General features: G+C 67.4%; 109 protein-coding genes, 1 tRNA gene and 1 pseudogene (2 of these 111 only partly in view). 48 read left to right on the top strand and 63 right to left on the bottom strand.

Annotated features, from left to right (window positions below):
- On the bottom strand, positions 1-1,482 hold the 5' portion of the coding sequence (locus G6N23_RS02475) for an aromatic/alkene/methane monooxygenase hydroxylase/oxygenase subunit alpha (RefSeq protein WP_085261609.1). Its footprint begins 27 nt before the window's first position; only the first 1,482 of its 1,509 coding nucleotides appear in the window; it begins with the start codon at positions 1,480-1,482; the stop codon falls past the left edge of the window.
- Between the two features lie 338 nt (positions 1,483-1,820).
- On the opposite strand from G6N23_RS02475, the gene G6N23_RS02470 reads away from it, so the two are divergent.
- The gene (locus G6N23_RS02470) at positions 1,821-2,291 is read left to right on the top strand and encodes a MarR family winged helix-turn-helix transcriptional regulator (protein WP_234808660.1); all 471 of its coding nucleotides are present in this window, start codon (positions 1,821-1,823) and stop codon (positions 2,289-2,291) included.
- 23 nt (positions 2,292-2,314) lie between these two features.
- Here G6N23_RS02470 and purQ read toward each other — a convergent pair whose 3' ends face one another.
- Together purQ and purS are read right to left on the bottom strand one after the other, a co-directional pair.
- A complete protein-coding gene (purQ, locus tag G6N23_RS02465) occupies positions 2,315-2,989 on the bottom strand; it encodes a phosphoribosylformylglycinamidine synthase subunit PurQ (RefSeq protein WP_085261606.1) in 675 nt (224 codons plus the stop codon).
- Positions 2,986-3,225: a phosphoribosylformylglycinamidine synthase subunit PurS gene (gene purS, locus G6N23_RS02460; protein WP_085261605.1), complete on the bottom strand. Its 240-nt coding sequence runs from the start codon at positions 3,223-3,225 to the stop codon at positions 2,986-2,988. Before purS ends, purQ begins: the two co-directional genes overlap by 4 nt.
- Positions 3,226-3,307: 82 nt before the next feature.
- Between purS and G6N23_RS02455 the strand changes: the two genes are divergently transcribed.
- The gene (locus G6N23_RS02455) at positions 3,308-3,946 is read left to right on the top strand and encodes an MBL fold metallo-hydrolase (protein ID WP_085261604.1); all 639 of its coding nucleotides are present in this window, start codon (positions 3,308-3,310) and stop codon (positions 3,944-3,946) included.
- A gap of 91 nt (positions 3,947-4,037) precedes the next feature.
- Here the strand turns inward: G6N23_RS02455 and G6N23_RS02450 are convergent, their stop codons facing one another.
- From G6N23_RS02450 to G6N23_RS02425, 6 genes are all read right to left on the bottom strand, one after another.
- The gene (locus tag G6N23_RS02450; protein ID WP_085261603.1) at positions 4,038-5,693 is read right to left on the bottom strand and encodes an FAD-binding dehydrogenase; all 1,656 of its coding nucleotides are present in this window, start codon (positions 5,691-5,693) and stop codon (positions 4,038-4,040) included.
- A gap of 19 nt (positions 5,694-5,712) precedes the next feature.
- Positions 5,713-6,423: a DUF2334 domain-containing protein gene (locus tag G6N23_RS02445; protein ID WP_085261602.1), complete on the bottom strand. Its 711-nt coding sequence runs from the start codon at positions 6,421-6,423 to the stop codon at positions 5,713-5,715.
- Between the two features lie 59 nt (positions 6,424-6,482).
- A complete protein-coding gene (locus G6N23_RS02440; protein ID WP_085261601.1) occupies positions 6,483-7,829 on the bottom strand; it encodes a DUF2254 domain-containing protein in 1,347 nt (448 codons plus the stop codon).
- Positions 7,829-8,317: a glutathione peroxidase gene (locus tag G6N23_RS02435; protein ID WP_085261600.1), complete on the bottom strand. Its 489-nt coding sequence runs from the start codon at positions 8,315-8,317 to the stop codon at positions 7,829-7,831. The genes G6N23_RS02440 and G6N23_RS02435 overlap by 1 nt, the downstream gene beginning before the upstream one ends.
- Positions 8,318-8,408: 91 nt before the next feature.
- Complete coding sequence (locus tag G6N23_RS02430) at positions 8,409-10,538, bottom strand: S9 family peptidase (protein ID WP_085261599.1); 2,130 nt, start codon at positions 10,536-10,538, stop codon at positions 8,409-8,411.
- On the bottom strand, positions 10,535-11,431 hold the full coding sequence (locus G6N23_RS02425) for a phosphoribosylaminoimidazolesuccinocarboxamide synthase (RefSeq protein ID WP_085261598.1): 897 nt from the start codon (positions 11,429-11,431) through the stop codon (positions 10,535-10,537). Before G6N23_RS02425 ends, G6N23_RS02430 begins: the two co-directional genes overlap by 4 nt.
- A gap of 108 nt (positions 11,432-11,539) precedes the next feature.
- Here G6N23_RS02425 and G6N23_RS21805 point away from each other — a divergent pair, with 108 nt between their 5' ends.
- Complete coding sequence (locus G6N23_RS21805) at positions 11,540-12,175, top strand: hypothetical protein (RefSeq protein ID WP_095174025.1); 636 nt, start codon at positions 11,540-11,542, stop codon at positions 12,173-12,175.
- 22 nt (positions 12,176-12,197) lie between these two features.
- Here G6N23_RS21805 and G6N23_RS02415 read toward each other — a convergent pair.
- The 5 genes and pseudogenes from G6N23_RS02415 to G6N23_RS02395 form a co-directional block, all read right to left on the bottom strand.
- Positions 12,198-13,148: pseudogene (locus tag G6N23_RS02415) on the bottom strand (tellurite resistance/C4-dicarboxylate transporter family protein); the annotation flags it as partial.
- Between the two features lie 6 nt (positions 13,149-13,154).
- Positions 13,155-14,573 (bottom strand): adenylosuccinate lyase, encoded by a 1,419-nt coding sequence (gene purB / locus G6N23_RS02410; RefSeq protein WP_085261596.1) that lies wholly within the window; start codon positions 14,571-14,573, stop codon positions 13,155-13,157.
- A gap of 42 nt (positions 14,574-14,615) precedes the next feature.
- Positions 14,616-16,037, bottom strand: coding sequence for a Re/Si-specific NAD(P)(+) transhydrogenase subunit beta (pntB, locus tag G6N23_RS02405; RefSeq protein WP_085261595.1), 1,422 nt, complete (start codon positions 16,035-16,037; stop codon positions 14,616-14,618).
- 42 nt (positions 16,038-16,079) lie between these two features.
- Positions 16,080-17,606 carry a Re/Si-specific NAD(P)(+) transhydrogenase subunit alpha gene (locus G6N23_RS02400; RefSeq protein ID WP_085261594.1) on the bottom strand — a complete coding sequence of 509 codons (1,527 nt, stop codon included), beginning with the start codon at positions 17,604-17,606 and terminating at the stop codon, positions 16,080-16,082.
- A gap of 116 nt (positions 17,607-17,722) precedes the next feature.
- A complete protein-coding gene (locus G6N23_RS02395) occupies positions 17,723-18,352 on the bottom strand; it encodes a TetR/AcrR family transcriptional regulator (protein WP_085261854.1) in 630 nt (209 codons plus the stop codon).
- 78 nt (positions 18,353-18,430) lie between these two features.
- Between G6N23_RS02395 and G6N23_RS02390 the strand changes: the two genes are divergently transcribed.
- The 4 genes from G6N23_RS02390 (at position 18,431) to G6N23_RS02375 (ending at position 25,388) form a co-directional block, all read left to right on the top strand.
- Positions 18,431-19,267, top strand: coding sequence for an alpha/beta hydrolase-fold protein (locus G6N23_RS02390; protein ID WP_085261593.1), 837 nt, complete (start codon positions 18,431-18,433; stop codon positions 19,265-19,267).
- Positions 19,268-19,511: 244 nt separating this feature from the next.
- Positions 19,512-21,293, top strand: coding sequence for a hypothetical protein (locus G6N23_RS02385; RefSeq protein ID WP_085261592.1), 1,782 nt, complete (start codon positions 19,512-19,514; stop codon positions 21,291-21,293).
- Positions 21,294-21,332: 39 nt separating this feature from the next.
- Positions 21,333-23,297, top strand: coding sequence for a hypothetical protein (locus tag G6N23_RS02380; RefSeq protein WP_085261591.1), 1,965 nt, complete (start codon positions 21,333-21,335; stop codon positions 23,295-23,297).
- Positions 23,298-23,624: 327 nt separating this feature from the next.
- On the top strand, positions 23,625-25,388 hold the full coding sequence (locus G6N23_RS02375) for a hypothetical protein (protein ID WP_085261590.1): 1,764 nt from the start codon (positions 23,625-23,627) through the stop codon (positions 25,386-25,388).
- A gap of 49 nt (positions 25,389-25,437) precedes the next feature.
- Here the strand turns inward: G6N23_RS02375 and G6N23_RS02370 are convergent, their stop codons facing one another.
- The 9 genes from G6N23_RS02370 to G6N23_RS02330 form a co-directional block, all read right to left on the bottom strand.
- Positions 25,438-26,028, bottom strand: a complete 591-nt coding sequence (locus G6N23_RS02370) for a hypothetical protein (RefSeq protein ID WP_085261589.1) — start codon at positions 26,026-26,028, stop codon at positions 25,438-25,440.
- A 120-nt stretch (positions 26,029-26,148) separates the two neighbouring features.
- Positions 26,149-27,417, bottom strand: coding sequence for a phosphoribosylamine--glycine ligase (purD, locus tag G6N23_RS02365; protein ID WP_085261588.1), 1,269 nt, complete (start codon positions 27,415-27,417; stop codon positions 26,149-26,151).
- Positions 27,418-27,630: 213 nt separating this feature from the next.
- A complete protein-coding gene (locus G6N23_RS22345; RefSeq protein ID WP_163769693.1) occupies positions 27,631-29,673 on the bottom strand; it encodes a hypothetical protein in 2,043 nt (680 codons plus the stop codon).
- Positions 29,670-29,849 carry a hypothetical protein gene (locus G6N23_RS02355; protein WP_109560202.1) on the bottom strand — a complete coding sequence of 60 codons (180 nt, stop codon included), beginning with the start codon at positions 29,847-29,849 and terminating at the stop codon, positions 29,670-29,672. Before G6N23_RS02355 ends, G6N23_RS22345 begins: the two co-directional genes overlap by 4 nt.
- Positions 29,850-32,936, bottom strand: coding sequence for a PGRS repeat-containing protein (locus G6N23_RS22340; protein ID WP_163769692.1), 3,087 nt, complete (start codon positions 32,934-32,936; stop codon positions 29,850-29,852).
- 601 nt (positions 32,937-33,537) lie between these two features.
- Positions 33,538-33,972 carry a carboxymuconolactone decarboxylase family protein gene (locus G6N23_RS02345; protein ID WP_085261585.1) on the bottom strand — a complete coding sequence of 145 codons (435 nt, stop codon included), beginning with the start codon at positions 33,970-33,972 and terminating at the stop codon, positions 33,538-33,540.
- Positions 33,973-33,982: 10 nt separating this feature from the next.
- Entirely contained in the window at positions 33,983-34,846 is an 864-nt protein-coding gene (locus G6N23_RS02340) for an NAD(P)-dependent oxidoreductase (RefSeq protein WP_085261584.1), read from the bottom strand.
- Positions 34,843-35,595: an SDR family oxidoreductase gene (locus G6N23_RS02335; RefSeq protein WP_085261853.1), complete on the bottom strand. Its 753-nt coding sequence runs from the start codon at positions 35,593-35,595 to the stop codon at positions 34,843-34,845. The genes G6N23_RS02340 and G6N23_RS02335 overlap by 4 nt, the downstream gene beginning before the upstream one ends.
- 34 nt (positions 35,596-35,629) lie before the next feature.
- Positions 35,630-37,099, bottom strand: coding sequence for an aldehyde dehydrogenase (locus tag G6N23_RS02330; protein ID WP_085261852.1), 1,470 nt, complete (start codon positions 37,097-37,099; stop codon positions 35,630-35,632).
- A 170-nt stretch (positions 37,100-37,269) separates the two neighbouring features.
- On the opposite strand from G6N23_RS02330, the gene G6N23_RS02325 reads away from it, so the two are divergent.
- The 10 genes from G6N23_RS02325 (at position 37,270) to G6N23_RS02280 (ending at position 46,564) form a co-directional block, all read left to right on the top strand.
- On the top strand, positions 37,270-37,872 hold the full coding sequence (locus tag G6N23_RS02325) for a TetR family transcriptional regulator (protein ID WP_085261583.1): 603 nt from the start codon (positions 37,270-37,272) through the stop codon (positions 37,870-37,872).
- Positions 37,869-39,104: a cytochrome P450 gene (locus G6N23_RS02320; protein WP_085261582.1), complete on the top strand. Its 1,236-nt coding sequence runs from the start codon at positions 37,869-37,871 to the stop codon at positions 39,102-39,104. The genes G6N23_RS02325 and G6N23_RS02320 overlap by 4 nt, the downstream gene beginning before the upstream one ends.
- Positions 39,105-39,932 (top strand): SDR family oxidoreductase, encoded by an 828-nt coding sequence (locus G6N23_RS02315; protein ID WP_085261581.1) that lies wholly within the window; start codon positions 39,105-39,107, stop codon positions 39,930-39,932. It begins immediately after the preceding gene.
- Positions 39,929-41,284, top strand: coding sequence for a lanosterol 14-alpha demethylase (locus G6N23_RS02310; RefSeq protein WP_085261580.1), 1,356 nt, complete (start codon positions 39,929-39,931; stop codon positions 41,282-41,284). The genes G6N23_RS02315 and G6N23_RS02310 overlap by 4 nt, the downstream gene beginning before the upstream one ends.
- 14 nt (positions 41,285-41,298) lie before the next feature.
- Entirely contained in the window at positions 41,299-41,502 is a 204-nt protein-coding gene (locus G6N23_RS02305) for a ferredoxin Fdx (RefSeq protein ID WP_085261579.1), read from the top strand.
- 2 nt (positions 41,503-41,504) lie between these two features.
- Entirely contained in the window at positions 41,505-42,068 is a 564-nt protein-coding gene (locus G6N23_RS02300; RefSeq protein ID WP_085261578.1) for a nuclear transport factor 2-like protein, read from the top strand.
- 26 nt (positions 42,069-42,094) lie between these two features.
- Entirely contained in the window at positions 42,095-43,177 is a 1,083-nt protein-coding gene (locus G6N23_RS02295) for an NAD(P)H-dependent amine dehydrogenase family protein (protein WP_085261577.1), read from the top strand.
- Between the two features lie 45 nt (positions 43,178-43,222).
- The gene (locus G6N23_RS02290; protein WP_085261576.1) at positions 43,223-43,963 is read left to right on the top strand and encodes a glucose 1-dehydrogenase; all 741 of its coding nucleotides are present in this window, start codon (positions 43,223-43,225) and stop codon (positions 43,961-43,963) included.
- A gap of 68 nt (positions 43,964-44,031) precedes the next feature.
- Entirely contained in the window at positions 44,032-45,282 is a 1,251-nt protein-coding gene (locus tag G6N23_RS02285; protein WP_372508903.1) for a cytochrome P450, read from the top strand.
- Positions 45,283-45,436: 154 nt separating this feature from the next.
- The gene (locus tag G6N23_RS02280; RefSeq protein ID WP_085261850.1) at positions 45,437-46,564 is read left to right on the top strand and encodes an NDMA-dependent alcohol dehydrogenase; all 1,128 of its coding nucleotides are present in this window, start codon (positions 45,437-45,439) and stop codon (positions 46,562-46,564) included.
- Between the two features lie 74 nt (positions 46,565-46,638).
- Here G6N23_RS02280 and G6N23_RS02275 read toward each other — a convergent pair whose 3' ends face one another.
- Entirely contained in the window at positions 46,639-47,169 is a 531-nt protein-coding gene (locus tag G6N23_RS02275) for a YceI family protein (protein WP_085261849.1), read from the bottom strand.
- A 112-nt stretch (positions 47,170-47,281) separates the two neighbouring features.
- Between G6N23_RS02275 and G6N23_RS02270 the strand changes: the two genes are divergently transcribed.
- Positions 47,282-47,686: an HIT family protein gene (locus G6N23_RS02270; RefSeq protein ID WP_065288238.1), complete on the top strand. Its 405-nt coding sequence runs from the start codon at positions 47,282-47,284 to the stop codon at positions 47,684-47,686.
- Positions 47,687-47,689: 3 nt separating this feature from the next.
- On the opposite strand, the gene G6N23_RS02265 is transcribed toward G6N23_RS02270, so the two are convergent.
- Together G6N23_RS02265 and G6N23_RS02260 are read right to left on the bottom strand one after the other, a co-directional pair.
- The gene (locus tag G6N23_RS02265; RefSeq protein WP_085261848.1) at positions 47,690-49,147 is read right to left on the bottom strand and encodes a sensor histidine kinase; all 1,458 of its coding nucleotides are present in this window, start codon (positions 49,145-49,147) and stop codon (positions 47,690-47,692) included.
- 53 nt (positions 49,148-49,200) lie between these two features.
- The gene (locus tag G6N23_RS02260) at positions 49,201-49,920 is read right to left on the bottom strand and encodes a response regulator transcription factor (RefSeq protein WP_085261575.1); all 720 of its coding nucleotides are present in this window, start codon (positions 49,918-49,920) and stop codon (positions 49,201-49,203) included.
- Between the two features lie 108 nt (positions 49,921-50,028).
- Here G6N23_RS02260 and G6N23_RS02255 point away from each other — a divergent pair, with 108 nt between their 5' ends.
- Both G6N23_RS02255 and G6N23_RS02250 read left to right on the top strand, forming a co-directional pair.
- Positions 50,029-50,769, top strand: coding sequence for a hypothetical protein (locus G6N23_RS02255; protein WP_085261574.1), 741 nt, complete (start codon positions 50,029-50,031; stop codon positions 50,767-50,769).
- Positions 50,770-50,820: 51 nt separating this feature from the next.
- Positions 50,821-50,892: transfer RNA gene (locus G6N23_RS02250), tRNA-Thr, on the top strand.
- 20 nt (positions 50,893-50,912) lie between these two features.
- Here G6N23_RS02250 and G6N23_RS02245 read toward each other — a convergent pair.
- From G6N23_RS02245 to G6N23_RS02230, 4 genes are all read right to left on the bottom strand, one after another.
- Positions 50,913-51,770, bottom strand: coding sequence for an alpha/beta fold hydrolase (locus G6N23_RS02245; RefSeq protein ID WP_085261573.1), 858 nt, complete (start codon positions 51,768-51,770; stop codon positions 50,913-50,915).
- A 57-nt stretch (positions 51,771-51,827) separates the two neighbouring features.
- Positions 51,828-52,685: an SDR family oxidoreductase gene (locus G6N23_RS02240; protein ID WP_085261572.1), complete on the bottom strand. Its 858-nt coding sequence runs from the start codon at positions 52,683-52,685 to the stop codon at positions 51,828-51,830.
- Between the two features lie 2 nt (positions 52,686-52,687).
- Positions 52,688-53,503, bottom strand: a complete 816-nt coding sequence (locus G6N23_RS02235) for an SDR family oxidoreductase (protein WP_085261571.1) — start codon at positions 53,501-53,503, stop codon at positions 52,688-52,690.
- Positions 53,504-53,593: 90 nt separating this feature from the next.
- Positions 53,594-54,505 carry an enoyl-CoA hydratase gene (locus G6N23_RS02230; protein ID WP_085261570.1) on the bottom strand — a complete coding sequence of 304 codons (912 nt, stop codon included), beginning with the start codon at positions 54,503-54,505 and terminating at the stop codon, positions 53,594-53,596.
- Positions 54,506-54,576: 71 nt separating this feature from the next.
- On the opposite strand from G6N23_RS02230, the gene G6N23_RS21420 reads away from it, so the two are divergent.
- Together G6N23_RS21420 and G6N23_RS02225 are read left to right on the top strand one after the other, a co-directional pair.
- A complete protein-coding gene (locus G6N23_RS21420; protein WP_095174030.1) occupies positions 54,577-54,750 on the top strand; it encodes a hypothetical protein in 174 nt (57 codons plus the stop codon).
- On the top strand, positions 54,751-56,202 hold the full coding sequence (locus tag G6N23_RS02225; RefSeq protein ID WP_085261569.1) for an alpha,alpha-trehalose-phosphate synthase (UDP-forming): 1,452 nt from the start codon (positions 54,751-54,753) through the stop codon (positions 56,200-56,202).
- A gap of 12 nt (positions 56,203-56,214) precedes the next feature.
- Here the strand turns inward: G6N23_RS02225 and G6N23_RS02220 are convergent, their stop codons facing one another.
- From G6N23_RS02220 to G6N23_RS02160, 13 genes are all read right to left on the bottom strand, one after another.
- Positions 56,215-56,754, bottom strand: coding sequence for a hypothetical protein (locus tag G6N23_RS02220; protein WP_085261568.1), 540 nt, complete (start codon positions 56,752-56,754; stop codon positions 56,215-56,217).
- A gap of 34 nt (positions 56,755-56,788) precedes the next feature.
- Positions 56,789-57,277, bottom strand: coding sequence for a mammalian cell entry protein (locus tag G6N23_RS02215; protein ID WP_085261847.1), 489 nt, complete (start codon positions 57,275-57,277; stop codon positions 56,789-56,791).
- Positions 57,274-57,939 carry an Rv1363c family protein gene (locus G6N23_RS02210; RefSeq protein WP_085261567.1) on the bottom strand — a complete coding sequence of 222 codons (666 nt, stop codon included), beginning with the start codon at positions 57,937-57,939 and terminating at the stop codon, positions 57,274-57,276. Before G6N23_RS02210 ends, G6N23_RS02215 begins: the two co-directional genes overlap by 4 nt.
- On the bottom strand, positions 57,936-59,648 hold the full coding sequence (locus tag G6N23_RS02205; RefSeq protein ID WP_085261566.1) for an MCE family protein: 1,713 nt from the start codon (positions 59,646-59,648) through the stop codon (positions 57,936-57,938). The genes G6N23_RS02210 and G6N23_RS02205 overlap by 4 nt, the downstream gene beginning before the upstream one ends.
- Positions 59,649-59,654: 6 nt before the next feature.
- Positions 59,655-60,842, bottom strand: a complete 1,188-nt coding sequence (locus tag G6N23_RS02200; protein ID WP_085261565.1) for an MCE family protein — start codon at positions 60,840-60,842, stop codon at positions 59,655-59,657.
- Positions 60,839-62,173, bottom strand: coding sequence for an MCE family protein (locus G6N23_RS02195; protein ID WP_085261564.1), 1,335 nt, complete (start codon positions 62,171-62,173; stop codon positions 60,839-60,841). Before G6N23_RS02195 ends, G6N23_RS02200 begins: the two co-directional genes overlap by 4 nt.
- Positions 62,170-63,228, bottom strand: coding sequence for an MCE family protein (locus G6N23_RS02190; protein WP_085261846.1), 1,059 nt, complete (start codon positions 63,226-63,228; stop codon positions 62,170-62,172). The genes G6N23_RS02195 and G6N23_RS02190 overlap by 4 nt, the downstream gene beginning before the upstream one ends.
- Positions 63,215-64,252: an MCE family protein gene (locus G6N23_RS02185; RefSeq protein WP_085261563.1), complete on the bottom strand. Its 1,038-nt coding sequence runs from the start codon at positions 64,250-64,252 to the stop codon at positions 63,215-63,217. Before G6N23_RS02185 ends, G6N23_RS02190 begins: the two co-directional genes overlap by 14 nt.
- The gene (locus G6N23_RS02180) at positions 64,252-65,451 is read right to left on the bottom strand and encodes an MCE family protein (RefSeq protein ID WP_173675047.1); all 1,200 of its coding nucleotides are present in this window, start codon (positions 65,449-65,451) and stop codon (positions 64,252-64,254) included. Before G6N23_RS02180 ends, G6N23_RS02185 begins: the two co-directional genes overlap by 1 nt.
- A gap of 13 nt (positions 65,452-65,464) precedes the next feature.
- The gene (locus G6N23_RS02175) at positions 65,465-66,307 is read right to left on the bottom strand and encodes an ABC transporter permease (protein ID WP_083037510.1); all 843 of its coding nucleotides are present in this window, start codon (positions 66,305-66,307) and stop codon (positions 65,465-65,467) included.
- Positions 66,304-67,068: an MlaE family ABC transporter permease gene (locus tag G6N23_RS02170; protein WP_083037638.1), complete on the bottom strand. Its 765-nt coding sequence runs from the start codon at positions 67,066-67,068 to the stop codon at positions 66,304-66,306. The genes G6N23_RS02175 and G6N23_RS02170 overlap by 4 nt, the downstream gene beginning before the upstream one ends.
- 250 nt (positions 67,069-67,318) lie before the next feature.
- Positions 67,319-68,233 carry a 3-oxoacyl-ACP reductase gene (locus tag G6N23_RS02165; RefSeq protein WP_085261561.1) on the bottom strand — a complete coding sequence of 305 codons (915 nt, stop codon included), beginning with the start codon at positions 68,231-68,233 and terminating at the stop codon, positions 67,319-67,321.
- Positions 68,234-68,308: 75 nt separating this feature from the next.
- On the bottom strand, positions 68,309-68,503 hold the full coding sequence (locus tag G6N23_RS02160) for a ferredoxin (RefSeq protein WP_085261560.1): 195 nt from the start codon (positions 68,501-68,503) through the stop codon (positions 68,309-68,311).
- Positions 68,504-68,693: 190 nt separating this feature from the next.
- On the opposite strand from G6N23_RS02160, the gene G6N23_RS02155 reads away from it, so the two are divergent.
- The gene (locus tag G6N23_RS02155; RefSeq protein ID WP_085261845.1) at positions 68,694-69,872 is read left to right on the top strand and encodes an acyl-CoA dehydrogenase family protein; all 1,179 of its coding nucleotides are present in this window, start codon (positions 68,694-68,696) and stop codon (positions 69,870-69,872) included.
- 10 nt (positions 69,873-69,882) lie between these two features.
- The gene (locus G6N23_RS02150; protein ID WP_085261559.1) at positions 69,883-70,980 is read left to right on the top strand and encodes an acyl-CoA dehydrogenase family protein; all 1,098 of its coding nucleotides are present in this window, start codon (positions 69,883-69,885) and stop codon (positions 70,978-70,980) included.
- Between the two features lie 5 nt (positions 70,981-70,985).
- Here the strand turns inward: G6N23_RS02150 and G6N23_RS02145 are convergent, their stop codons facing one another.
- Positions 70,986-71,459, bottom strand: coding sequence for a nuclear transport factor 2 family protein (locus G6N23_RS02145; protein ID WP_085261558.1), 474 nt, complete (start codon positions 71,457-71,459; stop codon positions 70,986-70,988).
- A 29-nt stretch (positions 71,460-71,488) separates the two neighbouring features.
- Here G6N23_RS02145 and fadD17 point away from each other — a divergent pair, with 29 nt between their 5' ends.
- The 3 genes from fadD17 (at position 71,489) to G6N23_RS02130 (ending at position 75,517) form a co-directional block, all read left to right on the top strand.
- Complete coding sequence (gene fadD17 / locus G6N23_RS02140; RefSeq protein ID WP_085261557.1) at positions 71,489-73,015, top strand: long-chain-fatty-acid--CoA ligase FadD17; 1,527 nt, start codon at positions 71,489-71,491, stop codon at positions 73,013-73,015.
- Between the two features lie 117 nt (positions 73,016-73,132).
- The gene (locus G6N23_RS02135; protein WP_019735986.1) at positions 73,133-73,921 is read left to right on the top strand and encodes a serine hydrolase; all 789 of its coding nucleotides are present in this window, start codon (positions 73,133-73,135) and stop codon (positions 73,919-73,921) included.
- A 42-nt stretch (positions 73,922-73,963) separates the two neighbouring features.
- Complete coding sequence (locus tag G6N23_RS02130; RefSeq protein WP_085261556.1) at positions 73,964-75,517, top strand: succinic semialdehyde dehydrogenase; 1,554 nt, start codon at positions 73,964-73,966, stop codon at positions 75,515-75,517.
- 3 nt (positions 75,518-75,520) lie between these two features.
- On the opposite strand, the gene G6N23_RS02125 is transcribed toward G6N23_RS02130, so the two are convergent.
- Positions 75,521-76,936: a WS/DGAT/MGAT family O-acyltransferase gene (locus G6N23_RS02125; protein WP_085261555.1), complete on the bottom strand. Its 1,416-nt coding sequence runs from the start codon at positions 76,934-76,936 to the stop codon at positions 75,521-75,523.
- Between the two features lie 62 nt (positions 76,937-76,998).
- The gene (locus G6N23_RS02120) at positions 76,999-78,657 is read right to left on the bottom strand and encodes a medium/long-chain-fatty-acid--CoA/3-oxocholest-4-en-26-oate--CoA ligase (RefSeq protein ID WP_173675048.1); all 1,659 of its coding nucleotides are present in this window, start codon (positions 78,655-78,657) and stop codon (positions 76,999-77,001) included.
- 60 nt (positions 78,658-78,717) lie between these two features.
- Here G6N23_RS02120 and G6N23_RS02115 point away from each other — a divergent pair, with 60 nt between their 5' ends.
- The 3 genes from G6N23_RS02115 to G6N23_RS02105 all read left to right on the top strand — a co-directional run bounded on the left by G6N23_RS02115 (position 78,718) and on the right by G6N23_RS02105 (position 81,487).
- On the top strand, positions 78,718-79,518 hold the full coding sequence (locus G6N23_RS02115; protein ID WP_019735990.1) for a crotonase/enoyl-CoA hydratase family protein: 801 nt from the start codon (positions 78,718-78,720) through the stop codon (positions 79,516-79,518).
- Positions 79,518-80,531 carry an NAD-dependent epimerase/dehydratase family protein gene (locus tag G6N23_RS02110; protein WP_085261553.1) on the top strand — a complete coding sequence of 338 codons (1,014 nt, stop codon included), beginning with the start codon at positions 79,518-79,520 and terminating at the stop codon, positions 80,529-80,531. Before G6N23_RS02115 ends, G6N23_RS02110 begins: the two co-directional genes overlap by 1 nt.
- Before the next feature lie 80 nt (positions 80,532-80,611).
- Positions 80,612-81,487, top strand: a complete 876-nt coding sequence (locus G6N23_RS02105; protein WP_085261552.1) for a type IV toxin-antitoxin system AbiEi family antitoxin — start codon at positions 80,612-80,614, stop codon at positions 81,485-81,487.
- Here G6N23_RS02105 and G6N23_RS02100 read toward each other — a convergent pair whose 3' ends face one another.
- Positions 81,488-82,726, bottom strand: coding sequence for a cytochrome P450 (locus G6N23_RS02100; RefSeq protein WP_085261551.1), 1,239 nt, complete (start codon positions 82,724-82,726; stop codon positions 81,488-81,490).
- A gap of 28 nt (positions 82,727-82,754) precedes the next feature.
- On the opposite strand from G6N23_RS02100, the gene G6N23_RS02095 reads away from it, so the two are divergent.
- Positions 82,755-83,480 carry an acetoacetate decarboxylase family protein gene (locus tag G6N23_RS02095; protein ID WP_095174261.1) on the top strand — a complete coding sequence of 242 codons (726 nt, stop codon included), beginning with the start codon at positions 82,755-82,757 and terminating at the stop codon, positions 83,478-83,480.
- On the opposite strand, the gene G6N23_RS02090 is transcribed toward G6N23_RS02095, so the two are convergent.
- On the bottom strand, positions 83,477-83,836 hold the full coding sequence (locus tag G6N23_RS02090) for a hypothetical protein (RefSeq protein ID WP_133055493.1): 360 nt from the start codon (positions 83,834-83,836) through the stop codon (positions 83,477-83,479). The genes G6N23_RS02095 and G6N23_RS02090 overlap by 4 nt on opposite strands.
- A gap of 80 nt (positions 83,837-83,916) precedes the next feature.
- Complete coding sequence (locus G6N23_RS21780; protein WP_234808659.1) at positions 83,917-84,171, bottom strand: hypothetical protein; 255 nt, start codon at positions 84,169-84,171, stop codon at positions 83,917-83,919.
- 418 nt (positions 84,172-84,589) lie between these two features.
- Here G6N23_RS21780 and G6N23_RS02080 point away from each other — a divergent pair, with 418 nt between their 5' ends.
- Together G6N23_RS02080 and G6N23_RS02075 are read left to right on the top strand one after the other, a co-directional pair.
- Positions 84,590-84,892 (top strand): hypothetical protein, encoded by a 303-nt coding sequence (locus tag G6N23_RS02080; protein WP_133055492.1) that lies wholly within the window; start codon positions 84,590-84,592, stop codon positions 84,890-84,892.
- Complete coding sequence (locus tag G6N23_RS02075) at positions 84,892-86,748, top strand: TNT domain-containing protein (RefSeq protein WP_095174037.1); 1,857 nt, start codon at positions 84,892-84,894, stop codon at positions 86,746-86,748. The genes G6N23_RS02080 and G6N23_RS02075 overlap by 1 nt, the downstream gene beginning before the upstream one ends.
- Before the next feature lie 536 nt (positions 86,749-87,284).
- Here G6N23_RS02075 and G6N23_RS02070 read toward each other — a convergent pair.
- The gene (locus G6N23_RS02070) at positions 87,285-88,832 is read right to left on the bottom strand and encodes an acyl-CoA synthetase (RefSeq protein WP_085261548.1); all 1,548 of its coding nucleotides are present in this window, start codon (positions 88,830-88,832) and stop codon (positions 87,285-87,287) included.
- 77 nt (positions 88,833-88,909) lie between these two features.
- A complete protein-coding gene (locus tag G6N23_RS02065; RefSeq protein WP_165758717.1) occupies positions 88,910-89,332 on the bottom strand; it encodes a hypothetical protein in 423 nt (140 codons plus the stop codon).
- Between the two features lie 104 nt (positions 89,333-89,436).
- Here G6N23_RS02065 and G6N23_RS02060 point away from each other — a divergent pair, with 104 nt between their 5' ends.
- Together G6N23_RS02060 and G6N23_RS21775 are read left to right on the top strand one after the other, a co-directional pair.
- Positions 89,437-89,688, top strand: coding sequence for a DoxX family protein (locus G6N23_RS02060; RefSeq protein ID WP_234808658.1), 252 nt, complete (start codon positions 89,437-89,439; stop codon positions 89,686-89,688).
- Positions 89,661-89,801 (top strand): DoxX family protein, encoded by a 141-nt coding sequence (locus G6N23_RS21775; protein ID WP_235687136.1) that lies wholly within the window; start codon positions 89,661-89,663, stop codon positions 89,799-89,801. Before G6N23_RS02060 ends, G6N23_RS21775 begins: the two co-directional genes overlap by 28 nt.
- A gap of 12 nt (positions 89,802-89,813) precedes the next feature.
- Here the strand turns inward: G6N23_RS21775 and G6N23_RS02055 are convergent, their stop codons facing one another.
- Complete coding sequence (locus G6N23_RS02055) at positions 89,814-90,845, bottom strand: LLM class F420-dependent oxidoreductase (protein WP_085261546.1); 1,032 nt, start codon at positions 90,843-90,845, stop codon at positions 89,814-89,816.
- A gap of 85 nt (positions 90,846-90,930) precedes the next feature.
- On the opposite strand from G6N23_RS02055, the gene G6N23_RS02050 reads away from it, so the two are divergent.
- The 5 genes from G6N23_RS02050 to G6N23_RS02030 are packed head-to-tail and all read left to right on the top strand — an operon-like array spanning position 90,931 to position 95,443.
- Positions 90,931-91,896: a Zn-ribbon domain-containing OB-fold protein gene (locus G6N23_RS02050; protein WP_173675083.1), complete on the top strand. Its 966-nt coding sequence runs from the start codon at positions 90,931-90,933 to the stop codon at positions 91,894-91,896.
- 14 nt (positions 91,897-91,910) lie between these two features.
- A complete protein-coding gene (locus G6N23_RS02045; protein WP_085261544.1) occupies positions 91,911-92,975 on the top strand; it encodes a thiolase family protein in 1,065 nt (354 codons plus the stop codon).
- Positions 92,975-94,150, top strand: coding sequence for a thiolase family protein (locus G6N23_RS02040; protein WP_085261543.1), 1,176 nt, complete (start codon positions 92,975-92,977; stop codon positions 94,148-94,150). The genes G6N23_RS02045 and G6N23_RS02040 overlap by 1 nt, the downstream gene beginning before the upstream one ends.
- Positions 94,150-95,028 (top strand): TIGR03619 family F420-dependent LLM class oxidoreductase, encoded by an 879-nt coding sequence (locus G6N23_RS02035; RefSeq protein ID WP_085261842.1) that lies wholly within the window; start codon positions 94,150-94,152, stop codon positions 95,026-95,028. The genes G6N23_RS02040 and G6N23_RS02035 overlap by 1 nt, the downstream gene beginning before the upstream one ends.
- 4 nt (positions 95,029-95,032) lie before the next feature.
- Positions 95,033-95,443, top strand: a complete 411-nt coding sequence (locus G6N23_RS02030; RefSeq protein WP_085261542.1) for a nuclear transport factor 2 family protein — start codon at positions 95,033-95,035, stop codon at positions 95,441-95,443.
- Here the strand turns inward: G6N23_RS02030 and G6N23_RS02025 are convergent.
- Positions 95,440-95,973 carry a gamma carbonic anhydrase family protein gene (locus tag G6N23_RS02025; protein ID WP_085261541.1) on the bottom strand — a complete coding sequence of 178 codons (534 nt, stop codon included), beginning with the start codon at positions 95,971-95,973 and terminating at the stop codon, positions 95,440-95,442. The two genes, G6N23_RS02030 and G6N23_RS02025, sit on opposite strands and share 4 nt — an antisense overlap.
- Positions 95,974-96,085: 112 nt before the next feature.
- On the opposite strand from G6N23_RS02025, the gene G6N23_RS02020 reads away from it, so the two are divergent.
- Both G6N23_RS02020 and G6N23_RS02015 read left to right on the top strand, forming a co-directional pair.
- Positions 96,086-97,246 carry a 3-ketosteroid-9-alpha-monooxygenase, oxygenase component gene (locus G6N23_RS02020; RefSeq protein WP_085261540.1) on the top strand — a complete coding sequence of 387 codons (1,161 nt, stop codon included), beginning with the start codon at positions 96,086-96,088 and terminating at the stop codon, positions 97,244-97,246.
- Between the two features lie 8 nt (positions 97,247-97,254).
- Positions 97,255-97,731 carry a hypothetical protein gene (locus tag G6N23_RS02015; protein ID WP_085261539.1) on the top strand — a complete coding sequence of 159 codons (477 nt, stop codon included), beginning with the start codon at positions 97,255-97,257 and terminating at the stop codon, positions 97,729-97,731.
- Between the two features lie 90 nt (positions 97,732-97,821).
- Here the strand turns inward: G6N23_RS02015 and G6N23_RS02010 are convergent, their stop codons facing one another.
- Genes G6N23_RS02010 through G6N23_RS02000 form a run of 3 tightly spaced genes read right to left on the bottom strand, consistent with a single transcriptional unit; the run spans position 97,822 to position 100,879 of the window.
- The gene (locus tag G6N23_RS02010; RefSeq protein ID WP_085261538.1) at positions 97,822-98,967 is read right to left on the bottom strand and encodes a sulfotransferase family protein; all 1,146 of its coding nucleotides are present in this window, start codon (positions 98,965-98,967) and stop codon (positions 97,822-97,824) included.
- Positions 98,967-99,749, bottom strand: coding sequence for an SDR family oxidoreductase (locus G6N23_RS02005; protein WP_095174262.1), 783 nt, complete (start codon positions 99,747-99,749; stop codon positions 98,967-98,969). The genes G6N23_RS02010 and G6N23_RS02005 overlap by 1 nt, the downstream gene beginning before the upstream one ends.
- A gap of 2 nt (positions 99,750-99,751) precedes the next feature.
- On the bottom strand, positions 99,752-100,879 hold the full coding sequence (locus G6N23_RS02000) for a hypothetical protein (RefSeq protein WP_085261536.1): 1,128 nt from the start codon (positions 100,877-100,879) through the stop codon (positions 99,752-99,754).
- Positions 100,880-100,971: 92 nt separating this feature from the next.
- On the opposite strand from G6N23_RS02000, the gene G6N23_RS01995 reads away from it, so the two are divergent.
- From G6N23_RS01995 to G6N23_RS01980, 4 genes are read left to right on the top strand one after another with little or no spacing between them, the layout of a single operon-like run.
- Positions 100,972-101,922 carry an IclR family transcriptional regulator gene (locus tag G6N23_RS01995; protein ID WP_085261535.1) on the top strand — a complete coding sequence of 317 codons (951 nt, stop codon included), beginning with the start codon at positions 100,972-100,974 and terminating at the stop codon, positions 101,920-101,922.
- Positions 101,919-102,398: a nuclear transport factor 2 family protein gene (locus G6N23_RS01990; RefSeq protein ID WP_085261534.1), complete on the top strand. Its 480-nt coding sequence runs from the start codon at positions 101,919-101,921 to the stop codon at positions 102,396-102,398. The genes G6N23_RS01995 and G6N23_RS01990 overlap by 4 nt, the downstream gene beginning before the upstream one ends.
- Positions 102,395-103,324, top strand: coding sequence for a TIGR03619 family F420-dependent LLM class oxidoreductase (locus tag G6N23_RS01985; protein ID WP_085261533.1), 930 nt, complete (start codon positions 102,395-102,397; stop codon positions 103,322-103,324). Before G6N23_RS01990 ends, G6N23_RS01985 begins: the two co-directional genes overlap by 4 nt.
- A gap of 9 nt (positions 103,325-103,333) precedes the next feature.
- Complete coding sequence (locus G6N23_RS01980) at positions 103,334-104,050, top strand: EthD domain-containing protein (RefSeq protein ID WP_085261532.1); 717 nt, start codon at positions 103,334-103,336, stop codon at positions 104,048-104,050.
- Here the strand turns inward: G6N23_RS01980 and G6N23_RS01975 are convergent.
- The 6 genes from G6N23_RS01975 to G6N23_RS01950 form a co-directional block, all read right to left on the bottom strand.
- A complete protein-coding gene (locus G6N23_RS01975) occupies positions 104,025-104,294 on the bottom strand; it encodes a hypothetical protein (protein WP_085261531.1) in 270 nt (89 codons plus the stop codon). The two genes, G6N23_RS01980 and G6N23_RS01975, sit on opposite strands and share 26 nt — an antisense overlap.
- Positions 104,295-104,315: 21 nt before the next feature.
- Complete coding sequence (locus G6N23_RS01970; protein WP_085261530.1) at positions 104,316-106,406, bottom strand: RecQ family ATP-dependent DNA helicase; 2,091 nt, start codon at positions 106,404-106,406, stop codon at positions 104,316-104,318.
- Positions 106,407-106,466: 60 nt separating this feature from the next.
- Complete coding sequence (dmpG, locus tag G6N23_RS01965; RefSeq protein WP_085261529.1) at positions 106,467-107,495, bottom strand: 4-hydroxy-2-oxovalerate aldolase; 1,029 nt, start codon at positions 107,493-107,495, stop codon at positions 106,467-106,469.
- 5 nt (positions 107,496-107,500) lie between these two features.
- Entirely contained in the window at positions 107,501-108,430 is a 930-nt protein-coding gene (locus G6N23_RS01960; protein ID WP_085261528.1) for an acetaldehyde dehydrogenase (acetylating), read from the bottom strand.
- A gap of 10 nt (positions 108,431-108,440) precedes the next feature.
- Complete coding sequence (locus G6N23_RS01955; protein ID WP_085261527.1) at positions 108,441-109,226, bottom strand: 2-keto-4-pentenoate hydratase; 786 nt, start codon at positions 109,224-109,226, stop codon at positions 108,441-108,443.
- Positions 109,227-109,386: 160 nt separating this feature from the next.
- Complete coding sequence (locus G6N23_RS01950) at positions 109,387-110,643, bottom strand: cytochrome P450 (RefSeq protein ID WP_234808657.1); 1,257 nt, start codon at positions 110,641-110,643, stop codon at positions 109,387-109,389.
- Between the two features lie 263 nt (positions 110,644-110,906).
- Between G6N23_RS01950 and kstD the strand changes: the two genes are divergently transcribed.
- Both kstD and G6N23_RS01940 read left to right on the top strand, forming a co-directional pair.
- Positions 110,907-112,589, top strand: a complete 1,683-nt coding sequence (gene kstD, locus G6N23_RS01945; RefSeq protein WP_085261841.1) for a 3-oxosteroid 1-dehydrogenase — start codon at positions 110,907-110,909, stop codon at positions 112,587-112,589.
- Positions 112,590-112,591: 2 nt separating this feature from the next.
- On the top strand, positions 112,592-113,452 hold the full coding sequence (locus tag G6N23_RS01940) for an enoyl-CoA hydratase ChsH3 (RefSeq protein ID WP_085261525.1): 861 nt from the start codon (positions 112,592-112,594) through the stop codon (positions 113,450-113,452).
- A 106-nt stretch (positions 113,453-113,558) separates the two neighbouring features.
- Here the strand turns inward: G6N23_RS01940 and G6N23_RS01935 are convergent, their stop codons facing one another.
- A protein-coding gene (locus G6N23_RS01935; RefSeq protein ID WP_085261524.1) for a PE-PPE domain-containing protein crosses the window boundary here: on the bottom strand, positions 113,559-113,781 show its end. 1,397 nt of this gene lie beyond the right edge of the window; only the last 223 of its 1,620 coding nucleotides appear in the window; its start codon lies beyond the right edge, outside the window — the gene reads right to left on this strand; it ends in the stop codon at positions 113,559-113,561.

The raw sequence follows: 113,781 nt of genomic DNA, 5'->3' as shown, positions 1-113,781 counted from the left end.
GTTGAGCGCCCACCCGTAGTTGTCGGCGTCCTGGCCCTGTTCCTCGGCCGAGAGCCCGAAGTACTGCAGCACGGTGCCGAGGTCCGGTGGGCTGATCTCACCGGACAGCACCCGGTCGATCAGCGACTGGTGGCCGGCGAACCGGTCGGGCCGCTGGGTGAAGATCCACCGGCACGGCTCCGAGCAGAACAGGTACTTGCGGTCGTTGTGCACGTGGGTCAGCGGGGCCGCGTCGGTATGCGCGCCGAGGATCACCCCGGCGGCTCGCACGATGGGCAGTTGGCACAGGTTGCAGGTGATCGGCAAGGTCTCGGGCAGGGTGGCGGCGATGTCGCCGTTGCGGATGTTGTCGGTGATGACATCCCAGTGCTTTCCGAAGTCGCGGTTCCAGCCGGGGTACTTCTCCTCCAGCCACAGTCGCTCGGCGTCAGAGACGCCGGCGTCGGGGTTCCACCACACCGTGGGGCGGTAGTACCACACGCCCACATGGATGGCATGGTGATACCAGCTCAGCTCGTTGATGAATTCCTCCCAGTACCAGGGCAATTCGAGCCCATAGTCGCGGAACTGGTCGGCGAACTGCTTGACCACCCAGTCTTCGATGAACTCCTTGAAGCTCATCCGCCGACTCTCCAGTGGGGTGTAGTAATCCATCGACAGACCGGTCAGCAGGGCGAAGATGCGCCACGACCGCCAGAACATGTGGTCGATGAGGAACTGGCCCCACGCGGCCTCGCCGTTGTCGGCCAGCACCTTGATGGTGGGCTCGCCCTGCTGGGCGTGGCGTGCCTCGTCGGTCTGAATGGAACTGATCAGGGCGCCGAACTCCAGATCGCCGACGTCGATGGCGTCGGCGGCCATCCCGAGGAACTGCAGGTTGGTGAATCCGGTCTCCAGGGTGAAGGTCAACTGCAGCGCGATCGACAACGCGTCGTTGGCGACGAACATGTCGTCGAACAGATAGCGCACCGCGAGCACGATCCAGTTGTTGGTGTGAAACGCCTTGAGCGCCCAGTCGCCTCGCGGCTCCTTGTCGAGCAGGCCGTAGGGGAAGAATGCCTGGATCTGACCGTGCCGAACCTCGTCGAGGGCGCCGAAGGTCGCGGTGTTGCGCCAGGCCGCCGAGCGACCGAATCTGCCCATCCGCGCTTCACCGATCGAGGCCAGGTATTCGGGCATGGTGATGGCGCCGTAATGCGCCACGATGACCGACTTCCAGCCCGGGTCGAGTTGCTCGAACAGCTTCGATCGTCCGATGGCGTTCTTCAGCGAGTAGGTGGTGGTGTCCTTGGTGACCTGATTGTGTACGTATTCGCGGTAACCGACCTTGTAGGGCTCGTCCCACTTCAGCCAGGCCTCCGCGGGAACCCGATGCGTGCCGGAGAGGTCTTCAGGAAACACTTCCTCCTCGGTCACGTAGCGAAACGTCCAGTTGGTGTCGCGAGCCAGGTCGTACCAATCACTGCGAGAAAGTTTGGGCATATGTCGTCCTTGGTCGGGCGTGAGCTGCGATCTCCCGCCGCGTTGAGCTGTGTCGATGACGGGAACACAACCATGATGCAACAATTGGCGAGGACTCCTAAGTATTAGGATCACGCTGATTCGCAACATTGGGTCCGACCCGGGCTGCCGGTAGGCTCCGACCCCGACACCACGCCGCCAGCAAACGTGCACAAGAGGGAGGTCGTGCTCTGAAATCCGAAGACGCACGCCACCGAAGCCTGGACGCCAAGATCGTCGCCGCGCTCGACCGGGTCGGCGATGGCCTGCACGTGCTGGCCAGGCGGGCCGCCGAAAGCCACGACCTATCGAGTACCCAGATGCGGCTTCTCAGTTGGCTTTACGTCGGCCCACCGCCCGCCGCGCACGCCAGCACGCTGGCCCGCGAACTCAACGTCTCCGAGCCCACCGTGAGCGACGCCATCGCGGCACTGATCCGCAAAGGCATGGTGGTGCGCACCCCGGACCTCGATGACCGCCGCCGTCACGCTCTCGCCCTCACCCCGGCCGGTCGCAAGACCGCGGCCCAGCTCGCACGCTGGACCGCACCCGCCGAGATCGCCACGTCCAAACTCGACCACGCCGAAGCCGAACAGCTGCTCGACACGCTGCTGGTCGTCATGGCCCGCCTGCATGACGCGCAGTTGCTGCCCGTCACCCGGGCCTGCAGCACCTGCACGCAACTGGAAACCATCCAGACCGACCGGCGAAGCTACCGCTGCAGGTTCTACGACACACCGATGACCATCTCGGACCTGCGCGTCGACTGCTCCGACCACGTCACGGCGTAGCCAGCCGTGCCTCGACGACGCCGCTAAGCGGCCAGCACGGCGTCCAGCGCGGAGTAGAACAGCCCCAGCCCGTCATCACTGGGCCCGGTCAGGGCCTCGATGGCGTGCTCGGGGTGCGGCATCAGCCCCACCACCCGGCCGTTGGCCGAACTGATCCCGGCGATGTCGCGCAGCGAGCCGTTGATGTTGTCGAGGTAGCGGAAGACCACCCGCCCTTCGCCCTCCAGTTCGTCGAGCACCGCCTCAGCGGCCACGTAGCGTCCCTCACCGGACTTCAGCGGCACCAGCAGGTCGGCGTCGGCCTCGAACCGCGACGTCCAGGCCGTGTCGGTGGAGGCCACCCGCAGCCAGACGTCACGGCACACGAAGTGCAGGCCGGCATTGCGGGTCAGCGCACCCGGCAGCAGTCCGGCCTCGCACAACACCTGGAAACCGTTGCAGATGCCCAGCACCGGCAGCCCGCGCCCCGCCGCCTCGACGACCGCGCCCATCACCGGGGCGAACCGGGCGATGGCGCCGGCGCGCAGGTAGTCGCCGTAGGAGAACCCGCCCGGGACGATGACGGCGTCGACCCCCTTCAGGTCGGCGTCGGCATGCCAGAGGCTGATCGGTTGGGCACCGACGAACCGGACCGCGCGGGCGGCGTCGACGTCGTCCAGAGTGCCGGGGAAGGTGATGACACCGACGCGGGCGCTCACGGCGTGTCCCGGCTGACGGTCCAATCCTCGATCACCGTGTTGGCCAGCAGCGTTTCGGCGATCTCGGCGAGCGCGGCGTCGTCGATCGAATCGTCGACCTCGAGTTCGAAGCGCTTGCCCTGCCGCACGTCCGACACTCCGGCGTGTCCGAGCCGGGAAAGCGCGCCGACGATCGCCTGACCCTGCGGGTCGAGAATCTCGGCTTTGGGCATCACGTGCACAACCACCCGGGCCACGCGCGCTCCTACTGTCGACGGGAATCGGTCGGGTCAACAATACCGATGCCCGTCTGCGGCGCCGGAGCGCACAATCGAAGGCATGCGTCTGACCCACTTCGGCCACTCCTGCCTGCTCGCCGATTTCGTCGACACCACGGTGCTGTTCGACCCGGGCAACTTCTCGCACGGCTTCGAGGGCATCACCGGGCTGTCGGCGATCCTGATCACCCATCAGCACCCCGACCACGTCGACACCGCCCGGCTGCCGGCCCTGATCGACGCCAATCCGGAGGCGGCGCTCTACGCCGACCCGCAGACCGCCGCCCAGCTGGGAGCGCCGTGGCAACCGGTGCACGTCGGGGATTGCTTCGAACTCGGCTCGCTGAGGGTGCGGGGGGTGGGTGGTCAGCACGCCGTGATCCACCCGGAGATCCCGATGATCGACAACATCTCCTACCTGGTCGGCGACGCCGGGCACCCGGCCCGGTTGATGCACCCGGGCGACGCGCTGTTCGTGCCGGGCGAACCGGTGGATGTGCTGGCCGCCCCGGCCGCCGCACCGTGGATGAAGATCGCCGAGGCGGTCGACTACCTGCGCGCCGTGGCGCCGCGCGCCGCGGTGCCGATCCACCAGGGCATCATCGCGGCCGACGCCCGCGGCATCTATCACGGCCGGCTCGCCGAGATGGGACGCACCGACTTCCAGGTGCTGCCCGCCGAGAGCGCCGTCGCCTTCTGACCCCCATTCCGCCGAGCGTGCGTGTTGGTCCGGCGACACGCCGGGTGTGGGCGTGCAGCTACGCACGCTCGCGGCGGCGGCGAACCCCGATTCAGGCGATATCGCGGGCGGCGCCCCGGCCGGCAGCACGGCCGGAGAAGATGCACCCGCCCAGGAAGGTGCCCTCCAGCGCCCGGTAACCGTGCACCCCGCCGCCGCCGAAGCCGGCTACCTCGCCGGCCGCATACAGCCCGTCGATCGGCTTGCCGTCGGCACCCAGCACCCGGGAGTCCAAGTCGGTCTCCAAACCGCCCAAGGTCTTTCGGGTCAGGATGTGCAGCTTGACCGCGATCAGCGGACCGGCGCCCGGATCGGTCAACCGGTGCGGGGCCACCACCCGGCCCAGCCGGTCACCCAGGTAGGCCCGGGCACCACGGATCGCGGTGATCTGGCCGTCCTTGCTGAACCGGTTGGCCACCTCGCGGTCGCGTGCGGTGACCTCGGCGGCCACCGTCGCGTAGTCCAACGGCACCACGTCGGGCAGGTCGTTCATGCGCGAGACCAGATCGCGCAGCGAATCGGCATGGACGAAGTCCACGCCGCGGTCAACGAACGCCTGCACCGGTGGCGGCGGTCCCGACCGGGCCCGAGAGGTGATCAGCTGACGCAGGCTGCGCCCGGTCAGGTCCGGGTTCTGTTCCTGACCCGACAGCGCGAATTCCTTCTCGATGATCTTCGCGTTCAACACGAACCAGGTGTAGTCCTGCCCGGAGTGAGCGATGTGCTCCAAGGTGCCCAGGGTGTCGAAGCCGGGATACAACGGCCCGGGCAGCCGGGCGCCCGTCGCGTCCAGCCACAGCGGTGACGGACCGGGGATGATCCGGATACCGTGGCCCGGCCAGATCGGGTCGTAGTTGGTGATGCCTTCGGTGTAGTGCCACATCCGGTCCCGGTTGATCACCCGCCCGCCGGCGGCCTCGGTGATACCGATCATCCGGCCGTCGACGTGGGCGGGCACCCCGGCCAGTAGCTGGTCGGGGACGCGGCCCATCCGCTCCGGCCAGTTCTGGCGCACCAGATCGAGGTTGCCGCCGATGCCACCGCTGGTCACCAGCACTGCGGATGCACGGAATTCGAACTGCCCCAACGTGTTGCGTGACGACGCCACACCACGCGGCGCGGAGGACGGTTCCAATACACTGCCCCGCACACCGGTCACCCGGCCGTCTTCGACGATCAGCTCGTCGACCCGGTGCCGGTGCGCGAAGCGGACGGTCGGCCGGCCCCGCAACCGGCCCGCGAAGATCTCGACCAGGGCCGGCCCGGTCCCCCAGCTGATGTGGAACCGGGGCACCGAATTGCCGTGCCCGATCGCGCCGTAACCGCCGCGCTCGGCCCAGCCGACCAGGGGGAAGATCTTCAGCCCGCGGGCCCGCAGCCAGCTGCGTTTCTCACCGGCGGCGAAGTCGACGTAGGCGTGCGCCCATTGCCGCGGCCAGTGGTCGCACGGGCGGTCGAATCCGGCGGTGCCCAGCCAATCCTGCAGTGCCAGTTCGTGGCTGTCGCGTACTCCCAGCCGCCGCTGTTCGGGGCTGTCGACGAAGAACAGTCCGCCGAAGGACCAGAACGCCTGCCCGCCCAGGTTCGCGCTGTTCTCCTGGTCGACGATCAGCACCCGCTGGCCGCGGTCCACCAGTTCGCAGGCCGCCACCAAACCGGCCAGCCCCGCCCCGACGATGATTGCGTCGGCGTCCGCCTTACCGCTCATGGCGATCCAGGGTAACCAGTCAAGCGCTCAGCCCGGAGGCCACGTCGGCCGCGACCGGCCATCGGTAGCGTTCCGGTCTGCAGCCGTGGCCCAGCGCCGCGTCCACCGCGTCCAGCATGGCCGCCACCACGCCCGGTTCGCTCAACTGGCGAGCGCTCACCGACAGCCGCACCACACCGCCGCGGCGTGCGATGCGTTCGCTGGTCGCCACCACCATCCGACACCACCAGGGCGCGGCCAGAAAGCCCGCCCCCACGCCGACCACCCGGGCCCGCACGGTGCGGTCCGTCACCAGATCGGTCACCGTGTGCAGACCGGCGAGCAGACGGAATCCGTTGCCCGGCAACACCCGCACTGTTCCCGGCGACACCGTCCAGCCGGGCGCGGCGAACAACCGGGTGCGCAAACCCAGATGCTCCAGCACGCGGTCCGCCCCGAGCAGCCGCAGGTTGGCCTCATGGGCGGGCAGGGTGGCGAACTCGCCGCGGCGTTTCTTGGTGGCGGCCTCGTCGAATCCGTGCAGGACGATGGCGGCACCGTCGGCCCGTCGATGCACCAGCCAGTCGACGGTGCTCGGGTCGCGGTCCAGCCGGTAGTCCGCCCCCAGCCGCGGCGCCACCAGCAGCGACACCGGGACCACGCGGGCGTCCAGTTGCGCGCAGAACGCCTCGGCGTCGGCGCAGGTGCGTTCGCCGATCCCCGAGATGGAGACGATCAGCTGTCCGGTCATAGCCCCAGTGTTGCCGGTGCAGGTGACCGGCCGGTGACATCGAGGAAGACACCGGCTGGCTACGGGGTCATCCGGCGGCGACGGCTGTGGTTGGCCGGGTCGGTGCTGTTGGCGGCGATCGCCCGCAGTCGGGCCAGGTCGCGCGGATGCAGGTCCGGGGCCTTGGTGAGGGATTCCATCAACAGGTCGGCCTGCTCACGCAGCGCGGGAATGTGTTCGGGCCGGCCCTGTTCCTCGACGTGGACGACCAACATCCGCACCACCCGCAGGATCGTCGCCGCCACCAGGGGCTGAGACGGTGCGACGTGACGGAGTTGATCGAAGCCGTGCGCGATGTACTCCTTGGCGTTAAGGCCCCACGGTCGCAGCAGTATCCGCCCCTCCGAGCCGGCCACCGCCACCAACGGCAGGGGCACCACCAGCAGGCGGCGCAGTAGGCTGCCGACGCGCAGCGTGGCCTCCACCGCGGTGGTGGGGTCGTTGATCGCCGAGCTCAGCGCGCGCAGGCCGATATCGACGAGCTGACGGAACGCGAAGTCGATGTCCTCCTGCATGGTGCGGCTGCCGCTGACGGCGATCGCCCGGGTCAGCTTGTGCCGCACCCGGTCCGGGTGCGCCGGCGGCGGCCAGATCGTGACCAGCGGCTGACCCAGGTGGATGTAGGCGCCAACGCGCGTGTCCAACCGGATCTTGGTGTTGGGCGGGATGGCGGCCAACAGCCGCTGACTGTCCACCCGGCTGATCCAGCCGTTGCCCGGCGAGGTCAGCCGCAGCGCCTCCGGCGGAGCGTCCATGTCGGTGTCGGGGGCCGGTTGCTCGTCGACTGCGGCGGCCACCACGGTGTCGATCACCATCGAGCCCTCCGCGGCGATCTCCCGCACCACCTGACCGACTTCGAGCCGGTGAGCCAGATGGTCGACGTGGGCGATGATGGTGATGACCGTGACGATCGTCAGCACCACCGCCACCGTCACCGTCACCGGCGGCGCGGGGACCGGCGAGGATCCGTCCAGATCCGGCAGGCTCAGCACGCAGTACACGAACGTCGCGACCAGCAGGCCGATCACCACCTGGCTGAGCCGGTCCCGGATGAACCAGCGCATCACTCGCGGCGACAGCTGCGAACTCGCCAGCTGCAGGCTCACGATGGTCAGCGAGAAGATGACCCCCGCGGTGGTGATCGTCGCGCCGGCGATCGTGCTGAGCAACGTGGTGGCCACCCCGCTGTCCATCTTCAGCAGGAATCGGGGCGACGGCCCGACGCGCCGGTCCACCGCCCGGGAGAGGATGGCCAACAGCATGCCGCCGAACACGATCAGCAGCGGCAGGAGAAACAGGCTCTCGCGGAACCGGTAAGCCAGCGCCAACGCCCTGATACTCGGGAAGCGCTCCGAGCGGGTACGCATTAGTTCGGCAGGACGGCCTCGATGGCGGCGATCACCTCGGGGGCGTCCGGGACCGTGGTGGGCCGGAAGCGGTTGACCACCGTCGACCCGGGGGCGAGCAGAAACTTCTCGAAGTTCCACTGCACGTCGCCGGCGGAGCCGTCGGCGTCGGCGGTCTTGGTCAGCTCGGCATACAGCGGGTGCCGGTCATCACCGTTGACGTCGGTCTTGGCCAGTAGCGGAAACGTGACCCCGTAGGCGGTCGAGCAGAAGGTCTGGATCTCCTCGGGGGTTCCGGGTTCTTGGCCCATGAACTGGTTGCAGGGCACCCCGAGCACGGTCAGCCCGCGCTCGGCGTAATCCCGGGCGAGCTTCTCCAGGGCGCCGTACTGCGGGGTCAGTCCACATTTGGAGGCGACGTTGACGACCAGGACCGCGCGGTCGGCAAAGTCTGCCAGCGATGTGGACTGGCCGTTGAGGGTGGTCAGGGGGATTTCAGCGAGGCTCATGGCCGCGAGGTTACCCGCTGACGGCGCCGGGGTCGCGGCCCATGGTCGCCACCGCGGCGAAGGTGCCGGCGGCGGCGAACGGTTCGCCCGATCAGTGTTTCCCGGGAAGGTCGCAGCCGGCCGTCGCCAGCAGCCAGGCGTATTGGAACGCGATCTCCTTCCAGCGCTCATATCGCCCGGAAATGCCGCCGTGGCCGGCGTTCATCTGGGTTTTCAGCAGTACCTGGTTGGCGTCGGTCTTGCTATGCCGCAGCGCCGCAACCCACTTCGCCGGCTCGACGTAGTACACCCGGGTGTCGTGCAGTGAGGTCATCGCCAGGATCGGCGGGTACGCCCGGCCGGTGATGTTCTCATAGGGCGAATAGGACTTCATGTAGAAGTAGACGTCCTTGTCGTCCAACGGGTTTCCCCACTCGTCCCACTCGGTGACGGTCAGCGGCAGCGACGGGTCCAGGATCGTGGTCAGCGGGTCGACGAACGGAACCTGCGCGACCACGCCGGCGAACAGTTCCGGCGCCAGGTTGGTCACCGCGCCCATCAACAGCCCGCCCGCGCTGCCGCCCATCGCCACCAGGTGGGCCGGCTTGCAGATCCCGGCCTCGCCCAGGTGGCGCGCCACGGCGACGAAGTCGGTGAAGCTGTTCTTCTTCTCCAGCAACTTGCCGTGTTCGTACCACAACCGGCCCAGCTCGCCGCCGCCGCGGACGTGTGCAACGGCGAACACCATGCCTCGGTCCAGCAGCGACAGCCGGGCGATCGAGAACTGCGGGTCCTCGCACATCTCATAGGCGCCGTAACCGTAGAGCAGCGTGGGAGCCGGTAGTTCGATTCCGGCCCTGTGCACGACCGACACCGGGACCCGGGTGCCGTCCTCGGCATAGGCCCAGTCCCGGTATTCGACATAGTCTCCGCTCCGGTACCCACCGAGCACCGGCTGCTCTCGCAGCAGGGTGCGTTCACCGCTCGCGAGGTCGATGTCGTAGATACGGACCGGGGTGATGAACGACGTCGCGCCCACCCGCAGTTTCGGGCAATCCCAGTTCGGGTTGGCCGCCAGGCCCGAGGAGGTCAGCTCGGTGTCGAACGTGATCTCCTGCGGCGGTAGATAATCACCGTCGCCACTGATCGGCCACAATTGAAGGCGCGGCAGCCCCTCGGCTCGGTAGCCGACGACGAGATGGTGCGCGAAGGCATCCACCACATCAAGACGTACGTCATCACGCCCGGCGATCAGGGTCTGCTGCGCGGTCGGGTCCTCCACCGGCGCCTGCACCAAGGTGAAGTTGACCGCACCGTCGTTGTGCAGGATGAGAAACCGGTCCCGGCCGTCGAGAATCGCGTGCTCCACCGAGTATTCGACGCCTTCGCGGCGCGGCAGCACCACGGTGAACTCCGCCTGCGGATCGGCCGCGTCGGCGTAGCGCACCTCGGAGGTGATCGACGACCCGGCCGCGATCAGCACGTAGGCGTCGCTGCGGGTGCGCCCCACCGACAGCCAGAACCGTTCGTCGTCCTCGTGGTAGACCTGCTCGGCGGGCCGGTCGGCGCCGATCCGGTACCGCCACACGGTGTCCGGGCGCCAGGCCGCGTCGACCGTGACGTAGTAGACGGTGCGGTTGTCGGTCGCCCAGGTCACCCCGGCGCCGATCCCGGCGATCTCGTCGGGGAGCAGTTCGCCGGTGGATAAGTCCTTGAACCGCAGCGTGTACCGCTCATCGCCGATGACGTCGACGGAGTAAGCCAGGATATTGCCGTCCGGGCTGACGCCGGCGGCGCCGAGCGAGAAGAAGTCGTGACCCTGCGCCTCGGCGTTCTGGTCCAGCAGCACCTGCTCGCCGGGGATCTCGGTGGCCCCATCGAGTCGGGGCGGGACCCAGTCGTCGTCAGAACCGACGGGACACCGGCACTGGACGCCGTACTGCTTTCCCTCGAAGGTGCGTCCGTAGTACCACCAGTCGCCGCGCCGGGCCGGCACCGACAGGTCGGTCTCCTTGGTGCGGGCCTTGATCTCGTCGAAAATACTCTGCCGCAACGGTTCCAGGTGCGCTGTCGCGGCGTCGGTGTAAGCGTTCTCAGCCTCCAAATGGGCGACCACCGCGGGGTCGGACTTGTCTCGCAGCCATTCGTAGGGGTCGATGAAGACGTCCCCGTGGTGGGCGCGAGTGGTTTCCACTCGCTTGGCCGAAGGGGGATCCGGCAGCGCTCGTGAGACGTCGGTCATACCCCGGGGCCGACCCAGTTATCGAAGGACAGGCCTGAGATGCGTTCGTAGGCCTCCACATAACGGGCACGGGTGGCGGCAATGATGTCATCCGGGAGCGGCGGGGGCGGCTCGGTGCCGGCCCGATCCCAGCCGGATTCCGGGCCGGTGAGCCAGTTGCGCACGAACTGCTTGTCGAAGCTTTCCTGCACCACCCCGGCCTGATAGTGATCGGCCGGCCAGTACCGCGACGAGTCGGGGGTGAACACCTCGTCGGCCAGCACCAGATTGTCGTGTTCGTCCACCCCGAACTCGAACTTGGTGTCGGCGATGATGATTCCCTTGGTCAGGGCGTGGTCGGCCGCCTGAACGTAGGTCTGCAGGGTGCGATCGCGAAGCTGGCCGGCCCGCACCGGCCCCACCAGGTCGATCACCTGCGCGAACGCAATGTTCTCGTCGTGCTCGCCGATCTCTGCCTTGGTGGCCGGGGTGAACAGCGGATTGGCGAATTTGCTGGCCTCCACTAGGCCGGGCGGCAGCGGAATGCCGCAGACCGAGCCGCTGCGCTGATAGTCCAGCAGGCCCGAGCCGGTCAGGTAGCCGCGTGCCACGCACTCGATCGGCATCATCTGCAGCTGGCGCACCACCAATGCCCGGCCCAGCACCTCATCGGGGATGCGCGGGTCGTCGGGCGGGCCGGCCAGGTGGTTGGGGGCGTTGACGAGGTCGAAGAAGAAGACACTCATCGCGGTGAGGATCCGGCCCTTGTCGGGGATCTGACTGTCCAGGATGTAGTCGAACGCCGAGATCCGGTCGGTGGCGACGAACAACAGGTGCTTGTCGTCGATCCGATACAGTTCGCGGACTTTGCCGCTGGCCAGGTGCTGGTAATCGGAGAGCGCGGGACGCGACATCAGGCCAGCTTAGCGGCGGTCGCGAGCGCGGCGGAGCCGGGCGCGCAGCGGACCCCCACCGTCGAAACCAGGGGCAGGAGACCGTTCGGGTGTGTTGGGATCGGATCCATGACTTCACGGTTGCTGCCCTACGCCACCTCCCCCGGCCGCCTGTTGGCCCAACTGTTCAGCGACGCCGTCGTCGCGGTGTGGACCTTTCTGTGGGTTCTGGTCGCCCTTGCGGTGCACGGGGCGGTAGCCACCATCGCCGGGGTCGGGCGGCAGTTCGAGCGGGGCGCCAATGGCGTGGCCGAGAGTCTGGCCTCGGCCGGGCACAGCGCGGATCGCATTCCGCTGGTGGGCGACGCGGTGAGCAAGCCGCTGACCGCAGCCGGTGAGGCGGCCGTCGACATCGCCGGCGCCGGCCACAACCTGAACACCACCGCCGGCTGGTTGGCCTACCTGCTGGCGATCGCGGTCGCGGCACCGCCGATCCTGGCGGTGGCGATGCCGTGGCTGGCGCTGCGGCTGCGGTTCTTTCTGCGCAAGCGGGCGGTGTTGACGCTGGCCGCCACCCCGGCCGGTGAGCAACTGCTCGCACTGCGCGCGCTGAGCAACCGGCCGCTGGGCAAGCTCACCGCGGTCAGTCCCGATCCGGTCGGTGCGTGGCGGCACGCCGACCGCGCCGTGATCGCCGGCCTGGCCGCCCTGGAGCTGCACTCCGCGGGTCTGGCCCGGCGATCTCGGCGCGCCCCTGCGCCATAGCCGGCGCGGCGCGGGAGCAGTCGCGCCGGAACCGCAGCAGCCCGGCGACCGCCACGATCACCCAGGCCGTCAGCGCGTTCCAGAAGAACACCAGCGACACGGTCTGCAGGGCGGGCGCCTGCAGCTCCGCGGCGATCGCACCGGTGGCCACCGAGTACATCCCCAATGGGAAGATCAGCGCCCACCACGCGCCGGTGAGTTGCAGGACCGCCGGACGCCGGTTGACCCGGTGCAGCACGAAGTAGACCAGCGGCGGGATCCATAGGCTGGCCACCGCCCAGGTCGCGATGGTGACGGCACGCACCGGACCTGCCAGCCAATCCGCGGCCCCGCGGTAGATCGTGTGGCCGGCCAGGGTGGCAATAGCCAACGCCCCCATCAGGATCCAGTCATCGGGCTCGAAGCCGTCGCGGTCCTTGCGCTCATGCACGGTGCGCCGCAGGATCAGCCAGGTCATCACGGCGTAGACCGCGATCGCCAGCAGCCACACCACCACCGCCAGCCCCGCCCAGCCGCGAGCACCGGTATGGCGGGCGACCTGCGCGGCGACGATCGCCAGCCCCGACGTGCCGACGCCGGCCAGTTCCCAGGCACCGTGGGCGCGGGCACGCAGCTCGAGCAGGCCGGACGAAGCCATGTTGCGGCACGTCAGGGCCACCAGTGCCAGCCAGGCCGTCAGCGCCAGCAGGCCCAGGCCACGCACCACCACCGGGTGGGCGACCAGTCGGGAGTCCAGTACCGCGCACGCGGCGACGAAGGTGAACAGCCGCAGCGTCACGTCAGGGTCGCGAAGATCCCAGCGGGGAACGGCGCGCACCGCGGCCACCGTCAGCATCACCAGCGCGATGGTCGTCAGCACGCCCAAAATGTCCGAGAGCCAAGGGTAGTGGTGGTCGCGCGCGCCGATCGACAGGATGCCGGTCGCCATCACTACCGCGAAGGCGTCCGGTGCCGGCCATCGCGTCACGCTCATGGCCGGTTAGAGAATCGCGCCCGGGGTGTAGCCGGCCGCCTCGGGATACCGGTCGGCCAGTTCGGTCACCGCGGCGGCGACTTGGTCGACCTGGTCGGCGGCTGCGCCGGTGAACGCCTGCCGGTCGGCGACCGCTGCCTTTAGTGCTGTACGGTCCAGCGGCAGCCGCTCGTCGGCGGCCAACCGGTCCAGCAGGTCGGGTTCGGCGCCGCGTTCCCGCATCGCCAGAGCGACGGCCACCGCGTGTTCTTTGATCACCTCATGGGCCGCTTCGCGCCCCATCCCGGCGCGCACCGCGGCGATCAGCACCTTGGTGGTGGCCAGGAACGGCAGGTAGCGGTCCAGTTCGCGGGTGATCACCGCCGGGTAGGCGCCGAATTCGTCGAGCACGGTGAGGAACGTCTCGGTCTGCCCGTCGATGGCGAAGAACGCGTCGGGCAGCGCAACCCGGCGCACCACCGAACAGAACACGTCGCCCTCGTTCCACTGCGCCCCGGCCAGCTCGGCGGCCATCGACGCGTAACCGCGCAGCACCACCTGCAGGCCATTGACCCGCTCACAACTGCGGGTGTTCATCTTGTGCGGCATCGCCGAGGAACCCACCTGGCCGGGCGCGAAACCCTCAGTGACCAATTCATGGCCGGCCATCAGGCGGATGGTGTGGGCCAGCGATGACGGCCCGGCGCCCAGTTGCACCAGGGCGGAGACCACGTCGTGGTCCAGCGAGCGGGGATAAACCTGCCCGACACTGGTCAGCACCGCGGAGAACCCCAGGAATTCTGCGACAGAGCGCTCCAAATGCGCGAGTTTGGCGGTGTCGCCGTCGAACAGGTCCAGCATGTCCTGGGCGGTGCCCATCGGACCTTTGATGCCGCGCAGCGGGTAGCGGTCGATCAGCTCGCGCACCCGGGTCAGCGCCATCAGCGTCTCCTCGGCCGCCGAGGCGAACCGCTTACCCAGCGTGGTGGCCTGCGCGGCGACGTTGTGGCTGCGCCCGGCCATCACCAGGTCGCGGTAGGCCACCGCGTGGTGGACCAGCCGGGCCACCACCGCCAGCCCGTGGCTGAACACCAACTCCAGCGACTGCCGGATCTGCAGCTGCTCGACGTTCTCGGTCAGGTCGCGACTGGTCATCCCCTTGTGCACGTGCTCGTGGCCGGCCAGCGCATTGAACTCCTCGATGCGGGCTTTCACGTCGTGGCGGGTCACCCGCTCGCGGGCGGCGATCGAGGCCAGGTCGACGTCTTCGAGGACGGCCTCATAATCGGCGATCGCCTGTTCGGGTACCCGCACGCCCAGTTCGGATTGGGCGCGCAGCACCGCCAGCCACAGCCGGCGTTCGGCGACGACCTTGGCCCGCGGCGACCAGATGTCGGTCATCGCGGTGCTGGCGTAACGGGCGGCCAGCACATTGGGGATACTCACGAGCAGCTAGCTTACGGTGCTGGCGGCGGCCGGCAGCAGGTCCTACAGCGCGTGCAGGATGTCCTCGACCCGGTCCTTGGCGTCGCCGAACAGCATGGCCGAGTTCTGCCGGAAGAACAGCGGGTTCTGCACGCCGGCGTAACCGGATGCCATCGAGCGCTTGAAGACGATCACGTTGTCGGCCTCCCACACGGTCAGCACCGGCATCCCCGCGATCGGGCTGGACGGGTCTTCGGCGGCGGCCGGGTTGACGGTGTCGTTGGCGCCGATCACCAGGACGACGGAGGTGTCGTCGAAGTCCTCGTTGATCTCGTCCATCTCCAGCACGATGTCGTAGGGCACCTTGGCCTCGGCCAGCAGCACGTTCATGTGCCCGGGCAGCCGGCCGGCGACAGGGTGGATGCCGAAGCGCACGTTGATCCCGCGCTCGCGCAGTTTGCGGGTGAGGTCGGCGACGCCGTACTGGGCCTGCGCGACGGCCATGCCGTAGCCCGGCGTGATGATCACCGAGTCGGCGCCGGACAGCAGCTCGGCCACCCCTTCGGCGGTGATCTCGCGATGCTCGCCGTAGTCCTTGTCGTCGGACGGGCCGGCCTCGATCCCGAAGCCGCCGGCGATCACCGAGATGAATGACCGGTTCATCGCCTTGCACATGATGTAGGACAGGTAGGCACCCGAGGAGCCGACCAGCGCGCCGGTGATGATCAGCAGGTCGTTGGAGAGCAGGAAGCCTGAGGCCGCCGCGGCCCAACCGGAGTAGCTGTTGAGCATCGAGACCACCACCGGCATGTCCCCACCGCCGATGGAGGCCACCAGGTGCCAGCCCAGCGCCAACGCCAGCACGGTGACCACGATCAAAAGCCACAGCTGCGGATCACGTACGAACCACACCGTCAGTGCGAAGAACGCGACCAGGGCGCCGACATTGAGGAAGTTCTTGCCGGGCAGCATCAGCGGGTTGGATTTCATCCGTGCCGAGAGCTTGAGGTTGGCCACGATCGAACCGGTGAAGGTGACCGCACCGATGAACACCCCGATGAACACCTCGGCGGAGTGGATGCCCAACAGCCCCCCGGCGTCCAGTTCGCTGGCTGCGGCACCGAGCGGACGGTGCTCGACGTGCAGATAACCGTTCCAGCCGACCAGCACGGCGGCCAAACCGACGAAGGAGTGCAGCAGTGCGATCAACTCGGGCATGCCGGTCATCTCGACCACCTTCGCCCGCCACAGCCCGATCGCCGCGCCGACCACGGTGGCCCCGATCAGCAGTCCCAGGCCGACCGTCCCGATGCCGTGGTGCACGGCCAGCGTGATCGTCGCGGCCAGCGCCACCGCCATGCCGACGATGCCGAAGCTGTTGCCGGCCTTGGACGTTTCGTGCTTACTCAGCCCGGCCAGCGCCAGGATGAACAACAGCGCCGCGACGATGTATGCCGCAGAGGCGGCGGTGTCAACAGAGAACATAAGCGGGTTCTACTCCAACTATTGGGGCGTCTTGGGCAGGCTCTAGCTGCGGGAGAACATGGCCAGCATGCGGCGGGTCACCGCGAAGCCACCGAAGATGTTGATGCTGGCCAGCAGGATCGCCGCGGTCGCCACCGCCGTGATCGCCGGGTCGTCGTGACCGATCTGCAGCAGTGCTCCGACCACGATGATCCCCGAGATGGCATTGGTCACCGACATCAGCGGTGTGTGCAGCGCGTGGTGCACATGCCCGATCACGTAGTAGCCGATCACAATCGCCAGCGCGAACACCGTCAGGTGTACCTGCAGCGCCGCGGGGGCCAGCGCCACCAGCACGAACAACACCGCCGCCGCGCAGACCACCAGTCCCAGCCGCCGCGCGGGCGGCATCGGCGCCTTCGGCGACGGCGCGGCCACCGGGGCTGCTTCAGTGGCCTTGGCCGGCGCGGCCGAGACCTGCACCGGCGGCGGGGGCCACGTCGACTCACCGTCGCGCACCACCGTCATCGACCGCTGCACCACGTCGTCGAAGTCCAGCACCAGCTGGCCGTCCTTGCCCGGTGTCATCAGCTTCATCAGGTTGACCAGGTTGGTGCCGTAGAGCTGCGAGGCCTGCGCGGGCAGCCGACCGGCGAGGTCGGTGTAGCCGATGATCGTTACCCCGTTGTCGGTGACCACGGCCTGGTCCTTGACGGTGCCTTCGACGTTGCCGCCGTTGGCCGCGGCCATGTCCACGATCACGCTGCCGGCTTTCATCGACGCCACCATTTCGGCGGTGATGATCCGGGGCGCGGGCTTACCGGGAATGAGCGCGGTGGTGATGATGATGTCGACGTCTTTGCACTGCTCGGCATAGAGCGCCGCCTCGCGGGCCTTGTAGTCGTCGCCCATCTCCTTGGCGTAACCGGTCGCCGAGACCTCGGCCTCATCGGACTCGATCGACAGGTACTCGCCACCGAGGGAGCGGACTTGATCGGCGACCTCGGGCCGCGGGTCGGTGGCGCGCACGATCGCCCCCAGGCTGCCGGCCGCGCCGATCGCGGCCAGACCGGCCACCCCGGCGCCGACCACCAGCACCTTGGCCGGTGGCACCTTGCCGGCGGCGGTCACCTGACCGGTGAAGAAGCGGCCGAAGACATGAGCGGCCTCGATCACGGCCCGGTAGCCGGCGATGTTGGCCATCGAGCTCAGCACATCCAGGGATTGCGCCCGCGAGATCCGGGGCACCGCGTCCATCGACAGCGCCGTGATCGGCCGGCGGGCCAGATCCTCCACCCGATCCGGGTTCAGTGCCGGCGCCAGCAGGCTGATCAGTGTCGCACCCGGCTTCATCGCGTCCAGCTGCTCGGTCGAGGGAGCGTTGACCCCGAAGACGATGTCGGCGGCGCGGGCGTCGCCGATGGTTGCGCCGGCTTCGACGTAGGCCGGGTCGGTGAAGGACGACGCCTCCCCGGCGCCGGCATCCACTACGACGTCGTAGCCGAGCTGGATCAACGCAGCGACCGTCGCCGGCGTCGCCGACACACGCGTCTCAGTGGGCTGCGCCTCGGATAGGACACCGATATTCATGACGTAGCTCTCCGCATTCGCTTCTCGTAGGCGTTTCTAGGTGTCTTGGCACTCCCGGTTACTCGCCAGTAGCAAACAGCGGCAACGGGGTCGCCGCAGCATACCGTGTGAGCTTCTCAGGCTGACACGGCGCGTTGGTCCAGCGGCGCGAGCAGGTCGATCACGTCGATCACCGCCGCCCGGGCAACGACCCGCGGCCCCTGCCGGTCGTCGACCAGGGCCGCCATCACCGCCCCGTCAACCAGACAGACCAGGGCATATGCCATCTCAACCCGGGCGATCCGCCCGGAACGTTCGACGGCTTCGGCGACAGCGTCGGACCGCTGGTGCAGGATGCGGCGCTGGATTTCCCGCAGGGCGGGCTGGCGGGCGCAGACGATGGACCGCTCGTAGCGGGAGATGAGCTGCTCGGCGATCTGGGTGCCGTTCGCCGGTTCCTCATGCGACCCCACCAGCAGGTCCACCAGCATGTCCGCGGTGGTCTCGGCGGTGCGCCGCCGGCGGGACAGGCCGGCGATGCGGGCGCGCAACTGAGCGACCTCCAACATTCCGATGTGTTCCACCGCACTGGCGATCAGGTCGTCCAATGAGGAGAAGTAGTAGGTGGTCGACGCCAACGGGAGACCCGCGCGCTGCGCCACCGCACGATGCCGCACCGCTTCGAAGCCGCCCTCGCGCAGTAGCTCGGCGGCGGCGCTGATCAGGGCATACCGTCGGCGTTCGCCCTTGGGCGTGACCGCTGTCATCACGCCTAGAGATGCTGCCAGCACAGCTGGCGCCGCATCATCGGTTTCCGTCTTTTCGGACAAACGGCGCGTGCTGGCATGATGACCGCCATGCCGGACTTGAGCCGACGGGCGGTGCTGCGTCTCGGCGCCGCAATGGGCACAGTGGGCGCGGCGGGTTCGCTGCTCGGCGCTCGGCCGGCGTCGGCCGCGCCGCCGCAGGCGGCGCCGACGATGACGACCGGCTCGTTCCCCTCGGCGGCGCGTGGTGGAATCACCACCAATTGGGCGATAGCCCGGCCGCCGGGACAGACCGAGCCGCTGCGGCCGCTTATCGCATTGCACGGCAAAGGCAGTGACGCCGCGACGGTGATGGCCGGCGGAGTCGAGCAGGGGCTGGCCGAGGCGGTCGCCGCCGGGCTGTCGCCGTTCGCGGTGGTGGCCGTCGACGGCGGCGGCAGTTACTGGCACCGGCGCGCCTCCGGGGAGGACTCTGGCGCGATGGTGACCGATGAGTTGCTGCCGTTGCTGGCAGACCAGGGTCTGGACACCTCCCGGGTGGGTTTCATCGGCTGGTCGATGGGCGGTTATGGCGCACTGCTGCTCGGGGGCCGGCTCGGTGCCCGCAGGACCGCGGCGATCTGCGCGGTGAGTCCCGCACTGTGGCTGTCGCCCGGGGCCACGGCGCCGGGAGCGTTCGACGGCGCAACGGATTTCGCAGCTAACTCGGTCTTCGGGATGCCGAGCCTGGGATCGATCCCGATCCGGGTGGACTGCGGCAACTCCGATCCGTTCTATTCGGCGACCCAGGCCTTCATCGCGCAGTTGCCCAGTCCTCCGGCCGGAGGATTCTCCCCGGGCGGACATGACGGGGCCTACTGGAGTTCCCAGCTTCCGGCCGAGTTGACCTGGATCGCCCCGCTCTTAACGGCCTAGTCAGTTCCTCAGCCATTACGGCGCCGGAATCGAGCCCACGGTCAGCTGGCCGCGCCGCACGGCAGGCCGCAAATGGGCATCTTTTGTCCGCAATTCCTCCGATTTGTCTCCTAGATCGGTCGAAATTTCCCGCATCGTGGCCCGAAAAATTCTTGTGTGACGCAGAACACCCGGGTAATTTTTCTCAACGTACTCATGGGTAACTCACCTGTTCCTGAGCCCGACCAACGGATTGGAAGGCCTGATGACGAATCGGCGTGCACAGGCGGCCGTTATTGCCGCCACTGCGGGTGGCGGACTCCTGACCGCAGCGTTTCTCCAAGCCGCGGTCGGTGTCGCCGCACCCGGTGAGGACGCGTTCACCATCGACGGCACTACGTTCGACCCGACATTGGCCGATGGCGGCCAGGGCTTCGACCCTGTCGGTCCGCTCAGCCTGGCTCCGCCGCTGCTGGCCCTCGGCGGCGGGAAAGCCCTCGGCATCCTCAATCTCGCCCCGCAGAGCTTCGACCTCTACAACGGCACCACCGCACTCGGCAGCATCGACACCAACGAAACCGTGTCCTACCTGTTCGGCCTGCCCAACACCGCGTTCACCGTCCTCGACAGCACCCCCGCCGACGGTGCCGACGCCTCGGCACTCCCGGTCGCCGGCACTGTCTACGACGTGTTCAACCTGGGCGGCGGCTTCTACAACGTCTACGTCGCCACCCCGGGCGAAGACGGCACCGTCACCGACACCCTGGTGACCCCGTTCGGCAACACCGACCTGAGCTCACTGTTCGCCGCGATGAACGCCGCCAATCCGCTGCAGCCCGGCGACGCCTTCGCCGCGCTACAGGCCGGCAACAGCAGCATCGGCGACGATGCCTTCACCATCGGCAACTACACCTTCGACCCTTTCACCACGTCCGGCGACACGACGACTGAGGGCTTCGCTCCAGTCGACTCGCTGGCGAGCATTCCGCCGCTGTTGAACCTCGGCGGCGGCCAGCTGACGCTCAGTACGTCCTTCCCCCAAACCCAGCCGACCCCCTTCGCCCCGCAAGACTTCACCGTCTACAGCGGAACCGGGTCGAGCGCCACCGAAGTGGGCAGCATCAACACCGCTGTGGACGTGACCAACCTGCTGGGCATGACCAACACCGAGTTCATCGTCCAAGGCGTCACCCCGGCCGACGGAGTGGAGGCCGCGCAGCTACCGGTCGTGGGCACCGTCTACGACGCGTTCAACCTCGGCAACGGCTGGGCGAACGTCTACACCGCCACCCCGGACGTCATCGCCGCCGACGGCACCGTTACCAGCGGCACCGTCACCGACACCCTGGTAACCCCGTTCGGCAACATGAGCCTGGACGCACTGTTCGGTGGCATCAATCTGGCCAACCCGCTCGACCCGGGCGACGCCTTCACCGGCCTGCAGGTCGGCGACAGTTCCTTCGGCGAGGATGCCTTCAGTCTCGGCGGCTATGTCTTCGACCCGTTCACCACGACCGGCGGCGTCTCGACCGAGGGCTTCCACGTCATTCCGGCGTTGATCGGCGCAGCCCCGCTGTTGAACCTCGGCGGCGCCACGGTCGGCATCGGCACCACCGATGCGCCGATCAACTTTTCGCCGCAAGACTTCGACGTCTACGGCGGCTCTGGCGACAGCGACCTCGGGACCGTCAGGACAAGCGTGAACGTGTCCGAGCTGCTGGGCTTTACCAACACCGAGTTCACCGTCCAAAGTGTCACGGCCGCAGACGATATCGACGCCTCCGCACTGCCGGCGGTGGGAACGGTCTACGACGTCTTCAACCTGGGCGGCGGTTGGCAGAACATCTACATCGCCACTCCCGGCGAGGACGGCACCATCACCGACACGCTGGTGACGCCGTTCGGCAACGTCGACCTGAGCTCGCTGTTCGGCAGCTTCAACGCCGCGGGCCCGCTCGACCCGGGCGATGCCTTCACCGGTCTCGACGACGCGGCGTCAACGGCCGCAGGCAGCTTCGACCTCTTCGACCCGGGCAGCTGGTTCTGAGCTTCGGTCCCCAGCTAACAGATTGAAAGGTGTGTGACGATGAACCGACGTATCCAGGCTTTCACGATTGCCGCCACCGCCGGGGGCGGGCTGCTGACAGCAGCGTTTCTGCACGCGGCGATCGCGGTCGCCGACAGCGGATCCAACGCCGGGTTCACCATCGGCGATATCAGCTTCACCGACCCGGTGGCGATCGACGCGCTGACCGGCACGCAGACCGACGGCTATGAAGCTCTCACCCCGATGTTCGCCAATGCCCCGCTGCTCTCGCTCGGCAGCGACAGCCTGCTGGGCCTGTTCAGCCTCGGCTCGCAGCAGTTCACCATCGAGGACAGCAGCGGCGAAACGCTCGGCACACTTCTAACCTCGACCAACGTTCAGAATCTCCTGGGCATCGTCACCGCGCAGTTCACCGTCACCAGCAGCACTGCGGCCGACGGGCTGACCGCCGCTCAAGCCGCCGAGCTGCCCGCCGACGGCACGGTGTACAGCATCACCAACCTCGGCGGCGGCTTCGCGAACGTCTACGTGGCCGTGCCCAACGCCGACGGAACGGCCGCCTCCAGCATCACCAACACGTTCGTCACCCCGTTCGGCAACTTCGACCTACCGACCCCCTATGACGCCATCGCACCGCTGGACCCGGGTGCCCCTCTGGAAGCCCTGGGGAACGCATCCGGCATCAGCGGGCTCAGCGACAATGCGTTCACCATCGGGGCCACCACCTTCGACCCGGGCAGCGACGGCATCGACATCCCTATGCCGTTGTCTTTGTCCAGCTTCGCGCCGCTGCTGAGTTTGCAGGCCAGCGCCCTCAATATCTCCGGTTCCGGCATAGAAGGTACCCAGGCGGAGCAGGACTTCACGGCGTACGCCGACGGTACCGACGCCGGCACCGTCCACACCTTCCTCTGGTACTCCGACGTGCTCGGCATCGACAGCACCCAGTTCACCGTCGGCGCCATCGACCCGGCCACCTCCACGCTCGAAAGCGCCCTAGCCGCTGACTTAGACTTCAGCAGCGCCGATTTCACCGCAGAAGACCTGGCGAATGCCCTGGCCGCCAACAGCGACATCCTCCGCTACGGCAGCGGTGACATCACCGGCAATGACGTTCTCATCTCGCTTCTTCCCAGCGATCTCAACCTCGCCGGCAGCGAGATCACCAACGATGAAATAGCAAGCGTGCTCAACAACATCAATCTCGCCGACCTACCCGCCGTCGGGACGGTCTACAGCGTCACCGACCTCGGTGGTGGTTTTGCCAACGTCTACGAAGCCGTCCCGGGTATTGACGGCGGGCCGGCCACCATCACCGACACCCTGGTCACCCCGTTCGGCAACCTCAACATACCGACGACCTTTGACGCGACCAGCCCGCTGGATCCGGCTGCGCCGCTGGGTGCGCTCGCCGCGACGTCTGACAGCGCCGCCCTCAGCGACAACGCGTTCACCATCGGCGGGACCACCTTCGACCCGGGCAGCGACGGGTTCAGCACCGATGCCAGCTATCCACTATTCGGTATCGCACCGCTGCTGCAGATCGCCGGCGTCAACGCGCTCGGGGCGTTCCTGCCCACCCAGGACGGTATCTCGGTGTACGACGACAGCGGCGCCACCCTGGGCACGGTCAGTTTCGGCGAGAACATGTCGAACATTCTCGGAATCGAGACCACCCAGTTCACCGTCACCTCGGTCGATGCCGCCTCCGGTCTCACCGACGCGCAGATCGCCGACTTGCCCACGCTGGGCACGGTCTACAGCGTCACCGACCTCTGGGGCTTCACCAACGTCTACGAGGCCATCCCTAACGCCGACGGCACGGCAGCATCGAGCATCACCGACACGTTGATCACCCCGTTCGGCACCTTCGACCTGTCGGGCATGTTCAGCATGTTCGATGCCGTCGCACCGCTTGACGCGGGCGACGCGGTCTCGGGCCTCGACGCGGCCGGCGCCGCCGCGGCGGGCTTCGACCTGTTCGACCCGGGCAGCTGGTTCTAACCGGGTATACACGACACCCCCGCTCGGCGTCTGACGCCAAGTGGGGGTGTCTGCGTTCACGCTGACGGTCCGGGCGATTATTCAGCGCTTCTCAGTGGCGGCCCAGAATCAGGCGCATGCATAGATCGACTATTTGCCACTGTGGGGCCGCGAATCGGCAAAATTCGGCAGAATTTAACCGTTTCGTCTCCCGAAATGACGAAATTTCCCCGCATTATGCTTCGCGAATCCCTTGTGTGACAGAGAACACGCGTAGTAGCTTTCTCTCAACCTACTCATGGGTAACTCATCTGTTCCTGAGTCCCGCCCAACAGATTGGAAGGCTCCATGACGAACCGACGAGCCCAGGCGGCCGCCGTTGCCGCCACCGCGGGTGGCGGGTTACTGGCCGCAGCGTTTCTGCAGGCCGCGGTTGCTGCCGCCGCGCCCGGTGAGGATGCCTTCACCATCAACGGCGCCACTTTCGACCCCATCAATCTGTCTGGCGACGCGGGCTTCAACCCTGTCCTTCCGATCAGCCTTGCTCCGCCGCTATTGAGCCTCGGTGGCGGGACAGTGAGCTTTTTCGGTAATACGCTGGATCTCTCGCCGCAAACCTTCGACGTGTACAGCGGTACCGGGTCGAGCGCGACCGCCCTCGGCAGCATCGACACCAACGAAACCGTCACGAACCTCCTCGGTCTGCCCAACACCGAGTTCGTCGTCACCGGCGTCACCGGCGATGCAACCGGCCTGCCGGCGCTGGGGACGGTCTATGACGTGCTCAACCTGGGCGGCGGCTTCTACAACGTCTACACCGCGACACCGAGCGTCGGAGACACCAGCGGCACCGTCACCGACAAGCTGGTGACCCCGTTCGGCAACATCGACCTGAGCTCGCTGTTCGCCGGCGTCAACGCCGCCGACCCGCTGCAGCCCGGCGACGCCTTCGCCGGTCTGGAAGCGGCCACCGGCGCCGGCGGTGATGACGCCTTCGCCATCGGCAGCACCACCTTCGACCCGTTCAGCACCGCTGAGGACGGCACCGTGACCGAAGGCTTCAACCCCGTCTCCGCCCTCGGCGGCACACCGCCACTACTGAACCTCGGCGGCGGCATACTGCTGGGATCAGTCGCGCTCGCGCCGCAAGAGTTCGACGTCTACAGCGGCGTCGGGTCCGGCGCCACCCAGGTGGGCACCATCGACACCGGTGTGTCCGCGACGAATCTGCTGGGCATGGCCAACACCCAGTTCACCGTTCTCAGCGCCACCCCTACCGGTGCGGACGGGTCGGGTCTGCCGGCAACCGGGACGGTCTATGACGTGTTAAACCTCGGCAACGGCTGGCAGAACGTCTACACCGCCACTCCCGATGTCACCGCCGACGACGGCACCATCACCCACGGCACCGTCACCGACACTCTGGTGACGCCATTCGGCAACATGAATCTGGACTCGCTGTTCGGCGGTATCAACGCCGCCAACCCGCTGCACCCGGGCGACGCCTTCACCGGTCTACTCGTCGGCGACAGCACCATGCCCGACGCCTTCACCCTCGGCGGCTTCACTTTCGACCCGATGATGGCGGACGGCACCGAGGGTTTCAAGGACGCCCCCGCCCTGCTCGGCATTGCGCCACTGCTGAGCCTCGCATCCGGGCAGATCCAGAAGTACGACACCATCCCGCTCAACCTGAATATTCAGGACTTCGACGTCTACAGCGGCAGCGGGTCAAGCACCACCGACCTCGGCACCATCTCTACCGCCACGGGTGTGACCAACCTGCTGGGCTTTACCAACACCGAGTTCACCATTCAGACTGTCACCGCCGCCGACGGTGTGGACGCCTCGATGCTGCCGGCGGTGGGCACCGTCTACGACGTCTTCAACTTGGGCGGCGGCTGGGAGAACATCTACATCGCCACCCCGGGTGATGACGGCACCGTCATCGACATGTTGGTGACGCCGTTCGGCAACGTCGACCTGAGCTCGCTGTTCGGCGACATCAACGCAGCCAATCCGCTCGATGCAGGCGCCGCCTTCACCGGACTCGACGACGTGGGGTCCGCGCTCGCATCCTCGTGGGACCCGCTGGCGTTCTTGGGCTTCTGAGCTTCGACGGGCTGACCGGATCCAAGCACGCCCGGTCAGCCCGGAGCGCTTACTGGCAGAGCTTGCCCAGTTCCGCGATCCGCGCGTCAAGGTCGCGTCCCAGCTGTTCCCGATCGGAGTTCGGTTGCCCGACAAGATAACTGAGATTCAGGTGCTCTAACTCGCCGGCCATCGCGTTGGCGGCTTTCACCACATCCTGCGGAGCAGCCGGGTTCGCTTCGAGCCGACCCCGCAGGTAGGCGGCACCCGCAGTCAGTGACAATCTCGCGTTGGCGGCCACCGCGAGTTGGGCAACCGGGTTCTGCGGATCCGGGTTCTTCAGGTGCATGTTGTTGGCCACCGCCTGACGCGCGAGCACTGCTGCGGAGCAGACGTCCTTGGTCGCGTCGGCGGCGTGTTGGCCGGAGGACTTGGCCGATGCTTCGGATCCCGGGTGCCAGAAGGCGGCCACACCCGCACCGCCGAGGGCTCCGGCGACCAGCGCGACCGCTGCCGCCGCGACAACCGGGCGCCAGCCCGGTGTCGCCGGCGCTGTGACCGCCGGGGTCTTGGGCGCCGGCCTTTTCGGAGCTTCCGCCTGGTCGGTTGGGTGTTCCTGGGTGGCCGACTCCGCGGAGTCCGGCTGACTTTGGTCAGACATACTGAGTCATCCTACCGTCGCGGTTGCCATCACTTCGGGCGCAACGACCAAGCACCCGGGTGAGCCCGAAACGAATATCGCCCGCCGGACGCCGGGAATTGCCGAGGCCGGTGTGGCCGGTTAGACGTGAATCGTGCCTTCGGCGGCGGCCAAACCGATATCGGTGCGGAAGTGACTGCCCGGCAAGCGAATCGAACCGAGCGTCCGGTAGGCGGCCGCGCGGGCCGCGGCCAGGTCGTCACCGGTGCCCACCACCGACAGCACCCGGCCGCCGGAGGACACCACCGCGCCGTCGTCGCGGTGGGCGGTGCCGGCATGCAACACGGCGTCGCCCTCGGCGCCGACGATCACGTCGCCGATCCGCGGCCGGCCCGGATAGTTCTCGGCGGCCAGCACGACCGTCACCGCCGCGCCATCCCGCCAGCGCAGCGCACCGAACTCACCGAGGCCGCCGGTTGCGGCGGCGTGCAGCAGCTGCCCGAGCGGCGACTCCAGCAGGGCCAGCACCGCCTGGGTCTCCGGATCGCCGAAGCGACAGTTGAATTCGACCACCGCCGGCCCGGTCGAGGTCATCGCCAGACCGGCGTACAGCAGCCCGGCGAACCGGCTGCCCCGGCGCAGCAGTTCGGCCGCGACCGGTTTGATGATGTCGCCGACGATGCCCGCCGCCGCCTGCCGGGACAGCCAGGGCAGCGGGGCGTAGGCACCCATCCCGCCGGTGTTGGGGCCGGTGTCGCCGTCGCCGACGCGTTTGAAGTCTTGTGCGGGCAGCAGCGGCACCACGGTGTCGCCATCGACGATGCAGAACAGTGAGATTTCGGGCCCGTCGAGAAACGATTCCAACAGCACCGGATGACCGGCATCGAGCAGCCCGGCCGCGTGGGCCCGCGCCGCGGCCCGGTCGGGGGTGACCACCACGCCTTTTCCGGCGGCCAGCCCGTCGTCCTTGACCACCCAGGCCGCCTCGCCGGCCTCCGGGCCGAACCGGCTGAGAGCGGCGTCGAGGTCGGCCGGGCTGTCGACGATCTCTGAGCGGGCGGTGCGCACGCCCGCCGCGGCCATCACGTCCTTGGCGAATGCCTTCGAGCCTTCGATGCGGGCGGCGTCCTTCGACGGCCCGAAGCAGGCGATCCCGGCGGCGCGTACCGCATCGGCCACGCCCAGCACCAACGGAACCTCCGGCCCGATCACCACCAGGTCGGCCTCGACCTCTCGGGCCAGCGCGGTGACCGCCGAACCGGAGGTGATGTCGACGTCACGCTGCTCGGCCACTGCCGCCGTGCCTGCGTTTCCGGGTGCGACCACCAGGTGATCGACCTTGGGGTCCTTGCGAAGGGCCAGCAATAGCGCGTGCTCGCGGGCACCGGAACCAATAACCAAGATGCGCACGGCTACCCACCTTATCCGGCGGCGATACGCCGCCGCGCTTACCCGATCGGCCTTCGATGCCGCGGTCGACCGCCCGGCCAAACGCCGCGGCTTCCCCGAGTGCGGAGATAACGGGCGGAGCCCACCAACACTGTCGTGTTGGTGGGCTCCTCGCCGGTCGCCATGGCCAGCTCCGGATCCGCCGGGAACCTGGACCAGCCGACGCTCACTCAATTATCGGGAGCCGTCGCCACCGACCCCGCCGGCCCCACCGGTAGAGCCGTCGTTTGGTTGACCGGGCGTCCCTGCGGCGCCGGGGCCCGCGTTGGACGCGCCGCCGTGCCCTCCATCGGCGCCGTCGCCACCGGCCAGTGGGCCGTCGCCTCCGTCGCCTCCGTCGCCTCCGTCGCCTCCGGCCACGCCGCCGAAAGCGCCCTGGCCGCCGATGCCCCCGTCACCGCCGGTAGACAGACCGCCGCCGTCACTGGGCCCGCCGCCATTGCCGCCATTGCCGCCATTGCCGCCAGTACCCGTTGAACCGCCTGTGCCTCCGTCGCCGCCCTCACCACCATGGCCGGCTACCTTGCCGCCGGCGTTCAGATGGGTGTCGCCGCCGTTGCCGCCGTTGCCGCCGTTACCACCGACACCACCGATCACATCAGCGGCGGATCCGCCGTTGCCGCCATTACCGCCATTCCCCCCGTCCTCCGAGTTGCCACCTTTAGCGCCCTCGCCGCCGTCACCTCCATTGCCGCCATGGCCGTCGCCACCCGCAGTGTTGATGGCGTCACCGCCGTTGCCGCCGACGCCGCCGTCGCCGGCCAGCGCCGCCGCCCCCGTCGAGCCCTTGGCTCCCGCGCCGCCAGCGCCCCCGTCGCCCGCGTGTGCACCGGTGCCGCCGTTACCACCGATGCCGCCGGTGCCGCCCTGACCTTGTGCACCACCCGCGTCGGTCGCGTTGCCGCCGATGCCGCCAGCGCCCCCGTCGCCGCCATCGCCCGTGTTGGCCACAGACCCGTCGCCATTGGCGCCGCCTGCAGCACCGTTACCGCCGAGACCACCATGACCTCCGAGGCCTCCGGTCAAACCATTGCCGTCGGCGTCCACACCGGACTGACCGCCTTCGCCGCCGACACCACCGACGCCGCCATTGCCGCCGACGCCGCCGACACCGCTGGAAGCCTGCGCATCGCCACCGGCACCACCGGCACCGGCCTGACCGCCGGCGCCGCCTTGGCCGCCATTGGTGCCATCGCCGGCAGCGCCGAGGCCACCATCGCCGCCGATGCCGCCTGTGCCGCCGACACCGCCGTTGCCCAATTCGGTGCCACCCTGGCCGCCGATGCCACCCTTGCCGCCGGCGCCACCGTCACCGGCGTTGGTAACAGAGCCGCCCGACGATGCTCCCAGGCCGCCGTCTTGGCCCTGGCCGCCGTTGCCGCCGGCGCCACCGCTTCCGTAAGCGCTCCCGTCGCCGCCGTTGCCGCCGGCACCGCCGGCCACGCCGTTGACGCCGACCCCGCCGGCTGAGCCGGCCAGGCTGACGCCGTCGCCGCCGTCACCACCGTTGCCCTGGGGGCCGGTCGGGCCGTTTCCGGCCACGCCGTCGGAGCCTTGGATTGAACCGCTCCCGCCGTTTCCAGCCGCGCCACCGGCGCCGAGTTGTCCACCGTTGCCGCCGTTACCGCCGTCACCGGAGCCCAACACGCCGTCGGCACCCCGACCGCCGTCACCGGCTTTGCCGGCGTCGCCGCCGCTGCCGCCGTCACCGCCGGCGCCCTGACTGCCCGCGGCGCCGTTCGTCGCAACCCCGGCTGCGCCACCGGTACCGCCGTTACCGCCGGCGCCGCCGCTACCGGCAGCACCGCCTTGCCCGCCGGCGCCGCTGGTGTTCGCGCGGTAGTCGCCGGCCGCACCGGTATTTCCATTCCCGCCGTTACCGCCGTCGGCGCCGTTACCGGCGTTACCGCCATTGCCGCCATTGCCGGCGCTGGTGCCGCCGGCGCCACCGGCGCCACCATCCCCACCGGAACCACCGGCCTGGCCGGTTTGACCGGCGCCTCCGAGTGCGAGGGGGCTACCGCCGTCGCCGCCGGCGAGGCCATCACCACCGGCACCACCACTGCCACCGTTGCCGTAGCTGCCACCACTACCACCGGCACCACCATTGCCACCGCTCTGCCCGGCATTGACCGCGTCATGACCGGCACCACCGTTGCCCCCGACACCGCCCTGGGTGGCCTGCACCCCGGCAACACCATCAGCACCGGTGGTCAAGCCGCTACCACCGTGGCCCGCAGCACCACCGGCACCCGAACCAGCAGCGTCACCACCATCACCACCATCAAGGTGAGCCACGGTGCCATCAGCACCGGCACCACCGTTACCGGACACACCACCGCGACCACCAGAACCGGCATCACCACCAGCACCCTGACTGCCCGCAGCGCCATTCACCGCAACACCGGCCGCGCCACCGGAACCACCATTACCGCCGGCACCACCGACGCCACCGGAACCGGCATTGCCACCGGCACCGTCATTGACCCCGACCGCACCCGCGGCGCCATCGCCACCGACACCACCGGCGCCACCGTCGGCACCGACACCACCAGCACCACCACTGCCGGCATTACCCGCGACCGAGCCACCGGCACCACCAGCACCACCAGAACCACCGGAACCACCGGCCTGGCCGACTCCACCGACCCCACCACCAGCACCGGCCGTCGCACCACTGACACCAGCACCACCCACGCCGCCGGCGAGGCCATCACCACCGGCACCACCACTGCCACCGTTGCCGTAGCTGCCACCACTACCACCGGCACCACCATTGCCACCGCTCTGCCCGGCAGTGACCGCGTCATGACCGGCACCACCGTTGCCCCGACACCGCCCTGGGTGGCCTGCACCCCGGCAACACCATCAGCACCGGTGGTCAAGCCGCTACCACCGTGGCCCGCAGCACCACCGGCACCCGAACCAGCAGCGTCACCACCATCACCACCATCAAGGTGAGCCACGGTGCCATCAGCACCGGCACCACCGTTACCGGACACACCACCGCGACCACCAGAACCGGCATCACCACCAGCACCCTGACTGCCCGCAGCGCCATTCACCGCAACACCGGCCGCGCCACCGGAACCACCATTACCGCCGGCACCACCGACGCCACCGGAACCGGCATTGCCACCGGCACCGTCATTGACCCCGACCGCACCCGCGGCGCCATCGCCACCGACACCACCGGCGCCACCGTCGGCACCGACACCACCAGCACCACCACTGCCGGCATTACCCGCGACCGAGCCACCGGCACCACCAGCACCACCAGAACCACCGGAACCACCGGCCTGGCCGACTCCACCGACCCCACCACCAGCACCGGCCGTCGCACCACTGACACCAGCACCACCCACGCCGCCGGCGAGGCCATCACCACCGGCACCACCACTGCCACCGTTGCCGTAGCTGCCACCACTACCACCGGCACCACCATTGCCACCGCTCTGCCCGGCAGTGACCGCGTCATGACCGGCACCACCGTTGCCCCCGACACCGCCCTGGGTGGCCTGCACCCCGGCAACACCATCAGCACCGGTGGTCAAGCCGCTACCACCGTGGCCCGCAGCACCACCGGCACCCGAACCAGCAGCGTCACCACCATCACCACCATCAAGGTGAGCCACGGTGCCATCAGCACCGGCACCACCGTTACCGGACACACCACCGCGACCACCAGAACCGGCATCACCACCAGCACCCTGACTGCCCGCAGCGCCATTCACCGCAACACCGGCCGCGCCACCGGAACCACCATTACCGCCGGCACCACCGACGCCACCGGAGCCGGCATTGCCACCGGCACCGTCATTGACCCCGACCGCACCCGCGGCGCCATCGCCACCGACACCACCGGCGCCACCGTCGGCACCGACACCACCAGCACCACCACTGCCGGCATTACCCGCGACCGAGCCACCGGCACCACCAGCACCACCAGAACCACCGGAACCACCGGCCTGGCCGACTCCACCGACCTCACCACCAGCACCGGCCGTCGCACCACTGACACCAGCACCACCCACGCCGCCGGCGAGGCCATCACCACCGGCACCACCACTGCCACCGTTGCCGTAGCTGCCACCACTACCACCGGCACCACCATTGCCACCGTCAGTGCCCGCCGCCGCGTACACGTCTGCCGACGCGTCATAACCGGCACCACCGTTTCCACCGTTGCCGCCGGTACCCACGGCACCCGTGGAGCCATCGGTGCCCGCGGTGGATCCGGTGCCGCCGGCACCGCCCGCGCCACCAGCACCCACATCACCGCCGTTTCCGCCCGCGCCCCCGTCGCGATGCGTGGCATCCCCGACGCCACCGAGACCGCCATCACTGGCGTCACCGCCACGGCCGCCGGCGCCACCGTTGCCGCCGACACCCTCCTTGCCATCGGCGCCGAAGAGGCTGGCGCCCTTACCGCCGGCACCGGCGTTACCGCCGGCGCCGCCGGCCGCACCCAGGCCCCCACTACCGCCGTCACCGCCGATGCCGCCCGGAGTCGTCGCGTCCTCGCCAGCGACACCCGCACCACCGTTGCCGCCGGATCCGCCGGCACCACCGGCGCCGCCGTTACCGCCGATCCCGACGATCGAGGAACCATCTCCGCCGCGACCGCCGTTGCCAGCGACACCGCCGGCCACACCATTGCCGCCGCTGCCACCGGGTGCGGTGCCGACACCGCCATTGGTGCCGTTCCAACCCGCACCACCGACCCCGCCGTTGCCGCCGTTACCCCACGCACCCATACCGAAGAAGTCCTGGGCCTGACCCGACGAACCGCCGATACCGCCGTTGCCGGCCGCCAACGTGGCGGTGCCGTTGCCGCCGGCGCCGCCGTCACCGCCGTTGCCCCACATCTCTCCGCCGTGGCCGCCGTTACCACCGTCGGCGCCCAACCCGCCGGCGCCGCCGTCACCCCCATTGCCGATCCCGCCGGCTTGCCCGCCGTTACCGCCGGCGATACCCAGCTGGTCCGACGCCCAGCCGTCGCCGCCGTCACCGAACCACAACCCACCGGTCTGGCCATCCGGGTCGAGCTCGGTGCCATCGGCACCGTTGCAGATCACACCGCAGGCGCCCTGCGTCAGCGGCTCGAACATCTGGTTGACGAAGTCGTCGACCTGTTGGCCGAACGGGCTGTTGATCCAGTCCTGCATGGAGTCATGCAGCGGCATGTAGATGCTGTCCTGCCACATCTGGGCGAAGTCGGTATCGGCTGCAGAGCCCCAGGCACCCCCGGCAGAGAAGGCGAACAGGCCGAGCCCCGAGGTCGCACCGTCATCGACCGGGACCCCGAAGAGGGGATTGATCAGGTCCATGCCCCAGTCGAATTCGTCGGCCTGCGCGGCCGGGGAGGCGGCCAACGGCGCCATCCCGAACGCCAAGAACGCCCCGACCGAAGCTGCGGCCCCGACCGCTCGGTCATGCCGACGCCCCCGCGCGTTGCCTTTGCTGTCGCCACTACCCATGATTCCCGAGCCCTTTCGCCGGATCCCGCCTTAGGTTTGCCGATCTCTCTGTGATCTTTCCGTTACATCACACACAGAGATTTTTAAGCTAGTCACATAACAAACTCATTGTCAATGAACTAGCTCATTTAAATTTGATCGGTCTATTAATGGCCAGGTTGAATCACTGATGGTCTTGTTAGCGGGCGATAGTCCTGACCGATAAGTGGTATTTCTGTGACGAATGATGCGGTTGTTAACGGAGTAACTCCGTGCGGTGCCGCAGACATAAGTTGACTTATCTAGCAAAATCTCAGCAAATACGGCGTCCTGCGGACTCGGCCCAACCGACGCCGACCGAAACGACCTCGCCGGCTGTCAGCACGGAAAAATTGGCTCGGCACCGGGCCAGCAGGCCTCGGACGCCCGCGGGTCACGCAGGTCGTAACTGCGCTAGCTTTGCGGCCCGAATCGGGGCTTTGCGGTCGCGCACCGCGCAGCGCGGCCACCAGAACACCGCGGCGATCTCGCTGCCGTCGTCAACGACTAGAAGCTCACGTTGGGCAACCCCGTATGTCGCGGGGTCGGCACTGACCCGAAGACGAGAGTTGCCCGAGAACCGTCAGTCGCGCGTTTTACCCGCTTCCCGGGCCAATACCTCATCGACGTTGGCCTTCTTGTCTTCACCCTGGCCCGCGGCGGCAGCTTTGCTCCGCTTGGCGATGACCTGTTCGACGACACTGTTCAGCACCGACCCCAGCGGGAAGCCGACATAGTGGGTGATGAAGATGACCATCTCGCGCAGCTCGTCCTCGGTCATCTCACCGTTGTGCAGCGCGGCGTTGACCTGAATCCCGGCCAGGTCCTTCTGGCCCAGCGCGGTGACTACCGCCAGGGTGATCAGTCGCTTGTCGCGCATGGAGAGTCCGGGTCGGGTCCATATCCTGCCGAACAGGTGATCGGCGGTGAGCGCGAAGAACTCGCCCGGCATGTCCGGCATCTCCCAGGCGTAGACCTCGTTCATCTTGGCCAGGCCGGTGCGGCGCAGTTCGTCCATCAGATCTCTCCTAGTCGTCGGTGTGCGGCACGCCCAGGCCGGCGGCGAGCTCGGTCAGCGCCACCTGGGCCAGCGGGAGGTCGACTCCGGTGGCCTGCCCCAATGCCAGTGCGAGGCGCAGGTCCTTCTCCCCGAGACCGCGGGTGTGGGTGAACGCCTCGCGCAGGAAATGCTCGGCGGGCAGGGGCGCCGTCGAGTCGAGCAGCATGATGGCCCCGGGCCCTCCGGTGAGCGCGTCGGTGTGACGCACGACGCGGCCCAGCGCCTGCAGATCCAGCCCGGCCGCCTCGGCCAACTTCATGGCCTCTCCGGCCGCTGCGTAGGCGGTGAACGTCAACATGTTGCGGGCCAGCTTCATTCGGGTGCCGGCGCCCGGCTCTCCGGCGTGGATGACCAGTGACGCCCAGCACTTGAACGCCGGCTTGATCTGTTCGTAGACCGCGCGTTCGGCGCCGACCATGGTGGCCAGCTGGCCCTTCTGGGCGGCACCGGCGCCACCGCTGACCGGTGCGTCGATGACGTGGATGCCCTGCGGCTTGAGGGCCTCGGCCAATTCGGCGGCCGTGGTGTCGGCGATCGTCGAGTGGATCGCGATGACGGTGCCCGGTTTGGCGTTGGCCGCCAGTTCGGCGACGACCTCGCGGACCTGGGCGTCGTCGAGCACTGTGACGCTGATGATGTCGGCTGAGGCGGCGACACCGGCGACGCTGTCGGCCTGCTTGGCCCCGGCATCGGTCAGCGGGCCCATCGCTTCGGCCCGCACATCGAATACCGTTACGCCACCGGGCCAATCGACCAGGCGCTGGGCCATCGGCGCACCCATGTTCCCGAGCCCGATGTAGCCGAGGCGGGGCTTCATATCAGTCGTGCTCATGACCGGATGATCTGTCCGCCGTCGACATTGAAGATCTGTCCGGTGATCCACGATGCGGAGTCCGACAGCAGGAACAGACACATCGGAACCAGGTCGTCGGGCGTGCCCATCCGGGACAGCGGCAGTGTCTGCACCATCTGCTTCACGATGGCCTGCGGGGTGGTGGTCCGGTTGGCCTCGGTGTCGATCGGCCCGGGTGCGATCGCGTTGATCCGGATGTTGCGCCAACCCAGTTCGCGGGAGAGCTGCTGGGTCAGGCCGTTGATGCCGACCTTGGCCAGGCCGTAGAAATTCGAGTAAACCCATGCGGCGGTAGAGGACTGGTTGACGATGGCGCCGCCACCGCGCTTGGCCATGTGCTCATAGACTGCGCGGGTGCAGATCAGCGCGCCGTCCAGGTTCACCCGCATGAATTTCTCGTAGTAGTCCCACGGCACGGTCAGTAGGCCGTCGAGCTTCATGCCACCGAAGATCGCGGCGTTGTTGACCAGGTAGTCGATCCCGCCGAACTCCGCCACCGCGGCGTCGGCCATGGCCTGCGCCGACTCGGGGTCGGAGACGTCGACGTGCACCGCCAGAGCCTTGCCGCCGTCGGCGACGATCTGCTTGGCTACGCTCTGCGCGCCCTCGGTGTTGATGTCGGCGACCACCACCGCGGCCCCCTCGGCGGCCAGCGCCTGGGCGTACGCCTGGCCGATCCCGCCGCCGGAACCGGTGACGATGGCCACCTTGCCGTCGAATTGCCCCATCTGCGCCATCTCCTTCGGATCGTTAGGTCTTGAGTCAGTTCGCCGCTGTCGCAATGGCTTTGGTCTCCAGGTACTCCTCGAACCCGGCGACACCCATCTCCCGGCCGTTGCCGGATTGTTTGTACCCGCCGAAGGGCACGTCCGCGGAGTACCAGACCCCGCCGTTGACGTTGACGGTGCCGGCGCGCAGCCGGGACGCCACCCCGGCCGCCCGGTCGGCGTCGGCACCGTAGACCGTTGCGGACAACCCGTACGGCGAGTCGTTGGCGATGCGCACCGCGTCGTCGTCGCCGTCGTGGGCGATCACGGTCAGCACCGGGCCGAAGATCTCCTCGCGGGCCACCCGGGCTTCATTGGTCAGCCCCGCGATCACGGTGGGTTCGATGAAGAAGCCGGCGGCCTGCTCGGCCGGGCGCCCACCACCGCAGGCGAACGTGCCGCCCTCGGCCAGGGCCAGGTCCAGGTAGCTCTGCACCCGGTCGCGCTGGCGCGCCGAGATGACCGGGCCGCACACCGTGCCCGGCTTGGTGGGATCGCCCGGCTTGATCGAGCCCATGGTGCCGGCCGCGATCGCGACCGCCTCGTCGTATCGGGCACGCGGTACCACCAGCCGGGTGGTGATCGCACAGCCCTGCCCGGCGTGCACGCAGACTGAGAACCCCGCCACCGAGCAGGCCGCGGCTAGATCGGCGTCGTCGAGCACCACGAAGGCGGACTTGCCGCCCAGCTCCAGGAAGACCTTCTTGATGGTGGCGGCCGCGTCGGCCATCACACTGCGGCCGGTGGCTGTCGACCCGGTGAACGAAACCATGTCCACCCGAGGGTCTTTCGCGAGCATGGCGCCCAGTGTGTGGTCAGTGGAGGTGACGATGTTGATCACACCCGGCGGCATATCGGTGTGCTCGGCAATCAACTCGCCGATGACCGCTGCGACCCACGGGGTATCCGGTGCGGGCTTGAGCACCACGGTGTTACCGGCGGCCAGCGCCGGGCCGAGCTTGGCCAGGTTGATCTGGTGCGGGAAGTTCCACGGGGTGATGGCGCCGACGACGCCGACCGCTTCCCGCACCACCGAGCGCCGGGTGGGAATTCCCAGCGGGGTGGCATGACCGAGATCCTGCGTCCACGAGTAGCCTTCTGCGGTGTCCGCGGCGAACCGTAGGTCATCGATCGGGCCTTCCAGCTGGGCACCGGCGGTCAGCATCCGGGGCGCGCCCACCTCGGAGATCGTCAGCTCCCGCAGCTCTTCCAGGTGCTCGCGCAGCACGTCGCGCAGCTGGCGCACGCAGCGCACCCGCAGCCCGGTGTTGGTCGACCAGTCGGTGTCGTCGAAGGCCCGCCGTGCCGCGTCGATGGCGCGGTCCATGTCGGCGGCGTCGGCGTTGGCCGCCTCGCCCAGCACCTCCTCGGTGGCGGGGTTGACGGTGGCGAAGCCGCCGGCCCCACCGGAGGCGAGCTTTCCGTCGATGAGCAGACGGCTCACACCGTCGGCCAGTAGCGCCATCATTCACTCCCAGAGCTTGGTTGCGGTGCCGGTCAAAAATTGGACACTTGTCCGTTATGGCTCGATCGAACCCTAGCTGCAGCATCGCAGGTCCCGCAACCCGCCGGGCATAAAACCCTGGCTTCCCAGCGGACTTGCCTAACCAAACCGCCTTCAGCTAGGTTGGACACGTGTCCAGCGAATCGGTGGCGGCAGTCACATCTACTGATGTCGCCACCCGCAACCGTCGCCAGGAGGAGACCTTCCGCAAGGTGCTGACGGCCGGCGTGGAGATGTTGCGGGAGAAGTCCTACGCGGATCTGACCGTCCGCGCGGTGGCCGCCCGCGCCAAGGTCGCCCCGGCGACCGCCTACACCTACTTCTCGTCGAAGAACCACCTGATCGCCGAGGTGTATCTGGACCTGGTCCGTCAGGTCCCCTATTTCACCGACGTCAACGAACCGATGCCCCAGCGCGTCAATCAGGCACTGCGGCACCTGGCGCTGGTGGTCGCCGACGAGCCCGAGGTGGCGGCGGCCTGCACAGCGGCGTTGCTCGGCGGCGGCGGCGAACCGGCGGTCCGCACGGTGCGCGACCGGATCGGCGCGGAGATCCACCGTCGCATCGCCTCGGCGATGGGTCCCGGCGCGGACCCCCAAGTCGTCTCGGCGTTGGAGATGACGTTCTTCGGAGCGCTGGTCAACGCCGGCAGCGGGGCCTTCAGCTACCACCAGATCACCGACCGGCTGGCCTACGTGGTCAGCCTGATCCTCGAATCAGGAGCATCACGATGAGCCTGCCGACCGTGATTTCCGAGACTTCGGGCCCGCCGGTCCTCAACCCGTACGACTACGACTTTCACGAGGACCCGTTCCCGTATTACCGGCGGCTGCGCGACGAGGCGCCGGTGTATCGCAACGAGGAGCTGAACTTCTGGGCGATCTCGCGTCACTCCGATGTGCTGCACGGGTTCCGCAACAGTGACGCGCTGTCCAACCGCGACGGTGTCTCACTCGATCCCGTCTCCCGCGGCCCGCATGCGCAGCTGGTGATGTCGTTCCTGGCGATGGACGATCCTCAGCACCTGCGGCTTCGCACCCTGGTGTCCAAGGGCTTCACCCCGCGCCGGATCCGCGAGCTCGAACCGAAAGTGGTGCGATTGGCACGCCAGCATCTGGACACCGCGATCCAGCCCGGCCCCGACGGCACCTGCTCGTTCGACTTCATCAACGACTTCGCCGGCAAACTGCCGATGGATGTCATCTCCGAACTGATGGGTGTTCCCGAAGCCGACCGGGCGCGGATCCGCGAGCTGGCCGACGGGGTACTGCACCGCGAGGACGGGGTGACCGATGTTCCGCCGTCGGCGATTCAGGCATCGGTGGATCTGATGACCTACTACAACGAGATGATCGCCGACTTCAAGGAGACGCCGGCCGACAATCTGACCTCGGCGCTGCTGGAGACCGAGGTCGACGGAGACCGGCTCGGCGACCAGGAGATCCTGGCGTTCCTGTTCCTGATGGTGATCGCCGGTAACGAGACCACCACCAAGTTGTTGGGCAGCTCCATCTACTGGGGGCACCGCAACCGCGACCAGCTGGCCTCGGTGTTCGCCGACCGCTCCCGAATCCCGTTATGGGTGGAGGAGACGCTGCGCTATGACACGCCCAGCCAGATCCTGGCGCGCACCGCCGCGCAGGACTACACCCTGCACGACACCACCATCCCCGCCGGTGACGTGGTGCTGTTGCTGCCCGGCTCCGGAAACCGCGACGAACGGGTCTTCGAAGACCCCGACGACTTCCGGATCGGCCGTGAAATCGGCTCCAAGCTGCTCAGTTTCGGCAGCGGCGCCCACTTCTGCCTCGGTGCGCACCTGGCCCGGATGGAGGCCCGGGTGGCGCTCGACGAACTGTTCAACCGGATCAGCGATTACCAGGTCGACGAAGCCAATGCGGTGCGGGTGCATTCATCGAATGTGCGCGGATTCGCCGACCTCCCGATCACCATCAAGGAGGCGTAGGTGCCACGTTTCGATCCACCCCCGGCCCGACGGCCCGCCATCGTCGCGGGTGCGTCCTCGGGTATCGGTGCCGCCACGGCAGAAGAGCTGGCACGCCGCGGTTTCCCGGTGGCCCTGGGAGCGCGCCGCGCGGATAAGTTGGCGAAGCTCGTCGACAAGATCCGCGCCGACGGCGGTGAGGCGGTGGCATTTCCGCTGGATGTCACCGATGTCGAGTCAGTGAAATCATTTGTGGCCCAGAGTATCGACGCTTTAGGCGAGATCGAGCTGCTGGTCTCCGGAGCCGGCGACATGTCCCCCGGTCGCATCCACGAGATGAGCACTGAGGCATTCAACGACCAGATCCAGGTCCACCTGATCGGCGCCAACCGGCTCGCCACCGCGGTGGTGCCGGACATGGTGGCCCGCCGGCGCGGCGACGTGATCTTCGTCGGATCCGATGTCGCGCTGCAGCAGCGCCCGCACATGGGCGCCTACGGCGCCGCCAAAGCCGCACTTGTCGCCATGGTGAGCAACATGCGGATGGAGTTGGAGGGCACCGGGGTCCGGGCCTCGATCGTGCATCCCGGCCCGACCCTGACCGAGATGGGCTGGAAGCTCTCCGCCGAGCAGGTGGGTCCGATGCTTGAAGACTGGGCCAAGTGGGGCCAGGCCCGGCACAGCTACTTCCTGCGGCCTGCCGATCTGGCCCGCGCCATCGCATTCGTCGCGGAGACACCGCGCGGTGCGCACGTCGTCAACTTGGAGGTGCAGCCGGAGGCGCCGCTGCACGAAACCGACTCCGACCGCCAGCACCTGCAATTGGGCGAGGAAGGAATGCCGTCATGACCGTCAGCACTGAGGTTCCCCGGGTCTCCGGCGGCGAGGCCGAGCACGGCCACCTCGAGGAGTTCCGCACCGACCCGATCGCCTTGATGCAGCGGGTGCGCGACGAATGCGGCGACGTCGGCTGGTTCGACCTGGCCGGCCGCAAGGTGGTGCTGCTGACCGGCGCCGAAGCCAACGAGTTCTTCTTCCGCTCCACCGACGACGAACTCGACCAGGCTGCGGCCTACCCGTTCATGACCCCGATCTTCGGCAACGGCGTGGTCTTCGACGCGCCGCCGGAACGGCGCGCGGAGATGCTGCACAACACCGCGCTTCGCGGCGACCACATGAAGCGGCACGCCAGCACCATCGAGCACGAGGTGCGCCAGATGATCGAGGGGTGGGGTGAGAGCGGTGAAATCGACTTGCTGGAGTTCTTCGCCGAGCTGACCATCTACACCTCGACAGCGTGCCTGATCGGCCGGAAGTTCCGCGAGGAGCTCGACGGCCGGTTCGCTGAGTTGTACTACGAGCTGGAAAACGGCACCGATCCGCTGTGTTACGTCGACCCGTACCTGCCGATCGAGAGCTTCCGCCGACGTGACGAGGCCCGCGTCAAGCTGGTCGAGTTGGTGCAGGGCATCATGAACGGCCGGATCGCCAATCCGGAGACCGACAAGAGGCGCCGGGACATGATCGACGTCATGGTGTCGATCCCTGACGAGGATGGCAACCCGCGGTTTTCCGCCGATGAGATCACCGGCATCATCATCTCGATCATGTTCGCCGGGCACCACACCAGCTCGGGGACCAGCGCGTGGACGATGATCGAGATGCTGCGCCATAAGGACGCGCTGAGCGCCGTTATCAACGAGCTCGACGAGCTTTACGCCGACGGCGGTGAGGTGAGTTTCCATGCGCTGCGCCAGATCCCGAATCTGGAGAACGTGCTCAAGGAGACGCTGCGATTGCACCCTCCGCTGATCATCCTGATGCGGGTGGCCAGGGGCGAGTTCGAGGTCTGCGGCTACCCGATCCGCGAGGGCGACATGGTGGCGGCCTCGCCGGCGGTCTCCAACCGGATACCGGAATCCTTCCCCGAGCCCAACGAGTTCGTGCCGGAACGCTACAACGAGCCGCGGGAGGAAGACGTCATCCACCGTTGGACCTGGATTCCGTTCGGTGCCGGCCGGCACCGCTGCGTGGGGGCGGCGTTCGCCACCATGCAGATCAAAGCGATCTTTTCGGTGCTGTTGCGCGAGTACGACTTCGAGATGTCGCAGCCGCCGGAGACCTACCGCAACGACCACTCCAAGATGGTGGTGCAGCTGGCCCGTCCGGCCAAGGTGCGCTACCGCCGCCGCCGCGTATAAGGAGGCCGTGGCCCATGACATTTCACGTCAAAGTGGACCTGGACCTGTGCCAGGGCCACGCCATGTGCGAGCTGGAGGCGCCCGATTATTTCCGGGTTCCCAAGCGCGGCAAGGTCGAGATCCTCGACGACGAACCCCCGGACTCCGACCGTCGTCAGATAGAAGCGGCCGTACGGGCCTGTCCCACCAGAGCGTTGTCCATTGAAGAGAAGGAATAGACATGGCGACTTCAGCCCCCCTCCCCCGCGAGCTCTACGAAGAATGGGTCGAGCGCTGGCTGCAGGCCAACCGCGACGCCGAAGCAGCCGGCGACTGGCGGCCGCTGGCTGACTTCTACGCCGATGACGCCACCTACGGCTGGAACATCGGCCCCAAAGAGGACGTCATGTGCGTCGGCATCGACGAGATCCGCGAGATCGCCCTGGGCCTGGAGATGGCGGGGCTGGACAACTGGCAGTACCCCTACCAAAAGGTGCTCATCGACGACAAGCAGGGCGAGATCGTCGGATTCTGGAAGCAGGTCGCCACCGACGCCGACGGCGCCGAATCGGAGATCTACGGCATCGGCGGAAGCTGGTTTCGGCTCACCGAAAAAGACGGGCGGCCGCTCATCGAGTGGCAGCGCGACTTCTTCGACTTCGGTCATGTCCAGAAGCTCTACCTGGATCTGATGACTGCCGGCAAGCTCTCCAGCGGAATGCAGAAGCGCATCGAGCGCAGCCTGGCCGGTGAGAAGCTCCCCGGCTACTACCCGCTGGGCCAGGCGCCCGTTCCGCTCTGGTAGCCCACCACTCACGCCCAGGAGAACACGTGGCCATACGCGTCGCCCTGATCGGCACCGGTAACGCCGGGCGCATCGCCCTGCGGGGCCTGATCGGCAATCCCGCCTACGAGCTCATCGCGGTGTGGGTCTCAACAGCTGCCAAAGTGGGCCGAGACGCCGGGGAGCTGGCCGGCCTCGACGTCCGCACCGGTATCGCCGCCACCGATGACTTCGATGCGATCATCGGCGCCAAGCCCGACGCCGCGGTCTACTGCGCCATGGGCGACACCCGGCTGCCCGGCGCGCTGCGTGACGTCTGCCGGCTGCTCGCGGCCGGGATCAACGTCATCGGGACAGCCCCGGGGGTGCTGCAGTACCCGTGGGGTGTCATCCCGGACAAGTTCATCGGTCCCGTCGAAGAGGCTGCCCGGCAGGGTGATTCGAGTCTCTACGTCAACGGCGTCGATCCGGGGTTCATCAATGACCTGGTGCCGTTGGCCTTCACCAGCACGTGCCAGCACGTCGAGCAGATCCGCTGTCAGGAGATCGCCGACTACGCGACCTACGACGGCGCCGAGGTGATGTTCGAGGTGATGGGCTTCGGCAATTCGCTCGACGACGTCCCGATGCTGCTGCAGCCCGGGGTCTTGAGCATCGCGTGGGGCGCTGCGATCCGCGAGCTGGCCAAAGGATTGGGCGTGACCCTGGATGCCATCACCGACTCCTCCGAGCGCGAGCCGGCCCCGGAGGCATTCGACATCGCGGCCGGGCACATCCCCAAGGGGGGTGTCGCCGCACTCAAATTCGAGATCCACGGCATCGTCGACGGGCACCCGCTGATCGTGGTGGAGCACATCACCCGGCTGCGCAGCGACCTGCGGCCGGACTGGGCACAGCCGGCCCAACCGGGTGGCTCCTACCGGGTGGAGATCACCGGCGAGCCGTCCTACACCGTCGACATCCGCCCGACCAGCCGCTACGGCGACCACAACTACGCGGCCATCGCGGCCGGGGTGGGGCGGGTCGTCAACGCCGTTCCCGCCGTGGTCGCGGCACCGGCGGGCATCATCACCACCCTCGATCTGCCGCTGGCCTCCGCACCCGCCGTCGTGGCGATTCCCGGCGACTGACGGCACACCGGAACAACCACGAATCACCGAGAGGCTGAGCAAACCATGGGGCGTGTGGACGGAAAAGTAGTTCTGATCAGTGGCGGCGCGCGCGGTATGGGCGCATCCCACGCACGGATGCTGGTGGCCGAGGGAGCCAAAGTCGTCGTCGGCGATGTGCTTGACGACGAGGGCGCGGCACTCGCAGCCGAACTCGGCGACGCCGCGGTCTACCAACATCTCGACGTCCGGGACCCCGAGCAGTGGGCCGCCGCAGTGGATGCCGCGATCAGCGCGTTCGGCACGTTGAACGTGTTGGTCAACAATGCCGGAACCGTCGCGTTGGGGTCGCTGCGCAAGTTCGATCTGGACCAGTGGCACAACGTGATCGACGTGAACCTCAACGGCACCTTTTTGGGTATGCGGGCGGTGATCGACTCGATGATCGCCGCGGGTGGCGGATCCATCATCAATGTGTCCTCGATCGAGGGCCTGCGGGGCGCGCCGATGGTGCACCCTTACGTGGCGTCGAAATGGGCGGTGCGCGGGCTGTCCAAGTCCGCCGCACTTGAATTGGCGCGGCACAACATTCGGGTCAATTCTCTACACCCCGGATTCATCCGCACCCCGATGACCGAGCACCTGCCCGAAGACATGGTCACCATCCCCCTGGGCCGCCCCGGCGAATCCGAGGAAGTCTCCACCTTCGTGGTGTTTCTGGCCAGTGACGAATCCTCTTATGCCACCGGTTCGGAGTTCGTCATGGACGGCGGTCTGGTCACCGACGTTCCACACAAAACCGGTTGACACCCGGTCATACACATGACCATGATGTGTATGCCCGGCGTCGTACTCGGCAGCCCGCGACAATTGAGGTGTTCGTCTTGACATCAACGCAATCCGCGTGTCCGTTCGGTCCCGATTTCGACTTCACCGACCCGGACGTCCTGCTACACGGCATGCCGATCGCCGAGTTCGCCGAGCTGCGCAAGACCGCTCCGGTCTGGTGGAATGAACAGCCCGCGCACAGCAACATCTTCGATGACGGCGGCTACTGGGTCATCAGCAAACACCAGCACATCAAAGAGATCTCGCGCGACAACGAGGTGTGGTCGACCAACGCCAAGGGTGCGGTGATGCGACTGCCCGAAGGCATCACCGCCGACCAGCTGGAGCTGACCAAGGCGCTGCTGATCAACCATGACCCTCCCGAGCACACCCGGCTGCGCAAACTGGTGTCACGACTGTTCACCCCGCGCTCGGTCGGCGCGCTGGAGGAGAAGCTCGCGCAGTCGGCCCGGGACATCGTTGCGGCCGCCGCCGAGAAGAACAGCGGCAACTTCGTCGACGACATCGCGATGAAGCTGCCGCTGTTGGCGATCGCCGACCTGATCGGGGTACCCGAGGCGGACCGGGAGAAGCTTTTTCACTGGACCAACTCGATCATGAACACCGACGACCCGGATTTCGACTCCGATCCGGCGATGGCCAACGCCGAGTTGATGGGCTACGCCTACACCATGGCCGAGGAGCGGCGGCGCTGCCCGGCCGACGACATCGTCACGCGGTTGGTGCAGGCCGACATCGACGGCGAATCGCTCGGCGAGACCGAGTTCGCGTTCTTCGTGATCCTGCTGGCGGTGGCGGGCAACGAAACCACCCGCAACGCCATTACCCACGGCATCAACGCCTTCGCGGAGAACCCCGATCAGTGGGAGCTCTACAAGCGGGAGCGCCCCGAGACCGCCGTCGACGAGATCGTCCGCTGGGCGACCCCGGTGCACTGCTTCCAGCGCACCGCCAAGGTCGACACCGAGATCGGCGGCGTGGCCATCGGGCAGGGACAGCGGGTCGGCCTGTTCTACAGCTCGGCCAACTACGACGAAGAAGTTTTCGAGCGGCCGTTCAGCTTCGACATTCTGCGGGACCCCAATCCCCATCTGGCGTTCGGCGGACAGGGCACGCATTACTGCATCGGCGCGAACCTGGCCCGCATGGAGATCCGGCTGATCTTCGACGAGATCGCCTCCCAGCTGCCCGATATCGCCAAACTCGCCGAACCGCAACGGCTCCGCTCCGGGTGGATCAACGGGGTCAAAGACCTACACGTCGCTTACCACGGCTAGCGTCAGCGAGTGTCCAGTCAAACAGACAGTTGGTTGAAAGAGCCTTCCCCCGGGCACTGGCGGGCTATAGGCTCGACGAGTGGGCTGCCCGACGTCCCGAGCCAGGCCCGGGACCGTTCTCTAGCCGGATATCCGAGATGAAAGCAGGTTTGTGGTGAAGACAAAGGGTGCGTTGCTCTGGGAGTTCAACAAGCCGTGGTCGGTCGAGGAGATCGAGATCGGTGACCCCCAGAAAGACGAGGTCAAGATCCAGCTGGAGGCGGCCGGCATGTGCCACTCCGACCACCACCTGATGACCGGTGATATCCCGATGGCGGGCTTCCCGGTGCTGGGCGGGCACGAGGGCGCCGGCATCGTCACCGAGGTCGGCCCCGGTGTCGAGGACATCGCCCCCGGCGACCACGTCGTGCTGTCGTTCATCCCGTCCTGTGGCCGCTGTCCGACCTGTCAGGCCGGGATGCGCAACCTGTGCGATCTGGGCGCCGGGCTGCTCAACGGGGTAGCGGTCAGCGACGGCACCTTCCGGGTCACCGCCCGCGGCCAGGGCGTCTACCCGATGACGCTGCTCGGCACCTTCTCGCCGTGGATGGTGGTGCACAAGACGTCGGTGGTGAAGATCGACCCATCGATCCCGTTCGAGGTGGCCTGCCTGGTGGGCTGCGGTGTGACCACCGGCTACGGCTCGGCGGTGCGCACCGCCGACATCCGCCCGGGTGAGGACGTCGCGATCGTCGGCGTCGGCGGGGTGGGCATGTCGGCCCTGCAGGGAGCCGTCAATGCCGGCGCCCGCAACATCTTCGTCATCGACCCGGTGGACTGGAAGCGCGACCAAGCGCTGAAGTTCGGTGCCACCCACGTCTATCCGGACATCATGGCCGCGATGGGCGGGATGATGGAGGTCACCGCCGGGCTGATGGCCAAGAAGGTGATCGTCACCGTCGGCGAGGTGCACGGCGCCGACATCGACAATTACATGATCCTGACGTCGAAGGGCGGCACCTGCGTGCTCACCGCGATGGGCAGCATGCTCGAAAATCAGGTCACGCTCAACTTGTCGATGCTGACCCTGCTGCAGAAGAACCTGCAGGGCACCATCTTCGGCGGCGGCAACCCGCAGTACGACATCCCGCAGCTGCTGTCGATGTACAAGGCCGGCAAGCTGAATCTCGATGACATGGTGACCCGCCAGTACAAGCTGGAGCAGATCAACGACGGCTACCAGGACATGCTGGAAGGCAAGAACATTCGCGGAATTATCCGCTACACCGACTCCGATCGGTAAGTCACCCGTTGACTCTGCGCTGACCGGGCAACCTACTCGCACTTCTGCCCGGTAGGCGCAGAGTCAACGCCGGGCTAGGCCTTCCGGAAGACCAGGCTGGCCCTGAGCCTGGTCCGGTTACCGACCATGCCCAGAAAGTTGCCCTCCACCGCGAACTGCTTGCGGGTGACGGTCGTCTCGGTGGTCAACCGCACCGCCCCGTCACCGAGCGGGGTGACGTCGACCTTGAGTGGAAACGATCCGGTGATGCCCTTGACGGTCAGCTCGGCGTTGAGCCGCGCGGAGTCACCGCCGGCGGACTCCCCGCTGGTGACCACGACGGTGATGTCGGGGTAGCGGTCGGTGTCGAAGAAGTTCGACCGGCGCAGGTCATGATCGCGGGTGCCCAGGCCGGTGTTCACCGACGCGGCTTTGATGTCGACACGGCCGGACACGGTCTTGGAGTCCTTGATCTCGCCGCTGCCGGAGAAATCGGTGAAAGCGCCCCGCACCTTCAGCGCACCCCACATCGTGCCGTTCTCGAACCGGATACTCGACTCCCCGGTATCCAGATCCCAGACGCCGACCGCCTCGGGGCTGCTGAGAAATGTTGCGACAGACGACATCTCATCTCCTCTACCGTTGGCGTAACCGGCCCGCACCAGGGGCGCCAGCCTGCCCTCGATAATACGCAGCACCGGCCGCTAATTCCGGCAGTCGACGCATATGCTGAAGCTCATGAGCACCGTCTTCACCAAGATCATCAACCGGGAACTACCGGGTCGGTTCGTTTACGAGGACGACGACGTCGTCGGTTTCCTGACCATCGAGCCGATGACCCAGGGCCACACGCTGGTGGTACCGCGCGCCGAGATCGACCAATGGCAGGATGTCGACGGCGCCGTCTTCGCCGGGGTGATGGCCGTGGCGCAGCGCATCGGCAAGGCGGTCTGCCGGGCGTTCGACACCGAGCGGGCCGGCATGATCATCGCCGGTTTGGAGGTCCCACACCTGCACGTCCACGTCTTTCCGACCCGCAGCCTGGCCGACTTCGGTTTCGCCGGCGTGGACCGCAACCCCTCACCGGAGTCCCTGGACGAGGCGCAAGCCAAGATCAAGGCTGCGCTGGCCGAACTCCCCTGAGGCTCATTGGATCTCGGCGGGAATCTCGGCCCTGTCGGCCGACGTGTCAGCAAGACGCGGCACCGAGACCCGGAAGGTGCAGCCCTGGCCGGGCGGGGAGCTCACAGTGACGGTGCCGTTATGGGCCCGGGTCAGCGAGTCGGCGATCGAGAGACCCAGCCCCGTGCCCCCGCTGGCCCGGGCCCGTGACGAGTCGGTGCGAAAGAAGCGTTCGAAGGCCCGCTGGACGTCCTGTTCGCTCATCCCGGGTCCCTGATCGACGACCTCGAGGATCGCGTTGTCGCTGTCGGTGCCGACCCGCACGGTGATCGCGGCCTCTTCCGGGGTGTGCTGCAGCGCGTTGGACACCAGATTGCTCAGCACCTGACGCAGCCGGGCTTCGTCACCGACCACCTCCGGGGTGCCCGGGCCGTCGAAAACCTCCAGCTCGATGGTCCGGTTCGGCGCAATCGCCCGGGCGTCGTGCACCGCGTCGGTGGCCAGGACCAGCAGGTCTACCCAGTTCCGGTCCAGCGGACGCTGGGCGTCCATCCGGGCCAGCAGCAGCAGATCCTCGACCAGCAGGCCCATCCTGCGCGCTTCACTCTCGATGCGCGACATCAGCAGCTCGACGTCGCGGGCCGCACCCTGGCGGTACAACTCCGCGAAACCCCGGATCGTGGTCAGGGGTGTACGCAGTTCGTGGCTGGCGTCGGTGATGAACCGGCGCATCCGTTCCTCGGAGACGCGCGCGCTGTCCGCCGAGGCGACCGAGGATGCCACCGCCTGCTGAATCTGCGCCAGCATGCCGTTAAGCGCCAGCGAGAGCCGACCCACTTCGGTACGCGGATCGCGTTCGGGCACACGTCGATCCAACTGGCCGGCGGCGATCGCCGCCGCGGTCCGCTCGACCTCGGCCAGCGGGCGCAGGCTTCGGTTGACCACGACATAGCCGACGGCACCCAGCACCAGCAACACCCCGACGCCGATCGCCACCCGCGACCAGGCCAGGTAGCGCAACGTGGCCCGCGGGTCGGACAGATCCCGGGCCACGGTGATCAACCTGCCGTTCTCACCGTGCACCGACAGGGCCCGCCACTGCACACCCGACCCGTCGACCGAGCCGATCGTGATCGGAACCGATCCCACATCGTTGTCCGGCGGCAACATCGGCTCGGCGTTCTGGTCGTTGACGACCGTCCAAACCGTGCCATCGGGGTCGACGTCGCGGACGTAGAAGCTCGTCGGCGGCCGCCCGGCATTGGGGTCCTCGTCCTCCTTCGACGGCGGCCGCCCACGCTGTTCCAGGGCCCAACCGTGCGCCGCGTCGATGAGTGTGGCGTCGATCCTGCTGATCAGCCGGTGCCGCAGGATGGTGGTGACGGCGTACCCCTGTGCCAGCAATCCGATGGCGACCATGGCCAGCGTGGCGGCGACCAGGCTCACCCGTAGGGGCAGAACACCACGCGGGGGTTTGAGCATCCCCATATTCTTCGCCCTATGTCCCACGCCCGGAAATCCCCGACGACATTCGTTCAGCGCGGCTCGCGCAGTACATAGCCCACCCCGCGCAGCGTGTGCAGCAGGCGCTTCTCGCCGGTGTCGATCTTGCGGCGCAGATAGGAGACGTAGGACTCCACCACGTTGACATCGCCACCGAAGTCGTAGCGCCAGACGTGGTCGAGGATCTTCGGCTTGCTCAGCACGGTGCCCGCATTGATCACGAAATAGCGCAGCAGAGTGAATTCGGTGGGCGACAACGACACCGGTTGGCCGGCCTTCCACACCTCGTGGGTGTCCTCGTCGAGTTCGATGTCGGCGAAGGTCAGCCGCGAGTTGCGCGACTCTCCGGCACCCTTGCCGGCCCGGCGAAGGATGACTCGCAGCCGGGCCACCACCTCCTCCAGGCTGAACGGCTTGGTCACGTAGTCGTCGCCGCCGAGGGTCAGGCCGGTGATCTTGTCCTGCAGCGAGTCGCGTGCGGTCAAGAACAACGCCGGGGCGTCGATGCCGTCGGCCCGCAGCCGGCGCAGCACACCGAAGCCGTCCATCCCGGGCATCATCACGTCCAGGATCACCGCGTCCGGACGCACCTCCCGCGCGCGGTCCAGCGCCGCCGGCCCGCTGGAGGCGGTGTAGACCTCGAACCCCTGGAATTTGAGGCTGACCGACAGCAGCTCGACAATGTTCGTCTCGTCGTCGACGACGAGGACGCGGGCCTCTGGCGCAGCGTCGTGTGCAGCTGTTGCTCCCATAGGGTTTATTCCCTCGTGGTCGGGTGAAAATGAACTGGATATCAGCTGTGTGTTTGTTGTCAATCAAACTACCTGATATCGGCCTCGGATCGCCCCTACACTGGCCAAATGAGCCTGGCCAAGCAGCTGATCGCCGTATCGACCGCTCCGGCGCGAATCGGTCTGTCGATCGCCGACGCCGGCCTCGGTGTGGCCACGGCCGCGCTCGGGCTGGCCCGCCAGACGCTCGGGGAATCCCAATCCCAGGGGCCGGGCAACTCGATGGCACACATGTTGGGCCTGGAGGACACCATCGCCCGGGCCAACCGGCTGGCCAAACTGATGGACGACGACGCCCCGCTGGGGCGCGCGCTGGCACCCGGTGGCCCGGTGGATCGGCTGCTGAGCCCGGGCGGGCTGGTCGACCAGCTGACCGGGCCGGGAGGTGTGCTGGACCGCCTCACCGCCGAGGGCGGCGGGTTGCAGCGCGCGCTGCAGCCCGGCGGGCTGGTGGATCAACTGACCGACGAGGACGGGCTGATCGAGCGCCTGCTCTCCGAGGACGGCCTGGCCGACCGGCTGCTGGCCGAGGGCGGTCTGGTCGACAAGCTCACCGCCCGCAACGGACCGCTGGAGCAGTTGGCGAACGTCGCCGACACGTTGAGCCGGCTGGCGCCGGGGATGGAGGCGCTGGAGCCGGCCATCGAGACGCTGCAGGAGGCCGTCATCGCATTGACGATGGTGGTCAACCCGCTGAGCAACATCGCCGAGCGCATTCCGCTGTTACCCCGCCGGTCCACCCGGCGCCCGTCGTCGCGGCCGGTGCGCTCCCAGCGGGTGATCGACTCCGACCCCGCCGACATCGAGTGACTGCCCGCGACCGCCGGGCCGACTCCCATTAGGCTGGCAGCGGCTAGACCCGCCTCCTTAGCTCAGCGGTAGAGCAACGCTCTTGTAAAGCGTAGGTCGTCAGTTCAATCCTGACAGGGGGCTCAAGAGAGCTCGCTTCGGCGTTACCGGCGCAGGAAGTCCAGCACCACCGAGGTGAAGGCGTCCTTGGCCTCGATCATGGTCCAGTGCCCGCAGTTGGGGAACACATGAAACTCCGCATTCGGAATGGTCCGCATCGGGATCAGCGCCATGTCCAGCGGGCTGACCCGGTCATCACGGCCCCAGGTGACCAGCGTCGGGCATTGGACCCGGTGCATCATCGCCCACGGCAGCGGCCCCTTGGACGCCTGCATCATCTTGGTCATGTTGGCGAAGGCTTCCTTGCCGTACATCCGCCGTGCACTGGCCAGCGTCTCGGGGTCGGTCGCCAACTTCCAGCGCTCCTCGATCAGCTCCTCGGTAATCACCTTCGGGTCATAGACCATCGACTCCAACCAGCGGATCAGGCTCTCCCGGCTGGGGTTGTCGGTGAAGTCCTGCAGCAACCGGATGCCCTCGGCCGGCCCCGCGGTGAGCAGGTTGGTGCCGATGCCGCCCATGGTCACCAGCTTGCGTACCTTCTCCGGGTTGGCGATCGCATAGTTGATCCCGACGGCGCCGCCCATCGAATTGCCGACGATGCTGAACTTGTCCAGGCCCAGCACCTCAGCGAAAACCGGAACCGCGCCGAACGCCGTCACCATCGGATGCCCACCGAAGTCATCGCTGACCCCGAACCCCGGGAATTCCAGCACCAGGCAACGGAAGTGCTCGGCGAAAGCCGGCAGCACACCACGGTAGTTGCGCCACCCGGTCACACCCGGTCCGGAGCCGTGCAGCAGCAGCAGCGTCGGCCCCTCACCGGCTTCGTGGTAGCGCAGTACCCCCTGCTCGGTGGTGACCTCGCGCAAGGTCTCGTCGTGGCTCAACTCGGCCGGCATGTGTCTCCTCACAGGTCCCCGAAACTCTTTAGACACGCTAACGCCGAACCGCGCCGGTCACGGTGCCGGGGTCGGATCTTGCCCGCGCTTGAACCGCATCAGGTAGCGCGGTACCCGCAAGACGCCGACGCTGCGCGGCCAGTCGTCGGCGCGGAAGTAGGCGTCCGAACCACCGTCGACGAAGATCACGCTTCCGCAGAGGAAGTCGGCGGCGTCGGAGAGCATGAACAGCATCCAGTCGGCCAACTGGGCGGGATCCCCGAAACCGCCGACCGGCACCGGGAAGCTGCGGACGGCCTTCTCCTGTCCCGGGGTGGCGAGCTGCTTCTCCAGCAGCGGCGTCATGATCGCACCCGGCGCCAGCGCGTTGAGCCGGATGCCCGCCCCCGCCCACGACGGCTCGACCGCGTTGCGACGCACCCAGTGCGACACCCCGATCTTGGAAGCCGCGTAGGCGAACGACGGCGCACCCGGGCCGAACAGCCGTAGCCTGCGCATTGCCTTGGCCGCTTTCCCAGCCAGCAGCGCCCGCACCGCCGACCGCGGCACCGCAGGCACCGTGGTGGTGGAATTGCTGGCGACGACCACCACTTTGGCGGCTCCGGATGCGGCCAGCGCCGGCCGCCATGCCTCCAGTAGCTCGACCACCCCGAAGTAGTTGACCTGCAGGATCAGCCGCGTCGCCCGCGGAGTCGGCCCGATGCCGGCGGCCAGCACCGCCCCGTCCAAGCGGCCTCCGCACAAAGCGAGCACCTGCTCCCCCGCCGCCGCTCGTCCCTCGGGGCCGGACAGGTCCGCGATGACGTCGGCGTCGCGCAGGTCCACCCCGATCACGGTGTGGCCCGCCGCCCGTAGCTTCTCCGCCGCCTGTCGCCCCATGCCGGATGCCGATCCGGTGACCGCGTACACGCCCACGTCTACTCCCCCACCACGCCGCGCAAACCGTCCGCGCCGAACGTCGGCTCGAGCATCGCCGTGAAGTCCGGGCCGCGGCGCAGCATCTGCCCGCCGTCGACGTTGATGACCTGGCCGGTGATGTAGCCGGCAGCGTCGCTGAGCAGGAACAAGGCCAGGTTGGCGACGTCCTCGACCTCCCCGGGCCGGGGCAGCGGCGTGCAGATGCGGTAATCCTCGCTCAACTCCGGCGAGTCCAGGATCGGCGCGACCAGCTCGGTGCGCGTCAGGCCCGGGCGGATGCTGTTGACCCGCACCCACGACGCACCCAGCTCATCGGCGGCCAGCTGCATCAGATGATCCAGTGCCGACTTGGTCGGGCCGTAGGCGCCGAACCAGCGGTGGGTATTGCTGGCCGCGATCGAGGAGATCCCGACGAACGAGCCGCCGCCACCGCGCACCAGCGCCCGTCCGGCGTGCTTGAGCACGTACATCGACCCGTTGATGTTGAGGTCGACGGTGCGCCGCCACGCCTCGGAGTCCATCTGGGTGATCGGTCCGATGGTCTGCGAACCGCCGGCGCAGTGCACCACCCCGTGCAGCCGGCCGTGCTTCTGCAGGGCAGCGTCGACGGCGGCGATCACACTGTCTTCGTCGGTGATGTCGGCCGCGAAGTGGCGCGCCCCGATTTCAGCGGCCGCCGCCGCCAGCCGATCGGCGCCCCGGCCGACGATCAGAACGTCCGCCCCGGCAGCGGCCAGGCCGGCCGCCACCGCCTTGCCGATGCCGCTGCCACCCCCGGTGACCAGGTAGCTGCGGTCTTCGAAGGAAAGCTGCACACCGACCCCTCACGTCGAAACTGAAACACGTTCTACCTATGGAACCATGCCGTAGGCACCCGGCTCGCCGAACGATGGAGGGTGCTTGGGTCAGGGTTCGTCGCGGCGCGCTATTGCGGTGGGCTTGGCGGTGCGCCAGTCCTCGACATCCGGCGGTAATCCCACCGGGGCCCGGTTCTCATTGTGGGCCGCCCAGTGGGCATGGCCCAGCTGATGGATGTGGAAGCCGTGCCGCAGCGCCTCGGTGAAGCCCATCGCGTCGGCGGCGCCGTTCACCGAATCCTTGATCAGCAGCGCGGCCATGGTCGGCAGCTTCGCAATGCGCCGCGCGAATTCCAGCGTCTTGTCCGCCAGCTCGTCGGCCGGAAACACCTTGGAGACCATACCCAGCCGGTGGGCCTCGTCGGCGTCCAGCGAGTCCCCGGTCAGCAGCAACTCTTTGGCTTTGCGGGGACCGAATTCCCATGGGTGGGCGTAGTACTCCACACCCGGCATGCCCAGGCGTACACCGACCACGTCGGAGAATCGGGCATTGTCGGCGGCCACGATCAGGTCGCAGGCCCAGATCAGCATCAGCCCGGCCGAGATGGCGTTGCCCTGCACCTGCGCAATGGTGATTTTGCGCAGGTCCCGCCACCGGCAGGTGTTTTGGAAGAAGAAGTGCCACTCCTGCAGATATGTCTTCTCCACAATCGGCTCCCGGGTGGCGCCGTGAGATCGAAACGTCGGGTGCTGCGCCGGCCCGGGGCGCCGCTCGAGCAGCGTGGCCTCCGAACCCAGATCATGACCGGCAGAGAAATTCTTGCCCCGCGCGGCCAAGATCACCACCCGCACGGTGTCGTCGGCCTCGGCCCGGGCGAATGCCTCATCGAGCTGCACCAGCAGGGTGCGGTTCTGCGCATTGTGGGTCTCCGGGCGGTTCAGCCAGATCCGCGCGATGCGCCCATCGTCGACGGTTTCATAGTCGACGAGATCCCCGACCTGCTCAGATGTGGTCTCCATATGGCCTCTCAACCTCCGCCTTCGGTGTCGTCCGCCCCACAGGTTACGGCGCACTTCGCTAGAGTCGACTCATGCCTGCTAAATCCGAACACGCCGACATCGACGCCGTGGAGCCACTGGCCGACAGCACAGCACGTCAAGCCCGGCGAGTCGTGGCCGCCTACGCCGAGGACGCCGACGAGTGTCGGGTCTTTCTGTCCATGCTCGGGATCAGTCCGCCCAACACCGAGAAGCACGGGGCGTAAATGCCGGTGTCGGGGGGCCACGCCGCGGATGAAACCGGAGATTCCGATTTCGTCGTGGTGGCCAACCGGCTACCCATCGACATCGAGGTACTGCCCGACGGCACGACAGCGTATAAACGCAGCCCTGGCGGATTGGTCACCGCGCTGGAGCCGCTGCTGCGTAAGCGCCGCGGCGCCTGGGTGGGCTGGGCAGGCAGCCTGGACGTACCCGACGCGCCCATCGACATCGAGGACCTGCGACTGCACCCGGTCGCACTCAGTGCCACCGACATCGCCGACTACTACGAGGGTTTCTCCAACGCCACGCTGTGGCCGCTGTATCACGACGTAATCGTCAAGCCGATCTACCACCGGCAGTGGTGGGACCGCTACGTCGACGTCAACCGCCGGTTCGCCGAGGCAACGTCCCGGGCCGCGGCTCCGGGCGCAACAGTGTGGGTCCAGGATTATCAGCTGCAGCTGGTGCCCAAGATGCTGCGGACCCTGCGCCCCGACCTGACCATCGGCTTCTTCCTGCACATCCCCTTCCCTCCGGTGGAGCTGTTCATGCAGTTGCCCTGGCGCAAGGAGATCGTCGACGGGCTACTCGGCGCCGACCTGGTCGGCTTCCACCTGGCCGGCGGCGCGCAGAACTTCCTGTTCCTGGCCCGCAACCTGACCGGCGCGGCCACCTCGCGTGGCGCGGTCGGCGTGCGCAGCAGGTTCGGCGAGGTGAGCCTGGCAGACCGCACCGTGCGGGTCGGCGCCTTTCCCATCTCGATCGACTCCGGCGAACTCGACCGCAAGGCACGCGAGCGGGGAATCCGGCGGCGGGCCAAGGAGATCCGGGCCGAGTTGGGCCACCCCCGCAAGATCCTGCTCGGGGTGGACCGTCTGGACTACACCAAGGGGATCGACGTCCGGCTCAAGGCGTTCAATGAGCTGCTCGCCGAGGGGCGCGCCAAGCGGGACGACACCGTGCTGGTGCAGCTGGCGACGCCCAGCCGTGAACGGGTGGAGAGCTATCAGATCCTGCGCGACGACATCGAACGTCAAGTCGGCCATATCAATGGCGAGTACAGCGAGGTCGGCCATCCGGTGGTGCACTACCTGCACCGTCCGGTCCCCCGCGACGAGCTGATCGCGTTCTTCGTGGCCAGCGACGTCATGCTGGTCACCCCGCTGCGCGACGGGATGAACCTGGTCGCCAAGGAGTACGTGGCATGCCGCAGCGACTTGGGCGGCGCCCTGGTGTTGAGTGAATTCACCGGCGCCGCAGCGGAATTACGGCAGGCCTACCTGGTCAACCCGCACGACCTGGAAGGCGTGAAAGATGTCATCGAGTCGGCGGTCAACCAGACCGTCGAAGAGGGCCGCCGGCGCATGCGCGCACTGCGCCGCCAGGTACTGGCCCACGACGTGGACCGCTGGGCGCGGTCCTTCCTCGACGCCCTCGCCGACACGGCGACCTAGGAGCCTGACGGCTCAGCTACACAGGTGGACCGGGTTGTCCTGACAGGTCAGCGGGTAGCGGACGACCGGATTGGGCAGCGGCGAGACGAACGTCAGCGTGAACGGGTGCTTTTCCAGCCCGGGCTGCCAGCCGCAGACTGCGTTGTGCGACTGGGTGTAGGTGCCGCGCAGCGACGTGTCGAACTGGTACATCTCTTCACTGCCGGCGGTGCTGCCGTCCGGACAGCGAGTGCCGGCCAACAGCGGGGTGTGGTAGCTCCATTGACCGTTGGCCAGCCGGTAGGAGCCGGCCTGCCCGGGAGGGCCATTGCTTTCGACCTGCAGCCTGCAGCCGATCGCCAGGTTCAGCGGAACGCGCCCGTCGCCCACCGTCGGGACGCACAGCGGGTAGATCTTCCACGTCGCCGTGGTGCCGGCCCCGTTGTAGGTGTACATGCCCTCCAGCGTGCCTTCGGGCAATGCATCGTCGTCCGCGCCGGCTTCGACGGCCAGCCCGGCACTCGCCGTCATCGCGATACCGAAAGCGACCAGACCGCGAACGATCTTCCTCATGGCGCCCATCCTCTCAACTAGATCGGCCTCCCAGCTAGATCGGCGCGATATTGCTGATCAGCCACTTGCGGTCGATCTTGCGGAAGTCGACCCGCAGGCGACTGCCCTCGTAGAACTTCTCCTTGGACTTGCCGGTCACGGTGCGGTTGACGAAGACCAGCACCGAACCGCTGGTCCGCTTGGCGTCCAGGGCGCCTACGCCGACGACGTCGACCTGGTTGACCAGCTGCTTCTCGCGCGCCTGCGGAATGATCTCGTTGACGGCCCGCGCCTCGAACTCGCGGCGATAGTCGCCGGTGAACATCGGGTAGGTCTCGGTCAGGCTGCGTTCCACGGTCTTGTACTCATAGCCGAGCACCTTGGGAATCTCGTCGACCGTCAGCTTGGTCAGCTCGGTGCGGGCCACTTGTTCTCCCCGCGCCTGGACCCGGCTCCAATACAGCGAGCCCGCGGTGGCGCCCAGACCCACGAAGACTCCGAGCAGCCCCACCACAGCGGCGAGCCCCGACCACCGGCGGTTCATCGGCTGCCGTCCGGCCACTTGAGGTCGTAGGCGCTCATATTGCCGGCATCGTCCTCGTGCACGATGATCCGCAGCGCGTACGGCTGCGACGGCTTGTTGACGCCGTCGACATCGGTGGCAGTCGCGCGCATCGCCACCAGAACCGAGGCGTTACCGGCGACGTCGTCGAGGCTCTCCAGCGCCGCGGCGTTGACCACGGCCTCGGAGCTGTGCTTGGTCTCCCGCAGCAGCGCCTTGAGGTTCTCCGCGTTGCCGGCCATGGTGTCGCGCAGCGGACCGCTGGTGCCCGCAACGAAGAGGTCCACCTGATCGTTGATGGTGTCGGGCGTGTAGGTGTACATGTTCAGCACGGTCTGCACCGCGGTGTCGACGAAACGCTGGTCACGACTGTCGGCCGCGGCCGCGTGCCGGTGCTGCACCAGCAGTACGGCGACCAGCCCGCCCACCACCAGGCACGCCGCCAGGGCGGCGGCGCCCGCTACGACGGCGGCCTGCCGCGCGTTGGCCCGACGCCGCGGCGGTGGTCCGGTCGGCCGAACTGACCGCACGGCGGCCCGGCTGGGCACCGGCACCACGGTCGCGGCCGCGTCGGCGACATCACCGGCTGGGCCGGCCGCCCGCGAGGCCCGTCGACGAGCCCTGGTCTCCTCCGGATCGGTCACGTCTGCCTCGGCGCGAGCATCAGGTCAGCCCAGTTCTCGGCGGGCAGAAATTTCTCGGCCCCGGAGACGAACACTCCGCTGCTGCCCGCCGGGTCGACGAACTTTCCGGTGCGCTGGTCATAGCTGCTGTAGGCGACCCCGTTGGCCTGGGCCGGCGCCTCAGCCGGCAACGGCCCGGGGCCCGGTCCCGGCGCAGGCCCCGGCGCCGGGTCGCGCCCGTAGGCGGGCAGGCCGCCGTTGCCGCCCGGGTTGGTCGGCAGGTTCTGATCCGGCGGGGCGTAATAGGGCCACGGCGCCGGTGGATTCGGCCCCAACTCGTTCGGCGGGTACGGCAGCGGGTATGGCGGGACGGCCGCCGGCCCCGGGCCGGCGGGCACCCCCGGGGGCAGCGCCGCCACCGGCGGGCCCGGGTCGTAGTCGGACCCCGGCGGGATGTAGGGGAACTTGTTCATCGGGTGGGTCATCCGCGGGTCGGTGATCGGGGTGTCGTACGGGACCGGCGGGCCGCGCCAGGCGTTGCTACCGATCGGGACGAAACCCTTCGGGTCACGGCACTGCTGAACGGTCGGCGCCCGCTTGCCCGGGTACTCCATGCACGGATAGTTCCGGGCACCCCGGACCGCGGTGGCATCGTTCTGCGCCGCTTTGCAGTACAACTCTTTCGGCAGTTCACGCACGGTCTCGTCAGCCGGCGTGCGCATCTCGGTGAACGGCAGGAACCCGACCGTGCACGGCGGCGGGTCGTGCATGTCGACCTTGAAGTCCAGCTTGACGCCCTCTTCCATCGGCACGCCACCGGCGACGGTCATCAACGCGGCCATCAGCGCGGGGAACACCACCAGCGCCTGTTCGATCGAGTTGCGGTAGATCACCCCGACACGTCCGAAATTGGCGATGCTGGCCGCCAACGTCGGGAACGACGCGCGGATACCGCTGAACGTGGTGTTGGCCTCGTCGGTGACACTCGGCAGGATCTGCAGCACCTCGCGCAGCTGCGGGTCGGCGTTGCGCACCTCGGTGGTGACCGCCGCCAGCGAGCGGCTGAGCTTCTTGATGTCCTCACCGCTGCGGATCTGGGCGTTCAGGAACGGCTCGAACTGGTCGATCAACCCCGCGGTCGATTCGAAGTTGGCGTTGGCTTCGTCGACCAGCTGTCTCGACGAGGCGATCATCCTGGCCAGTTCCTGCCCCGACCCGTTGAACCCCTCGAACGCGCTCCGCAGCAGATCGCGAAGGCGGCTGTTGGCGACGCTGTTGACCAGGGACTGGGCTTGATCGAGCAGACCGGCGATGTCCTGGCCGATCGCGGTGCGGTCCTGGCCGATTCGCGCGCCGTTGCGCAGCGCCCCCGCGGCCGCTGCGTCTGGCGGCGGAACCAGGTCGATGTACTGCTCACCGATCGCGGACATGCTCTTGACGGTCGCGGTGACGTTGCCCGGGACCTTGGTGGCGCTGTTGAGCCGCATCTGCGCGTCGATACCGTGGTCGGTGAGACGGACGTCTTCCACCCGTCCCACCGTCACGCCGCGGTAGGTGACGTTGGCGCTCTTGTAGATTCCGCCGCCGCCGATGAAATCGGCGGTCACCGTGTAGGTTCCGATACCGAGCCGGCTCGGCGCATGCAGGTACAGGATCGAGATCGCACCGACGGCCAGCACGGTGACCACGGCGAAGATCCCGAGTTGGATTCGAACGAGGCGGGTCAGCATCGCAGGTCATTCCTCATAACGGACGGCCGTGCCGGGCGGGATCTTGAACGGGTCGGCGGCCTGCCCGGACAGGTTCGCCATCTCACCGATCAAGAAGTCGGGTGGGTTGAGGACGTCGTGCATGTGCGGCATGTTCGGGTCGAAGGCCCCGGTGGTGAACACCGACTCCCCGAACCGTCGCAGGGTCATGTCGAACGTGACGTAGACGTTGAGGAAGTCGCCGCGCACCGCGTTCCGCAGGTACATCGACGGGAACGGGAAGGTGGGGATGAACGGGAACGCTGTCACCAGTTCGTTGGCGTTGTCGGCGAAGGCTTTGATGACCGGGTACAGGTCCTTGATGTCGGCGGCGAAGTCCTCTTTGGTCTCGGTCAGGATCCGCGACCCGACCGTCGCCAACCGCTGCAGCGCCCCGAATGCGTCGACGATGTTGGAGCGGTTGTCGTTGAGTACCTGCAGCGCGGCCGGCATGGTCTCCAGCGCCCGCGCCAGACTGGGGGCGCTGCGCGCCAGCGTCACCCCGATCCGGTTCAGGCCCTCGGCGGCGGCGATGATGTCGTGGGCCTGACGGTCCAGCGACGCGGTGAGCTCGACCAGCCGGGGTATCAGCCCGGCGAAGGTGCCGGCCCGGCCGGCGACCGCGGCGTACGCCTCGTCGGTGATGTCTTGCAGCGCACCGAGATTGCCCTGGTTCACCACCACACCCAGCGACGACAGCACTTCTTCGGTGCTGGGGTAGCGACCGGTCCGGCTCAGCGGAATCTGATCGCCGGGCGCGAGCCTGCCGACCGCGGGTTCGTCGTGCGGTTCGGAGAGCTCGATGTGCTGGGATCCCAGCAGCGAGGTCTGGGCGACCTTGGCGGTGGCGTTGGCCGGCAGCGTGACTTGGGCGTCCAGCGACAGTTTGACCGCCGCGTAGAAGCTGCCGTCGGGCTGCTGCACGGCCTGCAGGCCGGAGACGCTGCCCACGGTGACATCGTCGACCATCACCGGCGAGTTCTGCGGCAGTGTGGTCACATCCGGCAGGTGCACGGTGATGCTGTAGGACCCCGGCCCGTGGCCGGCGGTGCCCGGCATGTTCAGCGAGTTCAGCCCGCCGAACTGGCAGCCGGACAGCACCAGCGCCCCGGCGCCCAGCGCCGCGCCGCGTCGCCCGGCCCGCCTGACGACGCGGGCAACAGATTTCACACTCATCCGCCCTCCCGTGGTGCGCCGGCTCCGGGCTGCTGCGGGCCGGTCGGCCCGGGGGCGTTGCCCAACTGACCCGGCGCCGGCGGCGGCAGGAATAGCGCGGCGACATCGTCGCTGTTCGGCGGCGTGACGCCCGGCGCGGGCATCCACTTCAGATAGGGCACCGGAGTCTGCGCCTTGGCCTCGGTCGCCGGGGTGTCGTAGATGATCTGGCCCTTGTAGGCGGTGATCGAGTTGATCGGATGCATCAGGAACGGCACGAAGTTCATCGCCCACCTGCGCATGACCGGGCCCATCCGCTCCTTGCAGATCTCCGCCCGCTTGAAGTTGTCCGGGACCGAACCGACGTCGAAGATACCGCCGCAGATGAACTGCACCGGGTTGGCGAAGTCGGGCAGGGACAGCAGGCCGCTCAAGGTGCCCTGCGCGGGGTTGTAGATCTGGTAGAAGTTGACCAGGCCGTGCGGGGTGATGTGCAGCGCCTGCTCGAAGTTCTCGCTCTGGTCACTGAGGACCTTGGTGAACTCCGAGAGCTTGTTGACCTGAGCAATCAATGCGTCGTTGTTGTCGTGCAGGAAGCCCCGCACGTCGCGCAGCGCCTGGTTGAGGGTGCCCAGCGTGACGTCCAGGTCGACAGAGCTGTCGGCCAGCACCGCCGATACCGCCGCGACATGGTCGGTGAACTGCACGATCTGTTCATTGCTGCCCGACAGCGCGTCGACCAGCACCTGCAGGTTCTTGACGGTGCCGAACAGGTCGGTGCGCGAGTCCCCGAGCCGGCCGGTGGTCGCCGACAGCTCCCGCAGGGCGCTGCGGAACGAGTCGCCGTTGCCGTCGAAGGTGTCGGCGGCCTGGTTGACGAACGTGCTCAGCGCGCCGTTGAGCTTGCCCTGTTCGGGCGCCAGTTGCGCGCTCAGCTGGGTCAGCTCCTGCTTGACCTCGTCCCACTCGACCGGCACCGCGGTGCGGTCTTCGTCGAGCACCGCGCCCTCGGCCAGCCGCTCGCCGCCGGTGTAGGCCGGAGCCAACTGAATGACCCGCGCCGAGACGATGTTCGGCGCGATCATCACCGCGTGCACATCGGCGGGCAACGGCACGTCCCGGTTCACCGACATGGTGATCTTGACGTTCTCGGCGCGCGGTTCGATCGATTCGATCCGGCCGACCGGAACCCCGACCACCCGGACGTCGTCACCCGGGTACAGGCCCACCGCCGAGGCGAAGTAGCCGGTGATCCGATAGCCGCGCTGTGCGGGCAGCACCACGTACACGCCGGCGGCCAGCAGCACGGCCAGCACCGCGGCGAGCACGATCCGCAAGGTCGGGCGCGTCATGGCGACTTCGGCTTAATCACGGTGCGCTCGGAGATCATCCCGCGCAGATAGTCGGCCAGGCTGTCCGGGATCTTCCCGGGTTGGAAGTAGATGTCGAGCAGCACCTCTGACAAGGTGGGCGGCGGCAGGCCGTAGAGGTTGATCTGGAAACCCGGACCCGAGGCCACCACCTCACCGAGCGTGGTGGCGTACCCGGGCAACCGGTCCAGCGCCCCGGCGATCCGGTCCTTGCGCTCGATCATGTTGTCCAGCACCAGGTTGAGTTTTTTCAGGGTCGGCCCGATCTCGTTCTGGTTGTCACCGACGAAACCCGAAAGCTGGTGCGACACATCGTCGATGCCGGCGATCAGCGCACCGAGAGCCTGCCGGCGCTCGTCCAGGGCGGCGAAGAGTTGGTTGCCGTCGAGCACCAAGCTGTTGACCTGGCCGGCGCGCTGATTCAGCACCCCGGTGACCGACTTGGCGTGGCTCAGCAACTGATCCAGCGCTTCGTCGCGTCGGTTGATGCTGCGAGACAGCGCCGCCACCCCGTCCAGCGCTCCGCGCAACTGCGGCGTCGCATCGCGCATCGAGTCGGTGAGCACGCCCAGCGCCTGCTCGAACCGCGGCTTGTCCAGGTCGCGGACGTTGCCGCCGAGGTCCTGCAGCGCGTTGTTGAGTGTGTAGGGCGCCCGGGTGCGTTCCAACGGGATCGTGGTGACCGAGCCGGATCCGCCCGGCGTGACCGACAGTGCTTTCTCGCCCAGCACGGTATCGGTGCGGATGGCGGCCAGCGACTGATCGCCCACCCGGACCTCACGGTCGACGGTGAAGCTGATCTTCGCACTGGCTCCGTCCAGCGCCACCTTGGTCACCTTGCCCACCCGGATACCCGACACCGTGACGTCGTTGCCCGGAATGATCCCGCCGGCGTCGGCGAAGTAGCCCTGGTAGATCTTGCCCTGCGGAAAGAACGGCAGGCTGGTGTAACCGAATGAGACCAAGAGCAGGCATGCCACCAGTGCGATGCCCAAAGTTCCGGTGCGAACCGGGTTTACGCGATCAATTCTTGACAGGAGAGCACCTCCCCTTGGTGGTGTCGGTCTGGCCACCCATCGGCAAGATGATGTCGCTGCCGGCGGGGCCGTTGAACTTCATCGAGACCGTGCAGTAATTGATGTTGAAGAACGAGCCGTAGGCGCCGAGTGCATTGAGCCGCAGGTAGTTCTCTTCCAGCGGGTCGATCACGTCGTTGAGTTCCTGCTTGCGCTTGTCCAGCACAGTGGCCAGCGGCCGGGCGTTCTCGATCACGCCCTGCAGCGGGCGCCGAGTGCGGCGCAGGGTGTCGGTGAGGTCGGTCTCGACGCTGGCCAAAGGTCCGATCGCACCGGCGATCGCGTCCTTGCCCTGCGCCAGGCCGGTGATGAGTTGCTGCAGCCGGTCGACGGTGGCGTCGAACTGCTCGCTCTTGTCGTCGACAGTGGTCAGCACGGTGTTGAGATTGTTGATCACGTCGCCGATCAGCTGGTCGCGGGAGGCCAGCGTGGTGGTGAACGAACTCGTGTTGGCCAGCATCTGCGACAGGGCGCCGCCCTGGCCCTGCAGCAGTTCGATGATCGCGTTGCTGATCTCGTTGATCTTGTTGCCGTCCAGGCCCTTGAGCACCGGGCGCATGCCGCCCAGCAGCGCATCCAGATCCAGCGCCGGCTGAGTGTGCTCCCGGGCGATGGTTCCCCCGGGCGGCAGCTTTCGCAGGTCGCCCGCCCCCGAGGCGATCTCCAGATAGCGGTCGCCGACCAGGTTCTCGTAGCGGATCAGCGCCCGGGTCGAGTCGTAGAGCTGGTAGCGCTTGTTGACGTCGAAGGTGACGCTGACGCTGTTGTCCGGCGTCAACTTGACCGACTTCACCGTGCCCACCGGGATTCCGGCGATCCGCACGTCCTCGCCACCCTTGAGCCGCGAGGCAGTGGTGAAGTCGGCGTGGTAGGTGTGGTTGGACGCGAACCGGAACTCGCCGAACACCACCACCAGCCCTGCCGAGACCAGCAGCATGGCGGCGGTGAAGATGGCGACCCGGATCAGGGTTCCGCGGGTGTTCATCAGTACTCGTCCCGTTCCGCGTAGGCGCCGTTGAACAGGAACTGCGCGGTGGAGGGGGCGTCGAACTGCACCTCGGTGTTCGGCTGAAACGGGATGTAGGCGCTGTCGGTGACCAGGAACGGCGACCGGAACCAGGAGCCGCCGTACTGCTTGCTCGGAATGTCCGGCAGGCCACGACAGTTGGGGCCACCGGTCGCGTTGGCCACCGGCAGGCTCTCCGGATAGGTGTAGGCCGGTGCGCCCGGGATGAAGCTGGAGTGCACGTAGAGCGCCGGCTTGGTGCCACCGATCGACGGACCGAATTTCTCCAGCGCACCTTGGATTCCCCGGAACAGGCAGCCGAACTCCGGCGAGTACTCGGCCAGCAGAGAGCCCAACGCCCGGAACCGGGTGATGCCGGCGATGAAGTCGTCAGCGGCCGGCGCGAACGTGTCGTAGCCGTTGTTGGCCAGCCCGGTGGTCGCCAGCAGCGCCTTGTTCAGGTTGTCGCGCTGGTCGACCAGCGTCTTGCTGATCGTCGGAACATTGTCGAAGATCGTCACCAGATCCGGCGCGGCGTCCCCGTAGATGTTGCCGACCACCGCGGTCTTGGCGAAACCCGACTGGAGCTGCGGCAGTTTCGGGTTGAGCTTCTCCAGGTAGCCGTTCAGCCCGGACAGCAGCGCGCCCAGGTTGTCGCCGTTGCCGCGCAATCCTTCGGCCAGCGCGCTGATAGATCCGTTGAGCTGCACCGGGTCGATCTTGTCCAGCAGATCGGTCAACTTCTGGAACAGCGTGTTGGCTTCCAGCTGCACGTCGGAGGCCTGCACATCGGCGCCGCTGCGCAATGCCTTACCCGACGGCACCGGCGGCGGAATGAACTCCACCGCCTTGGCTCCGAAGATGGTGTTGCTGGCGATGTGCACGGCGGCGTTCGACGGGATGTATCGCATCGCGGCGCTGTCGATGGCCAGCGCGAGCTTGGCCTGCTGGCCCTGATACGTGATCTCCTTGACCTTGCCGATCTGGATACCGCGGTATTTGACCTTGGCGTCCCTCTCCATCACCAGGCCGGCCCGCGGCGACGTGACGGTGACCTTATCGGTGGAGCTGAAGACGGAGACATAGGACAGATAGGTGAAGACGGTGGCGGCAACCAGGAGCGCACCCAGGACTGCCGCGGCAATCCGCACCTGGGTACGCCTCGATCCGTTTTCCACCCGTATGTCCTTGCTATCCCGAGAGGTTGAAGTTACCGGACCCGCCGTAGACGGCGAGTGAAACGAACAACGTAATGACTACCACGACCACCAGCGACGTGCGCACCGCCTGACCCACCGCGATACCCACGCCGACGGGTCCGCCGGCCGCGTTGAAGCCGTAGTTGGTGTGCACCAGCATCACCGCGATCGACATGATGATCGCCTGCAGGAAGGACCACAGTAGGTCGGTCGGAATAAGGAAGGTATCAAAGTAGTGGTCGTAAAGGCCGGGCGACTGCGCGTTGATGAACACCGTGGTGGACCGGGCCGCGAAGAACGCCGCCAGCACCGACAGCGAGTACAGCGGGATGATCGCGATCAGGCCCGCCACCAGCCGGGTGGATACCAGATACGACACCGCGTGTACCGCCATAGATTCGACGGCGTCGATCTCCTCGGCGACTCGCATGGCGCCGAGCTGGGCGGTGGTGCCGGCGCCGATGGTGGCCGCGAGCGCGATCCCAGCCACCACGGGCGCGACGATGCGCACGTTGAGGAACGCCGACAGGAACCCGGTCAACGCCTCGATGCCGATGTTGCCCAGCGACGAGAATCCCTGCACCGCGATCACGCCGCCGGAGGCCAGGGTCAAGAAGGTGGCCACCCCGACCGTGCCGCCGATGATCGCCAGCGCGCCGGTGCCCATGGTGATCTCGGCGATCAGCCGGACCGTTTCCTTGCGGTACTTGGTCAGCGCGTTGGGCACGTAACGAATCGACTCGGCGTAGAACAGGGCCTGCTCGCCGAAGTTGTCGTAGGCCTTGGGCGCCCACCGGAACAGCCGCCGGAATCGCAGCGTGGCGTCGTAACTCATTTGACCAGCACCCGCACGCTGATCGCGGTCATGACGACGTTGATGACGAACAGACAGATGAAGGCGTAGACGACGGTCTCGTTGACCGCGTTGCCGACCCCCTGCGGACCGCCCTTGGCGGTCAGCCCGCGGTAGCACCCGATCAGCCCGGCGGCGGTGCCGAACAGCAGCGCCTTGATCTCGGCCATCACCAGCTCCCCGAGCCCGGTCAGCACGGTCAGCCCGTTGATGAAGGCGCCCGGGTTGACGCCCTGCAGAAAGACGGAGAATACATAGCCCCCGACCAGGCCGATCGCGCACACCAGGCCGTTGAGCAGCAGCGCGACGAACGTCGAGGCCAGCGCCCGGGGTACCACCAGCCGCTGGATCGGGTCGATGCCGAGCACCCGCATCGCGTCGATCTCTTCGCGGATGGTGCGCGCGCCCAGGTCCGCGCAGATCGCGGTGGCGCCGGCACCGGCCACCACCAGCACGGTGACCACCGGGCCCAGCTGGGTGATGGTGCCGAATGCGGTCCCGGCGCCGGACAGGTCGGCGGCGCCGATCTCCCGCAGCAGGATGTTGATGGTGAACGCCACCAGCACGGTGAAGGGGATCGCGACCAGCAGGGTCGGCACCAGCGACACCCGGGCGATCATCCAGGTCTGGTCGAGGAACTCACGGTATTGGAACGGCCGGCGAAACATCGCCCGGAATGTCGCCAGCGACATCTCTACGAAACCGCCCACGGCCCGAGCCGGAACCGTGAGCTGTTCGATCAAGACTCGTCCTTCCCCCAGTCGGGCCTCCGGGCTGCCGGCGGTCGCAAAACTGTATCCGGCTATGTCGTGCAGGCGGCATCGTTCGTCGATATTCAGACGCTGCCCCGCGTGAGCCGGATCATACTAACTAGAACACGTTCGCAGTGTCAAAGGACACCTTTAGCGGATATTCATGGGTTATTTATGCTGGTCAAGCGCATTGTGACCCACGCCTCGCTGGAACGCGTTCTAATAGCGTTCTCATCGCCTTCTAATCGGTGTCCATCAATTCGGTGGCGGAGAACGTCCGGCCCGGGTCCCGGCCGGCGAAGTAATTCGCCAGCATGTCCGACAGCCCGGCGGGGTCCCACGCCTCGCCGTCGGCGCGGAACCGTCGCTCCACCGTTGGCGCGGCCATCAGCGTCACCTCAGGTCCATAGACCACGAACACCTGGCCATTGACCGACGCCGACGCCGGGGAGGAAAGGAAACCGACCAGGGTCACCACATGTTCGGGCGACAGCGGGTCGATCTCGCCATCCCCGACCTTGGCCTCACCGAAGACATCGGCGGTCATCGCGGTGCGGGCGCGCGGGCAGATCGCGTTGGCCGTGACGCCGTAGCGGCTCAAGGCCCGGCTCGCGGACAACGTCAATGCGGTGATCCCCGCCTTGGCCGCGCCGTAATTGGCTTGCCCCACCGGCCCCATCAGCCCCGCCTCCGAGGAGGTGTTGACGATCCGGCCGTATACGGTTCCGCCTGATTCCTTGGCCTTCTGCCGCCAGTAGGCGGCCGCGTTGCGGGTCAGCAGGAAGTGCCCGCGCAGGTGCACCGCGATCACGGCGTCAAAGTCGTCGTCGGACATGTTGAACAGCATCCGGTCCCGGGTGATTCCGGCATTGTTGACGACGATGCTCAACCCGCCCAGGCCGTCGGCGGTGCTGACGAGGTCGTCGGCGGTGGAGCGCTGGCTGATGTCACCGGCCACCGGCACGCCCTTGCCACCGGCCGCGGCGATCTGGTCGATCACATCGGAGGCGCCCAGCGCCGACGCGATGTCGTTGACCACCACCGTCGCCCCGGAGCGGGCCAGCCCGATGGCTTCGGCCCGGCCCAGCCCGGCGGCCGCGCCGGTGACCACCGCGACCTTGCCGGTCAGATCGGTCGCATTGTCGTTCGCAGTCATGTACGCCGCTCCTGTCCATCGCGGCGCCCTCGTCGACCGCGGTTATGAATACCTCTAGTCCGTGCCGGTGGCAGACTAGTCCTCGACCCGGCGCAGCGCGGCCCGGGGGCATTCGGCGATAGCCTGCATGGCGTGGGCTTCCCGGTCCGCCGGGATCGGCGCGACCTTGACGACGGCCTGCTCATCGTCGTTCAGTTCGAACAGGTCGGGGTCGATTCCCACGCAAATCGCGTTGCCCTCGCAACGATCCAGGTCCACCTCAACGCGCATGACGCTCTCCTCGAAAAGCCCGGGACGGCCCAAAGCTTGGCCCGTCGTTGTCCGCTAATGCCACCATACGATCCAACAGCAGCCGTACACGAGGAGATAGGGCCACTGGACCCTAGCGACTAGAACGTGTTACAACGGGCTGTCGACGAGAATTTTATCGTGACCCCGATCACCAGTGAAGGACGACCCGATGCAGATCAGTTACACCGCTGAGCAGGAGGACCTGCGTCGCGAACTGCGCTCGTATTTCACGACGCTGATGACCCCGGAGCGTCGTGAGGCCTTGAGTTCCACGCAGGGCGAGTACGGCACCGGAACCGTGTATCGCGACACCGTCGCCCAGATGGGTCAAGACGGCTGGCTGACGCTGAGCTGGCCCAGGGAGTACGGCGGCCAGGCGCGTTCGGCAATGGATCAGCTGATCTTCACCGATGAGGCCGCGATCGCCGGGGCCCCGGTGCCGTTTCTGACCATCAACAGCGTCGCCCCGACGATCATGGCGTTCGGCACCGAGGAGCAGAAGAAGTTCTTCCTGCCCAAGATCGCCGCCGGTGAGCTGCATTTCGCGATCGGCTACTCCGAGCCGGGCGCCGGTACCGACCTGGCCTCGCTGCGCACCACCGCGGTCCGTGACGGCGATGAGTACGTCATCAACGGCCAGAAGATGTGGACGTCGCTGATCGCCTACGCCGACTACGTGTGGCTGGCGGCGCGGACCAACCCCGAGGCCAAGAAGCACCGTGGTATCTCGATGCTGATCGTGCCCACCAGCGCGGAGGGTTTCTCCTGGACACCGGTGCACACCATGGCCGGTCCGGATACCAGCGCCACCTACTACTCCGATGTTCGGGTGCCGGCGGCCAACCTGGTCGGCGAGGAGAACGCGGGCTGGAAGCTGGTGACCAACCAGCTCAACCACGAGCGGGTCGCACTGGTGTCGGCGCAGCCGATCATCGTCGCGCTCGACGAGGTTCGCGACTGGGCGCAGAACACCAAAGATGCCCAGGGCAACCGGATCATCGACGCGCAGTGGGTGCAGCTCAACCTGGCCCGGGTGCTCGCCAAGGCCGAGGTGCTCAAGCTGATCAACTGGGAGCTGGCGTCCGCATCCGACGCCGCCCCGTCCCCGGCGGACGCTTCGGCGGCCAAGGTGTTCGGCACCGAACTGGCCACCGAGGCCTACCGGCTGCTGATGGAGGTGCTCGGCACCGCCGCGACCGTGCGCCAGGACTCCCCCGGCGCGCTGCTGCGCGGCCGGGTGGAGCGCATGCACCGGGCGTGCCTGATCCTGACCTTCGGCGGCGGCACCAACGAGGTGCAGCGCGACATCATCGGCATGGTGGCCCTGGGCCTCCCCCGCAACCGGTAAAGGATTCGTTATGGACTTCTCCACAACCGAGGCAGCACAAGATCTCTCAGGCTTGGTCGGGACCATCGTCGATGCGGTGTGCACCCCCGAGCACCAGCGCGAGCTGGACGGGTTGGAGCAGCGCTTCGACACCGGGCTGTGGCGCAAGCTCGTCGACGCCGATGTCGTGTCCAGCGCGGCGAGCGAGTCACTGGGTGGCGGCGGGTACGGCGTGCTGGAGCAGGCGGCGATCCTGACCGCGCTGGGACGCCAGCTGGCCGCGGTGCCTTATCTGGCATCGGTGGTGCTGGCGGCCGGGACGCTGGCCAAGTTCGGCTCCGTGGAGCTTCAGCAGGCATGGGGTGCACCGGCTGTGGCCGGCGAGAAGATCCTCACCGCCGCGCTCGACGGCGACATGGGCGAGGGCCCGGTCCGGGCTGCCGGCACCGACTCCGGTTTCCGGCTCACCGGCACCCGCACCCAAGTCGGCTTCGCGCCGGTGGCCGACGCCTTCCTGGTGCCGGCCGAAACCGATTCCGGCACCGGTGTCTTCCTGGTGGCCGCCACCGACCCGGGCGTGACAGTGACCCCGCTGGCCACCACCGGCCTGGGCAGTGTCGGACACCTTGAGCTGTCCGGGACCGAGTTGGAGACCGGCCGCCTCGTCGGCGGTACCGAGGTGCTCGACTACCTGACCAGCCTGACGGCGCTGGGCCACAGCGCCTACCAGTTGGGCGTGCTGGAGCGCGGTCTGGCCCTGACCGCTGAATACGCCCGCGAGCGGGAGCAGTTCGACAAGCCGATCGGCAGCTTCCAGGCTGTGTCGCAACGGCTGGCCGACGGATACATCGATGTGAAGGGCCTGCGACTCACGCTGACCCAGGCGGCCTGGCGGGTCGGCGAAGGGCTGCCCGCGGCCAGTGAGGTGGCCACGGCCGCGTTCTGGGCGGCCGAAGCCGGACATCGGGTGGCGCACAGCATCGTCCACATCCACGGCGGGGTCGGCATCGACACCGACCATCCGATCCACCGTTACTTCCTGGCCGCCAAGCAGACCGAGTTCGCGCTCGGGGGTGCCACCGGGCAGCTGCTGGCGATCGGACGCGAGCTGGCCGAAACCCCGGTCTAGGCGACTCAGCGGTGCAGCGCTTCCCCGAACGTCACCTTGAACCCGGGAATATCCGACAACGGCATGGTGGCGTCGTAGGTGCGCTGGTAGCCGGTGGAGCTGATCTTCCAGCCGTCGGCGGCGCGGCGGTAGGTGTCGTGGTAGAACGCGGCGCCGATCAGCATCAGGTTGTAGTCGGGAATGATCACCCGGTCCTGCAGGTACCAGATGCCGGTGGCGGCGTCCGGCCCGGTGAGGGTGATCTCGGGGTGGTTGACCCGGTGCTCGCTGATGATCGTTGCCGGCAGCGAGTTCCGCATGAACTCCACCAGCGAGTCGCGGTCGGTGAAGGTGTGGTCGCTGCCCATCGACTTGCCGTAGTCGGCGGTGACGTCCTCGGCCAAGGTGGCCGCGAAGTCGTCCCAATGCTTGGTGTCCAGCGCGCGCAGGTAGCGGTACTTGACCTGTTTGATGGCGTCTATCGCCTCGATATCAGTCACCGCACCATTGCAGCATTAATCTGACGCCTATGTCAGCACCGGCTCTCATCGACGAACAGGTCACGGTCACCGGACTGTTGGCCGCGCTGGCCGAGGTGGACGACCGGGGGGTGTATTTCGAGGACTCATTCATCAGCTGGCGCGACCACCTCGCGGCCGGAGCCCGGCTGGGGGCCGCGCTTCGAGCGCGGCTCGACCCCGGCAAGCCCCCGCACGTCGGTGTGCTGTTGGGCAATACCCCGTTCTTCTCGGAGATGCTGGTGGCGGCCGCGCTGACCGGACTTGTCCCGGTGGGTTTGAACCCCACCCGCCGGGGGGCGGCCCTGAAGCGCGATGTGGCCCACTCCGACTGCCAGCTGGTGCTGACCGACCACAGCACCGATGCCAGCGTTCCGGGTGCGGTCGACATCGAATCAGCCTCGTGGGCAGCGGAATTGGCTGACTACGACGACACTCCGGTTACGTTCCGCGAGGCCGGTCCCGATGAGCTGTTCATGCTGATCTTCACCTCCGGCACCAGTGGTGATCCGAAGGCGGTGCGCTGCACACAGTGGAAGGCAGCCTTCCCCGGGGTCATGCTCTCGCAGCGGTTCGGGCTGGGTCCCTCGGATGTCTGCTACCTGTCGATGCCGATGTTCCACTCCAACGCGGTGATGGCGGGCTGGTCGGTGGCGGTGGCCGCGGGCGCCTCGATCGCGTTGCGGCGCAAGTTCTCCGCATCCGGGTTCATTCCCGACGTGCGCCGCTTCGGCGCCACCTATGCCAACTACGTGGGCAAGCCGCTGTCATACGTGCTGGCCACCCCGCCGCAGCCCGACGACGCCGACAACCCGCTTCGGTTGCTCTACGGGAACGAGGGGGCGCCGCGGGATCTGGAGCGGTTCGCGGATCGGTTCGGCTGCACCGTCGTCGACGCCTTCGGCTCCACCGAGGGCGGGGTGGCGATCGGGCGCACGCCCGACACCCCGGCCGGAGCACTGGGTCCACTGGTCGACGGGAACGCGATCGTCGACGTCGAAACCGGCCAGGAGTGCCCGCCCGGCGTGGTGGGTGAACTGGTGAACACCAGTGGGCGTGGGCAGTTCCGCGGCTACTACCGCGATCCCGACGCCGAGGCGGCACGGATGGCCGGCGGCATCTATCACTCGGGCGACCTGGCGTACCGCGACGAAGCCGGCTACGCCTACTTCGCCGGCCGGCTCGGGGACTGGATGCGGGTGGACGGCGAGAACCTGGGCACCGCGCCGATCGAGCGGATCCTGCTGCGGCACAACGCTGTCGCGCAGGTGGCGGTGTATCCGATCCCGGACCCGGCGGTGGGCGATCAGGTGATGGCCGCACTGGTGTTGGCCCGCGGGGCGTCGTTCGACGCCGACGACTTCCGCGCTTTCCTGTCCGAGCAGCCCGATCTCGGGCCCAAGCAGTGGCCCTCGTATGTGCGGGTGGCCGCCGAGCTCCCCCGCACCGAGACGTTCAAGGTGCTCAAGCGGGTGTTGACCGCCGAGGGAGTCGAGTGCGCCGATCCGGTGTTCCGGATCTCCCCCGCGAAGCTGTAGTTGGCGCGCAGAAGTGCGGGTAGACCGCTCGACAACTGCAGCCTCGCGGTCATGCACCGGCCGACCCGCCCGCCGCGCCACCACCGATCCGGCCGCTCGGCGCGCAATACTGAGTCAATGCCCGCAGTCCGCCGAGCACTCGTCGCGGCCCTGGCCGTCATCACGACCCTGGCTCTGGCCTCGCCCGCCTCCGCCGATTCCCTGCAGGCCGGCTTCGCGCAGCTGGCCAACACCATCCCGGCCAACGTCGGCATCGCCTATGCCCCGGTCGGCCAGAACCAGGCGGGCACCCTCGGTTCCCTGCAGAACGGAGTCGCCTGGTCGACCATCAAGGTGCCACTGGCGATCGCGGCGATTCACGCCAACCGCCCCAACGCGCAGGATCTGGCCGCCCGGGCCGTCACCGCCTCCGACAACGACGCCGCCGAGCAGCTGTGGTCCTCACTGGGTCCGGCGCCCCAGGCCGCCCAGCAGGTGCAGGCCGTCCTGCGAGCAGGCGGGGACACCGGCACCGCGGTCGAATCCCGACGGCTGCGGCCCGAGTTCAGCGCGTTCGGCCAGACCCAGTGGCCGCTGGCCCGCCAGGCGGTGTTCGCTGCCCACCTGCCGTGCATGGCCGCGGCCGCACCCGTGGTCGGCCTGATGCGCAACACCGTGCCCAACCAGCGCTGGGGGCTGGCCACCATCGGCGCCCCGACCAAGGGCGGCTGGGGGCCCGGCCCCGGTGGCGGCTACCTGGTGCGGCAGTTCGGCATCGTCGGCACCCCGGCCGGGTCGTTGGCTGTGGCACTGGCCGCCGAACCGAAGGACGGCAGCTTCGATTCCGGGGTGGCCGCGCTCAACCAGATGACCCAGTGGCTCAGTGCCAACGCCGCCCAGCTACCGGGGGGTCGCTGCTCCGGGTAGGTTGGCGGTTACCACCGTGTTACCCGCGAGTAGGAGACAGCCATGCCCGCTCCGTCCGCCGCAGACTTCGACCGGCTGCGCGCGCTGGCCGCCATCGACGACGTCGACGCCCGCCAATCGAGGACCATTGACGAGGTCTTCACCGGTAAAGCGCTGACCACGATTCCGATCGGCACCGCCGAAGACGTGACGGCAGCCTTCGCCAAGGCCCGCGCCGCACAGGCGCGGTGGGCGGCACGGAGCGTCAAAGAGCGCTGCGCGATCATCGAGCGCTACCGAGACCTGGTGATCGCCAACCGGGATTTCCTGATGGACGTCGCCCAGGCCGAGACCGGCAAGGCCCGCTCGGCGGCCCAGGAGGAGATCGTCGACATCATGCTCAACGCGCGGTACTACGCGCGCCAGGCCGCCAAGTTGTTGGCCCCCAAGCGGGTGCAGGGCCTGCTGCCCGGCATCGTCAAGACCGTCGTCAACCACCACCCCAAGGGCGTCGTCGGGGTCATCTCGCCGTGGAATTACCCGATGACACTGTCGATTTCGGATGCCATCCCCGCCTTGCTGGCCGGCAACGCGGTGGTGGTCAAACCGGACAGCCAGACCCCGTACTGCACGCTGGCCAACGCCGAACTGCTGTATCAGGCCGGTCTGCCGAGGGAGCTGTTCGCAGTCGTGCCCGGTCCGGGGTCCGTGGTCGGCACCGCGATCGTGCAGCAGTGCGACTACCTGATGTTCACCGGCTCCAGCGCCACCGGCCGTTCGTTGGCCGAGCAGTGTGGTGCCCGGCTGATCGGGTTCTCCGCGGAACTGGGCGGCAAGAACCCGATGATCGTCACCAAGGGCGCCAACCTGTCCGAGGTCGCCAAGGCCGCAACCCGCGCCTGCTTCTCCAACGCCGGGCAGCTGTGCATCTCAATCGAGCGGATCTACGTCGAGCGGGAGATTGCCGACGAGTTCGCCGCCAAGTTCGCCGAGCAGGTTCGCGCCATGAAGCTCTCGAGCGCCTATGACTTCTCCGCCGACATGGGCAGCCTGATCTCCGAAGATCAGATCAAGACCGTCTCGAACCATGTCGACGACGCAAAAGCCAAGGGCGCCAAGGTTGTCGCCGGAGGAAACGCCCGCGCCGACATCGGCCCGTTGTTCTTCGAGCCCACCGTACTGACCGATGTCACCGACGAGATGGAGTGCGGGCGCAACGAGACGTTCGGACCGGTCGTCTCCATCTACCCGGTTGACAGCGTCGACGAGGCCATCGCACGCGCCAACGACACCGAATACGGTCTGAACGCCAGCGTGTGGGCCGCGAGCAAGGCCCAGGGTGAGGCGATCGCCGCCCGGATCAAGTCCGGCACCGTCAACGTCGACGAAGGCTACGCACTGGCCTTCGGGTCCACGGCGGCACCGATGGGCGGGATGAAGGCCTCCGGGGTGGGCCGGCGCCACGGCGCCGACGGCATCCTCAAGTACACCGAGTCGCAGACGGTCTCCACCGCCCGCATCCTGAATCTGGACCCGCCACTGGGGATCTCGGGTCCGTTATGGCAGAAGCTGCTGACCCCGATGATCCGGGTGGTGCAGGCGCTGCCGGGCCGGTGATGCTCAGCGCCGCCCGGTCCGGCTTTTGCCCCGGCCGGCGGCCCGCTCCAACTCGGCAAGCGCCGGGCCGATCGCATCGGCCATCTCGTCGATGTCGTCGGCGACCTCCGGTGTGGTCACGAACCCGAAGTCGAGGTGTTCGCGGTAGGAGAAGCAGGTGATGTTCAGCGCCACGTCGAGCACCGGCGGGCCAAGCGGCACCAGCGATTCCACTTCCGCTCCGGCCATGTAGAGCGGGAACGACGGGCCCGGAACGTTGGAGACGACGAGGTTGATCGGGGCCAACCGGTTCGACAGTCCGGTCGCGGTGTAGGCGCGCGCGGCGAGCTGTAGCAGTCCCGGCGGGGTGGTGTCGGTCAGTCCCATGATCTGATGTGCCGACAGCGCCTTGGCCATCTGCTTGGCGCTCTGGGTGTTCTCGTGAATCATCTTGAGCCGGTGGCCCGCTCCTTCGATATCGGTGGCCAACGACACAGTCATCGAACTGACTTTGTTACCGACCTCGCCCTGACTGTCGTCGGTGCGGGTCGAAACCGGGATCTGGGCGACCAGCGGCTTGTCGGGCAACTCGCCGCGCTTGCTCAGGTAATCCCTTGCGGCACCGGCGACCATGGCGAGCACCACGTCGTTGAGCTTCACCCCGTAGGCGTCCTTGACGGCCTTGATCCTGGCGAGTTCGACTCGGGTGGCGGTGATCCGCCGGTGCGGCGACACGCTCGCGTTGAACCGGGTCACCGGGGCGTCGAAGTAGCGCGGTGGCTTGCGAGCCAGTCCCAGCCCTATCGTGGCGATCTGCTGGCGGACTGTCTGCTGCAGCAGCCGGCCGATCCGGAACGGCGTCATGACCGCAACGTTGACCAGGGCACCGATCACCTGGCGCTCGAAGCCGGGGACGCGGTCCCCGGTCAGCGAACCGACCGACTCCGGTTGCGGCGGACGCGGTTCGCGGGTGACGTCCAGCATGATCTCGGACAGGCCCGCCCCGGAGACGCCGTCGACAATCGCGTGGTGCATCTTCGTCAGCGTCGCGACCCGGCCGCCCTTGACACCCTCGATCACCCACACTTCCCACAGCGGCCGGGAACGGTCCAGCTTGTAGGACATCAGCCGGCCCACCAGCTCTTCGACCTCGCGCCGCCCACCCGGGGCGGGTACGCCGATGCGCCGCACATGAAAGTCGATGTCGAGTTCGTCGTCCTCAACGAACCATGGCCGGTCCAGCCCGAGCGGTGCGCCGCTGACCCGCCAGCGCAGCTGCGGCAGTTGCGGTAGTCGCTCGATCAGCAGTTGGCGGACCAGATCGAAGCTGTAATTCGGCGCCTGGCTGGGATCCAAGATCGCCAGACCACCGATGTGCATGTGCCAGCCCGCCGTCTCGGCTGACCAGAACGCCGCGTCGACGCCCGAAAGTCGCTGCATCGACCGAGACTAGCGCCGAACCCCCGGTCGCCGGACGCGGTTTGCCGTTAAGTTCCGGTGAATCAGTTGTCGGCCGCCACGTGCTTGGCGTGCACCTCGTCGGCAGGACGGGCTTCGGTCTGCTCCTTGGCCCAGCGGTAGTCGGGCTTGCCGGCCGGTGAGCGCTTGACCTCGTCGACGAACCACAGGCTGCGCGGCACCTTGTAGCCGGCGATCTCGGTGCGCGCGCAGGTGTTGATGTCCTCCAGAGACGGCCGGGCATTGCCGCGTGCCTGCACCACCGCGGCGACGTGCTGGCCGTAGCGGGCGTCGGGCACCCCGACCACCAGGGCGTCGAACACGTCCGGGTGGGTCTTGAGGGCTGCCTCGACCTCCTCGGGGTAGATCTTTTCGCCTCCGGAGTTGATCGACACCGAGCCGCGGCCCAGCATGGTGACGCTCCCGTCGGCCTCGACCTGTGCGAAGTCGCCCGGGATGGCGTAGCGCACCCCGTTGATGGTTTTGAAAGTCTCGGCGGTCTTCTTCTCGTCCTTGTAATAGCCGACCGGGATGTGGCCGCGCTTGGCGATGATGCCGCGCACGCCGGAGCCGGGCTGGACCTCGTTGCCGTCCTCGTCGAGCACCACGGTGGTCCTGTCGATGGTTACCCGCGGCCCGCCGGTGTGCGCTTCGCCCTTGGCGACGACGCTGGTGCCGCCGAACCCGGTCTCGCTCGACCCGATGGAGTCGGTGATGATCCGGTTTGGCAGCAGCTCCAGCAGTCGCTCTTTGATGCTGGGGCTGAACAGCGCCGCGGTGGAGGCCAGCAGGAACAGCGACGACAGATCGTAGTCAGCACCGTCGCTCGCGGCGACCAGCGCGTCCAGCAGCGGTCGCGCCATCGCATCCCCGGTGAAGAACAGCAGGTTCACCTTGTGGTCGTGGATGGTGCGCCACACCTTATCGGCGTCGAATTCCGGTGCCAGCACCACGGTTTGGCCGCTGAACAGCGACATCCAGGTCGCCGACTGGGTCGCGCCGTGGATCATCGGCGGTATCGGGTGGCGGATCATCGGCGCGTTGGCGGCGGCCTGCTTTGCCAGGTCGTACTCGTCGGCGATCGGCTCACCGGTGGCGAAGTCGGTGCCTCCGAACAACACCCGGTAGATGTCCTCGTGACGCCACATCACGCCCTTGGGGAACCCGGTGGTGCCGCCGGTGTAGAGCAGGTAGATGTCGTCAGCGCTGCGCGGCCCGAAGTCGCGCTCCGGTGAGCCCTGCGCGAGCGCCGTCTCGAACTCCACACCGCCGTAGCGGGCGTAGTCCCCATCGCTGCCGTCCTCGATCACCAGGACGGTCTTGAGATTCGGGGTCTCGGGCAGCACGTTGGCGACCCGGTCGCTGTACTGGCGCTCGTGCACCAGCGCGACCATGTCGGAGTTGTCGAACAGGTAGCGCAGCTCGCCCTCGACGTAGCGGAAGTTGACGTTGACCAGGATGGCGCCGGCCTTGACGATGCCGAGCATCGCAACGACGATCTCGTTGCGGTTGCGGCAGTACAGGCCGACCTTGTCGTCCTTCTTGACGCCCTGGGCGATCAGATAATGAGCCAGCCGGTTGGCCTTCTCCTCCAGCTGCCCGTAGGTCAGCTGGTCGTCGCCACAGATCAGGGCAACCCGATCCGGAACGGCGTCGATGGCGTGTTCGGCGAGATCCGCGATGTTGAGAGCCACAACACACAAACTAGAACGTGTTACATTTCGTTTTCAAGTCGAGGCCCCAACGCGGAAAGGCGGACGCCGGTGTCCGAGTCGTCACAACAGCCCCACGCCCTGGTTGAACAGCGCGGACACACGCTGATCGTCACGCTGAACCGGCCGGAGTCCCGCAACGCCTTGAGCGGCGAAATGCTGGCGATCATGGTCGAGGCGTGGGACCGAGTGGACAACGACGACGAGATCCGCTCGTGCATCCTGACCGGCGCCGGTGGCTACTTCTGCTCGGGAATGGACCTCAAGTCGGCCAACCAGAAGGCGCCCGGCGACTCCTTCAAAGACGGCAGCTACGACCCGTCGCGCATCGACGGCCTGCTCAAGGGCCGCCGGCTCACCAAGCCGCTGATCGCCGCCGTAGAGGGGCCCGCGATCGCCGGCGGCACCGAGATCCTGCAGGGCACCGACATCCGCATCGCCGGCGAGAGCGCCAAGTTCGGCATCTCCGAGGCCAAGTGGAGCCTGTACCCGATGGGCGGCTCCGCGGTGCGACTGGTGCGCCAGATTCCCTACACGATGGCGTGTGACCTGCTGTTCACCGGTCGGCACATCACCGCCGCCGAGGCGTTGAGCATGGGACTGATCGGCCACGTGGTGCCCGACGGGCACGCGCTGACCAAGGCGCTGGAGATCGCCGAGCAGATCAACAACAACGGCCCGCTGGCCGTGCAGGCGATGCTGCGCACCATCCACGAGACCGAGGGCATGCACGAGAACGACGCCTTCAAGCTCGACACCCAGATCGGGATCAAGGTGTTCTTGAGCGAGGACGCCAAGGAGGGCCCGCGGGCCTTCGCCGAGAAGCGCAAACCCGAGTTCAAGAACCGCTGATGCAGATCGCGGTCACCGGCGGCACCGGCTACCTCGGCGCCCACACCGTCAAGGCACTGCTGGAGGCCGGGCATTCGGTGCGGCTGTTGGTCGCGCCGGGCTGCGGTTCCGAGCCCGTCATCCCGAAGCTGCGCGAGCTGGGCACGTTGGAGGTGCTCGACGGCGACATCCGCGACGCCGACGTCGTCGGGCGGCTGTTGGACGGCTGCGACTCGGTGCTGCACGCCGCCGGGGTTGTTGGCACCAACGACCGCCTGGAAAAGCTGATGTGGGACATCAACGCCCACGCCACCGAGGCGATCCTGACCCGGGCGGTGGCCGCCGGCCTGGACCCGGTGGTGTCGGTCAGCAGCTACAGCGCCCTGTTCCCGCCGCCCAACGGTGTCATCGGCCCGGACTCGCCTACCGTTCCCGGGCGCAGCGCCTACGCCCGCACCAAGGCTTACGGCGAGCGGGTGGCCCGCCGACTGCAAGAAGAGGGTGCCCCGGTGGTGGTCACCTATCCCTCCAGCGTGGTCGGCCCGGCGTTCTGGACGGCGCCGGGTGTCACCGAGCGCGGCTGGGCGCCGATCGTGCAGTACCGCGTGGCGCCGGTGGTGCGCGGCGGCATGGCGATGGTCGATGTCCGCGACATCGGTCTGGTGCATTCGTCTTTGATGAAGCCCGGTCGAGGCCCGCACCGCTATCTGTGCGGCGGGATCATGGTCGGCTTCGACGAGATGATCGCCGCGGTGGAGGTCGGTTTGGGCGCGTCGGTGCGTCGAATCCGGGTCGCGCCCAGTGTGTTCAAGGGCATCGGCCGGGTCAGCGATCTGGCCAGCAAGCTGCTGCCGCTGCCGGAATCGTTGAGCTACGAGGCGGCGTGGTTGCTGACCTCGGCCACCCCGACCGACGACTCGGCGACCTTGGCCGACCTGGGATTGCAGTGGCGTTCGCCTGTGGACGCGATCGTGGAGTCGCTGCGGGCCGGACTCGCGCCCGTCGCCCCACCGGTCCTGCCGCCGAACGTGTAACCACTGCGAAATTCCGGCCGGATTTTCACAACCAGTACACGTTCGGCGTTCCTGTCAGGGGGCGTAGGCAGACTCCTGCCATGGCGACGCCGTTCCTGGGCAGTGAGGCCGTCCGAAGTGGCCGGCTGAGGCCGTACGTCTTGCGGAGCCGCTACGTGGCGATCCATCCAGACGTATATGTACCGGCCGGTACTCGACCCACCGCGGTGTTGCGGGCTCAAGCCGCGTGGCTGTGGTCACGGCGACGCGGCGTCGTCGCGGGTCAATCCGCTGCGTCACTGCACGGTGCGAAATGGGTCGACTATCGCGCACCGGCCGAGTTGCTGTACGACTATCGCCGCCCGCCTAAGGACATTCGCACCTGGTCGGACCGCGTCAGCGACGACGAAGTCCAACTGATCGGCGGCATTCCGGCGACCACCCCCGCCCGTACCGCATTAGACCTTGCCCGTCGGTACCCCCTCGGACAGGCTGTCGCGGCCATCGACTCCCTCGCCCAAGCCACTCACCTCAAGACCGTCGATATCGAGTCCCTGGCCGAACGGTATCGCGGCAGACGTGGAATCCGTCGTGCCCGAGCCGTACTCCCACTGGTCGACGCCGGCGCCGACTCACCGCGGGAAACCTGGCTGCGACTGCTTCTCATCCGGGCTGGTTATCCGCCGCCACAGACCCAGATCCCGGTCCATGACGAGTGGGGACGTTTGGTGGCCGTCATCGACATGGGCTGGGAGGAGATCATGGTCGGCCTCGACTACGAAGGTGACCATCACCGCACCAGCACCCGGCGCTTCAACCAGGACATCCGCCGCCATGAGACGGTGACCGGGCTCGGCTGGATCGACCTGCGAATCACCCTCGAAGACACCGAAGGCGGCATCCTCGGCCGGGTCGCGGATGCCTGGGCGCAGCGAGCGTGTACTCCCAGCGATTTTCGCGCGAGATTTTCGCGCTGATTACACGTTCGGCGCGGCCGTGGGTGCCGTCGGTGTGAACACCACCGGCATGGAAACCGGGCCGGACACAAAGTTCGCGGGCCGCAGCGGCACCTCGGCTCCGTCGGCCAGGCGCAGGTCCGGAAGCCTCTGCAACACCCGCTCGGTCATCAGTGAAAGCTCCAGCCTCGCCAGCTGGTTTCCCATGCAAAAGTGGGTGCCGAAGCCGAACGCAAGATGGCTGTTGGGGTCGCGCTGGATGTCGAACCGCTCGGGTTCGTCAAACACCGCTTCGTCGAAGTTCGCTGCTTCGAACAGCAGCATGATCTTCTCGCCCCGCTGGAGCTGGGCGCCGTAGAACTCAGTGTCGGCAGTCACGGTACGGCACATGTTCTTCACCGGAGAGGTCCACCGCAGCATCTCCTCGATGGCGGTGGGCAGCAGACTCGAGTCGGCTCGCAGCATGTCCCACTGATCACGGTGGCGAATCAGCTGTTCGGTCCCCCCCGACAGCGTGTGCCGAGTGGTTTCATCGCCGCCGATCAGAATCAACAGGGTCTCAAAGATGATCTCGTCATCGGACATCTGCGCGCCGTCCACCTCGGCGTTGACCAGAACGGAGAACAGATCATCGGTGGGCTCGGCCCGACGTTTGATGATGATGTCCCGGGTGAATTCGGTCCAGCCGGCGAACGCCTCCATGACGGCCCGAAACGTCGCCGACTCCGGATCCAGGTGTGAGCTTTGCCCCGCGACCAGGTCGTCGGACCACTTCAGCAGCATCGAACGGTCTTCGGGCAGTACGCCGAGCATGTCGCCGATCACCGCCATCGGCAGCGGCGCGGCGATATCGCGGACGAAGTCGCACTCGCCCTGCTCGCAGACCGCGTCGATCAACGTGTCGCAGAGTTTCCCGATGGACGGCAGCTGGGCATGTACCCGCTTGCGGGTGAAGCCGGCGTTGACCAACTTACGGCGCACCAGGTGCTCCGGGTCGTCCATATCGATCATGTAGGGCATGCCCGGCTGGTCGGGCCGGATGCCACCGGTGCTGGAGAAGAGTTCGGCGTTACGCTCGGCATCGATCACCGCGGCATAGCTGGCCGCGGCTGCCTGACCGTTACGGTCGCGGAACACCGGCTCGTGCGCCCGCATCCATTTGTAGGCGGCGCGGGCCCCGCCGTCGGAGTAGAACGTGCCATCGGTCAGGTCGACGTCGGGCTTGGTCGCCGGCTTTGCATCGGCCATTACCTCGGTCATCAGCGTCCTCCGGATTACAGTGGGCGTCATGGCTATTTCGCAGCACACCATCGCTGGCACTGTGCTTACCATGCCCGTCCGCGTCCGTCAGGCAGATGTGCATAGCGCGATGTTCTCGGTTCCGTCAGATGCCGCACAGGCGATGATCGACTACAGCGGGCTGAAGGTCTTCCAGCATCGGCCAGGACAGGCGGTGGTCAACCTGATGCTGGCCCGCTACATGGACGGCGATCTCGGCAAGTACCACGAATTCGGCACCGCGGTGATGATCAACCCGCCGGGTTCGTCTGCCCGCGGCTGGCGCGCGCTCGGGTCCGCCGGCGCGTTCATCCACCACCTGCCGGTGGATCAGGCATTCACGTGCGAGGCCGGACGCACCATCTGGGGATTCCCGAAGATCATGGCGGACTTCACCGTTCGCGACGGAAAGCGGCTGGGTTTCGACGTCGCCGCCGAGGGCGAGCACATCGCCACGATGGAGTTCGGGCGCGGACTACCGGTGCCGGGCCTGTTCACCTCGAAGTCGCGGACATTGCAGGCATTCAGCCACCTCGACGGCGTGACTCGCGAAGTACCTTGGGAGATGCGGGTTTCCGGGGTTCGCGGGACCTTCGGCGGTACGACGCTGCGACTGGGCACCCATCCCTACGCCCGTGAGCTGGCCGCGTTGGGCCTGCCGAAGCGGCCGATGATGTCGTCGACGGTGGGGCGCGTTGAGATGACGTTCGGGGATGCTGAGGTTATTGGCCGCTAGCGGAGTCTTCCCTTTGCGATCGGCGGTGGAGGCGGGGGTTCGGCAATGCCCGAATCCATGTGCAGCAAGCCATTTGGAGGCGTACCGTTGCTGTCGGTAACGTCGAGAAGCTGTTGGATGACGCTGACGATTTTCGTTACCGCGGCGCGACTGGCTCCAGCGGCGTCGCTGTTGAGCCGGTCCTTGATCGCATTGAGCTGGGTGAGCTTATCGCCATCCGGTAATACGGAGGCCGCAGCTGCGTTGCAGGCTTGATCCCCGGCTTCGCAGATCTCGGTGAGCCGTGCACGTAGATGATTGACCGCGGCGGCTGTCGTCCACGCTTGCATCTTGTCCACGGCGTCCAGACGCACCACCGCTTCTGACTAGCTGCGTGGGTGGATCTGGCCACCACGCACCGATCAGTATCGTTGTAAACGGCCTAGAGTCCGGGAGGTCAGCCACCGCACAGTCCCTCCATGATGCGGTCCTTGGTGTTGGTGTCATCGACTGCTGCATCAAATTTCGCAGGGTCTCCGAAGCTCCCGGTCGCTGCCATAGTTCGGTATGTCCCCGCCAAAGCAAGTGCCGCGTCACGGTATTTATTGTCGAGCGCTGGATTACCCGCCGCATTTTCAAGTATTTGAGCACCATTGGTCATCGCGATTCGAGCCAAGGCCACTTCTCCGTCTGGATTCGTTTCGATGTGCATAGCGCGTCCAGCTAAGGCATACTGATCACAAAGTTCTGTCTTCGCCGCAGCCTTTAGTACCGCAGTGTAGGTCTGACTTGATCCAGCGCCTGACCGGGTCAACGCCACGATTAGCGCAGCCGCGGCGAGCACGACGGCCAGGGCGGCTAGCGTCGCTGTCACCCAGTTGCGGGATCGGACCGGTGCCGGCGGCGCAGGCCAGGGCTGTGTCATGGTCGCGTCACGGATCGTAACTCCGCGGGCCGATTCTTCGCTTACATCGTTGCTTCGCAGGGGTGGTTGAAGACGGTGAAGCGCTTCCGCATCAGTGTCGTCAGCAATCACCTGCCGCTCACGGTGATAGTCGTGCCAGACCTACACCAGATCTCAGCGGTCGCTTGCACACCAGTTTTCAGCGCTTCCACTATGATTCGACCGCATGACCGAGGCTCCATTGCAGGCTAACCCGGCTGGGTTGGTGGCCGTGGCGGCGCGATGTCAGGCGTTGGCCGCCGGATTTGCGCTGGCGCCACCGGCCGGGGTGGCCTCCAATTGGCAGGCCAGCGCGCGGGCAGTCAATACCAGTACGGGTCGTGCCAGCAGGGCGGCGGCAGCGTCAGCGGAGAGGATGCGGGCCACCGGCACCAAGCTGACCGCAGCAGCCGACCGCTATGAGGCGAACGAAGCCGATGCAGCCCAACGGTTTTCGCAACTGTCCCCGCGGGGCCCAGTGCTGACCTGATGGCTGATCTGGCGGTGGCGGTGCCGAGCCTGTCGCAGGTGGAATCGGCCAGCTTCGGATATCTGCTCAGTGCGGCGGCGTACTGGCGGTCGCTGAGTCACGCCTTGCTGGCCGGGTTCACCGAGGTGCGCGAGGCGACCCAGGCCCCAGGAGGCGGCATCTGGCGTGGCCGGGCCGCACAAGGTGCTCAACAGCGCGCCGCGGGTGATGTGACCACCATCGGGGTGCCTTGTGAGCAGTTGCTGACCGCCGCCGGTATCGCCGAGCGTGGCCACCAACAATTGGAAGCGCACCGCCAGGGCGTGCTGGAAGCGGTCAACGACGCGATCCGCGACGGATTCATCGTCAATGACGACTACAGCGTCACCGACACTCGTGACTACTACAGCGAAGAGGAATTCGAGCAACGCGACGCCGCCGCCCACGCGCATGCCAGTTTCATCGGGCACCGGGTGATGAATCTAGTGGCCGCCGACCGGGAGACTGCCACCAGCCTCGACTCGGCCACCGAAGGACTCGACGTCTTCGACTTCGGCGCGGAAGCCGACGACACCGTGCGCCTGGCCGGCTGGGACCGGCCACTGAGCCCGGCGCCGAACGACCCAACGGACCAGAGCGCATTCGACGATTTGTTGCGAGCCAACGACCAAGCAGTCCTCGACGCGATGGCCCGGGTGAAGGCCGCCCAACAGGCCCTCGACGACGCGGCGGCGAGAGCCTATGCCCACGGCGCGGGCAGCGATGAGGCGCGGGACGCGATGACCCGACTGCCGGCGTTGAAGAAGAACTTGGCCGACGCCCTCGATGAACTGGGCAAGATCCCGGACTACTCGAGCATCGACCCCGCATCGGTGCAGCTGGGCCCCGACGGCGCGTTGTCGTTCGCCTACACCCTGCAGGGCCAGAAGATGGTAGTGACCGGAACGCTCAAGAACGGCTCCGGCGAGATCTACGACCAGGGCGCCGGCAGCGGCAGTAGCGCCTACTTCACTTATCAGGACGGCAAACTGGTCGCCTCCCGATTCCTCGACCCCGGCCGCGTCACCCCCGATGACGCGCTACTGCAGAACACCATCTTCACCGCGGTCGGCGCCGGACCCGCGGTCACCGCCGGCAAAGCCAGCGTAGAAGCCGGCTGGCAGGGCATGCGGACCCTGTTCGCCCGCGAAGCCCTCGAAGCCGGCGGCGGCAGCGCCACCGGCCTGACCGCTGACAACGTCCTCCCCCGGGCCATCGCCCAAGCCGAAATCCGCGCCCAAGCCGCCGCCGACGACCTCGCCATTCACCACCCCGGGCTGGGCGCGCCGGTCACCACCAGTGCCGACCACTTCCCACCGGTAATCACCCACGACCATGTCCCGCACAGCGGCCCACACGCGCCCGCCCCGGCAGCCGAAGTCCATCCGCTACCCGCGGATTCACCGCTATTTGACGGCTACCACCCGATCGAACCCGGACCACATTTCACCGACTCGGCCGGGCACCTGATCTACCCCAATGACGGCCTGGCCAGCAAACCCTACGCGATACCGGGAACTGTCATTCCCAACGCCAACTTGGCCACTGGAACCGAACTTGGACGCTTCGGCTCCGAGTACGGCGGTTACATGGCGCCGAAAGGTACACCCTTTGCCGAGTTGTCGCTCCCGCCGGAAAGTGCGACAAAGCCGTATCTTCGGTATGTCGTCGACGATCCCACAGCGCTTCCCCCAGGCTGGCATATCGAGCAGTCACAAACCGCACCTTGGTTTCACCAGCCCGGCGGCGGTACCCAATTCCGAATAATTGACGAATTCGGAGATACCGGAAGTGTCGAGGAACTGATCCGTTCCGGATTCCTGAGGAGACAACAATAATGGAAGATATGTCGCGCCTAACCCAGCATTGGCGTCGTTGGGCACCAATGTTCAGCGGTGGCAACGTGTCGGTTTCGACGACTTGCGATGACTGCCAAATCGCCTTCAGGTCCGATGATTATTCGGTCCATTTGCACCGAGAGTCTTCTTGGTGGATAGCGGACACAGTAGATGATCGCGGTCGGCGAACGAACGGCGCGGCCAAGTTTTCGAATTTCGATCTAGCGGAGAAGTACCTGATCTGGGATTGGGGAACAGCAGCGTGTCCAAGCCTTGCATCCGGGCCATTGGGGACAGACCTCTATCGACTGGGTTACGCCTCCGGTATCCAAGTCACGCGGGTCGACCGCGGCTATGAAATCTGTTCAAACGGCGACCGGGTCATATCGTCCGCGGTCAACGCGACGATTTTTAGTCATCTAATAACGAAATCGGTAGACGAGATTGAACAGATGGTAATTGAGGGCGCCGATTAACGTGGTCTCCCCTGCTCGCCCATGCAGCGGCATCGTTCGCACAGAACCGACCCAAGCCCCCTAAATCTTCGCTCCCCGCCCCTCCCAGTACGGATCCCGCAATTTCCGCTTGTACAGCTTGCCGTTGGGGTCGCGCGGCATCTCGGCGATGTAGTCAATCGTCTTGGGCAGCTTGAATTTCGCCAGCCGCGCGCTCGCGTACTCCATCAGCTCGGCGGTCAGCGCGTCGTCGCCGACCACGCCCTCGGCGGGCTGCACAACAGCCTTGATGGCCTCGCCCCAGTCGTCGTCGGGCACTCCGAACACCGCGACGTCGAGCACCTTCGGGTGCATGATCAGCTCGTTCTCGATCTCGGCCGGGTAGACGTTGACCCCGCCGGAGATGATCATGTTGGTCTTGCGGTCCTGCAGGAACAGGTAGCCCTCTTCATCGAGGTAGCCGACATCGCCGACGGTGAACAGGTCGCCGGCGCGGTTCTCCTCGGTCTTCTTCTTGTCGTTGTGGTAGGCGAAGCTGGACCCGCCCATCTGCATGTAGACGGTGCCGACCTCGCCGGGCGGCAGTTCGTTGCCGTCGTCGTCGAGCACCTTGACCACCGAATACGGCCAGGCCTTGCCGACGGAGCCGGGGTGGGCCAGCCACTCTTCGCCGCTGATCTTGGTGCCGCCGCCCTCGGTGGCGGCGTAGTACTCGGTGATCACCGGGCCCCACCAGTCCAGCATCTGCCGCTTGACCTCGGGCGGGCACGGTGCTGCGCCGTGGATGACGTTGCGCAGCGAGGACACGTCGTAGCGTTCCCGCACCTCGGCCGGCAGCGCCAGCAGCCGGCGGAACTGGGTGGGCACCATGTGGCTGTGGGTCACGCGGTGCTCGGCGATCAGGGCCAGCATCTCCTCGGGGTCCCACTTGTCCATCAGCACCACCTTGTGGCCCAGCTGGATGGAGATGGCCGAGAAGTTCAGCACCGCAGTGTGATACAGCGGCGAGCCGCAGATGTGCACGTGGTTGTCGAACGGCGCCAGGTCATACAGGGCGAAGAATCCCGCGGAGGCCACCGGCACCGCGTCGGGGTCGGCGCCGGTCAGCGGGCGCTTGACGCCCTTGGGCTTGCCGGTGGTGCCCGAGGTGTAGAGCATCGCCGCGCCCATGGTGCGCACATCGGGCCGGCCCTCTTCGCCGGCGCCCAGCGCCGACAGCGCGGTGAAGCCGTCGATGTCGCCGACGGCGAATCGACGGTCGGCGGCCAGGCCGGCCTCGTCGGCGGCGATCTTCGACGCCTCGGCGAAACGCTCGTGGGCGACAAGGGCTTTAGCTCCGCTGTCGGAGAGGATGTAGCCGATCTCCGGGCCGGTCAGATGCCAGTTGATCGCCACGATGTACAGCCCGGTCTGCATGGCGGCGAAGTACACCGCCAACGTGTCGACGGTGTTGGGCAGCACCATCACCAACACGTCGCCGGGCTGCAGGCCCAGCGTCTGCAGGCCGCGGCCGTAGCGGTCGGCGCGGGCGGCCAGCTCACCGTAGGTCAGCTGACCACCGTGCACGTCGACCACGGCGACGGCGTCGGGGGTGTCACGGGCGATGTTCCACAGGCCGGCTTCGCTCATCCGGCCAATCTAGAACGTGTTCTAGTCAGCGTGCAAGGCGAGGTGCCGTAACACGGCCCGGATCGCCTGGAGGGGCGTCAAGCCCATGCTGCGGCGCGGATCGCGCGCAGCATGTAGTTGGTGGCCACGACGTGAAGCCGGGTACCGATGACCAGGGCACGGTAGGCGCGGCCATGTGGTCCGGGGAAGGCCGCGTAACTGCGGGCGTACACCACGGTGCCGCCGCCCGGGGCGTCCGCGAGTTCGAACACGAGCCGGTAGCGCGAGAATCGATGTCGCCCAACCAGAACGAGTCGCCGTTGCTCGGCGCTCTCGGCGACCGCGAAGCCGGCGCGGGGTTCCGGGCCGAGCAGCACCAGCAGCGGATTGCGCTCCACGTTGCGAAGCAGCGACGTCGTGTAGCGCTGCAACGCGGTCCATGCCAGTCCTCGCGGCGCATCGACTTTCACCGTGTGCTCGTCGATATACGGCAGTTTGTCGTCCACGTCGCCTCCTCCCATCGTCAAAGCCCGTCATCGAGGTAGACGATCCAGCGCCGGCGATCGTGACAGCGAGCCGTTCGTCTTCAAGGGTGACCCCATGAACACCAACGGGAGGAAGAACGATGAACAGTGCGCTCTGGGCCGCCCAGCTCACACTGGCCGCGGTATTCACCTTGTCCGGTGCCGCCAAACTCACCATGTCGCGCCAACGACTCCTCGACACCGGCCAAACCGGGGTGGCGATGTTCCCCATTCCGGTGGTGCGATTCACCGCGGCGATGGAACTACTCGCCGCGGTGGGACTGCTCGCATCAACCCTGACCGGCATCGGGCAGATTCTCACCCCGTGGCCGGAGCCGGAGTGTGCGCGGTGATGATCGGCGCCGCCTGGGCACATACCCGCCTGCACGAACCGGCGAGCGTGGCCGTCAACGCCGTGTTGTTCTCGCTGGCGCTGTTCGTCCTGGTCGGACGGCTGTTCGGCTGACCCGCGCAGAGCTCAGGTCAGCGACGCCAGCTGCTGAACCTGGGCGACGTCGCGGGCGGCGACCACCATCATCGTCACGCCGGCGGCCTCCCACACCTTGATCTGGGAACGCACGTAGTCGATGTCGCCGACGATCACAGCGTCATCCACCAACTCGTCGGGGATGATCTTGGCCGCCTCGTCCTTGCGATCCGAGCGGAACAGCTTCGTGACGTCGTCGACGACCTCCGAGTAGCCCATCCGGCGGTATACCTCGGCGTGGAAGTTGGTGTCTTCCGAGCCCATGCCGCCCATGTAGAGCGCCAGGAACGGCTTGATTCCGGCGAAGGCCGCGGCGCGGTCCTCGGTGATGACCACCTGCGCGGTCGCGCAGATCTCGAAGTCCTCGCGGGTGCGCCGTGCTCCGGGCCGGGCGAATCCCTCGTCGAGCCACTCGTTGTACATGTCCGCCAGCCGCGGGGCATAGAAGATCGGCAGCCAGCCATCGGCTATCTCGGCGGCCAGCGCGACGTTCTTCGGGCCTTCCGCCCCCAGCATCACCGGGATGTCGGCGCGGCGCGGGTGGGTGATCGGCTTGAGCGCCTTGCCCAGCCCGGTGGTGCCCTCACCGGACAACGGCAGCGGGTAGTGCGGTCCGGCGCTGGTCACCGGGGCCTCACGGGCCCACACCTGGCGCAGAATGTCGATGTATTCACGGGTGCGGGCCAGCGGCTTGCCGAACCGCTGGCCATACCAGCCCTCCACCACCTGCGGGCCGGAGACGCCGAGCCCGAGGATGTGCCGGCCACCGGAGAGATGATCCAGCGTCAGAGCAGCCATCGCACACGCGGTCGGGGTCCGCGCCGACAGCTGCACCACCGAGGTGCCCAGCCGCACCCGCTGCGTCGACGAACCCCACCACGCCAGCGGCGTGTAGGCGTCCGAGCCCCAGGCCTCGGCGGTGAAGACGGCGTCGAAGCCGGCTTCCTCGGCGGCGCCCACGAGTTCGGCGTGATTGGTGGGCGGCTGCGCGCCCCAATATCCCAGTTGCAGTCCCAGCTTCATCGGTGAATTCCTTCTCGTCTTCTTGCTCAGATTCCTAGAACCTGTTCTACTCGATGCCGTGACCGTCAGCGAACACCGCTCCGCCCTGACAGAACCCTCGGAACCACCGCTGTCCGCCCCCCTGGGGTTGTCATTCGACTACACCCGTTCGACGGGTCCGGTCCTCGGCGAGTTCTTCACCGCCCTGCGCGAGCGCCGCATCGTCGGCGTGCGCGGTTCCGACGGTCGGGTGTACGTACCGCCGGCCGAGTACGACCCGGTCAGCTATGAACAGCTCACCGAGATCGTACCGGTCGCAAGTGTCGGCACCGTGGTGTCCTGGACCTGGCAGCCGGCGCCGCTGGAAGGCCAGCCGCTCGACACACCGTTCGCCTGGGCGTTGATCAAGCTCGACGGCGCCGACGTGCCGATGCTGCACGCGGTTGCGGCGGAAGGCCCCGACCAGATCAGCACCGGCACCCGGGTGCACGTGCACTGGGCCGACGAGCCGGTCGGCGCGATCACCGACATCGCCTACTTCGCGATCGGCGAGGACCCGGAGCCGACCGCGCAGAGCTCCGACGAGCGTGACCCGGTGTCGATGGTGATCACCCCGATTCATCTGGAGATCCAGCACAGCGCTTCGCATCCGGAGAGCGCATACCTGCGTGCGCTCAAGGAGGGCAAGCTGCTGGGCGCGCGTACCGGCGAGAACGGCAAGGTTTACTTCCCGGCCCGCGAAGCCGACCCGGCCACCGGGCGCCAGGTCACCGAGTTCGTGGAGCTGCCGGACACCGGCACGATCACCACGTTCGCGATCATCAACATCCCTTTCATGGGCCAGAAGATCACGCCGCCCTACGTGGCGGCCTACGTGCTTCTCGACGGCGCCGACATCCCCTTCCTGACACTGGTTTCCGACGTCGACGCCCACGAGGTACGGATGGGCATGCGGGTGCAGGCGGTGTGGAAGCCGCGCGAGGAGTGGACCTACGGCATGGAGAACATCGAGTACTTCCGGCCGACCGGGGAGCCGGACGCCGAATACGACACCTACAAGCACCACCTGTAAGGGGACCCGGGAAGATGAGCACTCGCGATGTCGCGGTGGTGGGCTTCGCCCACGCCCCGCACGTCCGCCGCACCGACGGCACTACCAACGGCGTCGAAATGCTGATGCCCTGCTTCGAGCAGCTTTACCGTGAACTGGGCATCGAACGGGCCGACATCGGCTTCTGGTGTTCCGGTTCGTCGGATTACCTTGCCGGGCGGGCTTTCTCGTTCATCTCGGCGATCGACTCCATCGGCGCGGTTCCGCCGATCAACGAGTCGCACGTGGAGATGGACGGCGCGTGGGCGCTTTACGAGGCCTACATCAAGGTGTTGACCGGAGAGGTCGACACCGCGCTGGCCTATGGTTTCGGGAAGTCCTCGGCGGGGCAGCTGCGGCGGATCCTTGCGCTGCAGACCGACCCCTACACCGTCGCCCCGCTGTGGCCTGACTCGATCTCGATCGCCGGACTGCAGGCCCGCCTCGGGCTCGACGGCGGGCAGTGGACGCAGGAGCAGATGGCCCGGGTGGCGCTGGAGTCGTTCGCGGCCGCCGACCGGGTGGATTCGGTGGAGTCCTCCACCAGTCTTGACGAACTGTTGGAACGGCCGTTCTTCGCCGACCCGCTGCGCCGGCACGACATCGCGCCGATCACCGACGGCGCCGCCGCGGTCATCCTGGCCGCCGGGGACAAGGCTCGCGAACTTCGCGAAAACCCGGCCTGGATCACCGGTTTCGAGCACCGCATCGAGTCGCCGGTACTGGGCAGCCGGGATCTGACCCGTTCAGCGTCGACCACCGCGTCGGCGCGGGCAGCCAGTGGCGACGACATGCCCACGGTGGAGGTCGCCGAGATCCATGCGCCGTTCACCCACCAGCAGCTGATCCTCACCGAGGCGATGCGGCTGCCGTCGAGAGCGAAGGTCAACCCCTCGGGTGGCGCGCTGGCGGCCAATCCGATGTTCGTCGCCGGGCTGGAGCGGATCGGCTTCGCCGCCCAGCACATCTTCTCTCGTTCGGCGGGCCGGGTGCTGGCACATGCCACCAGCGGGCCGGCACTGCAGCAGAACCTGGTCGCGGTGATGGAAGGACGCAACTGATGGCCTCTCAATTGGCCGCGGTGCTGGGCACCGGACAGACCAAGTACGTCGCCAAGCGCCACGACGTGTCGATGAACGGCCTGGTGCGCGAGGCGATCGACCGCGCGCTGGCCGATTCCGGCTCAACGTTCGACGACATCGACGCGGTGGTGGTCGGTAAGGCACCGGACTTCTTCGAGGGCGTCATGATGCCGGAGCTGTTCATGGCCGACGCGGTGGGCGCCACCGGCAAGCCGCTGATCCGGGTGCACACCGCGGGGTCGGTGGGCGGCTCGACCGCTATCGTCGCCGCCAGTCTGGTGAAATCCGGCAAGTATCGCCGAGTGCTGGCGATGGCCTGGGAGAAGCAGTCGGAGTCCAACGCCATGTGGGGGCTGAGCATCCCGGTGCCGTTCACCAAACCGGTCGGGGCGGGCGCTGGAGGCTATTTCGCCCCGCACGTACGTGCCTACATCCGCCGGTCCGGTGCCCCGCTGGACACCGGTGCCAAGGTGGCGGTCAAGGACCGGCTCAACGGTGCCCGCAACCCGCTGGCACACCTGCACCAGCCCGACATCACCGTGGAGAAGGTGATGGCATCCCAGATGCTGTGGGACCCGATTCGTTTCGACGAGACCTGCCCGTCCTCGGACGGGGCGTGCGCGGTGGTGATCGGCGACGAGGCCGCCGCGCAGGCCCGCGTCGACGCGGGCCAGCCGGTGGCCTGGATTCACGCCACCGCGCTGCGCACCGAGCCGCTGGCCTACTCCGGCCGCGACCAGGTTAACCCGCAGGCCGGCCGCGACGCTGCGGCCGCGTTGTGGCGCGACGCCGGAATCAGCAGCCCGATCGACGAGATCGACACCGCGGAGATCTACGTTCCGTTCTCCTGGTTCGAACCGATGTGGTTGGAGAACCTGGGTTTTGCGGAGGTCGGCGAGGGTTGGAAGCTCACCCAGGCCGGCGAGACCGCGATCGGCGGGAAACTGCCGGTGAATCCGTCCGGCGGGGTGCTGTCATCGAATCCGATCGGCGCCTCGGGGATGATCCGCTTCGCCGAGTCGGCGATCCAGGTGATGGGCAAGGCCGGCGACCACCAGGTTCCGAACGCCCGAAAAGCCTTGGGGCACGCCTACGGCGGCGGCTCGCAGTACTACTCGATGTGGGTGGTCAGCTCGGACAGACCCGCCGGCTGATGAAGTACACCCTCAGTGTCGCGATGGGGCCGGTGGAGGAACTGGTCGCGCTGGCGCAATGCGCCGAAGAGGTGGGTTTCGACGCGATCGCGCTGCCCGACTCGCTGTTCTTCATGGAAAAAGCCGCGGCGGACTACCCCTACACCCCGGACGGCTCGCGGATGTGGAACTCCGACACCCCGTGGGTGGATCCGCTGATCGCCGCCGCCGCGATGGGGGCGGTCACCTCGACGCTGCGGTTCTACACCAACGTGCTCAAGCTGGGGTCCCGCAACCCGCTGCTGCTGGCCCGCCAGGTGGGCTCGGTAGCCAACCTGACTGGCAACCGGTTCGCTCTAGGCGTCGGAATCGGCTGGGCACCGGAGGAATTCGAGTGGTGCGGCGTTCCGTACGCCCGCCGGGGCGCCCGGGTCGACGAGATGATCGACGTCATCAAACTCGTGCTGGCCGGCGGGATGGTCGAATTCCACGGCGAGTTCTACGACTTCGACCGGTTGCAGATGAGCCCGGCGCCGAGTGCGCCGGTGCCGTTCTACGTGGGCGGGCACACCGACGTCGCCCTCAAGCGCGCCGCCCGGATCGGTGACGGGTGGACGTCGGCGATGATGACCGGCGCGCAGCTGGCCGAGACGATCGGCAAACTGCAGGCGCTGCTGGCCGAGCACGACCGCGCCGACGTGCCGTTCGAATACCAGGCGGTCTGCATCGACAAGTTCGGTGTGGACGGGCACCGCGAGCTGGCGGCGGCCGGCGTCACCGACAACATCGTGATCCCCTGGATGCTCGACGGATTGGGCTTCGATGCCCCGTTGAGCGCCAAGCAGGACTCCCTGAAGCGTTTCGCCGACACCTATATCCATTCCGGATGGCAGGAGTAGTCCCATGAGCACCGATCACCCCGCGCACCTGGCAGGCCAACGCTCCCGCGACGCGGTGACCGCCCGCGACAAGGAGGCCTGGTTGTCGGTGTTCGCCGACGACGCCATCGTCGAGGACCCCATCGGCCCGTCGCCGTTCGACCCGGAAGGCAAAGGCCACCGCGGCCGCGACGCGATCTCGGCGTTCTGGGACAAGGCGATCGCGGCGACCGACAAGATCGAGTTCAACTTCGTCGACAGCTTCGCCTGCGGCAACGAGGAAGCCAACGTCGGCTCGATCGTGACGACGATGGCCGGCCACCAGATCACCACCGACGGCGTGTTCACCTACCGGGTGAACGACGCCGGCCAGCTCATCGCGCTGCGGGCGTTCTGGGAGGTCGAGCGGGCGGCGAAGACCGCCCGCAAACTCTAGGCGGGCTCCACCGGCTCCAGTCCGGCGCGGTAGCGCTGCGCGAGGTCCTGGTAGTACTTCGGGTTCGCCTTGATCCACATCTCGGCGCCGGTCCCGGCGAGCGGACCCTTGACCACGGCGGGCGCGCCGACCACCAGCACGCCGTCGGGGATCTGGGTGCCGGCGAGCACCGTCGCACCGGCGGCAACCAGGCTGCGGCTGCCGATCACCGCCCCGTCGAGCACCGTGGCATGGTTGCCGATCAGCGCCTCCGCGCCGACGTGCGCCCCATGGATCAGGCACATGTGGGCCACCGTCGCACCGGGGCCGATGTCCACCGGAACACCGGGCGGCACGTGCAGCACCGAGCCGTCCTGCACGTTGGCTCCCTCCCGCACCACGATGGGTGCGTCGTCGCCGCGCAGCACGGCGCCGAACCACACCGAAGCACCGGCCTCGATGGTGACGTCGCCGATCAAGGTGGCCGTGGGTGCGACGAAGGCGGTGGGGTCGATCTGCGGAGAACGCCCGTTGAATGAGAAGAGCTGCATTGTTCAGATATACCCCAGGGCCGAAAGACCCCGAACCAGCAGGCTTTATTGCGCAACCGGGAGGAAAAACTGTAACGTGTTCTAGTTAGAAGCAACGGGTTGGAGGCAATAGGTGAGCACTGACAACGCCGAGGTCGGCGTCCGCGAAATCGATACCGGCACACTGCCGGATCGCTACGCCAGGGGCTGGCACTGCCTGGGCCCGGTGAAGGACTTCCTGGACGGCAAACCGCACTCGATCCACGCCTTCGGCGCAAAGCTGGTGGTGTTCGGCGATTCACACGGTGACCTGCACGTACTCGACGCCTACTGCCGCCACATGGGTGGCGACCTGAGTCGCGGCACCATCAAGGGCGACGAGGTCGCCTGCCCGTTCCACGACTGGCGCTGGGGCGGCGACGGCCGCTGCAAGCTGGTCCCCTACTCCAAGCGGACGCCCCGGATGGCCCGCACCCGCTCCTTCCCGACCGACGTGCGCGGCGGCCTGCTGTTCATGTGGCACGACCCGGAGGGCAACCCGCCGCCCGACGAGGTCCGGATCCCCGAGATCCCGGAGTGGTCCAGCGGGGAGTGGACCGACTGGCGCTGGAATTCCATGCTGATCGACTCCAACTGCCGCGACATCATCGACAACGTCACCGACTTCGCGCACTTCTTCTACATCCACTATGGGCTGCCCACGTCCTTCAAGAACGTCTTCGAGGGCCACATCGCCTCGCAGTACCTGCACAATGTCGGACGCCCCGACGTCCCCGGTCTGGGCACCTCATACGGGGAATCAGAGCTCGATTCGGAGGCGTCGTACTTCGGGCCGTCGTTCATGATCAACTGGCTGCACAACAGCTACGGCGGTTTCAAGGCCGAGTCGATCCTGATCAACTGCCACTACCCGGTGAGCCACGACCAGTTCCGGCTGATGTGGGGCGTCATCGTGCAGAAGCCCAAGGGCCTGGACGACGCGACCACCGAAAAGATCGCCGACGCCATGACAGAAGGCGTCAGCAAGGGCTTCCTGCAGGACGTCGAGATCTGGACGCACAAGAGCCGGATCGAGAACCCGCTGCTGGTCGAGGAGGACGGTGCGGTCTACCAACTGCGCCGCTGGTACTCGCAGTTCTACGTCGACGCCGCCGACGTCACGCCAGAGATGACCGACCGCTTCGAGATCGAGATCGACGCGACGGTGGCCAACGAGAAGTGGAACGCCGAGATCGCCGAGAACCTGCGGGAGCGGGCCGAGGCTGAGTCCACCGAACCGGTCAACGCCGAGTAGCCGGCGCCATGAGCCCGGAGGAACGCGACTTCCCGGCAGCAGAAGACCTGGCGCGGTCCATGCTGGTGCTGTACGGCCCGCATGACGACCACGACGACGAGCCCGGTGCCGAGGATTCCGGACCTGACACCCGCTACGCGCGGCAACCCCTGTTCCCGGTCGATCCCGAACGGTATGAGGCGATCCGTGCTGCCACTCAACGGGACTCGGATCGTTACCTGCATTCGGGTCTGGTGCCGGTCGAGTGCCGGCACTGCCGAGCCACCGTCGAGGTGAAGAAGCTGGGACCCGGTTATACCTCGGTGCAATGGAATTCGGATTCGCTGAAGCAGTGCGCGTACTTCACCGCCGAACGCGATGCCGGTAACCCCAGCAGCCGTGCCCGCGGCTGCCCGAACCTGGAGAAGAGCATTCGGCACGCCGTTGCCGAGGGCCACCTGGAGGAGGCCTCCAGCGCCCCGCCGCCCGGCGACGGCATCGACTAGCTCATTCCACCCCGCGAGCAGACGCAAAATCGCACCCAACGAGATGGTTGAGTGCGATTTTGCGTCTGCTCGCGGGGTGGAGCGCTCAGATCACAGGCCGGCGAATCGCTCCCGCACGGCCTCGGCCGTCAGGCCGTAATCCTCCAGCGAGTAGTGGTGTTTGGGTGCGCGCGGTCCGGTCTTGCTCGCGGCATAGTCGTCGGCCATCGCCTGACGTGCGGCATCTGAGAGCGGCAGGCCGAAGCGGTCGTAGATGCCGGCCACGGTGGCCAGCGGATCGGCGACGAAGTCGTGGTAGTCGATGTCGCAGAATTGAGCCTGATCGTATTGGGCGCGCTGGGCGTTGAACAGCTCCAGCCCGCGGGCCCAGGTCTCCAGCTCGTCGGCGCCGATCTGCGCGCCGACGAAGGTGTTCGACTGCCCTTCGGTGGTGTGCTGGGCCAGCGAGCACATCGACGCCATGATCGTCTCGGCCGGGCGGTGGCACTGCACGATGAGCGCATCCGGGTAGACCGCCATGATCGCGTCCAGGGCGAACAGGTGACTGGGGTTCTTGAGCACCCAACGCTTGCCGGGCTCGTTGAGCCCGATCAATTGCAGGTTTCGGCGGTGCCGCTGATATGACGGCGTCCAATCCTGCTCGGAGAGCCAGCGCGAGTAGCTCGGCAGATGCGCCAGGGTCTCGTAGGACACCGAGTGCAGCGACTGGCGCAGCAGCTGCCAGCACTCCTCCAGTCCGTCGGCGGTCATGAAGTGCAGCCCGGTGTAGTCGGGGTTCTCTTCGTGGTGCCGCGCGAACTGCGCCTGCATCTGCGCGTAGACCGGGTTGGCCTCCCAGGTGTCGCGCGGCGGCCGCGGCTGCGGGAACTCCGCCAGCCACATCTGAAGGCCCTGATGTTCCGGGTCGGCGCCCAACAGCCGGTGCAGCGCGGTGGTGCCGGTGCGGGGCAGCCCGGTGACGAAGATCGGCCGCTCCACGGCGACGTCGACGTACTCGGGATGCTGCTTCCAACCGGCCTGCGCCAGCAATCGGGCCACCAGCGCGCCCCGCAGGAAAAACCGGTTCATCTTGCTGCCCAGCTCGGTGAGATCGGCTTCGTTGCGGTAGGAGTCCAGCAGCACGCCGAGCGCTTCACGGTAGTTGTCGTCGTCGGGTCCGAAGTCGTCGAGGCCGACCATCTTCGTGGCCGAGGCGTGCAGGTCCTCGACGGTGCCGACATCGGTGCGCGCTGTCATCAGTTGTGGTACTCCCCGCAGTTGACGTCGAGGACCTGGCCGCTGATGCCGCTGGCCAGGTCGCTGGCCAGGAACAGCACCGCCGAGGCCACCTCGTCCTCGGTGGGCAGGCGCTTCAGGTCGGAGTTCGCGGCGGTGGCGGCGTAGATCTGTTCGACGGTGGTGCCGTACTTGCCGGCCTGGTGAGCGAAGTAACTCTGCAGTGTCTCGCCCCAGATATAGCCGGGCGCAACGGAGTTGACCCGGATACCCTGCTCTCCGAGCTCGGAAGCCAACGACTGCGACATCGCCAGCAGCGCCGCCTTGGCCATCTTGTAGGCCCCGTACTTGGGCTGCGAGTGCCGGATCACCATCGAGTTCAGGTTGACGATCGAGCCGTTCGCCTCGGCCAGCGCGTCGGTGAAGGCCTGGGTCAGGCGCAGGGCGCCGAGCCCGCTGAGCTCGATGGCGTCCCGAATGTGCTGGAAGGTGGTCTGCGCCAACGGTTTCATCGACGGCACCCGGAAAGCGTTGTTGATCAGCACGTCGATGTGGTCGTACTCGGCTGTGGCAGTCCGCACCAGGTGGGCGACCTGATCGTCGTCGGTGATGTCGGCCGGCACCGGTAGCGCACGCCGCCCGGTGGCGGTGACCTCCTTGGCCACCTCCTCGAGGCGATCCGCACTGCGCGCGACCAGCACCAGGTCGGCGCCGGCGGCCGCGAATCGGTGCGCCAGGGTGCTGCCGAGCCCCGGGCCGACCCCGCTGATCACCACGACTTTGCCGTCGAGCATTCCGGTCATCTTCACCCCAGCATTCTGTTGGCGATTTGTTGCTGCCGCTGCGCGATACGCGCTCGCCAGCCTTCTTCGGAAATCTTGTTGTGATCAAAATAGGGCAGCGTCGCCGGCACCGAGTCGACATTGACGAGCTCCACGGTCGGGCCGTCCGCCTCGGTCAGCTGCCGCGACACCCGCTGCCACCGGAACTGCAGGAAACCGCGGCGGTGCGCACACGTCTCGACCCAGTTGGTGACACCGGGATTGGTGTCGGAGACCACGATTCGGATCTTGCCATCCGGATCCGCTTGGGCTTGAGTGCCGTTCAGTGATGTCTGGTGGTTGATGTAGTCCAGCGAGATGTACCACAGGCTGCCGAGTTGGAAGCCCAGGTAGGGCGCATCGGTCACCGGCAGCGTGATCACCAGGGCTTCGTCGGGCCGCAACTCGTAGTGCCCGGCCGACGAGTACTGGGTGGCCAGCCCGCCGGGGGTGAGCCGCGGCGCCACCATGGTGTTGACCGGCAGGTTGAGATAGAACCACTGCGGGAACGCCAGCCAGGTTTTGACCCGGTTGATCAGTTGCTTTCCCGCCGCCGCGTAACGCTTCTCGATGAGCTGGCGGGTCAGCGGCGGCGGCGCGGTGCCGGCGGTGTCGATCCGCGATATCGCCACCGTGCCACGCTGGGCCGCCCAATCGTTGTAGACCTCGCGAATCACCAGTTGTGCCGGCGTCTTCGGCCGGAACCGCCAGGTAAAGCTGCCGTCGGCGGCGACCTCGAGTTCACGGTCGTCGAAGGCCGCCTCACTGGCCGGAACCTGAGCGTCGGTGTATTCGCCGCCGAGCAACTGAAAACTCAGGTCGGTCGTGGTCCCGCGCCGGCCGGTGACCACGTAGTCCTGATCGGGGCGCACGACGGTGCCGAAGTACAGCGTGTCCGGGTTGTCCAGGCCCATCTTGGTGAACGGCCCGGTGCCCGACAGCAGGAACGGGTGGTCGCGTTCAGAGTTGAACGCGGCGTGCACGCACGCCTGGACACCGCCGGCCAGGTACTGCAGACCCTCCAGCAGGTCCGCCTCGGTGTCGATGTGCGGAGCGGCGGCGACCAGCTTCTCCGCCTCGGCGATCGCGGCGGAAAGTGGCTCGGAGTACATCGCGGCAGCACCTCACAGTCAACTGGTTCAATATTGGACCGCATTGGTAGATATCTCGAACCGACTTTAGACGGTCGCGGTAGCATGCGGCAATGGCTGGGTCTGAAAAAGCGGCGTCCGGACAAGCGGCGTCCCGACAATCCGTGCGGTCGTCCCCGCCCACCGAGCGGGTGGTGAGCATCCTGAACTTTCTGGCCCATCACCCTGATCAGCGCTTCGGCCTGTCCGAGCTGGCCCGCCGGACCGGCCTGTCCAAGCCGACCTGCCTGGGTATCGCCACCACGCTGGCCGATGCGGGCTACCTGATCCGCGACGACACGGACAAGGCCTACCGGCTCGGGCCGGGGCTGATCTCCCTGGGCCGCGCCGCCCAGCAGTCGCTGCGCGTGGCCCCCGAGGCACACGAGGAACTGCGCCGGCTCTCGGATGAGTTCGGGACCTCCGCAGCGCTGAGCGCGGTGGTCGAGGACCGGATCACCGTGCTGGAGCTCGTCGCCGCCCCGAACGCGCATCTGGGCGTTCAGGCCGGTCAGAGCTATCCGTTTGCACCACCGGTGGGGCTGATGTTCGTGCTCTGGGACGACGCCGCACTGCAGGACTGGCTGGCCCGGCAGCCCACCATCCCGCTGCGCTCCGAGAGCGAGCGACTGCAACGCGTCGTCGACGAATGCCGTGCCGACGGGTATCTGGTCGAGCGGCTGACACCGGGCGGGCAACGGCTCTACGGGTTGATGGCGGGCCTGCCCAGCGATCTGCCCGACGAGCTGCGGGCCCTGCTCGGTGAGCTGGTCTCCGATATCGGTGAGCGGGTGTATCTGCGTGGCGAAGCCGGCAGCCGGGGCCGCCACGACATCAGCGTCATCTCGGCACCGGTCTATGACCACCATCAACGCCAGACCATGGTCGTGTCGCTGCACGCCCAGCGGGCATTGACCGACACCGAGATCAGCAAGTGGGCCCGCGGACTGCTGCGGACCGCCGATGCGCTCACCGCGCAACTCGGCGGGATCAAGCCTGCGCCGCTGTTAAGTTCGGCGCCATGACTGCGTTGGTCTTATCCGCTGCCGACCAGCTGGAGCTGTCCGGGCTCGTGCACCGCTACGCCGGTTACGTCGATGCCCGCCGATTCGACGAGGTGGCCGAATTGTTCACCGCTGACGCCGAACTGATCCTGCCGAAGCCGCCGGAGCACCTGGAGCCGTGCGTGCGCCACAACGGCCACGCCGGCGTGCTGGCCGCCCTGTCCGCGCTGTCCACGGTGACCCGGACCCAGCACGGCATCGTCGGCGAGTTCTATACCGGTGCCCATATCGGCGAAGCATCCCGCGAGGTGGCGAGCGGGGCGATCACCGGCGTGGCGCACCACTGGGTCGACAGCGGGGGCCAGATCACCGACCACATCTGGTATCTGCGCTACAGCGATGTCTACCGCCGCGGAGGTCAAGGCTGGCGGATCGCGGTGCGCACACTGTCGATCGACGCCATCGAGACCCGACCGGCCCGACAGGTGCGATCATGAGCACACCCCAGATCTCGCTGCAGCTCAAGACTTTCACCGACGATCCCGGCCATGACTGGCACACCACCCTGGCGCTGGGCGCCGCGATGGACGTCGCCGGAGTGGATCGGGTGGTGGTCTCCGACCATGTGGTGTTCGGCGAGAACCCGGACGCCTACGCCGACCCCCGGCTCGGCGGGATCGCCGGCGGACGACAGCCGACCGGTCCCGACGGCCAATGGCTGGACCCGCTGATCGTGCTGACCGCGCTGGCGGCGACCACCACCCGGATTCGGCTCGGCACCGCGGTCCTGCTGGCCGCGTTGCGCCGCCCAGCGGTGCTGGCCAAGCAGTTGGCCACGCTGGACGTGCTGTCCGGTGGGCGGCTGGATCTCGGCGTCGGCGTCGGCTGGCAGCGGGAGGAGTACGAAGCCGCCGGCCTGGCGTTCGAGCGCCGCGGCCGACTGCTGGACCACACTCTGGAGGTGTGCCGGGCATTATGGACCGAGCAGCGCAGCAGCTACACCTCACCGGAATTGTCGTTTGAGAACATCCATCAGATGCCCAAACCCGCTCAGCTGCAAGGTATACCGATATGGGTCAGTGGAACCGTGAACGACGCGGTGGCACGCAGGCTGGCCCGGTTCGGCACCGGATGGATCCCGTGGGGTCCCGCGATCCAGGATCCCGCCGGCGCCATTGCGGAAATGAAGCAACGCATCGCCGGCCTGGGTGGTGACCCGACCGGCTTGCAGGTGCTGGGCCACGCGAAGACCGCCAAGCGCGCGGACGGCTCCCTCGACACCGCGGCCACCGTGGCATCGGCGCCAGCGCTGGTGGCCGCCGGCGTCACCGATGTGCGGGTCACCTGCTCACTGCCGCGCGACACCGACCGGGCCACCGAGCTGCTGAGCGAACTCGTCGAGGCGTTCCGCGCCGCAACCTAGGAGACATTGATGGAGAAGGTCGTGATCATCGCGCGGACAGCCGATTTCAGCGAGGAATGGTGCCGCAAGCTACGCGGGCCGGTTGCCGCGAAGCTGCTGGATCTGGGGCTGCCGGGGCTGGCCGTCAACGTTCGTGACGAACCGGTGCGCCACGCCATGATGACCCTGACGACACTGGACCCGCCGGCCGCCGCGGTGATCAGCCTGTGGACCGAGCAGTATTACGGGCCGCAGGCCCGGGCCGCCATCGCACTGATCGAGGCCGAATCCGAGTCGGCGGCAGCGTATCTGGTGACAGAATCGACGCCGATGGCACCACCGGACCCCGATGGAGGCGCGCGTACGCCGGGGTTGGCCAATGTGGCGCTGCTGCGCCGGCCCGCCGACCTGGACCACGAGACCTGGCTGCGCCGCTGGCACATTGACCACACCCAGGTGGCGATCGACACCCAGGCGACCTTCGGCTACACCCAGAACGTCGTGGTCCGCGCCCTCACCGAGGATGCGCCGGCGATCGACGGCATCGTCGAGGAACTGTTCCCCGACGGCGCGGTGTCGGACCCGTACGCGTTCTACGGCGCGGCCGACGAGGCCGACCTCACCGACCGGGTAGGGCGCATGATCGCCAGCGTCAGCGCGTTCGGCGCGCACCAGAACATCGACACGGTGCCCACCAGCCGCTACCTGTTGCGGTCGCCGTTCATACGCACTGCTGCGACAACGTGATCAGCGCGTCACGCACGTGCGGGTGGCGTTCGAGATAGGACAGCACCGGGTTCGGAGCGCCGGGGTCTTCCTGCCGTCCCTTCGCGTCCAGCTCAGCCCGGACGTCCGGGTGCCGGTTCAGGTATGAGTCGATCGAGTTGCCGAACGTCTGGTCGCACTGTTGTGGCGCGGCGTTCGCTACCGGCGCCAGGGTCAGCGCCGCGCCCGCCAGGGCCGCGGCGGTGGCTCGAATGATTGCGCTCATCCCTCGACGGTACCCGCGTTGTCAGTTCACGCTGGCCAGCGCAAACGGCAGCACCTGCGGTGCACCGGCGGCCCGCACCACCCGGGCGGCCATCGTCAGTGTCCACCCGGTGTCGGCGACGTCGTCGACCAGCAGCACCGGGCCGATACCCGCCGGAAGTTCGGCGGGCGGCTGCCAACAGTCGTGTAGGGCCGCGACCCGGTAGGCCGAGTTTGCTGCGGTGCTCGCCCGCCGGCCCGGCGCATAGCGCAGCGTGTCCAGGCGGGTCAGGCGGCCCAGCTCGGCCAGCCGGTCAACCAGCGACTCGATCAGGATCGGATGGGTGGCTGAGTCAAGACCCAGCACCGCGGTCGGTCGCGTCTGCCATTCCCACCTCGCCAGCACCGCCACCGCGGCGCGGACCACCTCTTCGGGGACCTCCCGGTCCGGCTCGTCGAGCAGCCGCCGCAGCCGGGCGCCCCAGCCCAGGTCGGTGAGTCGGCCGATGACCCGGCCCGGCTCCGGCCCGTCGGCGATCCGGCCGGACAGCTCGACACCGAGTTTCCCCAGCCCGGACGGCCACTGGCGGCGCGGGGTGAGCTCAACGCCGGGCCGCATCAGCCGCTCCCGGGTGGCCGCGGCGGCGGTCGCGTCCACCTCGGCGTCAAACCGCGGCCCGGCGCAGTTGTCGCACCGCCCGCAGCGTTCCCCGGCGCGTAGGTGCGGGTCGTTGAGCTGGGCGCGCAGGAACGTCATCCGGCACTCGCCGGTGTGCTGGTAGTCGAGCATCGCCTGCTGTTCGGCCCGGCGCAGCTCTGCGAGGTTGCGGTAGCGCTGCTCGTCGTAACTCCACGGCTGCCCGGTACCCAGCCAGCCGCCCTTGACCCGACGCACCGCGCCGTCGACGTCGAGGACCTTGAGCACCATCTCCAGTCGCGACCGATTCAAGTCGACCAGCGGTTCCAGCGCCGGCGTCGACAGTGGCCGTTCGCTCGATAGCTCGCCGATCACCTTGCGCACCACCGCTTCCGGCGGGAACGCCAGCGATGTGAAATAACGCCAGATGTCCTGATCCTCCGGGCCGGGCAGCAGGATCACCTCGGCGCTGGCCGTGGAGCGCCCCGCCCGTCCCACCTGCTGGTAGTAGGCGATCGGCGAGGACGGCGCGCCCAGATGGATGACGAAGCCCAGGTCCGGCTTGTCGAACCCCATGCCCAGCGCCGAGGTGGCGATCAGTGCTTTGACCCGGTTGGCGAGCAGGTCGGCCTCGAGCTGCTCGCGGTCAGCCGCTTCGGTCGAACCGGTGTAGGCGGCCACCGCGAACCCCTGGGCACGCAGGTCGGCGGCCACATCGTGGGCCTGGGCCACCGTGAGTGTGTAGACGATTCCCGAACCCGGCAGCGCCTCCAGGTGCGCTCCGATCCAGGCCGCCCGCTGCGCCGGACCACCGGCTTGCACCACCGACAACCGCAGTGATTCGCGGTCCAAGCCGCCACGCAGCACCAGCGTGTCCTGATCGTCGGGGCCGCCCACCCCGAGTTGGCCGGCGACGTCCTCGACCACCCGGTCGTTGGCGGTCGCGGTGGTCGCCAGCACCGGAACTTCTGCGCCCAGCTCGGCGATCAGGCTCCGGATGCGCCGGTAGTCCGGCCGGAAATCATGCCCCCAGTCCGAGACGCAGTGCGCCTCGTCGACCACCACCAGCCCGGCCCGGGCCGCCAGCGCGGGCAGCACGTCATCGCGGAAATCCGGGTTGTTGAGCCGCTCCGGGCTGACCAGCAGCACGTCGAGGTCAGCGTGAGCCACCCTTCGTTGCACCTCGGCCCACTCGGTCACGTTCGAGGAGTTGATGGTGGCGGCATGCACGCCGGCCCGTTCGGCGGCGGCCACCTGGTTGCGCATCAACGCCAGCAGCGGCGACACGATCACTGTCGGCCCGTGGCCCCGATTGCGCAGCAGCTTCGCCGCGATGAAGTACACCGCCGACTTGCCCCACCCGGTGCGCTGCACCACCAGCGCTCGACGACGCCCGACCACCAGCGCCTCGATCGCCGCCCACTGATCGTCGCGCAGGCGCGCCTCGGGGCCGGCCAGCTGCTCCAGGATCGCCTGGGCTTCGTCGCGTTCGATCAAACTGGTCGAAGAGGGCGGGGAAGGCACAGCCTCATCGTGCCGGACCGCCCCGACAGCCGCTTACTTCGCAGCTCGTTCGCGTTGGATTTCCAGGGCGATGTCGATGAGTTGGTCTTCTTGGCCGCCGATGAGTTTGCGTTGGCCGGCGCGGTGCAGCAGTTCGTGGGCGGGCACACCGTAGCGCTCGCCCTGGCGTACCGCGTGTTTGAGGAAGCTGGAGTACACCCCGGAGTAGCCCATGATCAGTGCGTTGCGGTCCAGTACGCACTCGGCGGGCATGGCCGGGCGCACCACGTCCTCGGCGGCATCGGCGATGTCGAAGAAGTCGATACCGGTCTTGATGCCGACCTTGTCGAACACCCCGATCAACGCCTCCACCGGCGCGTTGCCCGCACCGGCACCGAAGCGGCGCACCGAGCCGTCAATCTGCTTGGCACCGGCGCGCACCGCCTCCAGGGAGTTGGCCACCCCGAGCCCGAGGTTCTCGTGGCCATGAAAACCCACCTGCGCGTCGTCACCGAGCTCGGTGACCAGCGCGGCCACCCGATCACGCACACCTTCGAGCACCAGCGCCCCGGCCGAATCCACCACATACACGCACTGACACCCCGCATCAGCCATGATGCGGGCCTGGCCGGCCAGCTTCTCCGGGGACACGGTGTGGGCCATCATCAAGAACCCGACGGTCTCCAGGCCCAGCTCACGGGCCAGCCCGAAGTGCTGGATGGACACATCGGCCTCGGTGCAGTGGGTGGCGATCCGGCAGATCTGCCCGCCATTGCCCTGCGCGGCTTTCATGTCGTCCTTGGTGGCCACCCCGGGCAGCATCAAAAACGCGATCCTGGCGTCCTTGGCGGTGGAAGCCGCCAGCGCGATGAGCTCCTGGTCGGGGGTCTTGGAGAACCCGTAGTTGAAGCTGGATCCACCCAGCCCATCACCGTGAGTCACCTCGATCACCGGCACCCCGGCGGCGTCGATCGCCGCAACGATCGCCGCCACCTCCTCGCCGGTGAACTGATGGCGCTTGTGGTGCGAACCGTCCCGCAGTGAGGTGTCGGTGATGCGGACGTCGAAAATGTGATCAGACATAGCGGTTACGCCCCTCCAGCCTTGGCGGTCGCCAGCTCGCGGGCGATCTCCTCGCCGACCTTGGTGGCCGCGGCGGTCATGATGTCCAGGTTGCCCGCATAGGGGGGCAGGTAATCACCGGCGCCCTCGACCTCGACGAACGTGGTGACCACCGCACGCCCGCCGGAGTTCAGCGACGGCTCGTCGAACTGTGGCTCGTTGAGCAGCCGGTAGCCGGGCACGTAGGTCTGCACCTGGGCGACCACGCTGTGGATCGACTTGGTGATCGCGTCGCGGTCGGCGTCCTCGGGAATCTGGCAGAAGATGGTGTCGCGCATGATCATCGGCGGATCGGCCGGGTTCAAGATGATGATCGCCTTGCCCTGTTGCGCGCCACCGATGGTCTCCACTCCGCGCGAGGTGGTCTTGGTGAACTCATCGATATTGGCCCGGGTGCCCGGCCCCGCCGAAACACTGGCGACGCTGGCCACGATCTCGGCGTAGGGCACCACCCCGCCCTGCTCTTTGACCGCGCGGGTCACCGCGTACACGATCGGAATGGTGGCCTGCCCACCGCAGGTGATCATGTTGACGTTCGGGGCGTCGACGTGTTCGTGCAGGTTCGCCGGCGGGATCACCGCCGGGCCGACCGCGGCCGGGGTCAGGTCGATGGCCCGGATGCCGGCCGCCTCGTACTTGGGCGCGTACGCCTTGTGGACGTAGGCGCTGGTGGCCTCGAAGACGAAGTCCGGCAACTCATCTTGGGCCAGCAGCCAGTCCGCCCCCTCAGCCGAGGTCTCCAGACCGAGTTTGCGGGCGCGGGCCAGGCCCTCGGATTCCGGGTCGATACCGATCATCCAGCGCGGCTCGAGCCACTCCGAGCGCAGCAGTTTGTACAGCAGGTCGGTGCTGATGTTGCCCGACCCGACAATCGCGACTGAGGCTTTGGCAGCCATGAACGCTCCTCTATTCGAAAACCAGCCGGACCGAACCCAGCCCGGAGAAATCGGCGACGCAGTCATCACCGGCGTGCACGTCGATGGCCCGGGTGGCGGTGCCCGGCAGGACGATGTCGCCGGCCTTCAACCGCACCCCGAAGCTCTCCACCTTGCGAGCCAGCCAGGCCACCGCGGTGACCGGGTTGCCCAGCACCGCGTCGCTGCGGCCCTTGGCGACCACCTCGCCGTTCTTGGTCAGCGACGCATCAATGCCTTTGATGTCGATATCACCGGGCTTGACTCGCTGCTTGCCGAGGACGAAGCCGGCCGAGGAGGCATTGTCGGCGATGGTGTCGCAGAGCTTGATCTTCCAGTCGGTGATCCGGCTGTCGATCAGCTCGATCGCCGGGGCGAACGCCTCGGTGGCGGCCAGCACGTGCTCCTCGGTGCAGTCCGCGCCGGGCAGATCCGCGCCCAGGATGAAGGCCACCTCCACCTCGACCCGCGGGTAGAGGTAGTTCGACGCCTTGACCGGCGTGTCCTCGAACACCTGCATCTCGTTGAGCAGATGCCCGTAGTCCGGCTCATCGACACCCATCATCTGCTGCATCGCCTCGCTGGACAGGCCGACCTTGTGTCCGACGACCCGGGCACCCTCGGCGATCCGCTGCCGGATGTTGATCAACTGGATCTCGTAGGCGTCGACGACGTCGATGTCGGGGTGCGCCGCCGTTAACGGGGAGATCGGGACCCGGCTGCGCTCCGCTTGCGCCAACTCGGCGGCGAGTTCGTCGCGGATCTGGGCGCTGAGCATCTTCGATGGTCCCCTCGGGTGTTGTGATGCGGGTGAAACCGAGCCGCTGACCAAAATTCTATAACGTGTTCTAACTTTTGGCTCGGACGGTCTTGGGCGGATCCGGTAGCGACGGAGGGCCGGCGGCGTGCTCGCCGTCGGCCCCCGCCCAAACCGCGAGCTAGGACTTGCCGGTGTAGTCGACCTGCCAGTGCTTGATCCCGTTGAGCCAGCCCGAGCGTAGCCGCTTGGGGCTTTCCAGCGGCTTGAGGTCGGGGATGTGGTCGGCGATGGCGTTGAACATCAGGCCGATTGTCATCCGGGCCAGGTGGGTGCCGATGCAGTAGTGCGCACCGGTGCCGCCGAACCCGACGTGCGGGTTGGGGTCACGCAGGATGTTGAACTGGTACGGGTTGTCGAAGACCTCGGAGTCGAAGTTCGCGGCGCGGTAGAACATCACCACCCGCTGGCCCTTCTTGATCAGGGTGCCGCCCAGTTCGTGATCCTGGGTGGCGGTGCGCTGGAACGACGTCACCGGGGTGGCCCAGCGCACGACCTCGTCGGCGGTGGTCTCCGGGCGTTCGGACTTGAACAGCTCCCACTGCTCGGGGAATTCGGTGAACGCCATCATGCCCTGGGTGATCGAGTTACGCGTGGTCTCGCTACCGGCCACCGCCAACAGGATGATGAAGTAGCCCAGCTCGTCGTCGTTGAGCTTCTCCCCGTCGAGATCGGCTTCCACCAGCGTGGTCACGATGTCGCCGCCCGGGTTCTGCCGCTTCATCTCGGCCAGTTGCAGCCCGTAGGAGATGATCTCCATCGCCGACGCCGCGGGGTCGTAGTGGGCGTACTCGGGGTCGTCATAGGACGTCATCTGGTTGGTCCACTCGAAGAGCTTGCCGCGGTCCTCCTGCGGCACGCCCATCAGGCCGGCGATGGCCTGCAGTGGCAGTTCGGAGGCAACCTCGACCACGAAGTCACCGGTGCCTCGGGCCAGCGCCTCCTTGGCGATGGCCTGGGCGCGCTGCTCGAGCTGGTCGCGCAGCGGCAGGATGTGCCGGGGGGTGAAACCGCGTGAGATGATCCGGCGCTGCCGGGTGTGCCGCGGGGCGTCCTGGTTGAGCATCAGGATGCGCTGCGCATCGATCGCGTCGCGCGGGATATCGTCGTTGAACCGCGGGATGGCGGTGTTGATCTCGCTGGAGAAGATCTCGTCAAGCCGGGAGACCTCTTTGACGTCCTCGTGCCGGGTGATCGCCCAGTAGCCGCCGTCGTTGAAGCCACCTACTCCGTCCGGCTGTTCGATCCACTTGATCGGCTCGCTCTTGCGCAGTTCAGCCAGCTCCTCGTCCGGGATCCGTTCGGCATAGATCTCCGGATCGGTCGGGTCGAACCCGGCGGGAATGTTGGGGGCGGACTGGGTGGTGGGGCTGGCCACGCTGATGACTCCTAACTCAGGGCATGTGAATAAACGATGCATGCTCGTGTCAGTAAAACATGCCTCCGCCGCAGACGAAAGGCGGGAACGCATCGTCGCCGATCACTAAACTGCAACGTGTTCTACTGAAACAATAACTCTATCTGACCTGGCCGGTCCCGGCCAGCTACCCGCAGGGTAGGAAGTAGTCGTCCGGGTGCGCACGACGGTGATACGGCCAGCCAACTGGCGCCCGGGCGGGGCAATTCTATAACGTGTTCTACATGCCCGAGCAGGAGTACGACGTCGTCGTGGTCGGAAGCGGCGGCGCCGGGATGGTCGCCGCCCTCGCCGCAGCCCACCACGGACTGTCCACCATCGTCATCGAGAAAGCCGCCCACTACGGCGGTTCGACTGCCCGTTCCGGCGGCGGCGTGTGGATCCCCAACAACGAGGTGCTTCAGCGCGCGGGCGTGAAGGACACCGCCGAGGCCGCCCGCACCTACCTGCGCACGATCATCGGCGACGTGGTTCCGGCCGAGAAGATCGACACCTACCTGCAGCGCGGTCCGGAGATGCTGTCGTTCGTGCTGAAGAACTCACCGCTGAAGATGTGCTGGGTTCCCGGTTACGCCGACTACTACCCCGAGCAGCCGGGCGGCAAGCCCACCGGCCGCTCGATCGAGCCGAAGCCGTTCAATGCCCGCAAGCTCGGTGCCGACCTGGCCGGCCTGGAACCGCCTTACGGCAAGGTGCCGCTGAATGTCGTTGTCATGCAGCAGGACTACGTCCGGCTCAACCAGCTCAAGCGCCACCCCCGCGGTGTGCTGCGCAGCCTGAAGGTCGGCGCCCGCACCATGTGGGCCCAGGCCACCGGTAAGAATCTGGTCGGCATGGGCCGCGCTCTGATCGCCCCGCTGCGGATCGGCCTGCGCGACGCCGGCGTTCCGGTCGAGTTGAACACCGCGCTGACCGACCTCTACGTCTCCGACGGCGTGGTCCGCGGCGTCTACGTCCGCGACAGCAATGCTTCGGAGTCGAGCGAGCCGCGGCTGATCCGGGCGCGACGCGGGGTCATCCTCGCCAGCGGCGGATTCGAGCACAACGAGCAGATGCGGGTGAAGTACCAGCGCGCTCCCATCACCACCGAGTGGACCGTCGGGGCGAAGGCCAACACCGGCGAGGGAATCCTGGCCGGCGAGAAGCTGGGTGCCGCACTGGACATCATGGAGGACTCCTGGTGGGGCCCGACGGTGCCGCTGCCGGGCGCACCGTGGTTCGCGCTCTCGGAGCGCAACTCACCCGGCTCGATCATCGTGAACATGGCCGGTAAGCGGTTTATGAACGAGTCGATGCCCTACGTCGAGGCGTGCCACCACATGTACGGCGGCGAATACGGGCAGGGACCCGGCCCCGGCGAGAACATCCCGGCCTGGCTGGTGTTCGACCAGCGTTACCGCAACAACTACATCTTTGCGGGATTGCAGCCGGGACAACGGATTCCGAAGAAATGGCTGGAGTCGGGCGTGATCGTCTCCGCGGATACCCTGGAGGAGCTGGCGGCAAAGATGGGTGTGCCGGCCGTGGGGTTGACCGCGACCGTCGAACGGTTCAACGAGTTCGCCCGCACCGGTGTCGATGAGGACTTCCACCGTGGCGAGAGCGCTTATGACCGCTACTACGGCGACCCTACCAACAAGCCCAACCCGAACCTGGGAGCGATCGCCCAGGGGCCGTTTTACGCGGCCAAGATGGTGCCCGGCGATCTGGGCACCAAGGGCGGGATCCGCACCGACGTGAACGGACGGGCGTTGCGCGACGACAACAGCGTCATCGAGGGTCTCTACGCCGCAGGCAATGTGAGCGCCCCGGTCATGGGTCACACCTACCCCGGCCCCGGCGGCACCATCGGTCCGGCGATGACCTTCGGATACCTGGCCGCTCTCGACATCGCCGGAAGGACCTAGCCATGCCCATCGATCTCGACGTCGCCCGGGGTGCCGAGTTCGGCCGGGTGGAATTCTCCTGGACCGCGACCAACGTGCAGCTCTACAACCTGGCGCTGGGCGCCGGGTCGGACCCGATGGACCCGCGTGAGCTGAGCTACGTCGTCGATCGCACCCCGCAGGTGCTGCCGACATTCGGCTGCGTCGCGGCGTCGTTCAACGACGTCGACCCGCCCAAGGTCAGCTGGCCGGGTGTCGAGATCGACCTGGCCAAGATCCTGCATGCCTCCGAGAAGGTAATCGTTCCGGCGCCGCTACCGCCGTCCGGCAACGCGCTGGCGGTCAGCCGGATCGTCGACGTCTGGGACAAGGGCAAGGCGGCCGTCGTCGTGCTCGAGACCACCGTCACCGACACCGACGGAGCGCCGCTGTGGACGCAGCAGCGGTCCATCTTCGCCCGCGGCGAGGGCGGTTTCGGCGGCGAGCGCGGCCCGTCAGCTGCGAGCGAACTGCCCGACCGGGCACCGGATTTCGAGATCGACATCCCGGTGGCACCGCAGCAGGCGCTGCTGTACCGGCTCTGCGGCGACCGTAACCCGCTGCATTCGGACCCCGGATTCGCGGCCGCGGCGGGCTTCGACCGGCCGATTCTGCACGGGCTGTGCACCTACGGCATGACCTGCAAGGCGGCGGTGGACACCGCACTGGACGGCGACGCCGGCGCGGTCCGTTCCTTCGGCGCGCGGTTCGCCGGTGTGGTCTTCCCGGGCGAGACCCTGCGGGCCAGGCTGTGGAAAGACGGCGGACGGCTGGTGGGCAATGTGGTGGCACCCTCGCGCGAGGATGTCGCCATCCTCAACGATGTGGAGCTGGTTTCGGCGTAGCCAGTCCGCGGTTTCCAACCTGCCACCCTCACGCGGCGTATTGAAATGACTTTCGCCTTCGGCAGTTCTGATGCGGGCCAGCGCCCCGAAGGCTCAGCGAGGCCGGTCAGGGGATATCGGGCAACAGGTTGGCCAGGTCTTCCAGAGCTCCCGGGAACAGGTTCACCAGATTGATCACGTTGAGCCCCACCGCCTCCACGACGGGCGCGACGATACCGAAACCAATTCCGAGCGGCAGCAATGCCGTAGCAGCGGCCAGCGCCTCACCGATCCCGCCGAGGAGATTGCCGTCGGCGGCCTGCTGTGCGATGAAGCTGATGGCAACCGAG

Source organism: Mycolicibacter terrae (assembly GCF_010727125.1).
GTDB classification, from domain to species: domain Bacteria; phylum Actinomycetota; class Actinomycetes; order Mycobacteriales; family Mycobacteriaceae; genus Mycobacterium; species Mycobacterium terrae.
Note: the sequence above shows the minus strand (reverse complement) of the source record. Positions and strands in the feature narration are given on the sequence as shown.

Coding starts and splice junctions, on each gene's coding strand:
- G6N23_RS02335 (WP_085261853.1), bottom strand. CDS start 35,595: ATGGGGCAATTCGACGGCAAGGTGGCCATCGTCACCGGTTCCGGCGGC.
- G6N23_RS02370 (WP_085261589.1), bottom strand. CDS start 26,028: ATGTCTGACCAAAGTCAGCCGGACTCCGCGGAGTCGGCCACCCAGGAA.
- G6N23_RS02340 (WP_085261584.1), bottom strand. CDS start 34,846: ATGAGCACGACTGATATGAAGCCCCGCCTCGGCTACATCGGGCTCGGG.
- dmpG (WP_085261529.1), bottom strand. CDS start 107,495: ATGTCTGATCACATTTTCGACGTCCGCATCACCGACACCTCACTGCGG.
- kstD (WP_085261841.1), top strand. CDS start 110,907: ATGCCCGAGCAGGAGTACGACGTCGTCGTGGTCGGAAGCGGCGGCGCC.
- G6N23_RS02005 (WP_095174262.1), bottom strand. CDS start 99,749: ATGACCGGAATGCTCGACGGCAAAGTCGTGGTGATCAGCGGGGTCGGC.
- G6N23_RS02320 (WP_085261582.1), top strand. CDS start 37,869: ATGAGCCTGCCGACCGTGATTTCCGAGACTTCGGGCCCGCCGGTCCTC.
- G6N23_RS02000 (WP_085261536.1), bottom strand. CDS start 100,879: ATGTACTCCGAGCCACTTTCCGCCGCGATCGCCGAGGCGGAGAAGCTG.
- G6N23_RS02155 (WP_085261845.1), top strand. CDS start 68,694: ATGCAGATCAGTTACACCGCTGAGCAGGAGGACCTGCGTCGCGAACTG.
- G6N23_RS02150 (WP_085261559.1), top strand. CDS start 69,883: ATGGACTTCTCCACAACCGAGGCAGCACAAGATCTCTCAGGCTTGGTC.
- G6N23_RS01940 (WP_085261525.1), top strand. CDS start 112,592: ATGCCCATCGATCTCGACGTCGCCCGGGGTGCCGAGTTCGGCCGGGTG.
- fadD17 (WP_085261557.1), top strand. CDS start 71,489: ATGTCAGCACCGGCTCTCATCGACGAACAGGTCACGGTCACCGGACTG.
- G6N23_RS02025 (WP_085261541.1), bottom strand. CDS start 95,973: ATGCAGCTCTTCTCATTCAACGGGCGTTCTCCGCAGATCGACCCCACC.
- G6N23_RS01955 (WP_085261527.1), bottom strand. CDS start 109,226: ATGCTCAGCGCCCAGATCCGCGACGAACTCGCCGCCGAGTTGGCGCAA.
- G6N23_RS02055 (WP_085261546.1), bottom strand. CDS start 90,845: ATGAAGCTGGGACTGCAACTGGGATATTGGGGCGCGCAGCCGCCCACC.
- G6N23_RS02300 (WP_085261578.1), top strand. CDS start 41,505: ATGGCGACTTCAGCCCCCCTCCCCCGCGAGCTCTACGAAGAATGGGTC.
- G6N23_RS02430 (WP_085261599.1), bottom strand. CDS start 10,538: ATGACCGACGTCTCACGAGCGCTGCCGGATCCCCCTTCGGCCAAGCGA.
- G6N23_RS02200 (WP_085261565.1), bottom strand. CDS start 60,842: ATGAGTGTGAAATCTGTTGCCCGCGTCGTCAGGCGGGCCGGGCGACGC.
- G6N23_RS21805 (WP_095174025.1), top strand. CDS start 11,540: ATGACTTCACGGTTGCTGCCCTACGCCACCTCCCCCGGCCGCCTGTTG.
- G6N23_RS02445 (WP_085261602.1), bottom strand. CDS start 6,423: ATGACCGGACAGCTGATCGTCTCCATCTCGGGGATCGGCGAACGCACC.
- G6N23_RS02355 (WP_109560202.1), bottom strand. CDS start 29,849: ATGGCGCTGCGGGCAGTCAGGGTGCTGGTGGTGATGCCGGTTCTGGTG.
- G6N23_RS01980 (WP_085261532.1), top strand. CDS start 103,334: ATGGAGAAGGTCGTGATCATCGCGCGGACAGCCGATTTCAGCGAGGAA.
- G6N23_RS02265 (WP_085261848.1), bottom strand. CDS start 49,147: ATGCTCAAACCCCCGCGTGGTGTTCTGCCCCTACGGGTGAGCCTGGTC.
- G6N23_RS02075 (WP_095174037.1), top strand. CDS start 84,892: ATGGCTGATCTGGCGGTGGCGGTGCCGAGCCTGTCGCAGGTGGAATCG.
- G6N23_RS02425 (WP_085261598.1), bottom strand. CDS start 11,431: ATGTCGCGTCCCGCGCTCTCCGATTACCAGCACCTGGCCAGCGGCAAA.
- G6N23_RS02310 (WP_085261580.1), top strand. CDS start 39,929: ATGACCGTCAGCACTGAGGTTCCCCGGGTCTCCGGCGGCGAGGCCGAG.
- G6N23_RS02070 (WP_085261548.1), bottom strand. CDS start 88,832: ATGAGCGAAGCCGGCCTGTGGAACATCGCCCGTGACACCCCCGACGCC.
- G6N23_RS02030 (WP_085261542.1), top strand. CDS start 95,033: ATGAGCACCGATCACCCCGCGCACCTGGCAGGCCAACGCTCCCGCGAC.
- G6N23_RS02275 (WP_085261849.1), bottom strand. CDS start 47,169: ATGTCGTCTGTCGCAACATTTCTCAGCAGCCCCGAGGCGGTCGGCGTC.
- G6N23_RS02375 (WP_085261590.1), top strand. CDS start 23,625: ATGACGAACCGACGAGCCCAGGCGGCCGCCGTTGCCGCCACCGCGGGT.
- G6N23_RS01990 (WP_085261534.1), top strand. CDS start 101,919: ATGACTGCGTTGGTCTTATCCGCTGCCGACCAGCTGGAGCTGTCCGGG.
- G6N23_RS02135 (WP_019735986.1), top strand. CDS start 73,133: ATGCCCGCAGTCCGCCGAGCACTCGTCGCGGCCCTGGCCGTCATCACG.
- G6N23_RS02255 (WP_085261574.1), top strand. CDS start 50,029: ATGAGCCTGGCCAAGCAGCTGATCGCCGTATCGACCGCTCCGGCGCGA.
- pntB (WP_085261595.1), bottom strand. CDS start 16,037: ATGTTCTCTGTTGACACCGCCGCCTCTGCGGCATACATCGTCGCGGCG.
- G6N23_RS02230 (WP_085261570.1), bottom strand. CDS start 54,505: ATGGAGACCACATCTGAGCAGGTCGGGGATCTCGTCGACTATGAAACC.
- G6N23_RS02380 (WP_085261591.1), top strand. CDS start 21,333: ATGAACCGACGTATCCAGGCTTTCACGATTGCCGCCACCGCCGGGGGC.
- G6N23_RS02290 (WP_085261576.1), top strand. CDS start 43,223: ATGGGGCGTGTGGACGGAAAAGTAGTTCTGATCAGTGGCGGCGCGCGC.
- G6N23_RS02395 (WP_085261854.1), bottom strand. CDS start 18,352: ATGACAGCGGTCACGCCCAAGGGCGAACGCCGACGGTATGCCCTGATC.
- G6N23_RS02225 (WP_085261569.1), top strand. CDS start 54,751: ATGCCGGTGTCGGGGGGCCACGCCGCGGATGAAACCGGAGATTCCGAT.
- G6N23_RS02035 (WP_085261842.1), top strand. CDS start 94,150: ATGAAGTACACCCTCAGTGTCGCGATGGGGCCGGTGGAGGAACTGGTC.
- G6N23_RS02105 (WP_085261552.1), top strand. CDS start 80,612: ATGGCGACGCCGTTCCTGGGCAGTGAGGCCGTCCGAAGTGGCCGGCTG.
- G6N23_RS02195 (WP_085261564.1), bottom strand. CDS start 62,173: ATGACGCGCCCGACCTTGCGGATCGTGCTCGCCGCGGTGCTGGCCGTG.
- G6N23_RS02130 (WP_085261556.1), top strand. CDS start 73,964: ATGCCCGCTCCGTCCGCCGCAGACTTCGACCGGCTGCGCGCGCTGGCC.
- G6N23_RS02060 (WP_234808658.1), top strand. CDS start 89,437: ATGAACAGTGCGCTCTGGGCCGCCCAGCTCACACTGGCCGCGGTATTC.
- G6N23_RS02440 (WP_085261601.1), bottom strand. CDS start 7,829: ATGCGTACCCGCTCGGAGCGCTTCCCGAGTATCAGGGCGTTGGCGCTG.
- G6N23_RS02450 (WP_085261603.1), bottom strand. CDS start 5,693: ATGAGCGGTAAGGCGGACGCCGACGCAATCATCGTCGGGGCGGGGCTG.
- G6N23_RS02100 (WP_085261551.1), bottom strand. CDS start 82,726: ATGACCGAGGTAATGGCCGATGCAAAGCCGGCGACCAAGCCCGACGTC.
- G6N23_RS02015 (WP_085261539.1), top strand. CDS start 97,255: ATGAGCCCGGAGGAACGCGACTTCCCGGCAGCAGAAGACCTGGCGCGG.
- G6N23_RS02390 (WP_085261593.1), top strand. CDS start 18,431: ATGATGACCGCCATGCCGGACTTGAGCCGACGGGCGGTGCTGCGTCTC.
- G6N23_RS22340 (WP_163769692.1), bottom strand. CDS start 32,936: ATGGGTAGTGGCGACAGCAAAGGCAACGCGCGGGGGCGTCGGCATGAC.
- G6N23_RS02125 (WP_085261555.1), bottom strand. CDS start 76,936: ATGCAGCGACTTTCGGGCGTCGACGCGGCGTTCTGGTCAGCCGAGACG.
- G6N23_RS02305 (WP_085261579.1), top strand. CDS start 41,299: ATGACATTTCACGTCAAAGTGGACCTGGACCTGTGCCAGGGCCACGCC.
- G6N23_RS02330 (WP_085261852.1), bottom strand. CDS start 37,099: ATGGCGCTACTGGCCGACGGTGTGAGCCGTCTGCTCATCGACGGAAAG.
- G6N23_RS02165 (WP_085261561.1), bottom strand. CDS start 68,233: ATGACTGCGAACGACAATGCGACCGATCTGACCGGCAAGGTCGCGGTG.
- G6N23_RS02400 (WP_085261594.1), bottom strand. CDS start 17,606: ATGAATATCGGTGTCCTATCCGAGGCGCAGCCCACTGAGACGCGTGTG.
- G6N23_RS02385 (WP_085261592.1), top strand. CDS start 19,512: ATGACGAATCGGCGTGCACAGGCGGCCGTTATTGCCGCCACTGCGGGT.
- G6N23_RS01960 (WP_085261528.1), bottom strand. CDS start 108,430: ATGGCTGCCAAAGCCTCAGTCGCGATTGTCGGGTCGGGCAACATCAGC.
- G6N23_RS02065 (WP_165758717.1), bottom strand. CDS start 89,332: ATGGGAGGAGGCGACGTGGACGACAAACTGCCGTATATCGACGAGCAC.
- G6N23_RS02175 (WP_083037510.1), bottom strand. CDS start 66,307: ATGAGTTACGACGCCACGCTGCGATTCCGGCGGCTGTTCCGGTGGGCG.
- G6N23_RS02345 (WP_085261585.1), bottom strand. CDS start 33,972: ATGGACGAACTGCGCCGCACCGGCCTGGCCAAGATGAACGAGGTCTAC.
- G6N23_RS02160 (WP_085261560.1), bottom strand. CDS start 68,503: ATGCGCGTTGAGGTGGACCTGGATCGTTGCGAGGGCAACGCGATTTGC.
- G6N23_RS21780 (WP_234808659.1), bottom strand. CDS start 84,171: ATGCACATCGAAACGAATCCAGACGGAGAAGTGGCCTTGGCTCGAATC.
- G6N23_RS02080 (WP_133055492.1), top strand. CDS start 84,590: ATGACCGAGGCTCCATTGCAGGCTAACCCGGCTGGGTTGGTGGCCGTG.
- G6N23_RS02010 (WP_085261538.1), bottom strand. CDS start 98,967: ATGACAGCGCGCACCGATGTCGGCACCGTCGAGGACCTGCACGCCTCG.
- G6N23_RS02435 (WP_085261600.1), bottom strand. CDS start 8,317: ATGAGCCTCGCTGAAATCCCCCTGACCACCCTCAACGGCCAGTCCACA.
- G6N23_RS02045 (WP_085261544.1), top strand. CDS start 91,911: ATGAGCACTCGCGATGTCGCGGTGGTGGGCTTCGCCCACGCCCCGCAC.
- G6N23_RS01975 (WP_085261531.1), bottom strand. CDS start 104,294: ATGAGCGCAATCATTCGAGCCACCGCCGCGGCCCTGGCGGGCGCGGCG.
- G6N23_RS02095 (WP_095174261.1), top strand. CDS start 82,755: ATGGCTATTTCGCAGCACACCATCGCTGGCACTGTGCTTACCATGCCC.
- G6N23_RS02470 (WP_234808660.1), top strand. CDS start 1,821: ATGCGGCTTCTCAGTTGGCTTTACGTCGGCCCACCGCCCGCCGCGCAC.
- G6N23_RS21420 (WP_095174030.1), top strand. CDS start 54,577: ATGCCTGCTAAATCCGAACACGCCGACATCGACGCCGTGGAGCCACTG.
- G6N23_RS02270 (WP_065288238.1), top strand. CDS start 47,282: ATGAGCACCGTCTTCACCAAGATCATCAACCGGGAACTACCGGGTCGG.
- G6N23_RS02040 (WP_085261543.1), top strand. CDS start 92,975: ATGGCCTCTCAATTGGCCGCGGTGCTGGGCACCGGACAGACCAAGTAC.
- G6N23_RS02245 (WP_085261573.1), bottom strand. CDS start 51,770: ATGCCGGCCGAGTTGAGCCACGACGAGACCTTGCGCGAGGTCACCACC.
- G6N23_RS02110 (WP_085261553.1), top strand. CDS start 79,518: ATGCAGATCGCGGTCACCGGCGGCACCGGCTACCTCGGCGCCCACACC.
- G6N23_RS02455 (WP_085261604.1), top strand. CDS start 3,308: ATGCGTCTGACCCACTTCGGCCACTCCTGCCTGCTCGCCGATTTCGTC.
- G6N23_RS02205 (WP_085261566.1), bottom strand. CDS start 59,648: ATGCTGACCCGCCTCGTTCGAATCCAACTCGGGATCTTCGCCGTGGTC.
- G6N23_RS02215 (WP_085261847.1), bottom strand. CDS start 57,277: ATGAACCGCCGGTGGTCGGGGCTCGCCGCTGTGGTGGGGCTGCTCGGA.
- G6N23_RS01985 (WP_085261533.1), top strand. CDS start 102,395: ATGAGCACACCCCAGATCTCGCTGCAGCTCAAGACTTTCACCGACGAT.
- G6N23_RS02220 (WP_085261568.1), bottom strand. CDS start 56,754: ATGAGGAAGATCGTTCGCGGTCTGGTCGCTTTCGGTATCGCGATGACG.
- G6N23_RS02260 (WP_085261575.1), bottom strand. CDS start 49,920: ATGGGAGCAACAGCTGCACACGACGCTGCGCCAGAGGCCCGCGTCCTC.
- G6N23_RS01995 (WP_085261535.1), top strand. CDS start 100,972: ATGGCTGGGTCTGAAAAAGCGGCGTCCGGACAAGCGGCGTCCCGACAA.
- G6N23_RS02185 (WP_085261563.1), bottom strand. CDS start 64,252: ATGAACACCCGCGGAACCCTGATCCGGGTCGCCATCTTCACCGCCGCC.